Source organism: Streptomyces sp. NPDC001231, assembly GCF_042896885.1.
GTDB lineage: Bacteria > Actinomycetota > Actinomycetes > Streptomycetales > Streptomycetaceae > Streptomyces.
In genome coordinates, this window is sequence record NZ_JBIAXS010000001.1 from 55,610 (window position 1) to 151,227 (window position 95,618).

Consider the following 95,618-nt stretch of genomic DNA (forward strand, 5'->3'; position numbering starts at 1 on the left):
CCATGGGCGTTGCGGACGGCGGCCTTGAGCCGGTTGTACGTGAAGGCACCGGCCAGGGCGGCCTTGATGAGGGTGCTCCTGCGGTGGGGAGCGCCCTTCTTGAACTTGCCCTGCTTGTACGGTTTCACGATCCACTCGTAGGTGGCCCCGGCCGCCAGCGCCGCGTTCGCCACGAACCGGGTCTTGGCGAAGTGCTGCCTCTCCGCGGGCGTGGTGGGGCTGGGCTTGGCCGCCGCCACGGCGACCGTCGGACTGTGTTGCGGAGTGCTCTGGGCACCCACGGCCCACCCGGTGGAACCGGCGAGCAGGGCGCAGCAGAGCGTCAGCGCCAGGGCGAGGCGCCGTATCGGTACGGGCACGATGTCCTCCCGAACATGTTGCTCCGGGTGTTGTTCAGGAGATCCGTGTGATCCCGGGTGGCCGTGCCGAAACAGTGCACTGGAGGTACCCTCCGGGTCACTCCCCGTGCGCGGACCGGGTTTCCGGCGGGATTCCGGGGCAGACGCAAGGGCATGTCCCCTCGATATCGCACAGGTTCCAACTCCGCCGGTACGGTCATCGCGGTGGTCGCGGACGTCATGGCCGTCATCCTCGGACTGTGGATTCTGATGTACCTGCTGGACGCCAACCGGGCCAACGAGTTGGTCCGGTTCGTCCACGGCGCGGCCGACTGGCTGGCCGGCTGGTCCCGGGACCTCTTCACCTTCGACAGGCCCTGGGCCCGCGTGATCGCCGGCTACGGTCTGGCCGCCGTGGTGTACCTCTTCGTCGGCCACGCCGTCGCCAACCGGATGCACCGGCACTGACGGCGGCGGGCCGCACCAGACCGGGCCGGGCCGGCCCGGTCTGACGAACGGCGTCAGCCGCAGCAGTCCGTGTCGAGGCCCCGCGGCAGGCGGTCGCCCGCCGCGAAGACCGTGCAGGTGGCCTCGTGGCCGCCGAGCGCGGCCACCGCGAGCAGGAGGGAGCCGGCGGTCCACGTGGTCAGTTCGCGGGGCCACACGGCGTCGTCCTCGAAGACGTAGCCCGTCCAGTACAGGCCGGTGTCCGGGTCGCGCAGGTGCTGGATGGACTGGAGCACGGCCAGGGCGTGGTCGGATTCGCCCATCGCCCACAGGGTCAGGGCGAGTTCGGCCGACTCCCCGCCCGTCACCCATGGGTTGGGGACGACGCAGCGCACCCCGAGTCCGGGCACCACGAAGCGGTCCCAGCTCTCCGTTATGCGCGCCTTCGCCTCCGCGCCGGTCAGCGCGCCGGCCAGCACCGGGTAGTACCAGTCCATGGAGTAGCGGTCCTTGTCCAGGAACCGCTCCGGGTGCGCGCGGATCGCGTGCCGGAGCGCGCCGACCGCCAACTCCCAGTCCGGTTGCGGCTCTTCACGCTGCTCCGCGATGGCCAGCGCACAGCACAGCGCGTGGTGGACCGAGGAGCACCCGGTCAGCAGCGCGTCCGCGGTGTCCGTGCCGTCGTCCTCCCGCTTCCAGCCGATCTGCCCGCCGGGCTGCTGGAGCCGCAGCACGAACTCGATCGCCGCGTACACGACCGGCCACATGCGGTCGAGGAAGGTGTCGTCGCCCGTCGAGAGGTAGTGGTGCCAGACCCCTACGGCCGTGTAGGCGACGAAGTTGGTCTCCCGGCGGCGGTCGGTGACGTCGTCGTGCGCCCCGTCGGCGTAGGCCGCGTACCAGGAGCCGTCCTGGAGTTGGTGGCGGGCCAGCCATGCGTAGGCACGTTCGGCGGCCTCGTGCTCGCCGGCCGCGTCCAGCGCCATCGCCGCCTCGACGTGGTCCCACGGGTCGAGGTGGTGCCCGCGGAACCACGGGATCGCCCCGTCCTCCCGCTGGACGGCGAGTATGCCGCGTACGGTCGCGGCGGCCTGCCCGGCGGTGAGGACCCCGGGCAGGACGAGGTGTTCTGTCCGGGGAGTCGTCACGCCTCGGCGCCCCCGGCCGTGGCGGGCAGCCGCGGCTTGGTCGCGTACGCCACGAAGCTCTTGCCGATCAGTGGGTTCAGCGCCTGCTCGGCCACCCGGGTGGCCAGCGGCTTCTTCATGATGTCCCAGACCAGCAGCTTGTGGTACGCCCGCACCGGCAGCACCTGGTCGTTGTCGACGCCGAACGCGCACTTCAGCCACCAGTACGGTGAGTGCAGCGCGTGCGCGTGATGGGTGCCGTAGGGCTTCAGGCCCGCCTCGCGCATTCTGCCGAGGAGTTCGTCGGCCTTGTAGATGCGGATGTGGCCGCCCTCCACCTCGTGGTAGGCGTCGGACAGGGTCCAGCAGACCTTCTCGGGACCGTAGCGCGGCACGGTGACCGCGATCCGCCCGCCCGGCCGGAGCACCCGGACCATCTCGGCGAGGACGCCCTTGTCGTCGGGGATGTGCTCCATCACCTCGGAGATGATGACGACGTCGAAGGAGTCGTCGGGGAAGGGCAGCGCCAGCGCGTCGCCCTCCACGGCGGTCGCGGTCGCCCCTTGCGGCGCCTCCCCGGCCTCCTTCATCGCCGCGAACCACTTGGCGACCTCGCGGATCTCCTCGCCGTTGCGGTCCAGCGCCACGACCCGGGCCCCGCGCCGGTAGCACTCGAACGCGTGCCGGCCGGCACCGCATCCGAGGTCCAGCACGCGGTCGCCCGGGGCGAGCGGGAACCGGGAGAAGTCGACGGTCAGCACGTGGCCCTGCTTTCTCGGTTGAGGTCGGCGTCGGTCGTGGTGGCGCCGGTCCGCGCGGGGCCGGCGCCCGGGGCGCCCGCGCCACGGCCGACGGGGGTGCCCGCGCGGGAGCGGGCGAGGGCCTCGCGGTACCGGGCCACGGTCCCCTCGGCGGCGCGGGCCCAGGTGAAGTGCCGCAGGACCCGCTCACGCCCGGCCCGGCCCAGCCTCAGGCGCAGCTCCGGGTCTGCGAGCAGCCGGCTGAGCGCCGTGGCCAGCGCCCCGGCGTCGCCCGGCGGCACGGCCAGGCAGGTCTCGCCGTCGCGTCCGGCGACCTCGGGGACGGCGCCCCCGGTCGTGGCGACCAGCGGAGTGCCCGTGGCCATGGCCTCGGCCGCCGGCAGGGAGAAGCCCTCGTACAGCGACGGCACGCACGCGACCTCGGCCGAGCGGACCAGGCCGACCAGTTCGGCGTCCGAGATCCCCTTGACGAACTCGACGGCGCCTTCGAGGCCGTAGCGTTCGACCGCCAGCGCGACCGGGCCCTGCTCGGGTCGCTTGCCGACGACGACGAGGTGCGCGGCGGGGTGCTCGGCGCGCACCTTCGCCAGCGCCTCGACGAGGAACACCAGCCCCTTGAGCGGCACGTCCGCGCTGGAGGTGGTCACGATCCGGCCGGGCACCTGCCGCACGGCCGGATCGGGTGAGAACAGGTCGGTGTCGGCGCCGATGTGCACGACGTGGACGCGGTCCTCGCGCACGCCGAGGTGGTCGACGATCTCCTGGCGGGAGGTGCCGGAGACGGTGAGCACGGAGGGCAGCCGGCGCGCGACGCGCTTCTGCATACGGGTGAAGGCGTACCAGCGCCGTACGGACCAGCGCCGCTGCCATCCCTCGGCGGCGTCCAGCTCCAACTTCCGGTCCACGGTGATGGGGTGGTGGATGGTGGTGACCAGCGGCGCGCCGACGTCCCCCAGCAGCCCGTATCCCAGGGTCTGGTTGTCGTGGACGATGTCGAACTCCCCGCGCCGGGCGCGCAGATGGCGGCGGGCGCGCAGCGAGAAGGTCAGCGGCTCGGGGAAGCCGCCGGCCCACATGGTGGCGACCTCCAGCGCGTCGATCCAGTCGCGGTACTCGTCGCGCTTCGGGGTGCGGAAGGGGTCCGGCTGCCGGTAGAGGTCCAGGCTCGGCAGCTCGGTCAGGCGCAGCCGGCCGTCGGGGCCGTCGCCGGCGATCTCACCAAGGGTGTCGAGGGTGTCGAGAACGGGGTAGGGCTGGGCGGCGATCACCTCGACCCGGTGACCGAGGCGGGCCAGTTCGCGCGAGAGGTGGCGTACGTAGACGCCCTGGCCGCCGCAGAACGGGTTTCCCTTGTAGGTGAGGAGCGCTATGCCGAGCGGTCGCTCGCCGTCCACTGCCAGGTCCGCCGGGGACCCCGCCTGACTGGGCTCAGCGGTCACTCCGGCCCCCCTTCTGGCTGCACTGTCCCGCGAGATTACGTCGGGACGCTAATCTAGAACAAGTTTCAGACTTGATCGTTCAGGAGGCTCCGAATCTACCGGCAGGTAGCCACGCTGTGAGCAGCGGATCGGGTGATTCGCACCACGGCCCGCGCCACCGCCCGCGGTCCGGTCCCCCTGCCGGCCCCTGCCTCACCGACTGTCACGGAACGGGATCCATGCCTGCGCGAGCCAGTACCTCCCGGTCGGCCTCACCGCCCCTCACCGAGCGGCAGGAGGCCCGTCGCCGCCGCATCCTGCGCGCGAGCGCGCAACTGGCCGCCCGGGGCGGCTTCGACGCCGTGCAGATGCGGGAGGTCGCGGAGTCCTCGCAGGTGGCCCTGGGCACGCTCTACCGGTACTTCCCGTCCAAGGTCCACCTGCTCGTCGCCACGATGCAGGACCAGCTGGAGCGCCTGCACGGCACGCTGCGCAAGAACCCGCCGGCCGGCGAGAGCGCCGCCGAGCGGGTGGCGGAGACCCTGATGCGCGCCTTCGGCGCCCTCCAGCGCGACCCCCACCTCGCGGACGCGATGGTCCGCGCGCTGACCTTCGCGGACCGCAGCGTGAGCCCGGAGGTCGACCAGGTCTCCCGCCAGACCACCGCGATCATCCTGGACGCCATGGGCCTGGAGGAGCCCACCGCCGAGCAGCTCTCCGCGGTCCGCGTGATCGAGCACACCTGGCTCTCGGCCCTGATCACCTGGCTCTCGGGCCGCGCCTCCCTCGCCCAGGCGAAGGCCGACATAGGGACGGCATGCCGTCTGATCGACCTGACCACGCCCGCCGTGGCGCACGAATAGGACCTACGAGACGGGTTCCCTTCGCCGGTATTACCCGGATCAGGTAATGGGGGTCGCCTTCGGGTCCGACTGCTACCTTCCGGCCTCTCAGCCCGACCGTCGACGTCGGCCTCAGCGGATGCCGTAGCGTCTCGCCAAAGTCGGCTACTCCGGTTGAACTCCCTCACTCGCCTCGTAGGCCACTTACAGAATAAATCCTCCCGCACCGGATGGAACCCCCCAATCCGAAGATTTTTTCAGTTTCTCCCGCGCCGGACGAGACGGGCATCGGCCACCCCTCGGGGCCTTTCCGGTAGGCCGGTAGAGTGACCGGGTCGTCATCACACCCGTTCGGGGGGAAGCCGGTGGAAATCCGGCGCTGACCCGCAGCCGTGAGCCGTCCCGCGAGGGCGGCGAGCCGGAATGCCCGGGACGGGACGTGACCGGCTCATGCGTGTCGGCAGTCCGCCGGCGCATCGCACCGTCGAGGTATACGGAGCCGAGCCGCCGGGGTGTCCCGTGCTGTCCGGCTCCCCGCAGGGAGAGGCACCCGCCGATCATGAACTTCCGCCGCAGCGCCGCGGCCCTGGCCGCCGCCGTCGCCGTGATCGGCAGCGCGGCCCCCGCCGTCGCAGACACGTCCGCCGGCCCGTCCCCGTCGTCGCCGGCTCTTCCGGCGGGGCTCTACGGCACGACCGACCCCCAGTACGACGGCGTCTGGCGCCAGTCCCTGGCGCTGCTCGCGCAGCACACCGTGGATGTGCGGCCCGCCGCCAAGGCCGTGGACTGGCTGACCGGACAGCAGTGCGCCGACGGCTCCTTCGCGGCCTTCCGCGCCGAGCCGGGCAAGGCCTGCGACGCCAAGCTGATGGTCGACACCAACAGCACCGCCGCCGCCGTGCAGGCCCTCGCCGCGCTCGGCGGCCACGACACGGTCACCGGCAAGGCGGTGTCCTGGCTGAAGTCCGTGCAGAACAAGGACGGCGGCTGGGGGTACACGCCCGGCGGGCCCAGCGACACCAACTCGACCTCGGTCGTGATCGGCGCGCTCGCCGCCGTCGGGCAGAAGCCGGAGAGCGTCGTCAAGGACGGCAAGTCCCCCTACGACGCCCTGCTCACCTTCGCCCTGCCGTGCTCCGGCGACGGGGCGGGCTCCTTCGCCTACCAGCCGGACAAGAAGGGCAAGCTCGCCGCCAACGCGGACGCCACGGCGGCCGCCGTCGTCGCCGCGCTCGGGCAGGGCATGGCCCCCAAGGGCAACGCCAAGGGCGCCGAGGCCCGCTGCGAGGACTCGGGCAAGCCCAGCCCCGACCGGGCCGCGGCCAACGGCGCCTCGTACCTCACGCAGGCCGTCGCCAAGGACGGTCACCTCACCTCCTCCCTCCCCGGTGCCACCGACCAGCCCGACTTCGGCAACACCGCCGACACGGTCGTCGCCCTGGCCGCGCAGAGCGGGCCCGCGCAGGCGCAGAAGCCGCTGAAGTGGCTGGAGAAGAACTCCGAGGCGTGGGCCAAGCAGAGCGGACCCGCCGCCTACGCCCAGCTCGTCTTCGCCGCGTACGCGGCCGACGCCGACCCGCATGACTTCGGCGGTGTCGACCTGGTCGAGCGGCTCAACGCGACCGGGCCCGCCCCCGAGTCCGTCGGCAAGGAGGGTGCCGGGGACATCGCTAAGGACAACTCCACTTACGGAGTCTGGTGGACCGTCGGCGTCTTCCTCGTCGCGGGCATCGGCATCGGGTTCCTGCTGAGCGGCCGGAAGAAGCAGGGGCAGCCGTGACACGCGGCCTCCGGGCGCTCGGCGCACCGCTGCTCGCCGCCGCGCTCCTGCTGGTGGCCGGTGCCGGTCAGGCGCAGGCCACCGGCTACCGGTACTGGTCCTTCTGGGACCGCGACGGCGGGAAGTGGACGTACGCCACCGAGGGCCCGTCGACCGCTCGTCCGTCCGACGGCGACGTCCAGGGCTTCCGCTTCTCGGTGAGCGAGGACTCCCAGGACGCGAGCAAGCCGCGCGGGACGGCCGACTTCGAGGCCATCTGCGTCAAGACGCCCGCCGAGAAGGGCAGCAAGCGGGTGGCGCTCGTCCTCGACTTCGGCGTCCAGGCGGACGCCCCGGCCGGCGAGACCCCGCCGGCGCCGCGCACGGTGTGCGCCCGGGTGCCGTCCGACGCGACCACGGCGGAGGCCCTGGCGGCCGTCGCGAAACCGCTGCGGTACGACGCCAACGCCCTGCTGTGCGCCATCTCCGGCTATCCGCAGAAGGGCTGCGGCGAGCAGGTGACGGCGGGCGGGAGCGAGCAGCCGGCCGCGGACGAGCCGCGCGAGGAGGGCCCCTCGGTGGGTCTCCTCGCCGGAGGTGCCGTGGTGGTCGTACTGGGCGCGGCGGCGGTCTGGCAGGCGCGGCGGCGCAGGGATGCCTGACGCCGTGCGGGACCGCGGGCGGGCGGGCCGCTCCGGCGGCGCACCCGCCCGCGGCTCCGCCGGTGTCCACGCGGGCGCCTGGTGGCTGTGGGCGCTGGCCCTGGGCACCGCGGCCACCCGCACCACCAATCCCCTGCTGCTCGGCCTGCTGCTGGCGGTCTCCGGCTACGTCGTGGTGAGCTGCCGCCCCGACACGCCGTCCGCCCGGTCCTACACCGCCTTCGTCCGGCTCGCCCTCGCCGTCCTCGTCATCCGCCTCGTCTTCGCCGTCGTGCTCGGCTCGCCCATTCCCGGCTCGCACGTGATCGTCTCCCTTCCCGAAGTCCCCCTGCCGCACTGGGCGCAGGGCATCCGCCTGGGCGGCCGGGTCACGGCCGAGGCGGTCGTCTTCGCCCTGTACGACGGTCTGAAGCTGGCCACGCTGCTGGTCTGCGTCGGCGCCGCGAACGCCCTCGCCGCGCCCGCCCGGCTGCTGAAGTCCCTGCCCGGCGCCCTGTACGAGACCGGGGTCGCCGTCGTCGTCGCGCTCACCTTCGCCCCGCACCTGGTCGCCGACGGGCGGCGCCTGCGGGCCGCCCGCCGGCTGCGGGGCCGCCCCGACCGGGGTGTCCGCGGGCTGGTGCAGGTCGGACTGCCGGTCCTGGAGGGCGCGTTGGAGCGTTCCGTCGCCCTCGCCGCCGCGATGGACGCCCGCGGCTACGGCCGTACCGCCGAGGTCGCCCCCGCGGTCCGCCGGACCACTGCCGCGCTCACCCTCGGCGGTCTGCTGGGCGTCTGCGCCGGGACGTACGGACTGCTCACCGCCGAGGGCGGCACCTACGGCCTGCCGGTGCTGCTCGCCGGGGTCGCCGCCGCCCTGTCCGGACTGTGGCTCGGCGGTCGCCGCTCCCCGCGCACCCGCTACCGCCCGGACTCCTGGAACCTCCGCTCCTGTCTGGTCGCCGGGTCGGGCATGCTGGTCGCGGCCCTGTTGGCGCTCGCCGCCGCCCGCGATCCCCAGGCCCTGCACCCGGGCGTGGTCCCGCTCGTCCCGCCCACTCTTCCCCTGTGGCCCGCCGCCGCCGTACTCCTCGGTCTGGCCCCCGCGTTCGCCGCACCCGCCAGTCCCGCCCCCAAGGAGCCGTCGTGATCCGCTTCGAGGATGTCTCCGTCACCTACGACGGAGCGGTGGAACCCACCGTCCGCGGCGTCGACTTCGAGGTGCCCGAGGGTGAACTCGTCCTCCTCGTCGGGCCGTCCGGCGTCGGCAAGTCCACCGTGCTCGGCGCGGTCAGCGGGCTGGTGCCGCACTTCACCGGCGGCACCCTGCGCGGCCGGGTCACCGTGGCCGGCCGGGACACCCGCACCCACAAGCCCCGTGAACTCGCCGACGTCGTCGGCACCGTCGGCCAGGATCCGCTGTCGCACTTCGTCACGGACACCGTGGAGGACGAACTCGCCTACGGCATGGAGTCGCTGGGCCTGGCCCCGGACGTGATGCGGCGGCGCGTGGAGGAGACCCTGGACCTGCTGGGCCTGGCCGACCTGCGCGACCGCCCCATCGCCACCCTGTCCGGCGGCCAGCAGCAGCGGGTCGCGATCGGCTCGGTCCTCACCCCGCACCCCGAGGTCCTCGTCCTGGACGAGCCGACCTCGGCGCTCGACCCGGCCGCGGCCGAGGAGGTCCTCGCCGTCCTCCAGCGGCTCGTGCACGACCTCGGCACGACGGTCCTCATGGCCGAGCACCGCCTGGAACGGGTCGTCCAGTACGCCGACCAGGTCGTCCTGCTGCCGGCCCCGGGCGCCGCCCCGCTGCTGGGGCCCCCGGCGGACGTCATGGCCGTCTCCCCGGTGTACCCGCCGGTGGTGGACCTGGGCCGGCTGGCGGGCTGGTCCCCGCTGCCGCTGACCGTGCGGGACGCCCGCCGCCGGGCCGCCGGTCTGCGGCAACGGCTGGACGGACGGGAACCCGTGCGCTCCGGGTCGGCGCCGGCCACGGCACTCCCGGTCCCCGCGCCCCGTCCGGCACCCCGGTGGCGGCTGCGCCGCGGCCCCGCCCCCGAGCCCGTCCCGGCGGGCGCGCCCGTGGCCGAGGTCCACTCCCTCGGTGTCCGGCGCGCCGGCGTCCAGGCCCTGCGGAACGTGGACCTGTCCGTCGCCCCCGGCGAGACCGTCGCCCTCATGGGCCGCAACGGCGCCGGGAAGTCCACGCTGCTCGGCTCGCTCGTCGGGCTGGTCCAGCCGTCCGCCGGGCGGGTCCGGGTGGGCGGCGCGGTCCCGCACCGCACGACGCCCCGCGAACTGGTACGCCGGGTCGGGCTCGTCCCGCAGGAACCGCGCGACCTGCTGTACGCCGACACGGTCGCCGCCGAGTGCGCGGCCGCCGACCAGGACGCACACGCCGCGCCCGGCACCTGCCGGGGCCTGGTCCGCGAGCTGCTGCCCGGCGTCGGCGACGACACCCACCCCCGCGACCTGTCGGAGGGCCAGCGGCTGGCGCTCGCGCTCGCCGTCGTGCTCGCCGCCCGCCCGCCCCTGCTGCTGCTCGACGAGCCGACCCGCGGTCTCGACTACGGCGCGAAGACCCGCCTGGTCGCCCTGCTGCGCGCGCTCGCCGCCGCGGGACACGCCATCGTGCTCGCCACGCACGACGTCGAACTGGCCGCCGAACTCGCCCACCGGGTCGTGCTGCTCGCCGAGGGCGAGGTGATCGCCGACGGTCCGACGGACGAAGTGGTGGTGTCCTCCCCCTCCTTCGCCCCGCAGGTCACCAAGATCCTGGCCCCGCAGCGGTGGCTCACCGCCGCCCAGGTCCGCGAGGCGCTGGCATGACGGCCCGTTCCGCCGACGCGGAGACCCGTTCTCCGGGCCCCAGGACCCGTCCTGCCGACGCGAAGGTGCGCCGTGCCGGCGCTCGGGTGCGGGCCGTCCGCCTCGGCCCCCGGTCCCTCGCCGCGCTCGCCCTGGTCAGCGTGGTCGGCGTGGCCGCGTTCGGCTGGCCGTTCCTCGCCCCGCCCGCCTCGTCGCTCAGCGCGCACGCGCAGGACGCGCCCTGGCTGTTCGCGGGCCTGCTCGTGCTGCTCGTCGCCGTCGTCACCGCGACGATCTCCGAGTCCGGCCTCGGCCCGAAGGCCGTCGCCATGCTCGGTGTGCTGGCCGCGACGGGGGCCGCGCTGCGCCCGATCGGGGCCGGGACGGCCGGCATCGAGCCCATGTTCTTCCTGATGGTGCTGAGCGGGCGGGTGCTCGGGCCGGGCTTCGGGTTCGTCCTGGGCTCGGTGACGATGTTCGCCTCCGCGCTGCTCACCGGCGGGGTGGGACCGTGGATGCCGTTCCAGATGCTGGCCATGGGCTGGTTCACCATGGGCGCGGGTCTGCTGCCGGGCACCGACCGGCTGCGCGGCCGCGCGGAACTGCTGCTGCTCGCGCTCTACGGCTTCCTGGCCGCCTTCGCCTACGGCACCGTCATGAACCTCGCGGGCTGGCCCTTCATGGGCACCCTCGCCTCCTCCATCGCCTTCGACCCGCACGCGGGCGTCCCCACCAACCTGGCCCGGTTCGTGGCGTACTGCCTTGCCACCTCGCTCGGCTGGGACCTGGGCCGGGCCGCCGTCACGGTGGTCCTGACCCTCGTCCTCGGCCACGCCGTGCTGCGGGCGCTGCGCCGCGCCACCCGCCGGGCCGCCTTCGAGGCCCCGGTCACCTTCGACGCACCGTCGCCGTGACCGGTCGGTGAGACCCTCACGGCACTCGTGGAGGCGGCGGCCCCCGATCCCCTGGGCCGCCGCCTTCGCCGTGTCCGGCTGCCGCGGACCGGCGGTTGGTGCTTTCCTGGCCCCATGACGACGGACCCGCCACCGGAGGACCCCGAGGCGCGCGGACTGCGCCTGGTGGCTGTGCTCCTGGGGCTGACCGTGGTCAGCGGACTGATCGACGCGGTCAGCTACCTCGGGCTCGGACACGTCTTCACCGCCAACATGACCGGCAACGTGGTCGTGCTCGGCTTCGCCGCCGCCGGGGCACCGGGCTTCTCCGTGCCGCGCACCGCCACCTCCCTGGTGTGCTTCCTGCTGGGCGCGGCGGTCGGCGGCCGGGTAGCGCTGCGCTACGGCACCGGCTCGCGCCGCACCTGGGCCAGGGTGACCTTCGCCGCCGAGGCCGTCCTGGTCGCGGCGTCCGCGGTGGTGGCCTTCGCCGCGCCGGACACGGAGGCCATGGTGTACTCCGTCATCGCCCTGACCGCCTTCGCGATGGGCCTGCGCAACGCGACGGTCATCAAGCTGGACGTGCCCGACCTGACGACCACCGTCCTGACCAGGACCCTGACGGGTCTCGCCGCCGACTCCAGGGCCGGCGGCGGCACCGGCCGCCGCTCCCCGCGCCGTACGGCCTCCGTGATCGCGATGCTGGCAGGCGCCGTCCTCGGCGCCTGGCTGGTGGTCCATCAGGGCCTGGGCATCCCCCTGCTGATCGCGGCGGTGCTGTCGGGCGTCCTGGCCGTGGTGGCGTCCGGACGCGAATGACGCCGTCCCTCGGGTCGGAGGGGCCGTGCTCATACGGCACTTGATGTGCCAGGATGCCGCCCATGGTGAACGTGGACCGTCATCTGGCCGATGACGAGGAACTGATACATGCAACCCGCCAGCACTGGACCCAGATGGTGGGCGAGTTCGTCGTGCTCGTCCTCGTCTGGGCCGTGGCGGGCGCGCTGGCGTGGGTGACTCCGTCCGGCAAGGACTGGGGCACCGTCGCCCGATACGTGGTGCTGGGCGTGGCGGTGATCATCTCCGTCTGGTTCTGGCTGCGGCCGCTGCTGATCTGGCGCAGCACCGTCTACATCGTCACGACGAAGCGGGTCTCCGTGCGCACCGGCTTCCTGACGAAGACGGGGCACAGCATCCCGCTGACCCGCGTCAACGACGTCGAGTTCCGCGCCACGCTGTGGGAGCGCATCCTGCGCGAGGGGACGCTGACCGTCCAGTCGGCCTCGGAGCACGGAATGCTCGAACTGAAGCACGTCTCGGACCCGGAGGGCCTCCAGGGCCTGATCTACGAGGCCGTCGAGAACGAGCAGCGCAGCCACCAGTGGGGCGGACAGGTGCCGCCGGCCGCCGGCTGACGATCAGCCGGCGTCAGCAGCCGCCCACGACACGAACTCGGTGAAGGCGGCGGGCGCGAGGGTGAGCACCGGGCCGGCGGGGGTCTTGGAGTCGCGTACGGCCACGGTGGCCTCCGGCGTTTCGGCGATCTCGATGCACTCGCCGCCCTGGTCGCTGCTGTAGCTGGACTTACGCCAGTTGAACTCCATAGCGGTCCTCCATCACGCGCCGGATCAGCGCTGCCGAATCTCTGAGCGAGAGTGCGGCAGCTTGCAGATGATCGTAACGGAGCGAGCAGTCCTTGACGGTGTCGCGATGAGCACTCGGATACGCGACCCCGTAACCCTCGGTGTAGACGATGGTCGGGTCATCCTCGAAGCGAAAGAGGGTGAATGAGCCAGTCAGTCCCGCATGGGCGCCGCAGGCATATGGCAGCACCTGGATGTTGACCCGAGGGACGTCCTCGAAGGACAGCAGACGGCACAGTTGCCCACGCATGATCTCGGGGCCGCCGATCTCCTGGTACAACGCCGCCTCACTGAGCACCATCCAGAGCACCGGTGGCTCTTCCTTCTCGAAGATGCTCTGCCGGGCCAGCCGTACGGCGGTGCGGTCGTCGAGGTCGGTCCGGTCGAGTGCACCGAGCGTGGCACGCGCGTACGCCTCAGTCTGCAACAACCCGTGGATCATGCCCATCTGGAACGTGCAGATCTCTGAGGCCCGTCCCTCCAACTTGGCCACCTGCTGAAACCACGCCGGAAGCTGGCTGCGCATCACCAACGCGACCAGCCGGGACAGCAGTCCGTCCGTGCCAAGCGCCGCGTCCACCCGCTCGCTGAACTCCGGCGTCGGCAGCTTCCGCGCCGTTTCGATCTGCCCAACCAGCGAGCCGGTGTAGTTGATGATGTCGCCCAACTGCCGTTGCGTCAGCCCGGCGGCTTCCCGGAGCCGCCTCAGCTCGAAACCGTAGTAGTCGAGCGGCGAGGCCCCCGGGGCGAGGACATTGACGTTGGTCACGCACGGCCCCTTTCACGCGACGCCCCACGGGCGAACCCGTTGTGTTCAGGCGGTAGCCCAGCGTAGTGACAACAGGTCAGCCTCGTACCGTGAACGACTATTTCCCCCAGTACCGCATGTGCCTCACCCTCGGTGAGCACTCCGCGCGGCACATTCGCCGTATCGTCCGCTCCTGCCTGGGTGATTGGGACCTGGCCGGGCTCACCGACGCGGTGGAGCTGGCCGTGACCGAGCTGGTCGCCAACGTCGTACGGCACGTTCCGGACCGGCGGTGCACTGTGCTGGTGCTACGGCAGACGGAAGGGGTCCGCGTGGAGGTGACGGACGGGTCGCCGCAACTGCCCGCCCTCCCCTCGGACTTGTGCCCGGAGGCGGAGGGCGGGCGGGGACTGCTGCTGGTCGACGCCGTGACCGACAAGTGGGGCGTGGAACCGCGCGGAGGGGCCGGAAAGACCGTGTGGTTCGAGTGCTCCGGCGCCTCACGGACGGAGGCGCCGGAGCCTCCCTCTCAGCTCAGCTTGCGGCAGTAGAGGGCGTCCGGGGTCCGGCTGGAGCCCAGTCGGCCGGTGTAGGCGATTCCGGCCAGGTACTCGTCGTTCGCGCACTGGCCCTTGTAATGGCCGTAGGCGAAGTCGCCGCCCTGGGGAGCCGGGCCCCTGTTGTCGCCCCGGTCGAACCAGACGGTCCGCCCGCTCGTGCCGAGTGCTCCGGCCGGGGCGGCGGTGCACAGGACGGCGGAGACGGCCGAGCCGCGGACGCTGTAGCCGGTGAGGAACTGGCCGTCGGCGCATTGGAGTTTGGTGTACCCACTGGCCCAGTCCCGGCCCGGGGCGACATGGCGCTCGTCGGTGACCACCTCGTGGGTGCCGGAGGGGTTCGCCAGGGGGCCGGTGGACACGTCCGTGCACAGGCCGCGGTTGCCGGTGTGGCTGAGGCCGAGGAGGCGCTGTCCGTCGGGGCAGACGGCCTTGCGGGCGCCGGGGTTCCAGTCGGGCAGGGCGCGCATCCGCCGTGAGGCGACGAAGTCGCCGTGGTCGGGGCTGAGCATCGACCAGTTCGCCACGGGGGCGACCGGGCCGGTGCGCCCCTGGGCCCGGACGAGCCGGGTCCAGGCGCCGGCCCGCCAGTCGTCGCCGTCGTAGACGCCCATGCGGTGGCCGGCCGCGTCCCAGTGCAGCAGGGCCCAGCCGTTGCCCTTGCGGTCCTCGTGCCAGCCGACGAGCGGCCAGTACGCGAAGTCGGCGTCGGCACGGATGAGGTCGTCGACGAAGTTCTCGAACCAGGCCCGCGGTGCGGCACCGGTCTCCTCGCGGCCGCCGACGCCGAACTCGCTGATCCAGACCGGGGCGGTGAAATGCTGGTCCTGCTCGCCGGCCACGTAGAGCGCCTGGCGGTTCACCACGTCGGCCAGTTCAGTGGGGGTGAGGTCGCGGTAGCGGGGGTCGCTGGTCTCGCCGAGTCCGGTGGCGCCGCTGTGGTTCGGGCCCGTGTAGTCGTAGAAGTGGGCCGAGTGGACGAGCTTGCCGGAGTCGACGAGCGTGTGGGAGAGGCGGCGTACGGGTTCCAGGGTGGGACGCCCGTGGGCGAAGCCGTCGACGGGGATGCCGGTCCAGTTGATGCCCTCGACGATGATCAGGAGGTCGGGGTCGGCCTCCGTGAGGATGCGGTCGGCGAGGTGCTGCGAGGCGGCGAACCAGTCGTGGTCGTCGCCGAGGCCCCAGTTGGGGTCGTCCCAGACGCTGCGGCGCACCTCGTTGTAGAGGTCGGCGCCGACGACGCGTTTGTTGTCCTGGTAGCGGCGGGCCATGAAGAGCCAGTCGTTCTCCCAGGTCTGAGTGGACTGGCCGGCGTTCCAGCGCTCGTTGCCGTCGACTCCGCAGCACCAGCGTGTGGTGTTGGTGTGGTTGTTGAGGATCACGGCGAGACCGGCGGCGGTGAGTTCCCGCACGACCGCGTCGTACACCTGGAGTGGTGTCTTTCCGCGCAGGGAGGGGTTGGCGGCGACGGCGCGGTCCGTGACGGGACGGTCGTCGTGGATCATCTCGTTGGAGAAGGGCAGCCGGATGCTGTTGATCCCGATCTCCTGGAAGCCGGAGACGATCTCGGCCATGGGGGCCCGGTCCAGGCCCAGCGGGACGCGGCCGGAGTTCTCCCCCGCGTGGTGGTTGGCGTCGTCGTCGGTGCTTCCGGAGCCGTTCCAGGTGCCGCTGGCTCCGTGCCAGTTGCCCGACCGCAGTTTGAACCGGTCGCCGTTCGCGTCGACGATCCAGCGGCCCCGTGTACTGAGCGGCGGCGTCCAGTCCGCGGCGGCTCCGGAAGGCGCCGCGGCCTCACCGCCGGGCTGCTGCGGCACGGCGGCCGCGGGGACAGGCGCCAGGGGCGCCAGCAGGAGTACGGCGGCCAGTGTGGCCCTGACTAAGAATCCGCGCACGGTGACCGTCCCGAGTGACCTGGATGTCATGGATGCGTCAGCATGATGGACCCCGGGACACCAGTCCAGCCCTCACCCACCGGATCCCGCCTGTACGCGTCTGCCGGCCACGCGGGACGCCTTCCGTGCCCCAACGGGGCCCTTTGTTTGTTCCGGCTCGTCAGCGGGTGACGAGTTCGGCTGTCGGTTGCCTCTCCGGTGCGGCGGGCGCGGCGACCGCGCGCGGGCCGGCGCAGGCCGAGCACCGCGACCGCCGCGCCCAGCGGCAGGAACAGGCCTATCTCCAGCGGGCCCGTCAGGCCGAGCCGCAGCAGGGCGCCGCGCACGGACTGGTTGGCGAGCGCGTTGGCGCGGCCGCCGAGGCCCACGCCCGCCATGTGGTGCACCCAGTAGGTGTAGGAGTCGCGCGGCATCGCGGCCCAGGCGAGCGCGGTGCACGCGGCGAACGTGACGGCGGTGGAGACGGCGGCCTGCCGGCGCCGGGTGAACCACAGCAGGGGAGCGAAGAGGAGCACCGTGGGCTGCAGCGCGGCCGCGAGGCCGATCAGCGCGCCGCCGGCCCGCTGCCCGCGCACGACGAAGCAGCCGAGCAGCACGAGCAGGACCGGGATGACGCTGGTCTGGCCGAGGCAGAGCGCGTTGCGCACCGGCAGCGACAGCATGCGCAGGCTGATCGCGACGAGCGCGGCCAGCAGCGAGGTGCGGCGGCCGACCGGATCGGGCAGGGCGCGGGCGGCGATCAGGCCCAGGGCGACCACCAGCAGCAGCGTGCCGAAGGTCCATCCCCAGCCGAGCGCCTGCTCGGCGGCCCTGGTCAGCGACTTCAGCACAAGGCCGCCGAACGGGGTGCCGGTGAACTGCGTCGACTCGTACAGCGACCCCTTGACGTGCAGGACGCCGCTCGGTCCGACTCAGGTCTCCAGGTCGGTGAGCCGACTGCCGCTCGGGGTACTGAGGACGACGGCCACCTGCCGTATCGCGAGGATCCCGGCGATCAGCCACAGGCCCAGGCGAGTCGCGTGCAGGCGCGCCGTGACCGGGTCCGCCGCCGCTCCGAACGCCACCGTCGGCCCCCCACTGCGCTCCGCATTCGCCACGCCCCGTCGGCCTCCCGCCCCGTATGTCCCGCGCGCTCCCGCGCCGGGAACCCATTCGCCATTCCCGAGAGGCTCGCACCTCCCCCGGAGAAGGACGCGGCTACCCCCGATTCACCTGGCGTCCGATCGCCTTTTGTCAGGACGACGATGGTGCGCGGACGGTTCGGTTCCCCGTCCGGGGCGCGAGAAGGATCACAGTGCGGAGCGGAGAATCACGATCCGTGCGGGGGCTAAGTGCCTGCACATCGAACATTTAGGTGCAGCATGCATCGACGTGCGTACGGTGCGTAACGGACACGGGCAGTCGTATGGTCGATTTTCGGCCTGCCCCGGTGGGCCGCTTTCGGCCCCTGCGTCAGCGCCGCCGCACGGGCCGGGTCCCTGTCCCCGTCGAAAGGCAGGCGAGCGAAGCCTTGTCAGCTGTCACCGTCACCGCGCCACGGTCCGTCTCCCTCACCAAGAGCCGCCACACCACCGTCACCGACCCAGCGCTCGTCCGGCGCGCCGTGAAGGCCGCCGCGCTGGGCAACGCCATGGAGTGGTTCGACTTCGGTGTCTACAGCTATATCGCGGTGACGCTGGGCAAGGTCTTCTTCCCCTCCGGCAACCCGACGGCGCAGTTGCTCTCCACGTTCGGCGCCTTCGCCGCGGCCTTCCTGGTCCGCCCGCTCGGCGGCATGGTCTTCGGCCCGCTGGGTGACCGCGTCGGCCGTCAGAAGGTGCTGGCCTGCACCATGATCATGATGGCCGTGGGCACCTTCGCGATCGGCCTCATCCCGTCCTACGCGACGATCGGCGTCGGAGCGCCGCTGCTGCTGCTCGTGGCCCGGCTGGTGCAGGGCTTCTCCACCGGCGGCGAGTACGCGGGGGCGTCCACCTTCATCGCCGAGTTCGCCCCGGACAAGCGGCGCGGCTTCCTCGGCAGCTGGCTGGAGTTCGGCACCCTGGCCGGTTACATCGGCGGCGCGGGCCTGGTCACCCTGATGACGGCCCTGCTGTCCTCGGACCAGATGACCTCCTGGGGCTGGCGGATCCCGTTCCTGATCGCCGGCCCCATGGGCATCATCGGCCTCTACCTGCGGATGCGCCTGGAGGAGACCCCGGCGTTCACGGCCGAGGCCGCCGCGTGCGAGTCGAACCGCCCGAAGGTGCCGCTGCGCGAGATGATCGCCGGCCAGTGGAAGGCGCTGCTGCTGTGCGTGGGCCTGGTCCTGGTCTTCAACGTCACCGACTACATGCTGCTGTCGTACATGCCGAGCTATCTGACCAGCGTGCTCAAGTACGACGAGACGCACGGTCTGGTCGTCGTGCTCGGCGTGATGGCCCTGATGATGATCGTCCAGCCGTTCGCGGGCGCGCTGACCGACCGTGTCGGACGCCGTCCGGTGATCGCCGCCGGCTGCGCGGGCTTCCTGTTCCTGTCGATCCCGGCGCTGCTGCTGATCCGCCAGGGCAGCCTGGCGGCGGTGGGCCTGGGCATGGCCGCCCTGGGCCTGCTCCTGGTCTGCTTCACGGCCGCGATGCCGTCCGCCCTGCCGGCGCTGTTCCCGACCCGGGTCCGCTACGGCTCGCTGTCGATCGGCTTCAACGTCTCCGTCTCGCTGTTCGGCGGGACGACGCCGCTGGTGGTCACCGCCCTGATCGGCGCGACCGGCAACCTGATGATGCCCGCCTACTACATGATGGCGGCCTCGCTGATCGGCGGCGCGGCGGTCTGGTTCATGGCGGAGTCCGCGGGCCGGCCGCTGCCGGGCTCGGCGCCGTCGGTGGAGGCGTGAGCCCCCTGTTCCGGCCGCCTGGCCCACCCGACTTCCCACCGCCACCCCCGGCTCCTGCCGGGGGCGGCGGTGCCGTCGCGGCCCGAAGTCGGCCGCTGCCGCAGCCCGGCGGCTGCCGTTGTGACCCGAAGGCCGCTGCCGTCGCGGCCCTCGGGCAGACCGGATCCACGAGCCGCCTCCGAACGACTGACATTGCCTGACAGCACCACCGCACCCGGCTATATTCGTTAGCCCGGCTAGTTAGAGAATCTAACTAGACATACGAAAGGCCTGGTGCATGAGCGACTCGCAACTGTGGGACGACGTGGACGCCTATTTCACCACTCTGCTCTCCCCGGAGGACGAACCCCTTCAGGCCGCGCTGCGCGACAGCGACGCGGAGGGGCTGCCACGCATCAACGTCACCGCGAACCAGGGCAAGCTGCTGCACCTCCTCGCCCAGGTCCAGGGCTCCCGCGCCATCCTGGAGATCGGCACGCTCGGCGGCTACAGCACCATCTGGCTGGCCCGTGCGCTGCCCGCCGACGGACGGCTGATCTCCCTCGAGTACGACCCGCGCCACGCCGACGTGGCCCGCCGCAACATCGCGCGCGCCGGCCTGGACCGGGTCGCCGAGGTGCGGGTAGGTCCGGCCCTGGAGTCGCTTCCCCAGCTCGCCGACGAGAACCCGCCGCCCTTCGACCTGGTCTTCATCGACGCCGACAAGGCCAACAATCACCACTACGTGGAGTGGGCGCTGCGCCTGACCCGCACCGGCAGCCTGATCGTCCTGGACAACGTCGTACGCGGCGGCCACGTCACCGACCCCACCAGCACCGACCCGAGCGTGCTCGGCACCCGGGCCGCCCTCGAACTCATCGCCGAGCATCCCAGGCTGGACGGCACGGCGATCCAGACGGTCGGCACCAAGGGCCACGACGGCTTCGCGCTGGCGCGGGTGCTGGATTGACTGCTCCCCTCCCTGAAGGGAAGGGGATTCCTGGCTCAGGCCGCCTCCTGGAGCTGCGCTCCAGGTGGTCTTGCGCCCTCGACACCAACCGGGTCCAGACCTGCCCGGACGAGCATCACGCGGGCGGAGTTCTTGTCCCGGGGACAGACGGCTCCGCACGCGGTGCAGGTGTAGGTGCGTTCCGACAGCGGCAGTGCGTGCTTGGTTCTCGCTCCGCACGATCCGCAGTCCATGGTGGTGTGCGCGGGATGCACCAGACGCACATCCCGCGCGTGTTTGCGGCCCATCTCGATCAGGGCCTGCTTGGTGGCGCCGATCGCGGCATCGGCCGCCTTGCGGGCCATCGACGTCCTGGCGAGGAACTTCGGCCGGAAGTCCTCCACCGCGATCGCGTCGTGGTCGTGCACGACTTTCTTCGCCCACTTGCGGGCGGTGTCCTGGCGCTGCCGGGCGATCTTCGCGTAGGTCTTGGCCCGCCACCTCTTCGCCTCCCGGTAGCCCCTCGACGCGGCCTGCCCCTTCTTCGGCCTGCGGCGGGCCATCATCCGGTCGTACCGGCCCAGCTCGGCCTGGGACTTCCGGCCGTGCTGAGCGTGGGGGAGGTCGTGGGCGTAGGAGGTGGTGGTGGCTGTCTCCTTGACGCCCCAGTCGATGCCGATCACCGCACCGGTCGACGGGAGCGGCTCGATCGGGGCGGGGACGACGAACGAGGCGTACCAGTGGCCGAGGTGGTCGCGGTACACGCGCACCGAGGAGGGCTCGGCCGGGAGAGGACGGGACCACACCACGGTCAGGACGATCCCGCCCGCCAGGCGCAGCATCCCGTCCTTGAGCCGGAACCCGCGCCGCGTGTAGTTCAGCGTCGGATCGGCCCCGCGTTTCCTCTTGTGCCGGGGCATCCCGGCCCGCCGCCTCAGCGGCAGCCGCTCCTTGATGCCCCTGAGCGCCTTCGTGCGGGATGCGGCGAAGTCGCGGATGATCTGCTGCTGCGGCACACAGGAGCCCGCGGCCAGCCACGGTGTCACCGCGCGGGCCCGGGTCAGCATCCGGTCCAGCCGGGCCGGACCGCACTCCTCACCCTCGGCGTGGGCCTTCCTGGAACGGGCCACACACTCGTTCCACGCCCACCGGCACCGCCCCCCACTCCGCCTCCAGTCCCGCCCGGACCGTGGCCGACACCCGCAGCCGGTACGTGTACCGGGCGTGTCCGCCCCCGTCGCCCTCCCGCACCGCCGCCATGCCTGCCACCCCCCAGGACTCGTCCCGATCACCCGGCACCCACCACGCGACCGTACGCACGACACCCGAACACCCGCACCCCTCTGCCGATGCGACCACCCCGATCAGCGAACACCAGCACACGCGTTCGCGTTCATCCTGCTCCCCCGGGCAGGCCGTCAGGGCGCTCCGCGCCCCGGAACCCGGACGCGGCGGCACTCCGCGCCGCTGTCACAGGATGCGATTCCTACCCGGCGTGAGCGCCGGGCCCTCCTCGCACGAGAGCAGGTGACTGGCCGGAGTGACCGGCCGCCCTTCCGCCACCCGCGCGGTGCTCACGCCTCGTGGAAGAACCCGACGTTGACGCTGCGCGGACTCGTACGGTCCTGCACCACGATCTCGCCGGATCCGCCCCGGGGCAGCGCGACGGTCCCGCCGTAGGCGAGCGGCTGAACGTACTCACCCGTGGTCAGCCGGACCTCGGACGACGGCTCCGGCTGGGAGCCGCGCAGCCAGGTGACCTGCCAGGTACCGTCGGCCGCGCACTGGAACTCCAGGTGGACCCGGGAGACGAACAGCCAGTCGTCGGGCGTCACCAGGCGGCACACGGACGGGTCCCGGCCCACCCGCAGCGCGGCACCCGGCTCGCTGGGAGCGTCGGCCATGAGCATCCCGGCCGTGGCGCCCGCGTCCGTCCCGGAGACGGAGGCCATGGTCAGTTCGAGCACGTGGATTCCCCTTGAGACGTCCTTCGCGCGGTGGCCGGATTGCCTGGCCGCCGCCGCATGATAAAACGCCCGGCCCGGCCGCGTCCGGCACAATGGACCCATGACCGAGCGAAAGCCACCCGGTGTTGCGTTCGGCTCCTGGGTCGACAAGCAGATCCGCGACGCGCAGGGACGCGGAGAGTTCGACCGCCTGCCGGGCGCGGGAAAGCCGCTGCCGGACGACATGACGTACGACGAGCTGTGGTGGGTCAAGCGGAAGATGGCCCGCGAGGGCCTGTCCTACCTGCCGCCGTCGCTCGCACTGCGCAAACAGGCCGAGGACGCGCTCGCGGCGGCCCTGGCGGCCCCCTCGGAACGGATCGTCCGCGCCGTCATCGCGGACATCAACACCAAGATCCTCGACATGATGCTGAAGCCGCCACCGGGCCCACCACTGGGCCTGAAGCGGTACGACGTCGAGGAGGTCGTCCAGGAGTGGCGGAGGCGGCGGGAGCCGGCCGGGTAGGTCCTGGCGTCCGAGCAGGCCTCCCGATCCCGTGGGCCCGTGGGGCGTCCGGTACGCGCTTTAACCGGTTGCGCCCGCCGCCCTCAGCGTCCCCACAATGTCGGTCGTGACCTGGACCATCGCCCCCGAGCCCGTCAACTCCCCCGCGGCCGCGGCGCTGTGGCGCGCGTACTACACGGAGGTCAGCGACCGCTGGTACCTGCTGCACGAGGGGCGCCGCACCGACCCCGACGAGCTGGAGCGGGAGATCGCCGCCGGCACGGGCGCCGAACTCGCCCCGCCCACCGGGCAGTTGCTTCTCGCCCGGTACGACGGCACCCCGGCCGGCACCGCGGGCGTACGACTGCTGGACGCGGAACGAGCCGAACTCACCCGGGTGTTCCTGCGCGAGGAGATGCGAGGCAGGGGCGGCGCCGCCCTCCTGGTCGCCGCGGCCGAGGACGCCGCCCGCGCGCTCGGCGCCCGGCGGATGATCCTGGACACCCGCAGCGACCTCGTGGAGGCCCGCGCCCTGTACGCCCGGCTCGGCTACACGGAGAACGGACGACACAACGACGACCCTTACGCCGAGCACTGGTTCGGCAAACCGCTGCGCTGACCCTCCATCCGGGCCGGCGGCCGAGGACCCCCGGCCGGTGGCTGCCGGCCCCGGTCGGGGGCGGTGGTCACCGGCCGCCGTCTCACATCGGGCGGGGAGCCGGCCGTCGGCCGTCGTACGGCCACTCCCGGTCCGGCCGCTCCCCGTCCGACCCGCACAGCTCTCCCGTCAGCTCCTTCACCAGCTGCACCAGGTCGGTGGGCCGGTCCGGCCCCCACCAGTCGCCGAGCAGCCCGGCGAGCGACTCCTCCCGGGCGTGCGCCAGACGCTCCGCTGCCTCCAGACCCCCCTCGGTCAGTACGAGGTCCACGCCGCGACGCTCACCCAGATGCCGCTCCTCGACCTGGCGGGTGGCCCCGATGATCACGCCCAGCGGGATGGTGGTGCGCTCGGCCAGCAGGGCGGGCTCCACCCAGCCGTACTTCCTGATCCGCAGCACCAGCCAACTCGCCGCGGGGTCGAGGTCGTAGCCCGCCCGCACGGTGATCTCCCGGTAGATCTCGCGCCGCCCCTCACGGGTGCCCAGCACGGACAGCGCCCGGCACACCTCGTCGTACGAGGACCGCTCGACCGGGTTGGTCGCGTACGTCTCCGTGACGTCGGGGGCCGTGACCGAGCCGCGCAGCCGGTCCTCCTTCAGGAACCAGGCCAGCACGAAGCCGAGGAGGGCGACCGGGGCGGCGTAGAGGAAGACGTCGGTGATCGCGGACGCGTACGCGTGAAGGGCCGCCGGGCGCAGCGTGGCCGGCAGGGCGGCGATGCCGCGCGGATCGGACTTCAGGGCGTTCGCCGACACCCCCGGCGGCAGCGGCACGCCGGTGAAGACGGCGGTCAGTTTCTCACCGAGCCGACTGGCGAAGACCGTGCCGAAGATGGCCACGCCGAAGGAGGCGCCGATGGAGCGGAAGAAGGTGGCGCCGGAGGTGGCGACGCCGAGGTCCCCGTAGCTGACGGCGTTCTGCACGATGAGGACGAGCACCTGCATGACCAGGCCGAGGCCCACGCCGAAGACGAAGAAGCAGGCGCTCATCACGGCCGTCGAGCTGTGCTCGTCGAGCTGGTGCAGCAGGAGCAGGCCGATCGCGGTGACGGCGGTGCCCACTACGGGGAACACCTTCCAGCGGCCGGTGCGGCTGACGATCTGCCCGGAACCGGTGGAGGCCGACAGCATGCCCACCACCATCGGGAGCATGTGCACACCGGACAGCGTCGGCGAGATGCCCCGCACGACCTGGAGGAACGTCGGCAGGTAGGTCATCGCGCCGAACATGGCGAAGCCGACGATGAAGCTGATGACCGCGGAGAGGGAGAACGTGCGGATGCGGAACAGCTTGAGCGGCAGCACCGGCTCGGCCGCCCTCCCCTCCACGGCCAGGAACGCGAGGACGAGCGCGACGCCCACCACCGCCAGGCCGATGATCTGCGGCGAACCCCAGCCCCAGGTGGTGCCGCCGAGCGAGGCGACCAGCACCAGGCAGGTGGCGACCGAGGCGATGAGGAGGGTGCCGAGGTAGTCGATGACGTGCCGCTGCGACCGGTGCGGGATGCGCAGGGCGGCCGCGATCACGGCGAGGGCGACCATGCCGACGGGCAGGTTGACGTAGAACACCCAGCGCCAGCTCAGGTGCTGGGTGAACAGCCCGCCGAGCAGCGGCCCGAGCACACTGGTCGTTCCGAACACCGCACCGAACAGGCCCTGGTAGCGGCCGCGTTCGCGGGGTGAGACGACATCGCCGACGATCGCCATCGACAGCACCATCAGCCCGCCGCCGCCCAGGCCCTGCAACGCCCGGAACCCGATCAGCTCGGGCATGTTCCGCGCCATGCCGCACAGCGCGGAACCGATCAGGAAGATCACGATCGCGGCCTGGAAGAGCTTCTTGCGCCCGTACTGGTCACCGAGCTTGCCCCACAGCGGAGTCGCGGCGGTCGACGCCAGCAGATACGCCGTGACCACCCAGGACAGATGCTCCAGGCCGCCGAGGTCGCTGACGATGGTGGGCAGCGCGGTCGACACGATGGTCTGGTCGAGCGCGGCCAGCAGCATGCCGAGGAGCAGCGCGCCGATCGAGACGAGGACGTTGCCGGGCACCTGCTCGGGCGGGGCCGCGGGGTCGCCGGGCGGGGGCTGGGGGGCTTGTGGAGGCCGCGGCGACTGCGGGGGCTGCGGCGGCTTCGACGACTTCGGCGACGCGGGCATGGCCGACGACGCGGGCATGGCCGACGACGGCCGGTCGCCGTCGGGGACGTCGCCCGTCGTCCCCGTCATGCCGGTCCTGCCGTGCCCATCGCCGGCCATGAAGTCCTCCCGACGCTCTCGTGACAACTTCCATCGTCATCGGTGTGTCCCGTTATGGCCTGTTGAGTCCTCCCGGACGCCGCCATTCCGGGGGACCTTCAGGGAGAAGGTGTGTGGAGGATCTGCATAATCCTTGGAGTTCGCACGGGAGGGGACCGACGCGTGGAAGAGCGGAGGGGGCACGTCTGCCCCGAATGCGGGGTGCCCCGGGGCAGGGACAACACCCCGTCATGCGCCTGCGGAAGCCGGGCGTCCGACGCTCTGCGCGACGCCCGAACGGCCGAGGCCGCGGCGGCGGAGGACTTCAATCCACTGCGGATACGGCCGTACGTGGACATCGGGGAGACGCCGACGGAGGGCGGCGCGCTGACCGGGGGCGTTCCGGCGGGGAGCACCACCACGGGGAGCACTCCGGCAGGGGGCACCGCCATGTCGGGGGCCGCCCTGGCTGGGGACGGCGCGGTCGGGACCGACGGGGCCGCCGGGGCGACGGGAGCCGCCGGAGTCGCTGGAGTCGCTGGAGACGCCGGGGGCGTTGGGGTCCCCGGGGCCGCCGGGGTCGCTGGACCCGTCGGAGACGCTCAGAGTTCTGGAGCCACCGGAGCCACCGGAGCCACCGAGGCTTTCGGAGCGATTGGGGCCGCCGGAGCCGCTGTGGCCGCTGGACCCGCCGAGGACGGTAGGGCCACCGGAGCCGCCGGGGTCACTGGAGACGGCGGGAGCACCGGAGTCGCCGGATCCGTCGGAAACGCCCAGGTTGCTGGAGCCGCCGGAGACCCACAGGCCCCAGGAGCCACCGGAGATGCCAGGGCCGCCCAAGCCACCGGAGCCACCGGGGCTTCCGGAGTCATCGGGGCCACTGGGACCGCCGAGACCGCTGGGGCCGCCCCTGAAGCAACCGGATCCACCGGGGCCACCGGCGAGGAGCCACGGCCCCCCTCCCCCGCGGAGGCCACGATGGCGCTGCGGACCCTCCCCGCGGAGGCCGCGTCGGCACGGCGGGCCGCCCCCACTGAAGCGCCGACCGGGCACCAGGGCACCCCCACCCAGCCGTCGACGGCACAACAGGGCACCCCCACCTCACCCTCGACGACACAACAGGCCACCCCCGCGGAAGCCACGATGGCGCTGCGGGCCATCCCCGCGCAGCCGCCGGCCCGCACCACCCGACCCGGCCTGTTCGCACCGCCACCGGGCGAACCGAGCGCGGCCGACGTGAGCATGTTCGACACGGCGACGACGGCGGGCCCGGCGACCGCCCCGGAGCCGTCCACCGGCACCGAGGGCCCCAAGGTCCGGGCGGGCAGCCACCGCGGCGGCCGGCGCACCCGCCCCGCCGTCGTACTCGCCGCGTGCGCGGTCGTGGTCACGATCGTGGCGGGGGCCGGATTCGCGAGCGGACTGTTCTCCTACCAGTCGCCGGAGCGGGACCATGCCTCCCGCCAGGTACGGGAGGCGGTGCCGGACACATGGGTGGAGACACCCACGGCATCCGCGCCGACGGCCGCCGCACCGTCGTACGCGTCGTCGGCCCCGGCGACCGCGAGCGAGTCGCCGTCGCCCGGCGCGAGCGCCTCGCCGTCCGCATCGGCCTCGGCGTCGGGGACGGCGGAGCCGTCGCCGTCCGGATCGCAGGAGGGGAACGTTCCCGTCCCGGGGTCGGAGCCGGCCGGCCCGACGGAGACCGCGACGACCATGCGCGCCAGCGCCCCGGCGGCCCCCGCCCCGGTGCTGCGCCGCGGCGACCAGGGCTCCGAGGTGACGGAACTCCAGTCGCGGCTGGGCCAGTTGTTCCTCTACCCGGGGAAGGCGGACGGCGTCTTCGGCCGCCGGCTGGAGAAGTCCGTGCGCGCGTACCAGTGGTCCCGCGGTATCGCCGCCGACGAACTCGGAGTCTACGGACCGGCGACGAGGGCACGGCTGGAGTCGGAGACGACGGCACCCTGAGCCGTGGGTGTGGTCGACGGACTGTGATTCTTGACCCGGCGATCCGGCTGGGTCGGGCTGCTGTCGGGCCAACACGTCACACCCGCCAGCGAGGTGACGGCATGTGATCTGTGGCACCTTTGCCCCGGCGGGCGCGGTCGGCCGGTCGGGTGGTGACACAGGGCATTCCACCGGTCGATGCCGCTGTTCAGGCATCGTGACAAGAGCCCCTTCCAGGACCGAAGGCCTATGGGGCAAAGGGGGGTTGGGGCCTCCGTAAGGGCGTGCTCACGGGGTGACCGATGGGTAAGTTGGGATCGGTCCGGCCGCAACCAGGCCACGGGGGTCTGCTGGGAGAAGCCGGGCCAGGAAGGGCCGACATGACCAAACGGTCCGATGTGGTGGATCCAGCCTGTTCGTACCGGCGTACGGGACACAATCCGGGGTGCGGGGTGTGGAGGCTGGAGAGCCTGACCGGGCGGGAGCGGGAAGTGCTTCTGCTGCTCGGGACGGGCTTGGGCAACCGGGAGTTGGCCCGGGAGCTGGGGATCGCGGAGCGCACGGTGAAGGCGCACATCGCGAACATCGTGGACAAGACCGGTCAGCAGACGCGGACGCAGGCCGCGATCGTCGCCGCTCTGGCCCACGACGCGTTGTGCCCGGATCCGGCGTGCACGCGGCACCTGGCGAGGGTTCCGGTTCCGGGGCAGAGACGTCAGTCCTCCGCCGCATAGCCGCATGGCGGCACAACTGCACAGCCGTACAAGCCGTACAGCAGTACGGCCGTGCGGAGGAGGCTCTGTGCCCGTCCGTCACCGGGCGGGCACGGGGCCGGTCACTCCGCCGCGAGGCAGTGGGACGTCGGCCGGATGGGGGCGACGAGCCTGGAGAGGTTCACCAAGGCGGCGTCGGTCTTCGCCGCGCCGTCGAAGACCACCTGGGTGGCGGGGGTACGGCCGTAGGTGACGACGACTTTCCTGCCGCTGGTGGACTGGGCCAGGTCGATGACCCAGTCCACGCCGTCGACCGCGAAACACGGGTCGCCGGTCGGCCCGGGAGGAGTGACTCCGCAGCGCAGCACGATGTCGCGGTCCCCCCAGACGGCGATGCCGGGAAGGTCGTTGTCGCGGCGGGGAAGGCCGCCGAGGGACGCGGGGGCGGCGTCGGCGATGCGGTGGCAGTGCGGGGCGCCGGAGGCCTTCGCGGGGCGTATCCCGGCGTCGGCACCGGTGTCGGCGAAGGCGTAGGCGGTGAGGGCGGCGCCGGCGGCGACGACGCACACTCCCGCGATCAGTGCGGGCCGCGATCGGCGGGTGGAGGGCATGCTCGGGGTCGTCTTCCCGGGGCGGGGGCGGCTGGGTCGGGCGCAACGTTAGGGCATCGGTACGGACGCGGTTGACGCGGCCCGGGTTCATGTCCTTTCGGGCATTGCCTCTTTGGACACCTCCCCAACAGACGTGGTGGCGAAGGTTGTTCGTGCCTAAGTTCGGTCGCGCAAGCAGATCGACTGTTCAGGGGGAAGCGATGCGCAAGGCAGTCAGTTCGTTCGCGCTGGCCGCGGTGGTGACCGGGACGGTGGCCGCGGTGTCGGCTCCGGCCCAGGCCGCACCGCAGGCGAAGGACCCGTACGCGCACACCCGGCTCGAACGGGTGTGGGCGCCCAACACGTGCCTGTCGATGGGCGGCAGCACGAAGAACAACGCGCGGCTGATCGTGGCCAAGTGCGCCAAGACCGACAAGACGCAGCGGTGGACGCTGAAGCGCCTGTACAGCAACCAGTCGGTGTTCACCATCAAGAACGACAAGTCCGGCAAGTGCCTGACGGTGGACTCCAAGAGCCGCATCGTCCAGTACACCTGCAAGCCCTCGTCGAAGAACCACCAGTGGGTGCTGTCCGGTTCACGCATCATCAGCCGGTCGAAGAACAAGGCGATCGCCTCCAACTCCACCAAGTCGGGCTCGAAGCCGTATCTGGAGGCGTGGCACTCCAGCCCGTCGAGCAAGGAGCGAGGCCGGCAGGAGTGGGGCCTGTCTTGATCGGGAGCGGGGTTTTCATGCAGGGGAAGCGCTCCTTGCCGCGCGTGCTGGCGGTGACGGCGATTCCCGCCGTGCTGCTGGCGTCGTCACTGACGTCCGCTTCCGCGCAGGAGGCGTCCGGGGCGCCCACGGCGGCGGCGCCCACGGGCAAGGCCGCCGTGTTCGTACTCGACGCGGACAGCGGCCGGTTCGGCGGGGTGAAGCCGGGCCTGGCCGCGTCGGTGGCCCGGGTGGCGCCGGTCGGGACGTACATCGGCAAGGCGGCCGACACGCAGATCCTCGCGGCCGGCGGCCAGAAGGTGGTCGCCGACATCACGCTCGCCTCCTCTCCGGTGAAGGCGGAGCGGGCGGCGTGGGCGGCCTCGTCACGGTTCGTCGACCTGTCCTGGCCCGACCTGGGCGCGGCCCGGTACACGGTCTACCGCAACGGCGTGAGGATCGCCGACACGCCTGGTCACAGCCTGCGCGACACGGGAGTGGCGGCGGGCAGCCAGGTCGACTACAGGATCACCGGTGAGGCCGGTGGACTCGGGCACACCTGGGGCCTGACGGCGACGGTGCCGCGGTCCGACGACACCGCGACGCTCGCCAGGACGGCGCAGCAGATCGAGGCCAAGGCGAAGAGCTACGTCAAGACGACGGTGGTGTGGCGGTCCTTCATCCGGCAGCAGTGGGCGACCGTGCCCAGCAAGCTGGGCTCGGTGTCGGGCTGCAAGTACACCAAGGGCTACAAGTACGCCGGCGACAACCACGGCTTCTCCAGCAAGGTGACCGGCCCGTCGTTCCGGGCCGGCCTGCGCGGGATCGTGTACTGGAAGAAGTCGCCGTACGAACTCTTCCCGGAGACCGGCTGGACGAAGGTGTACAACGCCAAGACGGGCAAGCTGGTGGACAAACGGAAGGCGTCCACGAAGGGCATCGACTTCCGGACGAAGACGCGCTACGACGGCAAGACCCGTGCCGTGCACGCGCAGATCGAGGCCACGGACCCGTTCTGCCCGACGTCCGGGCCGAAGCGGGCGGGCATCGGCGCGTTCTACGACGCGCGGCTGGCCCGCAACGGCGACTTCTACGTGTCGGGCAAGTACCGCAAGGCCCCGGACCACGAGATGTACCTGTACGGGTACACCAGCGGCGACAAGCACTCCACGAAGGTCGTGCACCAGTCGAGGATGAGCAGCCTGCTGTGCCTGTCCCAGCCGATGTGCGAGCTCGGCACGATCGGCAACAACGGCGGCTACTGACCCCCGCCCTCCGACCCCGGGGCCCGCGCCCCGGGGTCCGCGCCCCGGCCCCGGTCACGGTCGTCGGGGCACGGGGAGGACAATGATCGGTGAAGCGGGCCGCCGCCGCGCGGGCGGCCCGTGACCAAAGGGGGAATGACGTGACTGTCACCTGGCGCAGCGCCGTGTCCTACGCGCTCACCGTCGTAGTCCTGTCCTGGCTGACCGGGGCAGCCGTGGACCTGGCGTGGACGGCCGCTTCCGGCAGCGGCCTCGGGGGGTGGGCCTCCCTCTGGGTGAAGGACCCGTGGAACGCGGTCTTCGTCGTGGCTGCCACCGCGTCCCTGACGCTGGCCAGGGGTCTGCTGGCCGCGCTGCCGCGCTGGCGCGTGGTCCTGGTCGACGGTTTCGTCTACCTGGTGATGCTGCTGGCCTGCTCGGGGCTGTCGGCGTGGGCCGGTGGCGACGACGCCCCGGCGGACACTGCGTCCATGATGGCCGTCTACGCGCTGTTCACGCTGCAACTCCCCGCGGCGTGGCTGCTGTGCGTGTGGCGGACGGGGCACCTGGAGGTCGTTCTCAGCCGGGCCGGACGGAACGCGACGCGCAGCGACCACATGGACCACGGGGACGACCAGCGGGACGCGACCGGGCGATGACGACGACCCGACGACCGTACGCGGCCGTGGCGGTGGTCGCCGCCTGTGCGATCCTCGCCGGCTGCTCGACCCCGGACCCGATCGGCGACACCACACCAGGGGAGCAACTCACCAGGACTCTGAAGGAGGGCGAGCGCCCCGCCGCTCCCGACTTCTCCGGCACCTCGCTGGAGGGCGACGAGATCCACCTGTCCGACTACCGGGGCAAGGTCGTGCTGGTCAATGCCTGGGCCTCCTGGTGCGGTCCCTGCCGGGCGGAGACGCCCGAGTTGAAGAGGATCCAGGAGAAGTGGGGCGGCCGCGGCGTCCAGGTACTGGGGCTCGACAACGACGGCAGCCGAGCCGACGGACTCGCCTTCCAGAAGGAGTTCCGTCCGGGCTACCCGTCCCTGCACGATCCGGCGGGCAAGCAGGCCCTGAGGCTGCCACACGGCCTGGTGAACACGCAGACGCTCCCGTTCACGATCGTCATCGACCCGGCGGGAAAGGTGGCGGCGACTCGCATGGGACCGGTGACGGAGCCGCAGATCGCGAAGGTCATCGCCCCGCTGCTGGCCGCCGCGGGGCACCCTTCCTCAGGGCACGCGGCCGGAACAGCACACCTGGGGCCTCTCGTTCGGACCATGCCGGACTGATCCCGAACGAAAGACCCCAGTGCCGCGGCAGGCAAGGTTGCCCGTGAAGGAGCGGCGTCCGGTGCGGGCCCCTGCTCGAAGAGCTCGGGGGAGCGTGCCGGGCGTCGCGACGGGGCAAACGTTGCCTGCCGCGGCACCAGCTAGGCCACGTACAGCCGGACGCTCCCGTCGCCCACGGCCTCGACCCGCACCTCTGTCAGGTCCCGCACGACCGCGTCCGGCCGGTGGAACCCGGCCCGCGGACCGACGCCGATCACCCGCATGCCCGCGGCGCGACCCGCCGAGATCCCCGCCCCGGAGTCCTCGAACACCACGCAGTCGGCGGGCGCGACACCCAGTTCGGCGGCGCCCTTCAGGAAGCCCTCGGGGTCGGGCTTGCTCGCCCCGACGGACTCGGCGGTGACGCGCACGTCGGGCAGGGGCAGGCCGGCGGCGGCCATCCGGGCCGTGGACAGGGCAACGTCGGCCGAGGTCACGAGGGCGTGCGGCACCTCTCGCAGGCCCGCGAGGAACTCCGCGGCCCCGGGAATCGGAATCACGCCGTCCATGTCCGAGGTCTCCTCGGCGAGCATGCGCGCGTTCTCGGCGAGGTTCCGCTCCTTGGGCCGGTCCGGCAGCAGCAGTGCCATCGAGGCGTGCCCCTGGCGACCGTTGACGACCTTCATCACCTCGTCACCGTCCAGCCCGTGGCGGTCGGCCCAACGGCGCCAGATCCGCTCGACGACGGCGTCGGAATTGACGAGGGTGCCGTCCATGTCCAGCAGGAGGGCGCGGGCGGTGAACACGGCGGTGGCCGTCATCGGCAACTCCAAGACACAGCGAGGGGGGCGTGGGAGCACGCCCCCGAAGAAACAAGGCGGCCCCGTCCACCGGTCAGGGGAAGCGGACGGGAGCCACTTTGTTTCCCCACGGTACAAAACATCCGGGCATCTGGCCACCACTGCCCCAAAGCCGGGGACGAAGCGGCCGAGCAAAGCGGGGTGCAGGGCAGAGCCCCCACCGGGACCCGGGACGGAGCCCCAGGCCGACACTCTCCCCTCCCACCAAGACGGGCGAGCGAGCGAGAAACCAGGGATGCAAGGGGCACAGCCCCCACCGGGGTCTGGGGCGGGGACCCAGGGCGGGGACCCCTCACCCCACCGAGACGGGCGGGCGGGTGGGCGAAGCGCGGCCGCAGCAAGCAACACCCCCACCGAACTCCGAGGCGGAGCCCCAGGGCAGGACCCCCTCACCCCACCACGGGAAAAGCCGGCACGTGACCAGAGCCCCCGTCACGCCACCGCCTCCCACAGACTCCACACCCCCAGCCCCGCCATCAACAACGCCGCAACCTTCGTGATCAACGCCAGCGGCACCCGCCGCATCAACGCCTTGCCGCCCACAATGCCCAGCCCCGCCACCGCCCACAGCGCCAGCACCGCCCCCAGCCCGACCGACAGCGGATCGTCGTAACGAGCGGCGAGGTTCGCCGTCATGATCTGCGTGAGGTCACCGAACTCCGCGACCAGGATGAGCATGAACCCCGTCCCCGCGACCTTCCAGAAGGACTGGTCCTCGGGCCGCCGGATCTCCTCCTCACCGTCGTCCTTCTTCAGCAGCAGCATGGCCGCGCCGCCGAGGAACAGCACGCCCGTCACCGCGTGCACGATCCGCTGCGGCAGAAGCGTCAGCACGCTGCCGGCCGCCACGGCCAACACCACGTGCAGCAGAAACGCGGCGGCGACGCCGGCGAAGACGTACGAGGCCCGGTAACGCGTACCGAGGACGAGCCCCGCGAGTGCCGTCTTGTCCGGCAGCTCCGCGAGGAAGACGACGCCGAAGACGAGCGCCAGGACGCTGAAGGTGATCACTGTTCCTCAATCGGTCGGGGCCACCCCGCCGAGAGTGCTGCGACTGGTGCGACAAGACGCCTCGGCAGGGCAGCACACGGTTCACCCCTGCCATACGGCACGGGCGTGCACTGCTTACCGAAGGTCTCGCTGGCCGACCTCGCTCACGAGGTCCGCCTCCGGGCGCCGGCTCAGCCGAGCTGAGCAGTATGTCGACGGTCCGGCGAAGAGCTACTCCCCTTCCGCGCCCCCATCGTACGCGACCACCCGCGCGACCCGGCCGGCACCGAGATCCACATCACAGCGAACAGCAAGTCCAGCCGTACCCCTTGCTGTGTCATGCACGCGTCACTAACTTCTCACCGCACGCTCACCCGCCCGCAACACTGCGCGGCGAGCATTCCCTCGCTTCCCCTGCTCACACCCAACGCCCCTCACCCCCAAGGGAGTTCGCATGTCCCGCAGGTTCAAGCTCTACGCGCGTCAACGACTCAGCATAGTCGCGGCGATCACCGGACTCATAGCCTCCATAGGCCTGTTGAACGGCCCGACCGCCTCCGCGGCCCTCCCCACCCCCGTCAGCGCGGCCACCGCCCGCAGCTACCTCGCCTCCCTCACCGTGGCGACCGAGAACCGCACCGGCTACGACCGCGCCCTCTTCCCGCACTGGATCACCATCAGCGGCAAGTGCGACACCCGCGAGACGGTCCTCATGCGGGACGGCTCGAACGTCGTCACCGACGCCAACTGCGCGTCCACCAGCGGCAGCTGGTACTCCGTGTACGACGGCGTCACCCTGACCACCTCCTCCAGCCTCGACATCGACCACGTCGTGCCGCTCGCCGAGGCCTGGGACTCCGGCGCGAGCAAGTGGACCACCGCCCAGCGCCAGGCGTTCGCCAACGACCTGACCCGCCCCCAGCTGATCGCCGTGTCGGCCAGCTCCAACCGGTCCAAGGGCGACAAGGACCCGGCCGAGTGGATGCCGACCCAGACGTCGTACCGCTGCACCTACGCCCGCGCCTGGGTGCAGGTGAAGTACTACTACAACCTCTCCGTCGACACGGCTGAGAAGAGCGCGCTCCAGAACTACCTCGCCGGCTGCTGACCCCCGGCCCTCACCCGACTCCGTCGCCCCGTACCGCCGCAGTGCCGTACGGGGCGGCGGAGTGCCACCGAACGAACGCTGGGGCCTCAGTAATCACATCAACCCCCAGTGGAACTTCTGTCACACTTCCGGCGTACGCTGTATGGCTGTTCAAGGCCGCTCCTGCCGCTCCCGCGCGACACCGCGGCACGGTCCGCGGTTCACGGGGGTGACGGGGGGAGTTCTCGGTGCTGGAGAGTGTGGCGAGGGTGGGGTCACTCACCGGCACTCCATGGATCTACGTCATGGTGGCCGCGTCCGTACTGCTGGATGTGTTCCTGCCGGTCCTGCCCAGCGGCGTGCTGATAGTGACGGCCGCCACGGCGGCGGCCGCGGGCACCGGCGCGGCGACCGGGCACGTCCCGCAGAACGTACCCGACATCCTGGCCCTGACCCTGTGCGCGGCGACAGCCTCCGTACTGGGTGACCTCGTCGCCTACCGTCTGGCCCGGCGCGGCGGCGAGCGCCTGGACCGCGCGATCTCCCGCTCCCGACGACTGAGCAGGGCGCAGGAACGGCTCGGCACGGCCCTGTCCCGGGGCGGCGGCGCGCTGGTGGTCCTCGCCCGCTTCGCCCCGGCCGGCCGCTCGGTGGTCTCCTTCAGCGCCGGCGCGGCACACCGCCGGGTCCGGGAGTTCCTGCCCTGGTCCGCGCTGGCGGGCCTGTCCTGGGCCACCTACAGCGTGGCCCTCGGCTACTTCGGCACCCGCTGGCTGGGCGCCGCCTGGCTGGCGACCTGCGTGTCGGTGGCGGCACTCTTCGCGGCGGGCGCGGGAGCGGCGTACCTGATGCGACGCCCGCCGAAGCCGGCGGAGGCGTCGTAGGACAAGTCCGGCGACGGGCGCCGCACCCGGCGCTCACCATCCCTCGCCACCCGGCCCCCATCCGGACGCCCCCCGCCCGGCCGTCACCCGGCCCTGGGCGCCGCCTGCCCCCGCACTTCCAGCCCCGCCAGCAGGTCCTGCGTGGCCTGCGCGATCACGTCGACCGCCCGGTCGAAGACCTCCTGGTTGTGCGCGGCAGGCGCCCGGAACCCCGAGACCTTCCGCACGTACTGCAACGCGGCGGCCCGGATCTCCTCCTCGGTCGCCTCCTCGGGCAACGCGGGCGGACGCAGTGTCTTGATGCTCCGGCACATGCCCCCAGTGTCAGCACGCCCCGCGCCCGCCGCGCAAGCGCCCCGCCGCACCATCCTCAGGCGGCGACCTGACCGAGGGCCAGCATCACGCAGAGCAGCACGCCCAGCAGCGCCAGCCCGATCGCGGCGACCCGCGCGCCTCCGCGCGGGTGCAGCATCCCGCCGACAGTACCCAGGGCCACCACGGGCACGACGCCCTGCGCCACCGCGACCTGCACGTCCCCGTACCGGAGCGGCCCGAGCACACCGTCCTGACAGGCGGCGCAGGCGAGGGTGAGCAGCGGCACGACGAACATCAGCACGGCGCCGACGAACAGCACGATCAGACTGAGGACGACGAGCCCCACCCAGTCCGAGGGGGTCCGCGCGCGGGTGTTCACGGTGTTCTCCACGGCCGAGACGGTACGAGCCGTGCCCCGGCCCCGACATCCGCGTTGCTACTCAAGAGCCCGTGCTCGAAAGCCGCTCCCGCCACCCGGAGCGAACTCGAACACATGAACCCCCCGCATTGCGGTCGCGGGCCAAATTCGAACAGGCGTAGCATTGCGGCGTGGCTACGCGCTATGACTTCCCGAGTGATCTCCTCGCCGGCCAGGAGGAGCTGCACCAGGTACGGGCCGAGCTGTCGGCCCTGCTCAAGCGGCTGCCCTGGTCGGTCGAGCCGCTGGACGGGTTCAGCGACGACGGCGGCTGGCGCAAGGTGGAGCGGCCGGCCTCACCGGGCTGGACACCCGACGAGCAGGCCGCGGTCGAAAAGCTCCGCCGCCGCGAGCACGAACTCGCGGTGTTCGTCAGCACCCACCGCTACTGGTCGGAACTGCCCGGCCCGGACGGCGTCACCGCCCGCAGCCACCTGAAACACGCCCACGAGCCCCCGGAAAACGAGGACGAGACCTAGCGAAGCGCAAAGGCAAGGGCCCAGGCCTTCGGGTTCCAACCCGCCGACCTGGGCCCTGTTCATCTACAACTGGTGGGCGCGGACGGTTTCGAACCGCCGACATCCTGCTTGTAAGGCAGGCGCTCTACCGCTGAGCTACGCACCCGGGACCAGCCGACAGCCTACATTGTCCCGGGTGCCCTCCTCCAAATCCGTATGTCGGACAGGCAGGAAGTCAGGTCTCCGGTCCGGCCTGGACGGTCCGATGCCCCGCACGATCTCTCCGGTCGTGCGGGGGCGGTGCCGTCCAGGCCGGACCGGACGCCCGGGGGCGCGCCGTCCGATCACCGCGGCCGCCGCGTCGTGGCGAGTTGCTGCCCCCTCGGAGGTCCACGCGCCCGGCGAAGCGGGACGCCGACGGGGGTTTACCCCACCCCCCGTCCGGTAGCCCGCCGGATTCTCCGTGGCGGGGGTTCTTTCTACGGTCTTCACAGAGCCGTGGGGGCTCGTCGTCCGTCGTCAGGGGGAGATCGTCATGTCCCGTTCCGTGCCCGCTCGTGTCGCCGCCGTCGCCGGTGTCGTCGTGGTCCTGGTCGCTACGGCCACGGCCTGCGGGGGCTCCGCCGAGGACGACACCAGCCCCGAGCGGCACTCCTTCGCCCTGCGCGGAGACACCCTGACCGTGGACTCGGACGACTCGGCGCTGGAGATCGTCGCCGCGGGTTCGGCGAAGCCGGGGACCGTGGAGGTCACCCGCTGGTTCCGTGGCTCCGTGCTGGTCGGGGACGATCCGAGGGTGACCTGGTCCATGAGGGACGACCGGCTGGTGCTGCGGATGAAGTGCTCGGGGTTCGTCGCCGACTGCTCGGCCAAGCACCGGATCGAGGTCCCGCGCGGGATCGCCGTGAAGGTCGAGGACCGCGACGGCAGCGTGCGGGCGCGCGGGTTCAAGGACGCGCTGAGCATCCGTACCGGCGACGGATCCGTGCACGTCACCGACTCCACCGGCCCCCTGGAGCTGCGCTCCGGCGACGGGACCGTACGGGCGGAGGTCTCCTCCCGCCGGGTGCGGGCCACCACCGGCGACGGCTCGGTCCGCCTCGAACTGGCCACCGTGCCGGACCGGGTGGAGACGAGTTCCGGGGACGGCTCCATCAGCGTGGTGCTGCCGCACGCCGCGTACCGGGTGACGACGAAGACCGGCGACGGCTCGGTGGACGTCTCCGTGCCCCGGAACGATGCCAGCTCCCACGTGGTGTCCGCGACCACCGGCGACGGAAGGATCACAGTTCGTACGGCTGACTGACCGGCCCGTGTGTTCGTCCGCCGCGAATGGGAGAATGACCACACGCATGGCGGACCACAGCACGGGAGAGGGATGTGACGGCGACACCGGCGACCCCCGCACAGCCGCACTCGCCGTATGCACGGCCCCGGCCTCGGAGCGCCTGTCCGAGCCCGGCGCGCACCTCGGCCGCCCGTGACGTCCGTGACGTCCTCGTACTGATGGGCCTGCCGGTGCTCGCCCTGCTCGCGCTGCCGGCCGCCTTCGCGGGCGGCGGCACCCGGCGCTGGTTCGGCGGGCGGGCCGAGACCCAGCGGGCCGAGGCGCAGGCCGCCAAGGACGCCGCCGCGGCCGCCTTCTACGAGCTGGACAGCGCCCAGCGCGACCTGCGGATCTCGATCGAGACGATCACGGCAGTCGACGACTCCCCGGACGCCCGCCGCGCGGTCGCCGACTTCGAGGCGCTGGGGCGGCGCATCGACGAGGTCAGTCAGCGTTACATCCAGGCCGTCGACGCCCAGGACCTGGACCGTGACGACCTGGAGGCCTCCGTCGCCTCCCGGGCGCGCGTCGACCTGACCGCCGCCAAGGACGAACTGCTGGGCGTCAAAAGGGAGCTGGACCGTTTCGGCAGTGGCCTCGGGCCGCTGCTCGGCAAGGCGGAGACCCAACTGGCGCGGGTGGCGCCCTCCGTGGAGCGCGCCCGGCAGGCCCTGAGCGCCGCCGCCGGCGCACTCGACGACGTCCGCGGCTCCGGGCTCAGGGCGGACGACCTGGCCGCCCGGCTCGCCGCCCTCTCCCCCGAGCTGACCAGGCTCAACCAGGGCGCGGGACAGCACGGCGTGCAGCCGACGCTGGAGCGCGCCGAGCGGGTGGCGCGGGAGGCGGAGGCGATCCGGGCGGACGCGGTGCGGCTGCCGGAGCAGGCCGCCGAGATCGATCACCGGCTGGTGTCGCTGCGCACCCGGGCGCAGGCGCTGAGTACGCGCGCCGGGCAGGTGGAGCCGGTGCTCAGCGAGCTGCGGCGGCGGTTCACGGTCGCCTGCTGGCAGGACCTGCAACAGGTGCCGGAGCAGGCCGCCGGGAGTGTGCGGGAGGCGGAGGCGAAGCTGCGGGAGGCGCAGTCCGCGCGGGACGCCCAGCGCTGGCCGGACGCGACGGCGCTGCTGTCGACGGTGCGGGCGCTGCTGAACACCACCGACGAGGCGGTGTCGGCCGCCGGGGACCGGCTGCGGCGGCTGAACTCGGTGCAGAAGGACCCGCAGGCGGAGGTCGAGCGGACCCGGTTCGCGATCCGGGACGCGCAGCGGCTGGCCATGTCGGGCCGTACGACGCCGGATCCGCGGCACGCCCGCCCGCTGGACGACTCGGTGGGCCGGCTGGAGCGGGCGGTGGCCACGCTGGAGGGCCGCCATCCCGACTACTGGCACTTCCTGACGGAGACCGAGGCGGTCCGGCAGACGGTGGCCGCGGTGGTGTCCCGGATCCGCGAGGAGCGGGGAGCCGGCCACTGACGGCCCGCTCCCCGCTCCCGGAAGGCACCGCTCAGGTCCGGTAGGCGTAGTAGTACGCGTCCGGGTAGGAGGCGATGATGCTCGCCACCGACCTGTTGTAGGTGTTGGTGGAGTGGTACGACAGGTACGGCACGCCCTGCGCGGTGCGGGACGTGACGATCATGGAGTGGTCCTTGGACCCGTCCCGGTTGAAGTCCACCTGGAGCACGTCGCCGATGTCCATCTGGTAGACGTTGGCGAGGCTGGTGACCCGCTTGGAGGAGAGGGCGAACCAGGAGAACTCGTTGACGCCGACGAACGAGTCCGACTGGATCTCGGAGTTCCCGAACCACTTGTGGAAGTCGTACGTGTAGCCGGGTTCGTGCTTCCAGCCGCCCGCCTTGAGGGACTGGCTGACGAAGTTGGTGCAGTCGCCGCCGGCTCCCGCCCCGTTGAAGTCGGGGTAGTCGGGGTTGTAGTTGTTCCAGTACTTCGTCGCGTACGCCGCCATGGCCTTGTAGTCGTAGGCGCCGCCGGAGAGGTTCTTCGGCGCGGCGGGCGGGTTCGTGGTGATGGCCGCGCGGGGGGCCGACGGCGGGTTGCCGTCGGCGGCGACGCTGGGGGCCGTGCTGGAGGCAGCCGGGGCCGCGGTGGTCGGAGCCGCGGTGGTCGGGGCCGGGGTGGGCGCCTTGGTCGAGGCCTTCGCGGTCGGTGCCGTGGTCGACGGCTTCGCGGTGGGCGGCGTGACCACGGGCGGTGCGGCGATCTGGTTGACGGCGACGCCGTCGTCCGTGTCGCGGATGCCGGTCAGCTGCCAGTTGCCCTGCTGGTCGGCCCTGAACGTCAGCTCGTGGTGGGCCTGGAAGCCGGTGGTCTTCGGCTCGTTGCCGCGGATCTTCCGGTACGTCAGGGTCGTGGTCTCGGTGACGGCGACCTTGGCGTCGCGGCCCTTCACCTGGGTGGCGTCCAGCGACACGCTGGTCTTGGCGGCGCTGTACTTCTCACCCAGCTTCGCGAGCCGCGCCTTGCGGCCGCGCAGTTGGTCCAGGGCGGAGGTCTCCTCGCGCGACTGCGTGCCGGACAGGCGGACCTTGCCGGAGAAGCCGGACGTCAGCCGGTGGTGGCGTCCCCTGCTTCCCGGGGCGTCGTCCACCAGGGCCTGGGTGCGGTCGGTGAAGACCGCGTCGGCCAGCTTCTGGAAGGTGGCCCTGGTGGCCGCGTCCACCGTCGGATCGTCGGTGACCGCCGCGCCCGCGCTCCAGTTGGGCACCAGCGCCACGCCGGCGACGACCGAGGCGGCCGCCGCCGAGACTATGGTGGCGCGACGCCGTTTACGGCTTAATTTTCTTGATTTCAATGGTGTTCCCCTCTACGCCGGTAGACCTACCGGGCGACGGCATCTTCGCATGCGGTGTGGAGCTGCTGTGAAGCGGGGGCCACAAGTGGAACTCCCCAGTCCTACGTGTCAGTTGACCACCGACGACCAGTCGGGGGACTGGGCCGGGTCCAGGGCGCGCAGCCGTTGCAGGGTCTCCGGCTTCTGGACGTCCAGCCAGTCGGCGAGCTCCCGGAACGAGACGCACTTGACGTCCTTCTTGGTGCAGATGTTCTCGACGACCCGGTCGACGGCCTTCATGTAGATGCCGCCGTTCCAGTCCTCGAAGTGGTTGCCGACGAACAGGGGCGCCCGGCTGCCGTAGTAGACGCGGTTGAATCCGGCCATGTAGGAGTCGACGGTCTGCTGCTCCCACTGCGGGAAGTTGGCCGGATCGCCCTGGGTCTCACCGTTGGACTGGTTGTAGAGGAAGTTGAAGTCCATGGACAGTCCCTGGTACTTGCCGTCCTCGTAGGGGAGCATCTGGAGCGGGAAGTCCCAGATGCCCTCCTTCTTCGACGGCCAGATCTGGAAGTCGCCGGGCGAACTGGCGTCGTAGCGCCAGCCGTAGTCCTTGATGGCCTTCAGCAGGTTGGGCTGCCCCTCCAGGCAGGGCGCGCGTCCTCCGGTGATCTCCTTCCTGAAGTCGAAGGGCAGCGGCGGGACGTCGGTGAGACCGCTGTTGGTCTTCCACTTCTCCGCGAAGGAGTAGAACTGGTCGATCTCGCTCTTCCACTCCTCGACGCTCCAGTCGCCGCCGCCCTTGGCGCCGCAGAAGTGGCCGTTGAAGTGGGTGCCGATCTCGTTGCCGTCCTCGTACGCCTCGCCGAGCTGCTCCAGGGTGGTGCGGATGTGGTCCACGGTGGCGTAGTCGATGGCGGCGGCGCCCGCCGAGTGCTGCGGTGGGTGGTAGAGGTCCTTCTTGGCCTTGGGCAGCAGGTAGATGCCCGTGAGGAAGAAGGTCATGTGGGCGTCGTACTCCTTGGCCAGCTCGCGGTAGTGCGAGAACAGGCGGTCGTCGCCCTCCAGGGCGCCGTCCCAGGAGAAGACCACGAACTGCGGCGGTTTCTCGCCGGGTTTGAGCGGCCTCGGCTTCCACTCGGCCTTCTGCGGACCGGTGTAGGAGGTGGAGCCGTCGCCGAGCACCCGGACCTTGCCGTCCCACTCGGGCTCCTCGGCCCCCCCGGACGGGGAACCGGCGTCCTCGGGGCCGCCCTTGGAGCCGGCCTTGGCCCCCCCTCCCTCGGATCCGGCGGACGCGGTCGGCGTGGTCGAGTCGGCGCGGGTCAGCGTCAGGAACCCCGCCACCACGGAGGCGACGACCAGCAGGGCGGCCAGGGTCAGGAACTCGGGGCGGGTGGCGCGGCGGGGCGCACGGGCCTTGCGCCGACGGCCGGTTGACTTCATGGGGGGCTCAATCTGCGAGGGGGGTGGTGGGGGGTGGGTGCGGCCGGGCCGCCGGGTTCAGCCGAGTGGGTTCATGGCACCGGCCCAGATCCCGTAGGGAACGCTGTCGGCCGGGGTGCCGGCGACTCCTTCCAGCGGCAGCGGTTCGAGGCTCTTGGCCAGGTCCATGCGGTAGACGACCACCGCGGTGGACACCGACTCGGCCGTGCCCACGTACCAGGCGGCGGTGTCGTCCTCGGTGGTGCCGGCCTTGCCCGCGACCGGTGCCGTGCCCGACGCCGCACCCGGGTGGGCGGTGCGGAAGGAGTCGCCGAGCGCCTCGGTGACCGCCTCGGCCACGCCCCGGCCGAACGCGCGCCGCGTGGCCGGGGTGTCCAGCCGGACGGAGGAGCCGTTGCGGGTGATGCGCCGCACCGAGTACGGCTCGGTGTGCGTGCCCTTGGCGGCGAAGGTGGCGTAGCCGCTGGCCATCCGGATCGCGCTCGGGGTGGAGCTGCCCAGGGACAGCGCGGGCACCTGCGGGCCCATGCTGGAGGGCAGCAGTCCGGCGGCCTGGGCGGTCTGCTTGACCCGGTCCAGTCCGGTGTCCATGCCGAGTTGCATGAACGGCGTGTTCACGGAGTTCGCGAGCGCCTGGTGCAGGCTGATCCGCCCCCAGGACTTCTTGTCGTCGTTGTGGGCGGACACCTTCTTCCCGCTGCGGTCCCAGTAGGGGCCCTCGGGGGTGGTGACGGGCACGTCGTCGTCGCCGTCGTAGAGGGTCTGGGGGGTGACCCGCTCCCTGGGGACGTCACGCCGCTCGGTGACGCCGTGCTCGAGTCCGGCCGCGTAGACGAACGGCAGGAAGGCCGAACCGGCCGGGACGGTGGAGGCGTTGGACTCGTTGTAGCCCTGGGTGCGGTGGTCGGGGCCGCCGTGGACGGCGAGGATGCGGCCGTCGGCGGCCACGGAGGCGGCGCCGTAGTGCACGGTCCCGGCCGGGCCGGGCGTGGTCTTCCGCGCCTTCTTGCGGGCCTTGGTGACCTCGTCGGTCAGTGCGCTCTCCCGCTTGCGGTCGAAGGTGGTGTAGATCTGGTAGCCGCCCAGGTCGAACTCCTGATCGGTGATGTGCGCGGTCTTCCTGGCGTACTGCGAGGCCAGTTCGACCAGGTAGTCGCTCTGCTGACCGGTGTCGTAGAGCGGGTTGCGCTTGAGCGGTTCGGGGAACGTGCGGAACTTGGCGCGTTCGGCCTGCGACAGCTTGCCGATCTTGACCATGCGGTCGAGGGTCCAGGTCCAGCGCTCCACGGCACGGCTGTGGTTGGCCGGGCTCAGGGTGGGGTCGTAGAGCCCGGCGCCCTTGAGCAGGGAGGCGAGGAAGGCGGCCTCACTGGCGTCGAGGTCGCCGACGTCCTTGCCGTAGTAGGCCTGGGCGGCGCGCTGGATGCCGTAGGTGCCGCGGCCGAACCAGCTGGTGTTGAGGTAGCCCTCGAGGATCTTGTCCTTGCTCATCCGGTTGTCCAGCTTGAGCGCGATCATCGCCTCGGTGAACTTGCGGCTGACGGACTGGTCCTGGGAGAGGTAGACGTTCTTGACGTACTGCTGGGTGACGGTGGAGCCGCCCTGGGTGTCGCCCTTGCCGACGGTGCGCCACAGGGCCCGGCCGATGCCCGTGAAGGAGATGCCGGGGTCGCTGTAGAAGCTCTCGTTCTCGGCCGCGAGGACCGCCCAGCGGACGTCCTCGGGTATGTCCTTCAGCGGCATCGCCTGGCGCTGCACCCAGCCGGTACGGGCCATGGGGGTGCCGTCGGACCAGAAGTAGACGTTGTCCTGCTGGGTGGCGTAGGTGTTCAGGTTCCGCGGAATGTCGGTCGCGGCGTAGGCGATGGTCAGGAGGAGGGTGCTCAGGCCCAGGGCCGAGAGGGTGGCGCCGAGCCACTGCTTCCAGGAGGGGAGCCAGCGCCGCCAGCCGGTGCGGCCGGGTCGTGGGTAGACCGGTTTCAGTTTCCGTGCGTACGGCGCGGCCACCGCGACGAGGGGGGCGAGGCGCCGGGTCAGGGCCGGGGGGAGCGTGGGGCCGGTGCGCGGCTTGCGGCGGTCGGCGCGCCGCCGGGGCGGACCGTCGGACGGGTCGGACGGGGCCGACGGGTCGGGCCGGTCGGGCAGGTCGGGCTGCGTCTGTAAGGCGCGTAACTGCATCGTCTCGTGCGGCTGCGCGCCCGTGTGCCGGCCGCGGAGGGCGTCGACCTTCAGCTGCATGGTCTCGTCCGCTCGGCGCAGTGCGTCGACCTTGAGCTGGATCGTTTCCTCCGCACGCACCGACCGGTCGGTCCGCGACCGGTCCGGTGGTCCGTCCTCGGCGCGGCTCCCGCCGGTCCGGCGGTCCTCCTCCGGAAGGCCGTCCCCCCGCCCTGCCTCCGTCACTACTGCGTCCTCCTCCGCACTTTCGTATTGCTCGCGCGGGTCGACACAGTCACCGCAACTGCGGCTGCCCTCCCCCTTGTTCGCAGCCGCCACGCGGCCCTCGCGGCGCTACAAAATTATCAGCCGTCTTTTCAATTTCTCCGCACAAGAACTGGACAGAAACCAAGACATAAGAAACACGAAGGGCTGTGCGTCCGGTCACGCCCGTTAATCTGGGCGCATGCCTCGCTACGAGTACCGCTGCCGGAGCTGCGGCGACACCTTCGAACTGAGTCGTCCCATGGCGGAGTCGTCCGCCCCGGCGAGCTGCCCCGCCGGGCACGACGACACGGTCAAGCTGCTGTCCACGGTCGCGGTGGGCGGCTCGGCGGCCGCCCCGGCACCCGCGCCGCGGTCCGGCTCGGGCGGCGGCGGGTGCTGCGGCGGAGGCTGCTGCGGCTGACGCTCCCACCGGCTGCCGCGGCTGACGCTCCTACCGGGGCGCCCGGGCCGCCCTGAGGAACTCCCGCACGATCCGCTCCCCGGCGAGCACCCCGCGCTCGGGCAGGGCGGCGATGCCGGGTGCCGTCCAGCCGGTGTCGGCCAGCTCGCCGTGTCCGGGCCGCCAGCCGCGGTCCACGGCGTGCAGCAGGTCGGCGTCCAGCAGCGAGTCGCCGGCGCCGAGGACGAGGTCGGCGCCGGTGCGGCGGGCCACCTCGCGGACTGCGGCGCTCTTGGTCAGCGGCTTGGGGACGGCGTAGAGCTTGCGGCCCTGCAAGGAGACCGTCCAGCCCCGGCCGGCCGCCCACGCGGCCAGCTCCTTCACCCACTCCTCGGGCAGCAGCTCGCGCTCCACCACGAGGTAGGCGAACAGATCCTCGGCGACGCGGTGCTTGCGCACCCAGGCCGGGTCTGCGGTGCGCAGCAGGTGCTCCTGGACCTCCGCGAGCGACGCGCACTCGTCGGCCAGCCGCGCGAGCACCCGCCGGTGCCAGTCGCCGTCCGACACGCCGTCCACCAGCAGATGGCCGCCGTTGGCGCAGATGGCGTACGTCGGGGCCGGGCCCGGCAGGTTGATGCGCAGGTACTGCTTGCGGGTGCGGGTCGTGGCGGGCACGAACACCGCCGTGTCGGCGAGATCGGTGAGCAGCTGGGCGGCCGTCTCGGTCAGGTACGACAGCGGCCTGCTCTCGTGCACCTCCACGCACAGCAGCCTGGGTGCCCGCGCGTCCGGCATGGTCAGCGCCAGGGCGGCGGAGGAGTAGATGAGCGTACGGTCGAGATCGCTCGCCACCAGGACCGGCATCAGCGGGTCACCGCCCTGCCGTCGGCGCCGGTCGCCCCGCGCGTGTACCGGGGGTGGATCAACCCCACGCAGCTGTACGGCAGTTCGTCCACCTCCTCGACCGGGACCCCGCGCTGCTCGGCCAGCAGCCGTACGTGGTCCAGGTCGGCACCGGCGCCGGCCCGCGCCAGGATCTTCCACGGCACCCGGCGCAGCAGCACGCGGGTGGTCTCGCCGACGCCGGGCTTGACCAGGTTCACGTCGTGGATGCCGTACTCCTCGCTGATGCGCTCGACCGCCGCCCAGCCCTCCCAGGTGGGGGTGCGGTCGGTGGACAGCAGTTCCTTGGCGGCGATGTCGACGCTGTCGGCGACCTCGGGGAAGCGCTGGGAGACGGCGCCGAGGAAGACGTTCGACACGTCGGCGCCGGCCAGTTCGCGGTAGAACTTCGCGCCGTGGAAGTCGTGCGGGCCGACCAGGTCCGCGCGCAGCACGGTCCGCGAGATCAGGCCGGACACGGTGGAGTTGAGGCAGGCGGAGGGTATGAGGAAGTCCTCCCGGGTGCCGTACGTCCGCACGCACGAACCGGGGTCGGCCAGCACCGCGATCTCGGGGTCGAACCCGGTGATCCCTTCGCGCTCCTCGAACTCCCTGATCGCCTGCGTCAGTTCGCGGGTGATGGCGCCCTTGCCGGTCCAGCCGTCGACGAAGACGACGTCGCGGGGGTCGTGGTGGGCGGCCAGCCAGCGCAGCGCGTTGGTGTCGATGCCTCGGCCGCGCACGATCGACACGGCGTAGTGCGGCAGGTCCCGGCCGTGCCGGAACCGGGCCCAGCGCCGCATCAGTACGCCGACGGGTGTGCCGGCGCGGGCCAGCGAGACGAGTACGGGGCCGGCGTCCGAGGTCTCCTCCGTCCCGGCCGGGTTCCTCCGGCGCAGGGGGAGTTCGGCGAGGATCGTCTCGGTGACCACGCCCACGGCCCGGGCGATCCGCGCGGCGGAGGCCGTCAGGGCCGTGTGGAACAGGTCCTGGTACTGCTCGCTGGGCTGGTACTCCACCGGCAGCGACTCGGCGTAGTGGGCGCCGCCGCTCTGGATCGCCTCCTCGCGCTCCTCCGTCGGCGCCTCCAGCGTCGCGTCCGAGAGGTCCTGGAGCAGCCAGCCGACCTCGTCGGGCGCGTACGAGGAGAAGGCGGGGCCGCGGAGGGGCTCGGGCAGCATCGGGGACCTTTCGGGGGCGTGCGGGGGCACGGGGAGGTGCGAGGGCACGACCGCGAGCAGGACGTGGGGGGTGTGCGCGGCGAGCCGGGCCAGCAGGCCGGTGGGCGCGTGCAGTTCGGGGGTGTCGGCGGCGGAGTCGACGACGGCGACCACGGCGTCGAAGTCGCCGCCGGCGACGTTGTAGGCGTAGCGCTCGCCGGGGCCGTCGGCCGGGTCGTCGTGCGCCGGGAAGACCAGCCGGGTGCGGATCGCGTAACCGGGGTCGTCCACGGCCAGCACGGGCGAGCGGGTGGTGGTGGAGTACCGCACCTCGGCCTCCACGACCTGCTCCACCTCCCGCGCCAGCCGCAGCGGCGCGTACATCAGCTCCTCGCAGCCGAGCACCAGCACCCGCCGCGCGCCCCGGGGCAACGCCTCGGCGATCCGGGCGGCCATGGCGGGCAGCGCCCACTCCAGCCGGTCCCGGTGCACCGGCGTGAACCCGTGCCGCCCCCCGTCCGGCACCCCCCGAGGCCAGCGCAACTCGACCCGCCGGACCCGCCCGGCCCTCCGCTGCCCCGGAACGACGGACGCCTCACACACGGCCGTGCCCTCCGCCCCCGCCGAAGCACCGGCTGGGGGTGGTGTCTGCTCCGTGTGGAACCCGGCCGGTTGGGCCGCTTCGTGGTGTGCGACGAGTTCCTGGCCCCTCTCCAGGACGTCCGCGGGGAGGCGGACCGTGCCGGAGGCGGTGGTCACCAGGGACACCTGGGCGTCGATCCGGTCGGCGAACTGCCGCAGGCGGTCCGCGTCGGACGGGGCCCGCATGTCGACCAGCGCGACCACGACGTACCGCTTGCGCGGATAGCGGGCGTGCAGGTCGCGGATGGTGTTCAGGACCGTGTTGCCGGTGGAGAACTCGTCGTCCACCAGGACCAGCGGGCCGTCGGAGGCCAGCAGGGCGGGGTTCTCGGGCAGCAGGAGGTGGGAGGTGGCGTGCGAGTGGGACTCCTCGAAGCCGCCGGCCGGGGCGACGCCGGGGACCGGGCGGCGCGTGGAGTGCAGGTACGGCGCGGTGCCGAGGCCGTCCGCGACCGCGTGGCCGAGGCCCGTCGCGGTCTCCGCGTAGCCCAGGACGACCGCCCGGCCGCACTGGTCGGCGCCCAGCAGGTCCCGGACCCGGCGGCCCAGGGCGAACCCGTGGCCGTACACGACCGAGGGCGACTGCGGCACGTGCTTGCCGAGCACGTTGGACACGAGCAGGTGCGCCCGCTTGGGGTTGCGGCGCAGCGCGAGCCCCAGCAGGCCCGTCAGCCGGTCGTCGCCCACGAGTTCGACCCCGAGTCGCTCGGCGACCCAGGTGCCGGACCAGAGCCCGTCGTTCACTGGCTTGTTCATGCCTTCCTTGTGTGCCCTCGGCGGTGATGCGGTGCGTCAGTCGGAGACCGCGGCGGCCAGCAGTTCCACGAAGCCGACGTCCTCCCGCGCGACGCCGAAGACCTCGGCGCGCAGCAGGGTCCGCTCGGCCCAGGCGCGGTGCGGCTTCACCTCGTTCATCTTGTTCGTGTACGCCGACCTCAGGACACCCCCGCCGCCGCGTTCCGGCCGCAGGATGTCCGCCGCGTCGCTGAACTCCTCGTGGCTGACCACCGACAGCGCGTGCACGGGCAGGACGTGGGAGGGGTGGATGCAGGTCTTGCCGAGCAGCCCGTTGGCCTGGTCCAGGGAGATCTCCCGCAGCAGCCCGTCCATCGCGTGCTCGATCAGCTTCTCGCGCAGCTCGACGGCCTGCACCTCCATGAAGGGGCTCTGCCGCAACTGTGGCTTGAACATGCGCTCCTGCACCCGGAAGTACTCCCACACCGGCCCGGTCACCGTGAACCCGGTGCCGTCGGCCCGCCCCAGCATGTTCACCACGTCGGCGATCACGGAGGCGACGACCTGGAGGTCGTAGGCGGTCATGTCGGGGGCCCTGCGCAGCCCGTACGAGGAGCAGAAGTCCGTCACCCCGAGGCGCAGCGCGAGTACCCGGTCGCGGTACTTGTCGACCGCGCGGAAGATCCCCTCCAGGGTCTCCACCCGCGACTCCCGGTAGAGCAGCTCGGGCGATTCGAGGACCGGCATGGCGAACAGCCGCCGTCCGCTCTCCGCCTCGGCGGCCTGCACCGCCTCCAGGAACGGAATGCCCCGTTCCGCGGTGAACTTCGGCAGCACGAACCCGGACAGCAGCCGCACCGCGGGCCCGAGACGCCGCACCAGGTCGGGTATCTGCTCGGGGACGCGGACCCGGATGAACAGCAGCGGGAGGTGCACGGAACCGGACGCCTGCTCGAGCGTGGCCAGTTCGTCGAACTGCCGGACCAGGTTCTCCTCGCCGTGTTCCACCTCGGCGTCGTCGATCGAGTCCTCCAGGCACAGCACCATCGAGACCACGCCACGCTCCGCCTGCTTGACGATGTCGTCGGCGAGCCGCGGCCGGGTGGCCGGGCTGTAGAGCGTGGCGCCCAGGGCCGCGGAGAGCGTCCGCGCAGGGGAGTCGGCGGTGAACTCGCACGGCTCCTGATGGAACAGGCGCTGCCGCACCTCGGTGGCGAGGTGCCCGAAATGACGCATGAAGCTCCCCCCGTGGCGCATCGAGCGGCCTGCGAAGACTGTCAAAAGGTGGCCGGTAATAGTACGTACGAATCCATGTCCGAGGTTCCCGTGGGGCATGAATTTCAGGTAACCCGGCCGTGTCCATGACCCGCGTTGTCGTGACCAGGACGGAGAAGGCAGGATGACCGCATGACGCACGCGATGCTGAAAGGGTCGAACGTCCCGCTGGACGTCACCACGGTACGGGCCGTGGTGCGCTGGACGCCCGGGCAGGGTATCCCGGACGTCGACGCCTCCGCGCTGGTCCTGGGTCCCGGCGGCCGTGTGCGCTCCGACGAGGACTTCGTCTTCTACAACCAGCCGCGGCATCCGTCCGGGAAGGTCTGGCGGCTGGGCAAGAAGCGGGTCGCCGACGGCCTGACGGACACGGTCCAGACGGATCTCGCCGGGCTCGACCCGGATGTGCTCCGGATCCTGCTGGTCGCCTCGGCGGACGGCGTCGCCTTCGACGTCGTACAGGGGCTGCGCATCCTGCTGTACGACGCGGCGGCCGCCGGTGAGGAGCCGCTGGCCTACTTCGACATCAAACCGGAGACCGGCCAGGAGACCGCGCTGATCTGCGGTGAGCTGTACCGGCGGGGCGACGGCTGGAAGTTCCGCGCGCTCGGTGAGGGCTACTCGAACGGCCTGAAGGGCCTCGCCACGGACTTCGGCATCTCGGTGGACGAGTCGGAGGAGGCGCATGGCTCGCAGGGCGCGGGCGCCGCTCCGGCCGCGCAGCCGCTGCCGCCGGAGCAGCCCGTGCAGGTGCCCTCGGCGGCTCAGCCGGCGTACGGGTATCCGCAGCCGGCGTACGGCTACCCGCAGCAGCCGGTGGCGGCCACGGCCCCGTCCGGGTACGGGTATCCCCCGCCGGTGACGGCCGTGCCCGACCCGGAGTTCCGGCTGCCGCCGCAGGGGCCGCAGTTCATCGGGCGGTAGGCGGTACGGCCGAGGGACGCCCGGCTCGCGCTACCGGTCCGCCTTGGACTTGTAGCCCCGGCCCCACTGGAGGCCCCAGCCGTACAGGCGGTCCAGTTCCGACTGGAAGCCGTAGACGAACTTGACCTCGCGGCGGACGACCAGTTCGCCCTTGACGTTCTCGATCAGGACCACCGCGCACGAGCGTGCCTGCGGGTGGCGTTCGTCGAGGCCGATCTCGATGCGCGGGCCATTGCTCGGATACATCGTGACGATCGCGTGGGTGCGGTCGAAGGCGGGTGTCTGGTCGTAGATGTAGACGAAGACCAGCAGCCGTTTGATCTGGTCCCGGTGGTCGAGGTTGATGTACATGGTCTCGCCGGACGCGGACCCGAACCGGTCGTCGCCGCTGAGCTTGACGTACGGCGGTGCGTTCACGTCGCCGAGGAAGCCGCCGAGGGGCTGTACGACGCCCTTGGTGCCGTCGGACAGCTCGTACATGCAGCCGAGGTCGAGGTCGACGTTGACCATGCTCTGGCTGTGCCCTTGCACCTCCGGCGGCTTGAGCGCCTTGAACGGGTGCCGCAGCAGGCTCTGCCGGGCCGGACCGTCGAAGTCCGAGGTGCGCATCCGCCAGGTCAGGTTGACGCGCAGATGCCCGGTGGCCGCGCCCTGCTTGGTCAGCGACACCTGGTGGTGCCGCTTGGTCAGCTCGATCGCGTTGGACGAGGCGCTGCCCGAGTCGAAGTCGGCCGCGCGTCCTCCCAGCAGACCGTCGAAGAAGCCCATGTCCCTTTCCGCCCCCAGTTCACCGCACACCGGACCCATGCGACGGGGCGGCCCCGAAGGACCGGTTCGACCCGGTCCTCGTCGGCCGCCCCGCACAAGAGCGTTCCCTCACCCGGAGGGCTGTCACACCCCTGAGGAGACCTCGCTCTGCGCGTCCGCCCCCGCGGCGCTCGTCTCGGCCGCCGCCAGGGCGCGGTTGCGGCGCACCGAGGACCAGAAGGACCAGGCGATGAGGACCACGCCGACCAGGCCGGTGATCACCTCGTTGATCTCGTACTGGATGGTGACCATGAGGATCACGGCCAGCGCGCCGATCGCGTAGTGGGCGCCGTGCTCCAGGTAGACGTAGTCGTCGAGGGTGCCTTGGCGGACCAGGTAGACCGTGAGCGAACGGACGTACATGGCGCCGATGCCGAGGCCGAGGGCCATCAGGACGATGTCGTTGGTGATGGCGAAGGCGCCGATCACGCCGTCGAAGGAGAAGGACGCGTCGAGCACCTCGAGGTAGAGGAACATGAAGAACGCGGCCTTGCCGGCCAGGGCGACCGCCGAGCGCTTCTTGCCGGTGCGCGCGGCCTCTTCCTCCTCCTCGTGCTCGCGTTCCTCCTCTTCCTCGAGCTTGTCCTCGAAGTAGCCGGACAGTCCGCCGACGACCATGTACGTGATCAGACCGGCGATGCCGGCGATGAGCACCGTCTGCGCCTTGTCGATGTGCGCGCCGCCGTGCTGGTGGGCGTTGGCGGCGAAGGTGAAGGAGGTGATGAGCAGCACGACCAGGGCGATGCAGACCGACAGCATGTCGATCTTGCCCAGCTTGGCGAGCGGCCGCTCGATCCAGTGCAGCCACTTGATGTCCCGGTCCTCGAAGATGAAGTCCAGGAAGATCATCAGCAGGAACATGCCACCGAACGCGGCGATCGCCGGGTGGGCGTCCGTGACCAGCTGCTGGTAGCGGTCCTTGTTGTTGAGCGCGAGGTCGACCGCCTCGACGGGTCCCATCTTGGCGGTGACGGCGACGATCACGACGGGGAAGACCAGCCGCATGCCGAAGACCGCGATGAGCACGCCGATCGTGAGGAAGATCTTCTGCCAGAAGGCGTTCATCTTCTTCAGGATTCCGGCGTTGACGACCGCGTTGTCGAAGGACAGCGAGATCTCGAGGATGGACAGGATCGCCACGATCCCGAAGGCGGTCCACCCCCCGTACAAGACCGCCGCGGCCAGGCCGAGCGCGGTCACCGCGAACGACCAGCCGAAAGTTTTCAGAAGCACTGGCTACCCAATCCGTATCCGGTACGGGTCTCCCCCGCGCCGCACATGCCTTTACGAAACGTTGACCCCGAAGTCTAGAGCGATCCCGCGCAGTCCCGACGCGTACCCCTGGCCCACGGCGCGGAACTTCCATTCGCCGTGGTAGCGGTAGAGCTCGCCGAAGATCATGGCGGTTTCGGTGCTGGCGTCCTCGCTCAGGTCGTAGCGGGCGAGCTCCGCGCCGTCCGCCTGGTTGACCACGCGGATGTAGGCGTTGGAGACCTGGCCGAAGGTCTGGCCGCGCTCGTCGGCCATGTGGATGGAGACCGGGAAGACGATCTTCTCGCACTGCGTCGGCACCCTGGTGAGGTCCACCAGGATCGTCTCGTCGTCGCCCTCGCCCTCACCGGTGAGGTTGTCGCCGGTGTGCTCCACCGAGCCGTCCGGGCTCGTGAGCTGGTTGTAGAACACGAACCACTCGTCGCCCAGCACCCGGTTGGCGCCGCTGCACAGCAACGCGCTGGCGTCGAGGTCGAAGGGGGCTCCGGTGGTGGAGCGCTCCTCCCAGCCGAGTCCGACCATGACGTTGGTCAGGTTCGGTGCGGCTTTGGAGAGGGAGACGTTGCCTCCCTTGGCGAGCGTGACGCCCATGATGCTGGTCCTCCCCGAGGTGGTGCCTGTGTGGTTGTCCTGCGCGTCCGGCGCCGCGCTGAAACGCGCGGCGCCGGACGGGTCGGGATTGCTGCGAAGCCGCGCAGACCTGGACTCAGACGTTCACGCCGAAGTCCTGCGCGATACCGCGCAGGCCCGACGCGTAGCCCTGGCCGATGGCGCGGAACTTCCACTCCGCGCCGTGGCGGTACAGCTCGCCGAAGACCATGGCCGTCTCGGTGGAGGCGTCCTCACTGAGGTCGTACCGCGCGATCTCCTGGCCGCCGGCCTGGTTCACCACGCGGATGTAGGCGTTGCGCACCTGTCCGAAGGACTGCTGGCGGTTCTCGGCGTCGTAGATCGAGACCGGGAAGACGATCTTGTCGACGTCGGCCGGCACGCCGGCCAGGTTGACCTTGATCGTCTCGTCGTCGCCCTCGCCCTCACCGGTGAGGTTGTCACCGGTGTGCTCCACCGAGCCGTCCGGGCTCTTGAGGTTGTTGAAGAAGACGAAGTGCTGGTCGCTGGCCACCTTGCCGGAGTTGTTCAGCAGCAGCGCGCTGGCGTCGAGGTCGAAGTCACTGCCGGTCGTGGTGCGGGCGTCCCAGCCCAGGCCGACGAGGACCGCGGTCAGGCCCGGGGCCTCCTTCGTCAGCGATACGTTGCCGCCCTTGCTGAGGCTGACTCCCACGAGTCCTCCATTGGTGTCCGGGGGCCGGGAGCCCCGTCGTGCATCGGATATGGGATCAACGACTCGATCCTAGTGACGGGTTCCCGCGCCACGCAGGCCCTGGAGCCGAAGAATCACGGGTGTCGGGAACACCGGGTCACAGGGTGTCGAGCGCCTTCACGTAGTCGTTCAGGTCGCGCGCGTCCGGCAGGCCGTTGACCACGGTCCACCGCACGACGCCCTCCTTGTCGATGATGAAGGTGCCGCGCACCGCGCAGCCCTTGCCCTCGTCGAAGACGCCGTAGGCGCGCGAAGTGTTGCCGTGCGGCCAGAAATCGCTCAGCAGCGGGTACTCCAGGCCCTCCTGCTCACCGAAGACGCGCAGGGTGTGGATGGAGTCGTTGGAGACGGCGAGCAGCTGGGTGTCGTCGTTGACGAACTTCGGCAGGTTGTCGCGCAGGGCGCACAGCTCGCCGGTGCACACACCGGTGAAGGCGAACGGGTAGAAGAGCAGCACCACGTTCTTCTCGCCGCGGCAGTCGGACAGCCTCACGGTCCGGCCGTGGTTGTCCTTGAGTTCGAAGTCGGGCGCCTTGTCGCCGACCTGGATCGCCATCGTCCTGCTTCCCTTCGGTGGGACTGTTCGGGTGATGCCACCCTACGCAGTGACCACCGCAGGCCGACGGACGGGCCGACGCGAGTCGGCCCGTCCGGGGTCCTGGGACGAGGTGGAGCTACTTCTTGGACTTGGCGGCCTTGGGTGTCGCGAGGCGGCTGCCGCTCCAGTCCTTGCCGACGCTGACGCTCTTGCTCGCAGACAGACCCGCCGTGGTCGCGGCCTCCGAGATGTCGCTCGGCTCCACGTAGCCCGAACGGCCCGTCTTCGGTGTGAGGAGCAGGATCGCGCCACCCTCTTCGATGTACGTGGTGGCGTCCACCAGTGCATCCGTCAGGTCGCCGTCGTCGTCGCGGAACCACAGCACCACGGCGTCGGCCACGTCGTCGTAGTCCTCGTCCACGAGCTCGCTGCCGCTCGCTTCCTCGATGGCCTCGCGGAGGTCCTGGTCGACGTCGTCGTCGTAGCCGATCTCCTGGACCACCTGCCCGGGCTGGAATCCCAGCCTGGCGGCCGGGTTAGTCCGCTCCTCCGCGTGGTCCGCGGTCGCGCTCACGGGTTGCCTCCTGATGATGTTGCGATTTAGGTCTTCAGCCACGCGCGTGCGCGAAGCATTGGCCGTAGTCCACACGGGCGGGCCGGATCGCGCAAGTACCCGGCGGTTCAGACCGCCGAAACGGTGACGATCCCGGCTGTGTCGCCGCAACTCCTGACACGGTATCGCGATCAGCGGTGACACACACCACACCGTTCTGTCCGGTTCGCGTGTTCGGAAGCACGCGCCCGGGCAGGGGATGCCCGAAAGGACCCCCAGGGTTACCCCGCGGTAGAGATGACGTGCGGCTTGCGCGAGGTACACGATGGGGAACGGTGCAGGCACAGGTAGACAAACCTACAGGAACCCAGGAAACCAACAGAACGAACCCAGATACGCCCCAGACATGTCAGCCCTCTGACAGGTAAGGAACAGCGTGGCTTCCGGATCCGATCGAAACCCGATCATCATTGGCGGCCTCCCGAGTCAGGTTCCTGACTTCGATCCCGAGGAGACCCAGGAGTGGCTCGACTCGCTCGACGCCGCGGTCGACGAGCGGGGCCGGGAGCGGGCCCGCTACCTCATGCTCCGGCTGATCGAGCGCGCCCGCGAGAAGCGCGTGGCCGTGCCCGAGATGCGCAGCACGGACTACGTCAACACGATCCCCACCAAGAGCGAGCCGTTCTTCCCCGGCAACGAGGAGATCGAGCGCAAGATCCTCAACGCCACGCGCTGGAACGCCGCGGTGATGGTCTCCCGCGCCCAGCGGCCGGGCATCGGCGTCGGCGGCCACATCGCCACCTTCGCCTCCTCCGCCTCCCTCTACGACGTCGGCTTCAACCACTTCTTCCGCGGCAAGGACGACGGCCGGGGCGGCGATCAGGTCTTCTTCCAGGGGCACGCCTCACCGGGCATCTACGCGCGCGCGTACCTGCTGGACCGGCTCACCGAACAGCACCTGGACGGCTTCCGGCAGGAGAAGTCCAAGTCGCCGTACGGCCTGTCCAGCTATCCGCACCCACGCTCGATGCCGGACTTCTGGGAGTTCCCGACGGTCTCCATGGGCCTCGGCCCGATCGGCGCGATCTTCCAGGCCCGGATGAACCGGTACATGCACGCGCGCGGGATCGCGGACACCTCCGACTCGCACGTGTGGGCCTTCCTCGGCGACGGCGAGATGGACGAGCCGGAGTCGCTCGGCCAGTTGTCCATCGCCGCCCGTGAGGGCCTGGACAACCTGACCTTCGTGGTCAACTGCAACCTCCAGCGCCTGGACGGCCCGGTGCGCGGCAACGGCAAGATCATCCAGGAGCTGGAGTCGGTCTTCCGGGGCGCCGGCTGGAACGTGATCAAGCTGATCTGGGACCGCTCCTGGGACCCGCTGCTGGCCCAGGACCGCGACGGCGTGCTGGTCAACAAGATGAACACCACGCCGGACGGCCAGTTCCAGACCTACGCCACCGAGTCCGGCGCCTACATCCGCGAGCACTTCTTCGGCGAGGACCACCGGCTGCGCAAGATGGTCGAGAACATGACCGACCACCAGATCCTGATGCTCGGCCGCGGCGGCCACGACCACCGCAAGATCTACGCGGCGTACAAGGCGGCGCTGGAGCACAAGGGCCAGCCGACGGTCATCCTGGCCAAGACGGTCAAGGGCTGGACCCTCGGCCCGAACTTCGAGGGCCGCAACGCCACCCACCAGATGAAGAAGCTGACGGTCGACGACCTCAAGCGCTTCCGCGACCGGCTGCACCTGCCGATCTCCGACAGGGAGCTGGAGTCGGGCCCGCCGCCGTACTACCACCCGGGCCGGGACACCGAGGAGATCCAGTACATGCACGACCGCCGCAAGGGCTGCGGCGGCTATGTGCCGACCCGGATCGTGCGCAGCAAGCCGCTCGAACTGCCGGGCGACCGGACGTACGCGTCCGTGAAGAAGGGCTCGGGCCAGCAGTCCATCGCGACCACCATGGCCTTCGTGCGACTGCTGAAGGACCTCATGCGGGACAAGGAGATCGGCAGGCGGTTCGTGCTGATCGCGCCGGACGAGTACCGCACGTTCGGCATGGACTCCTTCTTCCCGAGTGCGAAGATCTACAACCCGCTCGGCCAGCAGTACGAGTCCGTCGACCGCGATCTGCTGCTCGCCTACAAGGAGTCGCCGACCGGGCAGATGCTGCACGACGGCATCTCCGAGGCGGGCTGCACGGCCTCGCTGATCGCGGCGGGCTCGGCCTACGCCACCCACGGCGAGCCGCTGATCCCGGTGTACGTCTTCTACTCGATGTTCGGATTCCAGCGCACCGGCGACCAGTTCTGGCAGATGGCCGACCAGCTGGCGCGCGGTTTCGTCCTGGGCGCGACCGCCGGCCGCACGACCCTGACCGGTGAGGGTCTCCAGCACGCCGACGGCCACTCCCAGCTGCTGGCCTCCACCAACCCGGCGTGCGTGGCCTACGACCCGGCGTACGGGTACGAGATCGCGCACATCGTGCAGGACGGCCTGCGCCGCATGTACGGCGGCGACGAGCGGCATCCGCACGGCGAGGACGTCTTCTACTACCTCACCGTCTACAACGAGCCGATCCAGCAGCCGGCCGAGCCGGTGGACGTGGACGTCGAGGGCATCCTCAAGGGCCTGCACCGGCTCGGCGAGGGCACGGCGGGCGACATCCCGGCGCAGATCATGGCGTCGGGCGTGGCGGTCCCGTGGGCCCTCGAGGCCCAGCGGATCCTCGCCGAGGAGTGGAACGTCAGGGCCGGCGTCTGGTCCGCGACCTCCTGGAACGAGCTGCGGCGCGAGGCCGTGGCGTGCGAGGAGTACAACCTGCTGCACCCGGAGGAGGAGCAGCGGGTGCCGTGGCTGACGCGGAGGCTGAGCGCGGCCGAGGGGCCGTTCGTGGCCGTCTCCGACTGGATGCGCTCGGTGCCGGACCAGATCGCGCGGTGGGTGCCGGGGACGTACCAGTCGCTGGGCGCCGACGGCTTCGGCTTCGCCGACACCCGTGGGGCGGCCCGGCGGTTCTTCCACATCGACGCCCAGTCGATCGTGCTGGCGGTGCTGACGGAGCTGGCCCGCGAGGGCAAGGTCGACCGGTCGGTGCTGAAGCAGGCCCTCGACCGCTACCGGATCCTGGAGGTGTCGGCGGCCGACCCGGGCACGGCGGGCGGCGACGCCTAGAGCCGGAGAGGCGCCTGGAGCCGGAGAAGGGAGGGCGGCGGGCCGATGGCCCGCCGCCCTCCCTTCTCCGATGTCGGAAGACCACGGCGACCAGGGCCGGGAGCGAGCGGGCGCCCGTCCAGGTGCGGCCCATCGCGAGCCGCCCGCGCGCTGCCCCCCCTCCGGCAGCGCGCCGCGGCCTCTTCTCCCCCGCCTTCTGCGGAGGACTTGACCCACTGTCACCTGAGGTGCGGACCGGAGGCGAGGGAACTTCGGCGGAGTCACCCTGACGGGCGAACTCCGCCGCTCGAAGGGGTCCTCAGATGTGGCCGACGCCCGCGCCCGCCTCCGCGTTCTCCCCGCGCTTGGTGAGCAGCGCCACGAGGACGGCCACGGCCGCGATTGCGGCGGCGACGAGGGAGGCGAGGCTCATGCCGGAGATGAAGGTGTCGTGCGCGACGGTGGTGATCTTCGTGGCGATCATCTCGGGCGTGCCCTGCGGCACCGGCGCCGCGCCGAACTGGACCGCCTCGGAGGCCTGGTCCAGCTGGGCGGGGGTGAGCGGCGGGAGCCCCGCGTCCTTCCAGTTGCCGGCCAGATCGTTGTTGACCTTGGAGGCCATCACGGCGCCCAGCACGGCCGTACCGAGGCTGCCGCCGATCTGCATGGCGGACTGCTGGAGCCCGCCGGCCACACCGGACAGCTCCAGGGGCGCGTTGCCGACGATGACCTCGGTGGCACCGACCATGACGGGGGCGAGGCCGAGGCCGAGCAGGGCGAACCAGATCGACATGGTGAGGCTGCTGGTGCCCGTCTCGAGCGTGGACATGCCGTACATGGCGAGCGCGGTGGCGGCCATGCCGGCCGCCAGCGGGATGCGCGGGCCCACCTTGGTGATCATGAAGCCCGCGAGCGGGGAGCCGACGATCATCATGCCGGTGAGCGGGAGGAGGTGCGTACCCGCCTCGATCGGGCTCATCCCGTGCACGTTCTGGAGGTAGAAGGTGACGAAGAACAGGCCGCCCATGAACGCGATGGCCATCAGCACCATGAGCACCACGCCGGCGGACAGCGGGACCGAGCGGAACAGCGCCAGCGGGATCAGCGGCTCCTTCACCTTCGTCTCCCAGAAGGCGAAGGCGGCGAAGCCGAGCGCGGACGCGGCGATGTACGCCCACGTCGTACCGTCGCCCCAGCCCCAGGCCGGAGCCTTGATCAGGGCCCACACCAGGCAGAACATCGCTCCGGAGAGCAGGACGATGCCGGGGATGTCGAAGGAGCGCGGCGCGTTCTTGGCGCGGTGGTCGAGCAGGATCAGCAGGCCCAGGATCAGGGCGAGGGCGCCGACGGGCACGTTGATGAAGAACACCGACTGCCAGTTGACGTGCTCGACGAGCACACCGCCGAGGATCGGGCCGCCGGCGGTGGAGGCACCGATGACCATGCCCCAGATGCCGATGGCCATGTTCAGCTTCTCGGCCGGGAAGGTGGCCCGCAGCAGACCGAGCGCGGCCGGCATCAGCAGCGCCCCGAACAGGCCCTGGAAGACCCGGAAGGTGATGACCATGGCGATGCTGTTCGACAGGCCGATGGCGCCCGACGCGGCGGCGAAGCCGGTCACGCCGATGAGGAAGGTCTGCCGGTGCCCGAAGCGGTCACCGAGCTTGCCCGCGGTGATCAGGGAGACCGCGAGGGCGAGGAAGTAGGCGTTGGTGATCCACTGCACGTCGGCGAGGGTCGCGTGCAGCTCCTTGCCGATGACGGGGTTGGCGATGGCCACGATGGTGCCGTCGAGGGCCACCATCATGACCCCTACGGCGACGGTGATCAGGGTGACCCACGGGTGCCCTCGCAGCCCCTTGGCCGGCGTGGGGTCCGATGGGCCCGCTGGGGCTTTGTCCCCCGGCCCCGTCGTGTCGATGGTGGTCTGACTAGTCATGGATTCGAGGCTAATGACAGTCACTGACAAACGACAAACCAATTCACAAGTCGGTAACTGACATGTCACTCCCCTATAGTCTGATCAGGGGAATCGGTTCGCGTTCGGGGAAGCGGTGCGGAAGAGAAGTCCGGAGAGGTCCATGGAGACGGCGGGGACCGCCGGGACGGCGCCACGGACGGTGTCGCGGACGGCGGCACGGCCGGGACTGCGTGAACGCAAGAAGCGGCGCACCCGCGACGCACTGCTGCGGGCGGCGCTGGAACTGTTCACCACCCAGGGGTACGAACGAACGACGGTCGACGAGATCGCCGAGGCCGTCGACGTCTCCCAGCGCACCTTCTTCCGCTACTTCCCCGGCAAGGAGGAGGCCGCCTTCGCCGTGCAGGAGATCGTGGAGGCGCACTTCGTCGACTCGCTGCGCGCCCGCCCGCCCGGGGAGGCTCCGCTGGAGGCGCTGCGCCGGGGCCTGCTGGAGGGCTGGGACACGATCAGCGACGCCGTGGGGAGCGTCGTGCCCGTGGAGCTGTACCTGCGCATGTTCCGGGTGATCGAGTCGACGCCGTCCCTGCTCGCCGAGCATCTGCGCCGTTCGGCGGAGACCGAGGAGCAGATCGCGCGGCTGCTCGCCGAGCGCGAGGGCCTCGACGTGGACGCCGATCCGCGGCCGCGGCTGGCGGTGGCCGTGTTCGGCGCGGTGATGCGGGTGACGAGCCGTCAGTGGAGCACACGTGAGGGCGCCGGTCAGGAGGCCATGCGGGAACTCACCGCCGCGTACCTCGACCAGGTGGGCCCCGCGCTCACCGGGAACTGGCGTACGAGCCCGCGGCCTTGAGCCCGGACATTCCACCGATCTTGAACTGCCTTACGCCGGACCGATCTTGGACACGCTCACCGGCTGAGGTCACCGTCACACTGCTCGAAACGTGATACCTGTCACTCGGTTAACGCGAGACCGTCTCGTTCTCCTAGTGTGTCCTCCCAGTGACTTCCTTCGGCACCTCCCCACAACTCAACGTCTGGCGCGCACTGCTCGCGCTGGCCGTGGTCTTCGTGATGCTGGCCACCACCGGCTGGACCGCGGTGCGCGGTCATCGCGGAACCACCGCCCTCCAGGCGTCGCTGACCGCCTGGGACCACGGCCGCCTGCACGGGCACCGGCTGCCGGACGCGGACGCCTCCCCCACCCTGCTGCGGCGCTTCTTCGCCTCGCTCGGCGCGCAGGACCGCGGCCGGCTCGCCCGTCGCTACCCGCTCGCGGTCGGCAACATGGACGGCGCCCCGGTCCGGCTGCGCTACCAGGCCAACCGCATCGCGCTCCACCAGGCACGCAAGGTCGAGCTGGCCCGTATGCACGACAGCAGGCTCTCACCGGTCGGGCAGCAGGACGCGGGCCGCCGTATGCAGCGCTACACCTCGCTGATGGCGAAGGACCGGCAGATCCTGGCCTTCGATCCCGACGGGACGGGCCGGGTCGCCGAGGTCTTCGGCGACCTGGGGAGAGCCGAGCGGGTCTCCGTCGTCGTCCCCGGCGTCGACACCGACCTGTTCACCTTCCGGAAGACCTACCGCCCGTACTCGGCGCCGTACGGGATGGCGAAGTCGCTGTACGCGGCCGAGCGCAGGGCGGCCCCCTCGACCCGCACGGCCGTGATCGCCTGGGCCGACTACACCTCGCCCAGCGGGCTCGGCGTGGACGCGGCCACGGCGATGCGCGCCGAGGAGGGCGCGGTGCGGCTGAACAAGCTGCTGCGGGGACTGCCCGGTGACTCGTCCGTCTCGTTGTTCTGCCACAGCTACGGGTCGGTGGTGTGCGGCGTCGCCGCGCGGGCGCTGCCGCAGCGGGTGTCCGACATAGCGGTGGCCGCAAGCCCCGGCATGCGGGTGCGGAGCGTCTCCCATCTGCACACCTCCGCCCGGGTGTGGGCGATGCGGGACGCCACCGACTGGATCCAGGACGTGCCCTACCTCGAACTCGGCGGCCTCGGCCACGGCGCCGACCCGGTCTCCGCGGACTTCGGGGCACGGGTGCTGTCGGCACGGGGCGCCAAGGGCCACGCCGGCTACTTCGAGCCGGGCACCGACAGTCTGGCGAACTTCGCCGAGATCGGGGTCGGCTCGTACGGGTCGGTGCGGTGCGCACATGACGATGACGGATGCCGGGCGGATTTGTCCGGCGCGACACCGGCCGGACGCGCGTAGAGACAGCAGGAACTGCGGTCCGCCCGGGGAGGGACGAAGGAGCTTTGTGCCCCCTACGATGAGCCGCATGGGTGACGTACTGGCCGGATTTCACGCTGCCTGGGAGTTCGAGTCCGATTCCGTGCTCATCCGCTACGAACGGGGGATTCGAACACCCAAGCTCTTACAGGCCCTCGGTGCCCGCCGGATCCCGCTGGCGGCCCTCGCAGGCGTGACGCTCACCGCGGGCCGACGCGGCACCGTGGTCCTGAGTGCCGAGCCCAGACCGGGCGCCGATCCGCTGATGGAGGCGGCCGACGGGCAGCTCAAGGAGGGGTGCGACCCGTATCGGCTGGTGCTGCCGGCCGAGCGGGAGACGCTGGCCGAGTACTACGCCGAGGAACTGCGCGCCCGCCTCTCCGCGAACGGACCGGCCGACCGCCACCTGGTGGCGGCACCGCGGGCCCCTCAGCAGTTCAAGGCCTACGACGGGAAGGCGTCCTTCGACGGTACGGCGGTGCGGTTCCGGTGGTCGTGGACGGGAGCGTCCTCGGCCAAGTGGAAGGCCGGCGACCAGAGCTTCCCCGTCGCCGACATGGGCGGGGTGGAGTGGCGCTCGCCCGAGGTGTTCGAGGGGCATCTGCGGTTGCTGCCACGCGATCCGGGTGCCGCCGCGCAGTCGCAGCAGCCGGATCAGGATCCGGCCGCGGTGGTGTTCGGGCTCGGGTACGGGCCCGTGCACGAGTCACTGCCGTTCGCCGCGGCCGTACTGGCCGCGGTGCGGGCGGCGGGCACGCCCGCGCCGGTGCCGGTGCCGGCCCCGCGCCGCGACCCCGCGGACATCGCGGAGCGGATCCGCCACCTCGGGGAACTGCATCAGGCGGGGCTGGTGACCGACGAGGAGTTCTCGCTGAAGAAGGCGGAACTCCTGGCCGAGCTGTAGCGGCCCGGCCAGGGGCGCCCGTGCCGTCGGCGCGGCACGGGCGGGCTTCCGTCCGGCCGCACCCGGCGGCGGACGGTCACCGCTGCTCCCGGCCCCGCGACGTGAACGACATGTCGGCGTAACGCGCGCCCGACACCTTCGCGGCGATCGGCTCCAGCAGTGCCAGCTCCTCCTCGGTCAGCACGATCCGCGTCGCCGCCACGTTCTCCTCCACCCGGCTCGGTTTGCGGGTGCCGGGGATCTGGACGACCGGGAGACCGTGCACGGACGACCGCTGCTGCACCCAGGCCAGGGCGATCTGCGCGAGTGAGGCTCCGTGGGCCTTCGCGACCGTGCGGACCGGCTCCAGCAGGGCGGCGTTGGCCACCGCGTTCTCCCCCTGGAAGCGGGGCATGGTGCGGCGGAAGTCGTCGCCGGTCAGCTCCTTCGCGGCGTCGACGAACCCGCCGGTCAGAAAGCCCCGCCCGAGTGGCGAGTACGGCACCAGCGCCACACCGAGATCGCGCGCCGCGGGCACCACGTGCGTCTCGATGTCGCGGCTGAACAGCGACCACTCCGACTGGACGGCGGCGATCGGGTGCACGGCCCGCGCGGCCCGCAGCTCGTCGGCCGTGACCTCGCTCAGACCCAGGTGCTTCACCTTGCCCTCGCGCACCAGGTCGGCCATGGTCCCGACGCTCTCCTCGATCGGGACGTTCACGTCACGGCGGTGCATGTAGTAGAGGTCGATCACGTCGACGTCCAGGCGCTCCAGGCTCGCCTCGACGGCCTGCCGTACGTAGGGCGGGTCATTGCGGATGATCCGCCTGGTCGGCTCGTCGGGCGGGATCGACAGGGCGAACTTGGTGGCGATCACGACCTCGTCCCGGTGCGACTTGAGGAACGGGGCGAGGAACCGCTCGTTCTCGCCCTGCCCGTAGGCGTCCGCCGTGTCGTAGAGGGTCACGCCCAGTTCCAGGGCCCGCTCCAGGGTGGCGCGGGACTCCCCCGCGTCCGCGGGGCCGTAGGCGAAGCTCATGCCCATGCAGCCGAGGCCCTGTACGCCGACCTCCGGTCCGTCCTCGCCCAGCCGTACGGTCGGGATCCTGCTCTCGGTCATCGCGTTGTCTCCGCTCCTCAAGGGCGTCCGCTTCCCGGTGGCGTCCGGCTTCTGAGCGGCGTCCGCGGTTCAGTGGCGTCCGCACTCACTGGCGTCCGGCGTCCGCGTAGAAACTGATCTTGCGGTCCAGTACCGCCAGCGTGTCCCGGAGTTCGGCGATCCGGGCCAGGACGTCCCGGCGGGTCGCCTCCAGCAGCGCGTGGCGGTCGCCGTAGGTGCCCTCGCCCGCGCGCACCAGCTCCGCGTACCGGACCATGTCGGCGACCGGCATCCCGGTCAGCCGGAGCTTGCCGACCAGGTCGAGCCAGTCGAGGTCGCGGTTGGTGTACCGGCGCTGGCCCGTGTGCGAGCGGTCGACGTGGGGCATCAGGCCGATCCGCTCGTACCAGCGCAGGGTGTGGGCCGTCAGCCCGGTGAAGGCGACGACCTCGCTGATCGTGTAGCCGTCCTGCCCGTCGGGGCGTGGGTGCCGCCGGGGTGCGGCGGAGCAGAGGTCGGCGCCGGTGGGGGCTTCCTCGGTCTCCTCGATGGTCACGGCCGTGGTCTGCGTCACCGTCATGGCCCCACGCTATGACCTTGGAGTGCACTCCAAGCAAGCGGAACCCGGCAGGGCGGCGAGAAATGCGCGCGACGCGGGGCGGGCGCGGTGACTAGCGTGCCGGACATGAGTCTCGTACGACGTGCTGGGCCCGAGGACGCCGCGGAAGTGCTGCGACTGCGCCAGGTGATGATCGACTCGGTCCACGGCACCGATCCTTCCACCGACTGGCACGCGGAGTCCCTGCCCACCCTGCGCGCGAAGCTGGCCGAGCCGGACGGGGACTTCGCGGCGTACGTCGTGGACCATCCGGAACGACCGGGGGCGCTGGCCGCGCTGGTGGCGGGCACGATCGACTACCGGATCGGCCGGGCGGGCCATCCGGGGGGCACGGTCGGCTACGTCTTCAGCGTCGCGACGGATCCGGACGCCCGCCGTCGCGGGTACGCGCGCGCGTGCATGGAAACGCTGCTGGAGTGGTTCCGCGAGCGCGGTGCCGGCCGGGTGCAGCTCACCACGTCCACCGAGGGGGCACCGCTGTACACCTCCCTCGGCTTCCGGCCCAAGCCCGACCCGTTGCTGGAGCTGTGGCTGTGAGCGCTTAGGCTCGACGTCATGTCGTTGAACTCCCTGGCGTCGATCGAGAACTGGCCGGTCCCCACCGCGGCGGCGGGCGTGGTCCGCGCGGACGGCACGGTCCTGGGCACCCACGGCCCGACCGCGCGGCCCTTCCCGCTGGCCTCGGTCACCAAGCCGCTGGCGGCGTACGCGGTGCTCGTCGCCTACGAGGAGGGCGCGATCGAGCTGGACGAGCCGGCCGGTCCGCCCGGCGCGACCGTCCGCCATCTGCTCGCCCACACCTCGGGCCTGGCCTTCGACGAACACCGGGTGACCTCCCCGCCCGGCGAGCGGCGGCTCTACTCCAACGCCGGCTTCGAGCAGCTCGGCGACCATGTGGCCAAGGCCACGGACATCCCGTTCGCCGAGTACCTGCGCCAGGCGGTCCTGGCCCCGCTGGGCATGACGCGGACGACCCTGGAGGGCTCCCCGGCGAAGGACGGGGTGTCCACGGTCGACGATCTGCTCCGCTTCGCCGCCGAGATCCAGGCCCCGCGCCTGCTGGACCCGCGCACGGTCGCGGAGGCGATGACGGTGCAGTACCCCGGCACCAAGGGCGTCCTGCCGGGCTACGGCCACCAGAACCCCAACGACTGGGGCCTCGGCTTCGAGATCCGCGACTCCAAGTCCCCGCACTGGACGGGTACTTCCTCGTCCCCCCGCGCTTTCGGCCATTTCGGCCAGTCCGGCACGTTCCTGTGGATCGACCCGGCCGCCGGCGCCTCCTGCGTAGCCCTGACCGACCGCGCCTTCGGCCCCTGGGCCATCGAGGCCTGGCCCCCGTTCACGGACGGGGTGCTGGCGGAACTGCGCGCCGCCTGAGAACGGGCCGGCCATGGACATCACTTTCCGGCGCCTCCTCCCCTCGGACACCGAGCCCCTGGTCCGCTTCCTGACCGGCGAGAGCTGGCCGTTCCACAGCGTCGGCGAGGTGGACGGCGACACGGCGCGCCGGTGGATCGACGAAGGACGCTTCGAGAGCGGGGAGAACAGGAGCTTCTGGATCCTGGTCGGTGCGGAACCCGTCGGCGTGGTCCGGCTCATGGACCTTGCCGACGACACGCCCCTGTTCGACCTTCGCCTGCGGGCCGGGCACCGGGGTCGCGGCGTCGGCCGCGAGGCCGTGACCTGGCTGACGCGGTATCTGTTCGAGGAGTTCCCGCATGTGCACCGCGTCGAGGGAACCACACGCCAGGACAACCACCCGATGCGCCGCGTCTTCCTGCGCTGCGGCTACGCCAAGGAAGCGCACTACCGGGACGCGTGGCCGGCCCAGGACGGAACGGTCCACGACACGGTCGGCTACGCGATCCTGCGCCGCGACTGGCTGTCCGGCCGAGTCACGCTTCCGCAGTGGAACGACGAGCCCGTCGACCGGCCGTCGGCGGGATAGCCCACCCGAGGTATCGCCGCTGTTCACGGACGGGAAACTCCGGGCGGCCGTCGGCGAGGAAGTCATGCGGAGGCAACTGACAAGTCTTCTCATTTTCTGGGATGCACCAGGACCGCCTGCGAAATTCATCCCATTCTTGGCCGGTGTCGACTTCAACGCCTCCTGGCTAATATTGGCCGGGGGTGGCTGTGTTGGCTGTTGGATTCGGCGTGGGCAAGATTTGGCGACAGCGGAATGACGCCAACTGATTCTGCGGCCGTCGGGCACCTCTGGCTCACCTGGAGGGGTTTCGACACGGAGGATTCTCCCGCCTGTTACCGTGCCGACACGTTGTAGCGGTCGCTCCGGGAGCCGGAGCGTCACGGCGGCTCACCGGCCGGCCATCTCCCACATCAGCAGCTCCGCGTTCGTCAGTGCCAGCGTCTCCATGTCCCTGGCGGACGTGATGCGGGCCGCGTCTCCGGGGCCCAACTCGGCTGCGCCCAGGCGTACTTCGCCGCGCACGACGTGGACGTACACGTATGCCGCGTCCGGGATCGCCGTTCGTTCGGTCGGGGCGAGGCGGCGTACGTGGAGCATGGCGCCGGCCTCCGGGATGGCGTAGGGGGTGGAATCGGCGATGCCGTGGACGAGTTCGTAGCAGGCGGTGCCGCCGGGTTCCAGGGGGGCCAGCCAGGTCTGGACGAAGGTCAGAGGGGTGGGGCCCGCGTTGCGTTCCACATGGTGGACGCCGCCCGCCGAGCTCAGGCGCTGTACGTCGCCGGGGCGGACCACCGTCTCGCGGCCCGTGGAGTCGCGGTGGGTCAGCTCGCCCTCGACGACCCAGGTGACGATCTCGGTGTGGCTGTGCCGGTGCTCGTCGAAACCGGCGCCGGGGGCCAGGTGTTCCTCGTTGCAGGCGATCATCGCGCCGAAGCGGAGGTTGTCCGGATCGTAGTGCGGGCCGAAGGAGAAGGCGTGCCGGGAGGTGATTCCGGCGGCCGGCTCGCCGCCCTCGTAGCGCTCTGCCGCGCGCCGTACTTCCGTCGTCACGCGGACCACCGTAGTCCCCGGCCGTGACGGGCCGGAGCAGCCCAGCCCCGACCCGGCGACACGTACGCACGTCCGGATGAGGCAGTCTTGTCCCCGTGCCCGAACCCGAATCCCGCCCGGCCGATGCCGCAGCCCACTCCGTCCATCCGCATGCCGCGACCCTGAAAAGACTGGAGAGGTCCTCCGGGTCGCTGGCCGCGCAGGCGATCGCACGGATGGACGAGACGCTGCCGTGGTACCGGGCGATGCCCCCGGAGAACCGTTCGTGGATCGGGCTGGTGGCCCAGGCGGGCATCGCCGCCTTCACCGAGTGGTTCCGGCACCCGGACGCGCCCCAGGCGATCTCCACCGATGTGTTCGGGACCGCGCCGCGCGAGCTGACGCGGGCGATCACGCTGCGGCAGACCGTGGAGATGGTGCGCACCACGATCGAGGTCATGGAGACGGCCATCGACGAGGTGGCGGCGCCGGGGGACGAGTCCGTGCTCCGGGAGGCGCTGCTCGTCTACGCCCGCGAGATCGCCTTCGCCACCGCCCAGGTCTACGCGCAGGCCGCCGAGGCACGCGGTGCCTGGGACGCCCGGCTGGAGTCCCTGGTCGTCAACGCGGTGCTCAGCGGGGAGGCCGACGAGGGGGCCGTGTCGCGGGCCGCCGCCCTGGGCTGGAACTCCCCCGAACATGTGTGCGTGGTACTCGGGACCGCGCCCGACGGGGACTCCGAGTTGACCGTGGAGGCCATCCGGCGGGCCGCCCGGCACGCCAAGCTGCAGGTGCTCACCGGGGTGCTCGGGGACCGGTTGGTCGTCATCGCGGGCGGGAGCGACAACCCGCTGGCGGTGGCCAAGTCGCTGATCGGGCCCTTCGCCGCCGGGCCGGTCGTCGCCGGGCCGGTCGTGCCGGATCTGCTGGCCGCGACCCGGTCCGCGCAGGCCGCCGCGGCCGGGCTCAAGGCGTGTTCCGCATGGCAGGACGCACCGCGGCCGGTGCTGGCGGACGATCTGCTGCCGGAGCGCGCCATCGCCGGTGACCCGGGCGCGCGGGAGCAGTTGGTAGAGGAGATCTACAGACCGCTGGAGGAAGCCGGCTCCGCGCTGCTGGAAACCCTCAGCGTCTATCTGGAGCAGGCGAGCAGTCTGGAAGGCGCGGCCAGGATGCTCTTCGTTCACCCGAACACCGTGCGCTACCGGCTCCGACGTGTGACTGACGTCACCGGTTGGTCACCCTCCGATGTACGATCCGCGTTCACCCTGCGGATCGCACTGATCCTGGGGCGTCTGGCCGACGGAGATCCCCAGGCCTAGGCTTTTGTCGGGGGCCCACAAAACCCCTTGCCGTTCTTCGTCCCTGTCCCCACGGGCGGCCGCGGCCGTCCCCAAGAGAGAGTGTGAGAGTGCTCGTACTCGTCGCTCCCGGCCAAGGCGCCCAGACGCCCGGCTTCCTGACTCCCTGGCTCGAACTGCCCGGCGCCGCCGACCGTGTGGCCGCCTGGTCCGACGTCATCGGCCTGGACCTCGTGCACTACGGCACGCAGGCCGACGCGGACGCGATCCGCGACACCGCGGTGGCCCAGCCGCTGCTGGTCGCCGCCGGGCTCCTGTCGGCCGCGGCACTGGGTGACATCGCCGCGGACGTGGTCGCGGGCCACAGCGTCGGCGAGATCACCGCCGCCGCGTTCGCAGGCGTCCTGGAGGACACCGCCGCGCTGACCCTGGTCCGCCGCCGGGGCCAGGCCATGGCCGAGGCCGCCGCGATCACCGAGACGGGCATGTCCGCGCTGCTGGGCGGCGACCCGGACGTGTCCACGGCGCACCTGGCCAAGCTGGGCCTGACCCCGGCGAACGTCAACGGCGCGGGCCAGATCGTGGCCGCCGGCACCATGGAGCAGCTCGCCGCGCTGAACGAGGACAAGCCCGAGGGCGTGCGCAAGGTCGTCCCGCTGAAGGTGGCCGGCGCCTTCCACACGCGCCACATGGCCCCCGCGGTCGAGAAGCTGGCGGAGGCCGCCAAGTCGCTCTCGCCCACCGACCCGAAGGTCACCTACGTCTCCAACAAGGACGGCCGGGCCGTCCACAGCGGCGACGAGGTCGTCGAGCGGCTGGTCGGGCAGGTCGCCAACCCGGTCCGCTGGGACCTGTGCATGGAGACCTTCAAGGAGCTGGGCGCCACCGCCCTGATCGAGGTGTGCCCCGGCGGCACCCTGACCGGCCTGGCCAAGCGCGCGCTGCCCGGCGTGAAGACACTGGCGCTGAAGACCCCCGACGACCTCGACGCGGCCCGCGAGCTCATCGCCGAGCACGCGAGCGCCTGACGCCTTAAGGAGCCGACGAGCATGTCGAAGATCAAGCCCAGCAAGGGTGCCGCGTACGCGCGCATCCTCGGTGTGGGCGGCTACCGGCCCACACGCGTGGTGCCCAACGAGGTGATCCTTGAGCGGATCGACTCGTCCGACGAGTGGATCCGCTCGCGCTCGGGCATCGAGACCCGGCACTGGGCGTCGCCCGAGGAGACCGTCGCGGCGATGTCGATCGAGGCCTCCGGCAAGGCGATCGCGGACGCCGGGATCGACGCCGCGCAGATCGGCGCGGTGGTCGTCTCGACGGTCTCGCACTTCAGCCAGACCCCGGCCATCGCCACCGAGATCGCGGACAAGCTCGGCACGGACAAGGCGGCCGCCTTCGACATCTCGGCGGGCTGCGCCGGCTTCGGCTACGGCCTCACCCTGGCCAAGGGCCTGGTCGTCGAGGGTTCGGCGGAGTACGTGCTGGTCATCGGGGTGGAGCGGCTCTCCGACCTGACCGACCTGGAGGACCGGGCCACGGCCTTCCTCTTCGGCGACGGAGCCGGCGCGGTCGTGGTCGGCCCCTCGCAGGAGCCCGCGATCGGCCCGACCGTCTGGGGCTCGGAGGGCGACAAGGCCGAGACCATCAAGCAGACCGTGCCGTGGGACCGCTTCAGGACCGGCGACGTGTCCGAACTCCCCGTCGACAGCGAGGGCAACGTCAAGTTCCCCGCGATCACGCAGGAAGGCCAGGCGGTGTTCCGCTGGGCCGTGTTCGAGATGGCGAAGGTCGCCCAGCAGGCGCTGGACGCGGCCGGGATCACCCCGGACGAACTGGACGTCTTCATCCCGCACCAGGCCAACGTGCGGATCATCGACTCGATGGTGAAGACGCTCAAGCTGCCGGAGCACGTCACGGTCGCCCGTGACATCCGCACCACCGGCAACACCTCGGCCGCCTCGATCCCGCTCGCGATGGAGCGGCTCCTGGCGACCGGCGAGGCGAAGAGCGGCGACACCGCGCTCGTCATCGGCTTCGGGGCGGGTCTCGTGTACGCCGCGACGGTCGTTACCCTCCCCTAGGCACTCCGTGCCGGATCATGCTTCCGGTGCGGGACCGCACACCCCTGCCGCTGACGCGGTGGGCGCCACACCCTCTGGAAATCTACGAAGGAGCGCCGACATGGCCGCCACTCAGGAAGAGATCGTCGCCGGTCTCGCGGAGATCGTGAACGAGATCGCCGGGATCCCGGTCGAGGACGTCCAGCTGGACAAGTCCTTCACCGACGACCTGGACGTCGACTCGCTGTCCATGGTCGAGGTCGTCGTCGCCGCCGAAGAGCGCTTCGACGTCAAGATCCCCGACGAGGACGTCAAGAACCTCAAGACGGTCGGCGACGCGACCGACTACATCCTCAAGCACCAGGGCTGATCGACCGATCACAGCCTTGGGCTGACTGCCCCGCCACCCGGCGGTGGCGCCGTACGAATCCTCGTTCCGTTGGAGAAAGAATTCCCGTGAGCTCGACCAATCGCACCGTGGTCGTCACCGGTATCGGCGCAACCACACCGCTGGGTGGCGACGTAGCTTCTACCTGGGAGGGCCTGGTCGCCGGCAAGTCCGGCGTGAAGCCCCTGACCCAGGAGTGGGCGGCCGACCAGGCCGTCCGTATCGCCGCTCCGGTGGCCGTGGAGCCGACCGAGGTCATCCCGCGGCCGCAGGCTCGCCGTCTGGACCGCTCGGCGCAGTTCGCGCTGATCGCGGCCCAGGAGGCCTGGAAGGACGCCGGTTTCACCGGCAAGGCCGGTGAGGACGGCTCCGTCGACCCGGACCGGCTCGGCACGGTCGTCGCCTCCGGCATCGGCGGCGTGACCACCCTGCTGGACCAGTACGACGTGCTGAAGGAGAAGGGCGTCCGCCGCGTCTCCCCGCACACCGTCCCCATGCTGATGCCGAACGGCCCCTCGGCCAACGTGGGCCTGCTCGTGGGCGCCCGCGCGGGCGTGCACACGCCGGTCTCGGCGTGTGCCTCGGGTGCCGAGGCCATCGGCTACGCCATCGAGATGATCCGCACCGGCCGTGCCGACGTCGTCGTCGCCGGCGGTACGGAGGCGGCGATCCACCCGCTGCCCATCGCCGCGTTCGGCAACATGATGGCGATGTCGAAGAACAACGAGGACCCCGAGGGCGCCTCGCGGCCCTACGACGTCGCCCGGGACGGCTTCGTCCTCGGCGAGGGCGCGGGTGTGCTCGTCCTGGAGTCCGCCGAGCACGCCGCCAAGCGCGGTGCCCGCGTCTACGCGGAGGCGGTCGGCCAGGGCATCTCCGCCGACTCCCACGACATCGTCCAGCCGGAGCCGGAGGGCCGGGGCATCTCGCACGCCCTGCAGCACCTGCTCGACAGCACCGACCTGGACCCGGCGGAGATCGTGCATGTGAACGCGCACGCCACCTCGACGCCGGCGGGTGACATCGCCGAGCTGAAGGCGCTGCGCAAGGTCTTCGGCGACCACGCCGACCACATCGCGGTCTCCGCGACCAAGTCGATGATCGGTCACCTGCTCGGTGGCGCGGGCGGTGTGGAGTCGGTGGCGACCGTGCTGGCGCTGTACCACCGGGTGGCTCCGCCGACCATCAACGTCGAGAACATCGACCCCGAGGCCGAGGCGAACGCGGACGTGGTCCGCGGGGAGGCGCGCAAGCTGCCCGCCGAGGGCCGTATCGCCGCGCTGAACGACTCGTTCGGCTTCGGCGGGCACAACGTGGTGCTGGCGTTCCGGACGGTCTGAGAACCCCCGGCAGCGGATGTCCGAAGGGCCCCCACCGATCGGTGGGGGCCCTTCGGGTTCCGCAAGCGGTCGTATTCCGGAGCGGCCGGATCCGGAAGCCGTCAGACCACCTGGTGCAGCCAGCGCACGGGGGCGCCTTCACCCGCGTAGCGGAACGGCTCCAGTTCGTCGTCCCAGGGCTTGCCCAGGAGCTTGGCGAGTTCGGCCTCCAGGTCGGTCTCGCCGCGCTGGGAGCGCAGCAGGGCGGCGCGCAGCCGGTCCTCGGGGATGAGGATGTCGCCGTGGATGCCGGTGACGGCGTGGAAGATACCGAGGTCGGGGGTGCAGCTGTAGCGCTCGCCCTCGGCGGTGGGGCAGGGCTCGGCGGTGACCTCGAAGCGCAGCAACTGCCAGCCGCGCAGCGCGGAGGCGAGTTTGGACGCGGTGCCCGGCTGGCCCTGCCAGGAGAACTCCGAGCGCCAGGTGCCGGGCGAGGCGGGCTGCCGGATCCAGTCCAGGCTGACGCGCGTACCGAGCACCCCGGCGACGGCCCACTCGACGTGCGGGCACAGCGCGCGCGGCGCGGAGTGCACGTACAGAACTCCACGTGTCGTCACCGGGACCTCCGGACAGAGCGGGACATGGTGCGGGCGGGCGGACAGCGGTGGCGTTTGAGGCCACGTTGATGGCGAGGCTACCGTGCGACGGGGCAAGGAGTGTGACGTACCGTCGGTCCAGGTGCCAGGAAACGCCCTCCATTCACCCAGGGGGACGCTTGTACGGGTGCGAGCCCCCCACTCGAGTGGGGGCGGGAACCCTCGCGCGTTCTCATGGAGGGAAGCACTTCACGACGACCGAGGGGATCACCAGGGCATGCGGAAACGACGTCACCGTACCCGGGCCGCCCACGCCGTCGTGGCGGCGGCCGTACTGGCCACCGCGGGCTGCAACGCCGTAGGACTGGAGGCCGGGGCCGGAGCCTCCCGCCCGTCCGCGGCACCGCCACCCGTCTGGAACACCAGCCCGGACTCGATCGCCGCGGTCGGCGACTCCATCACCCGCGGCTTCGACTCCTGCATGGTGCTGACGGACTGCCCGGAGGCGTCCTGGGCGACGGGCAGCGACGCGTCGGTCAACAGCCTGGCGGTGCGGCTGCTCGGGTTGACCGGAGCGGCCCAGCGCAGCTGGAACTTCGCGGTGACCGGGTCCCGGATGACCGATCTGAACAGCCAGATGGCGCAGGCCGTGCGGAAGAAACCGCAGTTGGTGACGGTCATGGCCGGAGCGAACGACGCCTGCCGTGACTCCCTGGAGGCGATGACGCCGGTGGCGGTCTTCCGGGCCGAGTTCGAGGCCGCGATGGACACACTGCGTCAGGCCCTGCCCAAGACACAGGTGTACGTCTCCAGCGTGCCGGACCTGAAGCGGCTGTGGTCCGAGGGCCGTACGAACGCGCTGGGCAAGCAGATCTGGAAGCTCGGTATCTGCCCGTCCATGCTGGGCGACGCCGACGCGCTGGACGCGGCGGCCACCAAGCGGCGCGACACGGTGCAGGCCCGGGTGCGGGCGTACAACGGTGTGCTGAAGGAGGTCTGCGCGAAGGACCACCGCTGCCGCTTCGACAACAACGCGGTCTTCGACTACCGCTTCGGCACCGACCAGCTGAGCCACTGGGACTGGTTCCACCCGAGCCGCGACGGCCAGGCCCGGATCGCCGAGATCGCCTACCGGACCGTCACCGCGAAGACCCCCTGAAAGGCCCTTGAAGAACCCCCGCAGAGCCCCTGCGGAGCCGCAGGAAGGCCCCTGACGACAGGACTTAGGGTTTCCCCATGAGCGACCCCACGAGCGACCCCACGAGCGAGCCCTTCGGCACTCTGGCCGACGGCACCGAGGTGCACCGCTGGACGCTGGAGCGGGCCGGGGTGCGGGTACGGGTGCTGTCGTACGGCGGGATCGTGCAGTCGGTGGAGGTCCCGGACCGGGACGGGCGCACTGCGGACGTCGTGCTGGGGTTCCCCGGCCTGGACGGCTACCTGGCCCACCCCGAGCCGTTCCTCGGCGCGCTGATCGGGCGGTACGCCAACCGGATCGCCGGGGGCCGCTTTCCGCTGGACGGGCGGACGTACGCGCTGGAGCGGAACGAGGGCGGCAACTCGCTGCACGGCGGTGACGGCGGCTTCGACAAGCGGATGTGGGAGGCGGCACCGGTCGAGCACGGCGTGCGGCTCAGCCGGGTCAGCCCGCACGGCGAGGAGGGCTTCCCGGGCCGCCTGGAGGTCTCGGTGACGTACACCCTGGACGAGGCGGGAGCCCTGCACATCGCCTACACGGCGGTCACGGACGCGCCGACCGTCGTCAACCTCACCAGCCACTCGTACTGGAACCTCGGCGGCTTCGGCGACGCGGGCGGGCACGAACTGCGGCTAGCCGCCTCCCGGTACACGCCGGTGGACGCGGATCTGATCCCGACCGGCGCCCTCGACGAGGTGGCGGGCACCCGCTTCGACTTCCGGGAGACGCGGAAGGTGGGCTCCGGCTACGACCACAACCTGGTCCTCGACAAGGGCGTCACCGACGAGCCGGTGGAGGTCGCCGAGTTGCACGATCCGGCGTCCGGCCGGGTCCTGACGGTGGCGACGACCGAGCCGGGCCTCCAGCTCTACACCGGCGACCACCTCCCCGCCCCCTTCGCCCCGGGAGACGGGATCGCCCTGGAGACCCAGCACTTCCCGGACTCCCCCAACCGCCCCGGCTTCCCGAGCACCGGGCTCAGGCCCGGCGAGGTCTTCCGCTCGCGGACGGTGTACGGCTTCTCGGCGCGCTGAGCGCCCCGGCCCAGCCCCGGCCCAGGGGTCAGGTCCCGGACCGGGGCTGCCGGTGGGCAGACTCGGCCCGGACCCGACGTTAACCGCCGGGGGGAGAAGCCGGCCGGTCATCGGGCGCTGTGCCGCGATCTCGTACGAACCCTTCACAAACGAGGGCGGCTTCGCCCGGCTGTGCCCGGCCCCCGCGTCAGGCGGGTGCCGCCGACTGCGACTGCGACGGCGGCGGCGTCCGGGGTGCCGGGGTGACCGCGTCGCCGGTCTCCTCGTCCAGCAGCTCACGGGCGAGCAGGGTGGCGCCCGCGACCGCGCCCGGCATCAGGAACACCGCCACGAACGGCACCAGGAAGGCCAGGCCGAGCGGGGCGCCGAAGCCCCAGACCAGCAGCTTGCGGGAGCGCAGGAGGGCCAGTCGGTCGCCGAGACCGACGCCCCGGCGCTGGAGGGCGACGGCGGTGAGCTCCTCGGTCAGGAAGAAGCCGGTGACGAAGAACCCGAGCACCGGCACGACCGTCTGTCCGACGAACGGCAGGAAGCCCAGCGCGAAGAGCAGCACGCCCCACAGCGCGGCCCGCACGACGATGCGCAGGCTGTCGCGGGCCGAGATCCACAGGTCGCGCCAGAGCGGCAGGCCGGACTCGGGCGCCGTGCCGTCGGGCGACACGTCCCGGTCCACCTGCTCGGACAGGCTCTCGTAGAAGGGCTGGCCGATCAGGAGGGTGACCGCGGTGAAGGTGACCACGGCGAGGAGCAGCCCCAGGGCGAACAGCACGGCGGTGAGCAGGCCGCGGAAGAGTCCGGTCCAGGGGCCCGGCCAGTCGCCGGCGAAGGGGGTGGCCCAGGTGACGGCGTCGCCGCCCCACAGCGCGAGCGCGGTGAGCGCCGCCGCATACAGCACCAGCGTGATCAGGCCCGGGAGCAGTCCGAAGCGGTACGACTGCCCGTGCCGGGCCATCCAGCGCTGGCCTTTGAGGAGATGGGCGAAACCGGCCCCGAGGTCACGCATGGAAAAACTGTATGCGGGGCCCGCGCCCGCCCGTCCTCCGGGTACGCGCCCGCGGATGACCCTGGAGATCCACGGCACCGTCGCCGACGGCTGCGAACCGGTGCGGGAGGAGTTCGCCGCGTTCGTGGCGGCTCAGCGGCCGGACCACGAGGGGCAGTTGCGCGCGTACGTCCACGGGCGGCGGGTGCTCGACCCGCGCAGGCCCCACCGACGGTGGGGGCGCGCCGGTGCCGAGAGCGCGAACGCGCGGAGGCGCGAGGCGCAGAGCGCGATCGGGCCCTCGACACCGGCTGGAAGCGCCCGCAGGCGACCGAGCCGTCGGCTCAGCCCAGCGTCACCGTGATGTTCCCCCGGGTCGCCTTCGAGTACGGGCACACCTGGTGGGCCTTCTCCACCAGGCTCTTGGCCGTCGCGGCGTCGACGTTCGGGATGTCGGCCGAGATCTCCACGATGATCCCGAATCCGTCCTCGTTCTTGCCGATGCCGACCTTCGCGGTGACGGTGGAGCCGGAGATGTCGGCGCCCTCCTGGCGGGCGACGACGCCGAGGGCGCCCTGGAAGCAGGCGCTGTAGCCGGCGGCGAACAGCTGCTCCGGGTTGGTGCCGGCGCCGCTGCCGCCCATCTCCTTGGGCGGGTTGACGACGACGTCGAGCTTGCCGTCGTCGGTGGCGACCCGGCCGTCGCGGCCGTTCTCGGCGGTGGCGACGGCGGTGTACAGGACGTCAGAACGTCGGATTGCAGGGCTGGGCATGGGGTTGCGTTCCTTCCTTCGTCCGCCGCGACTCGCGCCCACGGTCGCACCTGGCGGTTTCGAGTTCCGGAAAGAAGCTACCGCATAGCGAAACTTCAGGGAACGGCCGCCGGATGGGGTCACAGCTTGACGATCATCTTCCCGGTGTTGTCGCCGCGCAGCACGCCGAGGAAGGCCTCCAGCGTGTTCCCGATGCCTTCGACGAAGGTCTCGCGGTACTTCAGCTCCCCCGAGCGCACCCAGGCGCCGACCTCCCGCACGAACTCGGGCTGGAGGTCGTAGTGGTCGCCGACGAGGAAGCCCTCGATGCGGCCACGGGTCTGGATCAGACGGGCGAGGTTCTTCGGACCCGGGGCGGGCTCGGTGTTGTTGTAGACCGAGATCATTCCGCAGATCGCGATGCGGCCGCCCAGGTTGAGGGAGCCGATGGCGGCTTCCAGGTGCTCGCCGCCGACGTTGTCGAAGTAGACGTCGATGCCGTCCGGGGCGGCGGCCCTCAACTGCTCGGCCACCGGGCCGCTCTTGTAGTTGAAGGCGGCGTCGAAGCCGTACTCCTCGGTCAGCAGCCGGACCTTCTCGTCGGAGCCGGCGGAGCCGATCACCCGCGAGGCGCCCTTGAGCCTGGCGATCTGCCCGACCTGACCGCCGACCGCGCCGGCCGCGCCGGAGACGAAGACGGCGTCGCCCTCCTTGAAGGAGGCGGTGCGCAGCAGACCGGCGTAGGCGGTCAGCCCGGTCATGCCCAGCACGCCGAGGTACGCCGGCAGGGGCGCCGCCGCGGGGTCGACCCTGACCGCGCCGCGGCCGTTCACGGCGGCGTACTCGCGCCAGCCGCCGAAGTGCAGGACGTGGTCGCCGACGGCGATCCCCTCGGCCTCGGAGGCGACGACCTCGCCGACGGCGCCGCCCTGCATGGGCCTGCCCAGTTCGTACGGCGCGGCGTACGACTTGGCCGCACTCATCCGGCCCCGCATATAAGGGTCGACGGAGAGGTATTCGTTGCGTACGAGGACCTGACCCTCGCCCGGCTGCGGGATCTCGGTCTCGACCAGGGCGAAGTCCTCGGGCTTCGGCCAGCCGACCGGACGGCTGAGCAGGTGCCATTCTCGGTTGATCACGACAGCGCCTTTCAGTTACTTCAGTTACTGAAACAACCATGCGCCTGAATATTTCATGAAGTCAAGTAAGCCGGTACGCTGGACGCATGGCCGCCGCACCGAACACCCGCCGACCCGACGCGCTGACCCTGGAGGTCGTCGAACTGATCGGCGACGTCGTGGCCCGGTTCTACGAGGACTACGAGGAAGCCGCCGGGGAGCACGCGCTGACCGGGGCGCAGGCGCGGCTGCTGAGCCTGCTGTCGCTGGAACCGCTGCCGATGCGGAAGCTGGCGCAGAAGCTGAAGTGCGAGCCGTCGAACGTCACGGGGATCGTGGACCGGCTGGAGACGCGGGGACTGGTGGAGCGGCAGCCGGATCCGGGCGACCGGCGGGTGAAGCTCGCGGCGGCGACCGAGGAGGGGCGGCGGGTGGCCCGGGAGCTGCGGGAAGGGCTGCGCTTCGCGCGGGAACCGCTGGCGGGCCTCTCCGAGGGGGAGCGGCTGGCACTGCGGGACCTGCTGCGGCGGATGATGGACCAGGGGGGACTCGGCTGACCGCGGCCGCCTTCACGGCGACGTGGAGCCCGTGCCGACAGGGCGGCCCGCAGGCCCGTGGATCGCTCCCTACGTGCACCACCACAGGAAGCGGTCGCACTTGCGCGTCGGCGTGGGGGTCGGATCCGGCTGAGGGGCCGGTGGGGCGGGGTCCGTCGTCGGCGGGTCCGCGGGCCGGGGCGCCTCCGAGGTCACCGGGTCCGGCGCACCAGGACCGTCCGAGCCCCCGCCCGCGCCGTCCTGCGCCGTCGCCTCGGCCGACTCCCGGGGGCTGCTCGCGTCGCTCGCGTCCGGTTCCGGTTTCCCGTCCTTCGCTGAGGCGGAGGGCGAGGCCGACTTGGAGGCGTCCGGCGAAGCCGTGCCCGTACCGGCCGCCGGAGCGCCGTCAGCCGGCGCGGTCGTCCCGCCGGTACCGGTCGGGGACGCGTCGCCCTCCTCCACGTCGTCACCGACCGCCGCCGGTTCGGGGTGGGAGAAGCCCGGCAGGCCCGGTGCGTCGACGCCGAGTTCGGCCAGGCTCAGACCACCGCCCGCCAGTACGAAGCCGATGGCTATCAGCAGGACCCGGCGGCGGCGCCTGCGGTGGGCCGCGGCCTTGCGGTCCCGCCGGCTCGCACCCCGGCGCCCCACGGCCTCCGCGCTCTCCGTGTCCTCGGCGTCCTCGGCGTCCTCCGCGTTCCCTGCGCCGCCTGCGTCCTCGGCGTCCGTCCGGGCCGCCTCGGCGGCTCCGCCCCGGCCGCGGCCGCGCGGGCGGCGCCGCCCGGCCCGCCCCTCCGGCTCGGCAGGACCGCCGCCGAGCCCCTCCTCGTCGTGCCCGTCGTGGCTGTCATGGCCGTCGTGCCCATCCCGCCCCTCTTCGAGGTGGAGCTCTCCGCTCTCCCGCGGGACTTGGACGGCCACCGCCTCCGCGCCCACCCCCGGATCCCCCGCGTACGCGGGAAGGGTCTCCACTGGGGTGCCGCACCCCGGGCAGGCGAGGGCGCCGTTGAGGTGCCGTCGGCACGGGTGGCAGTAGTTCATGACGCGGGAAGAGTAAGTTCCGGATGGGCATGGTTCCTAGGCACCCCTGTGAAGGTTCTGTGCGGGATCGAAAGAGTGGTCGAAAGTCTCGCCGAAACCGTTATCTGTCGGACCCATTGACACCCTCACCACCCCCTCCTTACTGTCTCGCCAGCATTTCGAACGTCTGACGAAATCTCGAACAACGACATCGATGTCGAGCAGCCGAGGGGCGGGCGCCGTGCGCATCACCGGAATCAGCACCCATGTGGTCGGGACGCCGTGGCGCAACCTGACCTACGTCCAGGTGCACACCGACGAGGGCATCACGGGGGTCGGCGAGACCCGGATGCTGGGCCACACCGACGCGCTCATCGGCTACTTGAGGGAGGCCGAGGCCAACCACATCCTCGGCTCCGACCCGTTCGCCGCCGAGGACCTCGTCCGCCGCATGAAGTACGGCGACTTCGGCCGCGCGGGTGAGATCGTGATGTCCGGCATCGCGGTGGTGGAGATGGCCTGCTGGGACATCAAGGGCAAGGCGCTCGGCGTCCCCGTGTGGCAACTGCTCGGCGGCAAGGTGACCGACCGGGTCAAGGCGTACGCCAACGGCTGGTACACCACCGAGCGCACCCCGGAGGCGTACCACAAGGCCGCGCGGGAGGTCATGGAGCGCGGTTACCGGGCGCTCAAGATCGACCCCTTCGGCACCGGGCACTTCGAACTCGACCACGAGGAAACCCTGTACGCCGTCTCGCTCATCGAGGCCGTACGGGACGCCATCGGCCCGGACGCCGAGCTGATGCTGGAGATGCACGGCCGCTTCTCCCCCGCCACCGCCGTCCGACTGGCCGGGGAGATGGCGCCCTTCGCCCCGGCCTGGCTGGAGGAGCCCGTCCCGCCGGAGAACCTGAAGGCGCTGCGGAAGGTCGCCGCCAAGGTGGACGTACCGGTCGCCACCGGAGAGCGCATCCACGACCGGATCGAGTTCCGCGAGCTCTTCGACGACCAGTCCGCCGACATCATCCAGCCGGACGTCGGCCACATCGGCGGCATCTGGGAGACCCGGAAGCTGGCCGCGACCGCCGAGACGCACTACATGCTCGTCGCCCCGCACAACGTGGGCGGGTCCGTGCTCACCGCGGCCTCGCTCCAAGTGGGTTTCGCCACACCGAACTTCAAGGTCCTGGAGCATTTCAACGACTTCGCGGACGCGGAGATCAAGAAGGTGGTCAGGGGCGCGCCCCGGGTGGACCCGGAGGACGGCTGCTTCCACCTCTCCGACGCGCCCGGTCTCGGCGTCGAGCTGGACGTCGACGCGGCGGCCGAATTCCCCCAGCAGCAGGCCCGGTTCGACCTGTGGGCCGAGGGCTGGGAGCAGCGCAGGCCGAAGGGGACGAAGTGAGCGCCGAGGTCGTCGTCGAGGCCCCGGGCGCGCACCGGATCGCCGGGCACACGCCGCGCGACCCGGGTCCGGGCGAGGCACTGGTCGCCGTGCACGCCGTGGGGATCTGCGGCAGCGACCGCGAGGTGTACCAGGGCAACCGGCCCGAGGGGTACGTCCGTTACCCGCTGACGCCGGGCCACGAGTGGTCCGGGACGGTCCGGCGGGTGGGCACCGGGGTGCCCGGCGGTCTCGTGGGCCGCAAGGTGGTCGGCGAGGGTTTCCGCAACTGCCAGGTGTGCGACCGCTGTCACGCGGGCGAGACGACCCTGTGCACTGCGGGCTACGAGGAGACCGGCTTCACCCGGCCCGGCGCCATGGCCGCCACGCTGACGTTGCCGGCCAGGCTGCTGCACGTGCTGCCCGAGGACGCCGACCTCACCGCTGCCGCCCTGCTGGAGCCGGCCGCATGTGTCGCGGCCGCCGCGCTGAAGGCGGACGCCCGGCCGGGCGAGCGGGTCGCCGTGGTCGGCACCGGCACGCTCGGGATGTTCGCCGTCCAGTTCCTCAAGGCCCTCTCTCCGGCCGAGCTGCTGGTCGTCGGCACACGCGACGACCGCGAGGCCCTGGCCCGGCGGTTCGGCGCCACCGGCTTCTCCACCAAGGACCGGCGGCTGCCCGGCGGCTTCGACGTGGTGATCGAGACCGCCGGGTCCGCGGACGCGGCGCGGACCGCCGCCGCGCTGCTCAGACGCGGTGGGCGGCTGGTCCTGACGGGCATCCCGGCACCGGGCGCCGAGGGACTGGACCCGACCGACCTCGTCGTACGGCAGCTGGAGGTGCACACCGTCTTCGGGGCGCCGCCGCACGCCTGGGCACACACGGTGCGGGTGTTCGCGGCCGGGCTGCTCGATCCGCTCCCGCTCGTCACCCACGAACTCCCGCTCGCCGAGTTCTCGCACGCCATCGATCTGGTCGGTGCGGGCGATCCGAAGGTGGGCAAGGTGCTGCTCCGCCCGTGACCGTGCGCCGCTCACGGCGTGACCCTACGACGCCGTGAGCGGCGCACCGGGGCCGGTTCACCGCCGGTCCCCTGCACGGCCCGCCACATCCGGAGTCGCGAACCTTGTCCGAGATACCGAACACGAAGGACTGCCTGTGACCGACGCTTCCGCAACGGCCGCCCGCAGGCCCGGTGAGCAGGCGCTCACCGCGCTCGGCCTGGGCGCCCCCGCCCTCGACCCCGCCGACGCCTCGCCCCACGCCTTCCCGGGCGGCGGCCGCTGGCGCACCGAGATCCCCTCGTGCGAGGGCCCGGAGGCGCTGGCGGTGGTCCTCGACGAGGCCGCACGGCTCGATGTGCCGATCCACCGGATCAGCCAGGGCAGCGGCGTGTGGATGCTGACCGACGCCGAGATCACCGAGATGGCCGGGGCGAGTGCCGCACGCGGCGTCGAGCTGTGCCTGTTCACCGGCCCGCGCGGCACCTGGGACACCGGCGGCTCGGTGCGCTCCGACTCGCGCGGGGCGGGGCTGCGCGCCCGCGGCCACGACGCGGTCGCCGGTTGCGTCGAAGACGCCGTACGGGCCACGGAGTTGGGTGTGCGCTGCCTGCTCGTCGCCGACGAGGGGGTGCTGTGGACGCTGCACCGGGCGCGTACGACGGGACTGATCCCGGCCGACACCACCCTGAAGGTGTCCGCGCTGATCGGCCCGGTGAACCCGGCGTCGTACGCCGTCTTCGAGCGGCTGGGCGCCGACTCCGTCAATGTGCCCAGCGATCTGACACTCGATCACCTCACCGAGATCCGGCGGGTGTCGGGCGCCCCCATGGACATGTACATCGAGGCACCCGACGACCTCGGCGGCTATGTGCGGATGTACGAGGTCGCCGAGCTGATCCGGCGCGGCGCACCGCTCTATCTGAAGTTCGGCCTGTCCAAGGCGCCCGGCATCTACCCGTACGGACACCACCTGCGCGAGCTCACCCTGGCCACCGCTCGGGAACGGGTGCGGCGCGGCCGGCTCGCCCTGGACCTGCTCGCCCGACACGGCGCCGCCGGTGACATGGCGCCGCTCGGCTCCCGGCTGCCGGGCCCGCTCCACCGCTTCCCCACCGGCGCCTGACAGACGCCTGGCAGACGCCGAGAGCACCTCCCCACACCCCACCCCGACCAGACGGACAAGGACTGATCACCATGCGCAACCGCAGAGCCGCCCTCGCCGCCACGGCCGCAGCCGCGTCCCTCGCCCTGACCCTGTCCGCCTGCGGGCAGAACAGCGAGGGCGGCAGCAAGGAGAAGGCGGGCAGCACCAAGGGCGCCACCATCGGCGTCGCGATGCCGACGAAGTCCTCCGAGCGGTGGATCTCCGACGGCGACAACGTCGTCAAGGACCTCCAGGCCAAGGGCTACCGGACCAAGCTGGTCTTCGGCGAGGACAACCCCGACACCCAGGTCTCGCAGATCGAGAACCTGATCACCCAGGGCGTCAAGGGCCTGATCGTCGCCGCCATCGACAACAAGTCGCTGAACAACGTGCTCCAGGAGGCGGCCGACGCCGGCATCCCGGTCATCGCCTACGACCGGCTGATCCTCGGCACGGAGCACGTCGACTACTACGCCTCCTTCGACAACGAGAAGGTCGGCCGGCTCCAGGCCGGCTACATCGTCGACAAGCTCGGCCTGAAGGGCGGCAAGGGCCCGTTCAACATCGAGCTGTTCGCCGGCTCCAACGACGACAACAACACCAAGTACTTCTTCAACGGCGCGATGAGCGTCCTGAAGCCGTACCTGGACAGCGGCAAGCTGAAGGTGAGGTCCGGCCAGACGCAGCTCACCAAGGTCACCACCCTGCGCTGGGACGGCGCGACCGCGCAGCGGCGCATGGACGACATCCTCACCTCCTCCTACAAGAGCGGCCGGGTCGACGCGGTGCTCTCGCCCTACGACGGCATTTCCATCGGCATCCTCTCCGCGCTGAAGTCGGACGGCTACGGCTCGGGGAGCAAACCGCTGCCCGTCGTCACCGGTCAGGACGCCGAGCTGGCCTCGGTGAAGTCGATCATCGCGGGCGAGCAGACGCAGACCGTCTACAAGGACACCCGCAAGCTCGCCGAGGTCGCCTCGGCCATGGTCGACGACGCTCTGAAGGACAAGAAGCCGCAGGTCAACGACACCAAGACCTACGACAACGGCACGAAGGTGGTCCCGGCCTACCTGCTGCAACCGGTGAGCGTCGACCAGAGCAACTACGAGGAGGTCCTGGTCAAGGGCGGCTACTACACCGACGCCGAGCTGAACAAGTAGCCGGGAAGCGACCGCCGCATCCACCGACCCCAACCGACTGGAAGGCACGACCATGGCGGGACCCGTCCTGGAAATGCGCTCGATCGGCAAGACCTTTCCCGGTGTCAAGGCGCTGTCGGACGTCACGCTGACGGTTCGCCGGGGCGAGGTGCACGCCATCTGCGGGGAGAACGGCGCCGGCAAGTCCACCCTGATGAAAGTGCTCTCCGGCGTCCATCCGCACGGAAGTTACGAGGGCGAGATCCTCTTCGAGGAGGAGGTCTGCCGTTTCAGGGACATCCGGGCCAGCGAGCGGCGCGGCATCGTCATCATCCACCAGGAACTGGCGCTGGTGCCGTACCTGTCCATCGCGGAGAACATCTTCCTCGGCAACGAACACGCCACCCGCGGGTTCATCAACTGGAACGACACCCTCCGGCACGCCACCGAACTGCTGCGCCGCGTCGGCCTCGACGAGCACCCCGAGACTCGGGTCGCCGACATCGGCGTCGGCAAGCAGCAGCTCGTGGAGATCGCCAAGGCGCTGTCGAAGTCGGTGAAGCTGCTCATCCTGGACGAGCCGACGGCCGCCCTGAACGACGAGGACAGCGGCAAACTCCTGCGTCTGATCCTGGAGTTGAAGAAGCAGGGCATCACCTCGATCGTCATCTCCCACAAGCTGAACGAGATCCGCCGGGTCGCCGACTCGGTGACGATCCTGCGCGACGGCCGCACCATCGAGACCCTGGACGTGAAGGCGGCCGGCACCACCGAGGAGCGGATCATCGCCGGCATGGTCGGCCGCGACCTCGACCACCGCTTTCCCGAACGCACCCCGCACCAGCCCGAGGAGGGCGCGGCCCCGGCCCTGGAGATCCGGGGCTGGACGGTGTTCCACCCGATCGACCGGCAGCGCCGGGTCGTCGACGACGTGTCGGTCCGGGTGCGGCGCGGGGAGATCGTCGGCATCGCGGGCCTGATGGGCGCCGGCCGCACCGAACTGGCGATGAGCGTCTTCGGCCGCGCCTACGGCCGGTACGCGGCCGGCATGGTCCTCAAGGACGGCCGGGAGATCAACACCAGGACCGTCGCGGAGGCGGTCGGGCACGGCATCGCCTATGTCACCGAGGACCGCAAGCACTACGGCCTGAACCTCATCGACACCGTCCACCGGAACATCTCGCTGACCGCGCTGCGCAAGGTGGCCCGGCGGGGCGTGGTGGACGAGCACGAGGAGCGGCAGGTCGCCGAGGGCTTCCGCACGTCCATGAACATCAAGGCGCCGACCGTCTTCGAGCCGGTGGGCAGGCTGTCCGGCGGCAACCAGCAGAAGGTCGTCCTCAGCAAGTGGATCTTCGCCGGTCCGGACGTGCTGATCCTGGACGAGCCCACGCGCGGCATCGACGTGGGCGCCAAGTACGAGATCTACACGGTCATCGACCGGTTGGCCGCCCAGGGCAAGGCGGTCGTCTTCATCTCCTCCGAACTGCCGGAGCTGCTCGGCATGTGCGACCGCATCTACACGATGGCCGCGGGGCGGCTGACCGGTGAGGTGCCGCGGGCCGAGGCCACCCAGGAAGTGCTGATGCGCCACATGACGAAGAACACGAAGGACGAAGAGGTGACGCGATGAGCACGGACGTGACCGCGCAGACCCCGGCCCCCGCGCCACCGGAGCGCGGCGCGGCGGCCGCCGGCCACGGTCTGCTCCGGCTGGTGCTGAACGGCCTGCGCCGCAACATGCGGCAGTACGGCATGCTGATCGCGCTCGGCCTGATCGTCGTCCTGTTCGAGATCTGGACCGGAGGGGACCTGCTGCTGCCGCGCAACGTCTCCAACCTGGTGCTCCAGAACAGCTACATCCTGATCCTGGCCATCGGCATGATGATGGTGATCATCGCGGGCCACATCGACCTGTCGGTCGGCTCGCTGACCGCTTTCGTCGGCGCGGTGGCGGCGGCGCTGACGGTCAGCCACCAGGTGCCGTGGCCGGTCGCGGTGGGCCTGTGCCTGCTGGTGGGGGCGGCAGCGGGCTCGCTGCAAGGGTTCATGATCGCCTACCTGGGCATACCGTCGTTCATCGTCACCCTCGCCGGGATGCTGCTCTTCCGCGGTCTGACGGAGATCCTGCTCAAGGGCCAGACCCTCGGCCCGTTCCCGGGTGGGCTCCAGAAGATGGGCAACGGCTTCCTGCCCGAGGTCGGCCCGAACACCAACTACCACAACCTCACCCTGCTCCTCGGCCTCGTCCTGATCGCCTCCGTGGTGTGGCAGGAGGTGCGCGACCGGCGCCGGCAGCAGGAGTTCTCCCTCGACGTGCCGCCCGCGCGGCTGTTCGCGCTCAAGCTCGTCGCCCTCGTCGCCGCGGTCCTGATCGTCACGCTGCTGCTCGCCAGCTACAAGGGCGCGCCGATCGTGCTGATCGTCCTCGGCGTGCTGGTGGTCGGCTACGGCTATGTGATGCGCAACGCCGTCTTCGGCCGCCACATCTACGCCATCGGCGGCAACCTGCCCGCCGCGAAGCTGTCCGGCGTCAAGGACAGGCGGGTCACCTTCCAGGTGTTCCTGAACATGGGCGTGCTCGCGGCCCTGGCGGGTCTGGTGGTGGCGGCCCGCCTGAACGCGGCCTCTCCGAAGGCGGGCGTGAACTACGAACTGGAGGCGATCGCCTCGTCGTTCATCGGCGGCGCCTCCATGAGCGGCGGTGTCGGCACCGTGCTCGGCGCGATCATCGGCGGCCTCGTCCTCGGCGTGCTGAACAACGGCATGAACCTGCTCAGCGTCGGCACCGACTGGCAGCAGGTCATCAAGGGCCTGGCGCTGCTTGCGGCGGTCGGGTTCGACGTGTGGAACAAGCGCAGGTCCGGCTCGTGAACCGGCCCGCGCCGCACCCGCGCGGGGTCGCGGTACCCGGGAATCACACTTCCCACACATGAGTTGAACAACGCCGCCTCCGTCTCCGTATCCATGGGTGGCCCGTGCTCCCCCGCGCGGGCCACCCCAGGACGACGGGCCCGGTCGTCCCCGCCGGGCCCGCCACACACGGAGGTTCCGTGACTCCACCCACGCGTGAAGGCGCGGGCTTCCTGCGTCAGTGGCTGGGCCACGTGGCAGAGGACCGGGAGGTGGTCCCGCACCATCCCATCCGGCGCGGCCGTCTGACGCACGGTGGGGCGCAGGAGGAACTTGTACGCGCGGAGCACCCTTGGCCCCTCCGTGCACGGCGCAGGGTTTCGGTGACAGCAGTGTGCTGCGATTCACGGCGGTCGCCTCTGGCCACAACCACAACGCCCCCGATCAGCCCCGGCTCGAAGACCTGCCCACCCCACATTCAACGAGCACCGCCCGGAAAGGTCACACATTCGGCAGACGAACTCCCCTTCCCCACCGGCTGCAGTCGACGGCCCCCTCGAAAGGAATCTGATGGCTGACAACGTCACCTCGCTGTTCCGCAGCACCGCGGCGCACAGCCCGTCGATGGCCGCGCTGACGCGGGAGGGCGGCGACGGGGCCGGGCCGGTGGACTTCTGCATTCCGTGCAACCCCTACTTCCCCACGCCCGCCATGTTCCAGGACATGGCGACACGGCTGCGCGAGATCGTCACGTACTACCCGTCCAGCGCCGACACGATCACCGCCGAACTGTGCAGTCTTCTCCAACTGCCGCCCCAGTGCGTGGCGATGGGCAACGGCTCCACCGAGCTGATCACCTGGATCGACCATCTGCTCGTGCGTGAGTCCCTGGCCGTCCCCGTCCCCACCTTCGGCCGCTGGACCGACCAGCCCATGGAGACCGGCAAGCGGGTCGACATGTTCCCGCTCCAGGAGTCCAACGGCTTCGCCCTGGACCCGGCGCAGTACGTCGAGTTCATCCGGGCGCGGGGGACCAGGGTCGCCGTGGTCTGCAACCCCAACAACCCCGACGGCGGCTTCGTGCCCAAGCACGCGCTGGTGCAGTTCATGGACGCCCTGGCCGATCTGGACCTGGTGGTGATCGACGAGTCGTTCCTGGAGTTCGCCGACGCCGAGGCCGAGCCGAGTGTGGTGCAGGAGGCGATGCTGCGCCCGAACGTGGTCGTGCTGCGCAGCCTGGGCAAGAACTTCGGCCTGCACGGCATCCGCTTCGGGTACCTGGTCGCCAATCCGGCACTGGCGGGCAAGGTCCGTTCGATGCTGCCGAAGTGGAACCTCAACTCCTTCGCCGAGCACGTGGTGTTCATGCTCAAGGAGCACGGCGCGGAGTACCGGCAGAGCCTTCAGCATGTGCGCCGCGACCGGCTGGAGATGGCCGCCCACCTCTCGGCGCTGCCCGGTCTGACGGTCTACCCGTCCCAGGGCAACTTCCTCTTCGTGCGCCTTCCCGTGGGCGCCGAGGGCACCGTGGTGCGGGACCGGCTGCTCACCGAGCACCGGATCCTGGTCCGTGAGTGCGGCAACAAGATCGGCTCCTCCAGCCGCTTCCTGCGGCTCGTGGTGCGCCCCGAGGTGGACGTTCGTCGTCTCGTCTCCGCCTTGGAACAGGTGCTCTACGGGAGCGGGAGGGGAGCGGCCGTACCCGAGCTGGGTACAGGGACCAACTACAGCTCGGGTACGGCCGCGGTGGACCGGCTGGTGAGCGAGACCAACGGGGGCGGGCTGCGGATGCCCGCCACCGCGCAGGCCGCCGTGGCCGCCGTTCCTGGTATGGCCGCGGCCCCGGGGACAGCCGCCCCGGCCGCCGGCACCGGGATGCCGCTCCCCGTCACGGCGTCGGCGGCCACCGCCCCGCAGCAGGTCGCCCCCGGCACGCCCCTGCCGGCGGCCACCGCCCAGCCGCCGGCCCCCGCACCGGCCCCGATGCACCCCCTGGCACCGGCGGCACAACAGGTCCCGGCTCCCGCCCCCGCCCCGGCACCCGTACCGGCGCCCGCTCCCGGCCCCACCCCGCCGGGTGTCCCCGCCCGCGGCGGCCTCACCGCCGCCCAGGTGCGCGGCATGACCGCCCCGCCCCCCGCCGCCCCCGGCCTGACCCCGGCCCCGGCGACCGGCTGGCCCAGCCCCCAGAACTGGCCGAACGCGGCAGGCATGGGACAAGCGGGCTAGCGGCGGGGCCAGGGGGCCTCTCCGCGGGACTCCGGCGCCGCTCGTACGCCGTCGTGCGGCGGCGCCGAGTTCCGTGTGCGTGCGGGGCGCGGCTCGGCTTCCGTGCAGAATGGCGGCACCCGCGCCCCGTAAGATCGCCCCGGAGGCACACCCTTGGCGCTCAGCAGACGTTCATTCAGCGCCCTCGCCGGCGCCGCCGCGCTCGGACTGGCCCTGGGCGGCAGCGGCGGACCGGGGGCGCCGTCGGCCTACGCCGCCCGCTCCGTGCCCACCGGCCCGCCGCCGCCCCCGCCGCGCGCCGACGGACGGCGGCACAGCGTCGGCTTCGACCGCTACTCGCTGCTGGTGGACGGCCGGCGGCTGGTGCTGTGGTCGGGCGAGATGCACCCCTTCAGGCTGCCGAGCCCCGCCCTGTGGCGGGACGTGCTCCAGAAGATGCGCGCCTACGGCTACAACGCCGTCAGCGTCTACGTGGCCTGGAACTACCACTCCCCCGCCCCGGGAAAGTACGACTTCACCGGGGTGCGGGATCTGGACCTGTTCCTGCGCATGGCCGCCGAGACCGGCCTCTACGTCATCCTGCGCCCCGGCCCCTACATCAACGCCGAGGTCGACGGCGGCGGCTTCCCCGGCTGGCTGACCGCCACCGAGGGCACCGCGCGGACCGCCGATCCCACGTACCTGAAACACGTCGACGAGTGGCTGGGTCACGTCGACGCCATCGCCGCCCGGCACCTGTTCACCCGGGGCACCGGCACGGTCCTGCTCTACCAGATCGAGAACGAGTACGACGCCCACGTGGACGAGCCGACCGGTCGCGCCTACATGGCCCACCTGTACAAGAAGGTGCGCGCCGACGGCATCGACGTCCCCCTCTTCCACAACGACAAGGGCAGGAACGGCCACTGGATCCCCGGCTCGTTCGACACCGGCGGTGAGAAGCGGCGGTGGCTGTACGGGTTCGACGGGTACCCGTCGCCGTCCCAGACCCCGCCCGACTGGGGGTACTTCGGGAGCGGCGGCAAGACCGGCGGGGCGAGCGCCAGTCCGCGCACACCCGGGTTCATGCCGGAGTCCGGCGGCGGCTGGTTCGATCCGTGGGGCGGTGCCTGGTCGAAGGGCAAGGGATACGCGGAGTCGCGGCGCACCCGGGACGCGGCGTACGAGCGGCGCTTCTATCTGACCCACCTCGCCAACGGCATCACCGTCCACAACGTGTACATGGCGTTCGGCGGCACCTCCTGGGGCTGGCTGCCCGCGCCGGTCGTCTACACGTCGTACGACTACGGGGCGGCCCTCGACGAGGGTCGCCGGCCCAGCGACAAGCTGGTGCCGATGCACCAGATCGGGCACATGCTCCAGCGCATCCCGGACTTCGCCAGGCTGGACCGCGCGGCCGCTGTGAAGGTGCGCGGGCTGAGGACGTACCACCTGAAGAACCCGGACACCGGCGCCCACGTCTACGTCCTGCGCAACGACGGCGACCAGGAGGTCTCCTCGACGCTGCGCGCGGTCGGCGCCGACCTGCCGGTGACCGTGCCGGCCCGGGACGCCCGGCTGATGGTCACCGGGCTGTCGCTGGGGCGGCGCAAGGTGCGGTACTCGACCGCGCAGCCGATGCTGTTCCTCACCGCGGGACAGCAGGACGTCGCCGTGTTCTGCGGGCCGCAGGGCGACTTGGCCCGCGTGGTGCTGGAGGCCGCCGAGGAGCCGCTGGTCACCCGGATGAGCCAGCAGGCCGCGTACGCCTACGACCGGGGCCTGCTGCGCCTGACCGTCCCGCTCGGCGCCGGCGGGCTGATCGGGGTCCGGGTGGAGGGCGACGGAAACGACCGCCCGCTGCTGCTGCTCTTCGCCGACGAGGCGACCTCGATGCGTCTGTGGCCGTACGACACCCCGTCGGGCTCCCTGCTGGTCCACGGCCCCGCGCTGCTGCGCACCGCCACCGTGCGCGGCTCCACGGTGCACCTCACCGGCGACACCGTCGGGGAGACCGGGCTGGAGATGTGGGGGCCGCACGGAATCGGCGGTGTGACGTGGAACGGCCGCGCGGTGCCGGTGTCGGCCACCGGCTCGGGGAGCGTGCGGGCCGGCGCGCCGCTGCCGGGCGTGCCCGAGGTGACGCTGCCCGAGCTCGGCGGCTGGCGGACGCGCACCGAGAACCCCGAGTCCGGGCCGGGCTTCGACGACTCGGCGTGGAAGCCCGCCGACCGGACGTCCTCGCACAGCACGACCCCCGTGCCGAAGGGGCAGCCGGTGCTGTTCGCCGACGACTACGGATTCCACTACGGGGACGTCTGGTACCGCGGCACGTTCACGGACTCCACGAGCGTCGAATCGGTCTCCCTCGCCTACAGCACCGGCACGCAGGGACTGCTGATGGCGTGGCTGGACGGTGAGCCGCTGGGCACCCACCGGATGCCGGTGCCCGACAACAGCACCATCCGGCGGGGAAGTTGGTCGGACACGGCGGTCTTCCCGGTGCGCGGCCCGCAGCGCGGACCCGGCCGGCACGTGCTGTCGGTCCTGGTGCGGCGGATGCAGCACGACCAGGACGGCGCGGCGCGCGACACCCACAAGGCGGCGCGCGGTCTGACGGCGGTCACCTTCACGGGGGCCGCGCCGAAGGTGCGGTGGCGGATCCAGGGCGAGGCCGCGCCCGACCCGGTGCGCGGACCGCTGAACAACGGCGGGCTGTACGGGGAGCGGGAGGGCTGGCACCTGCCGGGCTTCCCGGACCGCGACTGGGAGCCGGTCACGTTCCCGCGCGCGGCGCGGCGGCAGGGGGTGACCTGGTACCGGACCACGTTCCGGCTGGCCGTGGAGCAGGGCGTCGACGCCTCGATCGGGCTCACCCTGGACGACGACCGGTACCGCTCCTACCGCGCGCAGATCTTCCTCAACGGCTGGAACATGGGCCAGTACATCAACGATGTCGGTCCGCAGCACACGTTCGTCCTGCCGAACGGGATCCTGCGCACCCGGGGCACCAACACCCTGGCCCTGGCGGTGCTGTCGGAGTTCACCACGCTGTCGGGCCCGGGACGGGTGCGGTTGACGCTGCTGGGCGCGGCGGCCGGCGGGGTGCCGGTGACGCCGCTGCCGTCGCCGGGTCGGTGACACGGCAAGCGCTCAACTAGCCGAAAGGCAGCGGTCGTTCCCGGTCGCACAACGGTCACCGGATCGCATGACGCGGGCAACTCCCGCCGCGTAGGCTCGGACGGCCCTCCCGTGACGGAGGGCCGGAAGGGGTGTGGCGATGGACTCAGCGGGCGGGTCGGTCCGCCTCGCCCTGGACCCCGCCGTACTGGCCGGGCGGTGCTCCGTCTCCTTCTGGATCCCGGCCGCCGTGCTCACCGCCGCCCTGGTGATCAAACTGTCCACGGTCATCCGGCTGTGGCAGGACCCGATGCTGCGCGAGATCGGCGCGGTCTCGCGGGCCCCGCGCCACCCCGCCCGCGTCGAGGCGGTATGCCTCAGGGCCTCCGTGCCGGCGGGGAGCGTGCCCGTTCATGAGTGACACGAGTGTGGGAGGAAAGACCTTCCGCCACCGCGGGCGGCGCGGGGATGATGGGGGCAGGCCTGGGAGATGCGCGGGGGAACATGGTGCGTAGGAAAAGGGAGATGCGGCGGCTCGCCGACGCGCTCATCGACCCCATCCAGGTGCCGGTACCCGCCGACCCGGAGGTGCTGTTAACCGCGCTCGTCGACTCCGTCAGCGCCTGGCGGGGCCGCCGGGTCGTGGTCCGGCGGGAGGTGTTCCCGCCGCACACCGCCAGCGGGCTGTGGCTGGAGGGCGAGACCCAGGACGTGGTCGTCGTCGACCAGCGGGCCGCCGTGTGGCACCAGATCGTGATCTTCTGCCACGAGGTGTGGCACATGAACCGGCGGGAGGCCGATGGGGACGCCGCGCCCGCCGCGGGCCCGCCCCGGCCGGTCGCGGCGCGCACCGACTTCAGCCTGGCCGACGAGCAGGAGGCCGACCGGTTCGGCATGCTGATGGGCCGTCGGCTGCGGACCTGGCTGGAGGCGTCGGCGGACCCGGTGTTCGGCGACGGTCCCGACCACGGCCAGGACCTCGCCGGACGTATCGGAGCGGCGCTCAACTACCGGGGGAACCGGGGAACATGAGCGGCCTGATCAACTACGTCAGCTGCGGTGTGCTGTGGCTGGGCCTGGCGGTGAAGGCCCCCGATCTGGCCCGCCACCGGAGCGATCCCTATCTCCGCGCGATCTGCGCGGTGCTGGGTCTGGGCGGCTTCTGCTTCCTCCTCGGGGCTCCGCCGACGGTCGGCGCGATCAACCGGCTCAGCGGTGTGCCGAACCTCGCCGCACCGCTCACGTACGCGTCGATCACCGCGTACAGCGCGGCCTCCCAGGTCCTCGTCGTCTACTGGCGGGGCGGCGAGCACGTGCACCGGGTGGCCCGGCGCTGGATCGTGGCCTACACGCTGGTGCTCGTCGGCATCGCCGTCACGTTCGCGCTCGGCGAGGCGCCGGTGGAGCGCCGTACCGACCTGGACACCTACTACGCCACGACGCCGTTCGTCGCCGAGATGATCGTGCTGTACCTGGTGGGGCATCTCTGCGCCGTCAGCGTCACCACGGTGTCCGCGCTGCGCTGGGCGCGCGAGGTGGCCGGCTGGCTGCGTGCGGGGCTGGTGGTGCTGGGGGTGGGGTCGCTGTGCGCCGGCGGGTACAGCGTGACCAAGCTCGTCGCCGTGGTCGCCCGCTGGTGCGGGCGGGACTGGTCCTCGCTCGGCACGAACGTCTCGCCGGCCGCCGCCGGGATGGGCGCCCTGCTGACGTCGGCGGGCATCCTGGTGCCGCTGGCCGGGCCCCGCCTCACCGAGTGGCGGCGGTCCCGGCTGGCGTACGCGCGGCTGGAACCGCTGGAGCGCGAGCTGGACGACCTGCTCACCCGCCGCTGTCTGCGGCTGCCGCGGCCGCGCTGGGCCACGCCCACCACCCGGCTGATGTGGCGTCAGACCAGCATCCACAACGCGCTCAGCTATCTGGACGCGTCCTTCGACCGGTCCCTGTACGAGCGCACCCACGAGGCGGTGCTGGGGTCGACCGGTGACACCGAGCGCGCCGAGGCCGCCGCGTGGGCGGCGGTCATCGCCGCCGCCGTGCGCGAGCCCGGCGAGCCGCTGCCCGGCGAGGCGGACCGGCTGACCGTCCGGGTACCGGGCCCGGCCGCCCTGGTCCGCGTCGCGGACGCGCTGGCCGCCCCCACCCCCGCAACGGCCACCCGTGTCCCCACCGGCCCGACCCCCACGACCACACCATGACCGACTCCCACGCGGCCCGACGACCGCCACGAGAAACCCCCGAAGCCGCGCCCACAACGACCGCACCCGCCGCCACCGCCCGCGGCCCGGCGGCACACCCGCCGACCACGCACCCCCCGACCACCCACCGGACCGGCCCGCGCGGGACCGCCGCGCACGGAGCAGCGACACCGCCGCCCGGCGAGCGCGCGGCCACCCCCTGCCCGGCACCCACGCCCCGGACAGCCGTCCCCCGCGGGGACGCCACACACAGAGCGGCGACACCGCCGCCCGGCGAGCGTGGGGCCACCCCGTGCCCGGCACCCACGCCCCGGACAGCCGTCCCCCGCGGGGACGCCACACACAGAGCAGCGACACCGCCACCCG

General features: G+C 71.6%; 88 protein-coding genes, 1 tRNA gene, 3 pseudogenes and 2 riboswitches (1 of these 94 cut by a window edge). Of the genes and pseudogenes, 54 read left to right on the forward strand and 38 right to left on the reverse strand.

Annotated features, from left to right (window positions below):
• Positions 1 to 359 carry the 5' portion of a hypothetical protein gene (locus ACFY3J_RS00280; protein WP_384173760.1) on the reverse strand. Its footprint begins 208 nt before the window's first position, so the window shows 359 of its 567 coding nt (coding positions 1–359); the start codon lies at positions 357 to 359; the stop codon falls past the left edge of the window.
• A gap of 153 nt (positions 360 to 512) precedes the next feature.
• Between ACFY3J_RS00280 and ACFY3J_RS00285 the strand changes: the two genes are divergently transcribed.
• Entirely contained in the window at positions 513 to 806 is a 294-nt protein-coding gene (locus ACFY3J_RS00285; RefSeq protein WP_361409023.1) for a hypothetical protein, read from the forward strand.
• A gap of 53 nt (positions 807 to 859) precedes the next feature.
• Here the strand turns inward: ACFY3J_RS00285 and ACFY3J_RS00290 are convergent, their stop codons facing one another.
• Genes ACFY3J_RS00290 through ACFY3J_RS00300 form a run of 3 tightly spaced genes read right to left on the reverse strand, consistent with a single transcriptional unit; the run spans position 860 to position 4,112 of the window.
• Positions 860 to 1,933, reverse strand: coding sequence for a prenyltransferase (locus tag ACFY3J_RS00290; protein ID WP_390839618.1), 1,074 nt, complete (start codon positions 1,931 to 1,933; stop codon positions 860 to 862).
• Entirely contained in the window at positions 1,930 to 2,673 is a 744-nt protein-coding gene (locus tag ACFY3J_RS00295; protein ID WP_384173754.1) for a methyltransferase domain-containing protein, read from the reverse strand. The genes ACFY3J_RS00290 and ACFY3J_RS00295 overlap by 4 nt, the downstream gene beginning before the upstream one ends.
• Positions 2,667 to 4,112: a glycosyltransferase family 4 protein gene (locus ACFY3J_RS00300; RefSeq protein ID WP_384173751.1), complete on the reverse strand. Its 1,446-nt coding sequence runs from the start codon at positions 4,110 to 4,112 to the stop codon at positions 2,667 to 2,669. The genes ACFY3J_RS00295 and ACFY3J_RS00300 overlap by 7 nt, the downstream gene beginning before the upstream one ends.
• A 218-nt stretch (positions 4,113 to 4,330) precedes the next feature.
• On the opposite strand from ACFY3J_RS00300, the gene ACFY3J_RS00305 reads away from it, so the two are divergent.
• The 8 genes from ACFY3J_RS00305 (at position 4,331) to ACFY3J_RS00340 (ending at position 12,452) form a co-directional block, all read left to right on the forward strand.
• The gene (locus ACFY3J_RS00305; RefSeq protein ID WP_390839620.1) at positions 4,331 to 4,954 is read left to right on the forward strand and encodes a TetR family transcriptional regulator; all 624 of its coding nucleotides are present in this window, start codon (positions 4,331 to 4,333) and stop codon (positions 4,952 to 4,954) included.
• Positions 4,954 to 5,129, reverse strand: a riboswitch (TPP riboswitch). It overlaps the preceding gene by 1 nt.
• 125 nt (positions 5,130 to 5,254) lie before the next feature.
• Positions 5,255 to 5,383, forward strand: a riboswitch (cobalamin riboswitch).
• Positions 5,384 to 5,492: 109 nt separating this feature from the next.
• Positions 5,493 to 6,713, forward strand: a complete 1,221-nt coding sequence (locus tag ACFY3J_RS00310; protein WP_390839622.1) for a prenyltransferase/squalene oxidase repeat-containing protein — start codon at positions 5,493 to 5,495, stop codon at positions 6,711 to 6,713.
• Positions 6,710 to 7,354: an SCO2322 family protein gene (locus ACFY3J_RS00315; RefSeq protein ID WP_384173743.1), complete on the forward strand. Its 645-nt coding sequence runs from the start codon at positions 6,710 to 6,712 to the stop codon at positions 7,352 to 7,354. The genes ACFY3J_RS00310 and ACFY3J_RS00315 overlap by 4 nt, the downstream gene beginning before the upstream one ends.
• The gene (locus ACFY3J_RS00320; protein WP_384173740.1) at positions 7,347 to 8,483 is read left to right on the forward strand and encodes a CbiQ family ECF transporter T component; all 1,137 of its coding nucleotides are present in this window, start codon (positions 7,347 to 7,349) and stop codon (positions 8,481 to 8,483) included. Before ACFY3J_RS00315 ends, ACFY3J_RS00320 begins: the two co-directional genes overlap by 8 nt.
• On the forward strand, positions 8,480 to 10,165 hold the full coding sequence (locus ACFY3J_RS00325; protein WP_384173737.1) for an ABC transporter ATP-binding protein: 1,686 nt from the start codon (positions 8,480 to 8,482) through the stop codon (positions 10,163 to 10,165). Before ACFY3J_RS00320 ends, ACFY3J_RS00325 begins: the two co-directional genes overlap by 4 nt.
• Positions 10,162 to 11,058 carry an ECF transporter S component gene (locus ACFY3J_RS00330; RefSeq protein WP_390839624.1) on the forward strand — a complete coding sequence of 299 codons (897 nt, stop codon included), beginning with the start codon at positions 10,162 to 10,164 and terminating at the stop codon, positions 11,056 to 11,058. Before ACFY3J_RS00325 ends, ACFY3J_RS00330 begins: the two co-directional genes overlap by 4 nt.
• A 114-nt stretch (positions 11,059 to 11,172) precedes the next feature.
• Complete coding sequence (locus tag ACFY3J_RS00335; RefSeq protein ID WP_390839626.1) at positions 11,173 to 11,856, forward strand: YoaK family protein; 684 nt, start codon at positions 11,173 to 11,175, stop codon at positions 11,854 to 11,856.
• A gap of 62 nt (positions 11,857 to 11,918) precedes the next feature.
• A complete protein-coding gene (locus ACFY3J_RS00340) occupies positions 11,919 to 12,452 on the forward strand; it encodes a PH domain-containing protein (RefSeq protein WP_384173727.1) in 534 nt (177 codons plus the stop codon).
• Between the two features lie 3 nt (positions 12,453 to 12,455).
• Here the strand turns inward: ACFY3J_RS00340 and ACFY3J_RS00345 are convergent, their stop codons facing one another.
• The gene (locus ACFY3J_RS00345) at positions 12,456 to 12,641 is read right to left on the reverse strand and encodes a DUF397 domain-containing protein (RefSeq protein ID WP_390839628.1); all 186 of its coding nucleotides are present in this window, start codon (positions 12,639 to 12,641) and stop codon (positions 12,456 to 12,458) included.
• The gene (locus ACFY3J_RS00350; RefSeq protein WP_390839630.1) at positions 12,622 to 13,449 is read right to left on the reverse strand and encodes a helix-turn-helix domain-containing protein; all 828 of its coding nucleotides are present in this window, start codon (positions 13,447 to 13,449) and stop codon (positions 12,622 to 12,624) included. The genes ACFY3J_RS00345 and ACFY3J_RS00350 overlap by 20 nt, the downstream gene beginning before the upstream one ends.
• A gap of 89 nt (positions 13,450 to 13,538) precedes the next feature.
• On the opposite strand from ACFY3J_RS00350, the gene ACFY3J_RS00355 reads away from it, so the two are divergent.
• Positions 13,539 to 13,979 carry an ATP-binding protein gene (locus tag ACFY3J_RS00355; RefSeq protein ID WP_390839632.1) on the forward strand — a complete coding sequence of 147 codons (441 nt, stop codon included), beginning with the start codon at positions 13,539 to 13,541 and terminating at the stop codon, positions 13,977 to 13,979.
• Here ACFY3J_RS00355 and ACFY3J_RS00360 read toward each other — a convergent pair.
• Positions 13,958 to 15,910, reverse strand: coding sequence for a glycoside hydrolase family 5 protein (locus ACFY3J_RS00360; protein ID WP_390839634.1), 1,953 nt, complete (start codon positions 15,908 to 15,910; stop codon positions 13,958 to 13,960). The two genes, ACFY3J_RS00355 and ACFY3J_RS00360, sit on opposite strands and share 22 nt — an antisense overlap.
• Before the next feature lie 179 nt (positions 15,911 to 16,089).
• Positions 16,090 to 16,977: pseudogene (locus ACFY3J_RS00365) on the reverse strand (glycosyltransferase family 87 protein); the annotation flags it as partial.
• 413 nt (positions 16,978 to 17,390) lie between these two features.
• Between ACFY3J_RS00365 and ACFY3J_RS00370 the strand changes: the two are divergent.
• Positions 17,391 to 18,755 carry an MFS transporter gene (locus ACFY3J_RS00370; RefSeq protein WP_384173714.1) on the forward strand — a complete coding sequence of 455 codons (1,365 nt, stop codon included), beginning with the start codon at positions 17,391 to 17,393 and terminating at the stop codon, positions 18,753 to 18,755.
• Positions 18,756 to 19,032: 277 nt separating this feature from the next.
• Positions 19,033 to 19,704: an O-methyltransferase gene (locus ACFY3J_RS00375; protein WP_384173712.1), complete on the forward strand. Its 672-nt coding sequence runs from the start codon at positions 19,033 to 19,035 to the stop codon at positions 19,702 to 19,704.
• Between the two features lie 35 nt (positions 19,705 to 19,739).
• Here ACFY3J_RS00375 and ACFY3J_RS00380 read toward each other — a convergent pair.
• Together ACFY3J_RS00380 and ACFY3J_RS00385 are read right to left on the reverse strand one after the other, a co-directional pair.
• Positions 19,740 to 20,943: pseudogene (locus ACFY3J_RS00380) on the reverse strand (RNA-guided endonuclease InsQ/TnpB family protein).
• A 314-nt stretch (positions 20,944 to 21,257) separates the two neighbouring features.
• Positions 21,258 to 21,650 carry a hypothetical protein gene (locus ACFY3J_RS00385; RefSeq protein WP_384173709.1) on the reverse strand — a complete coding sequence of 131 codons (393 nt, stop codon included), beginning with the start codon at positions 21,648 to 21,650 and terminating at the stop codon, positions 21,258 to 21,260.
• Between the two features lie 100 nt (positions 21,651 to 21,750).
• Between ACFY3J_RS00385 and ACFY3J_RS00390 the strand changes: the two genes are divergently transcribed.
• Both ACFY3J_RS00390 and ACFY3J_RS00395 read left to right on the forward strand, forming a co-directional pair.
• The gene (locus ACFY3J_RS00390; protein ID WP_384173707.1) at positions 21,751 to 22,155 is read left to right on the forward strand and encodes a DUF1992 domain-containing protein; all 405 of its coding nucleotides are present in this window, start codon (positions 21,751 to 21,753) and stop codon (positions 22,153 to 22,155) included.
• Positions 22,156 to 22,252: 97 nt separating this feature from the next.
• A complete protein-coding gene (locus ACFY3J_RS00395) occupies positions 22,253 to 22,753 on the forward strand; it encodes a GNAT family N-acetyltransferase (RefSeq protein ID WP_390839636.1) in 501 nt (166 codons plus the stop codon).
• 82 nt (positions 22,754 to 22,835) lie between these two features.
• Here ACFY3J_RS00395 and ACFY3J_RS00400 read toward each other — a convergent pair whose 3' ends face one another.
• The gene (locus ACFY3J_RS00400; RefSeq protein ID WP_384174102.1) at positions 22,836 to 24,800 is read right to left on the reverse strand and encodes an MDR family MFS transporter; all 1,965 of its coding nucleotides are present in this window, start codon (positions 24,798 to 24,800) and stop codon (positions 22,836 to 22,838) included.
• Positions 24,801 to 26,009: 1,209 nt separating this feature from the next.
• Here ACFY3J_RS00400 and ACFY3J_RS00405 point away from each other — a divergent pair.
• Both ACFY3J_RS00405 and ACFY3J_RS00410 read left to right on the forward strand, forming a co-directional pair.
• Positions 26,010 to 26,999, forward strand: a complete 990-nt coding sequence (locus tag ACFY3J_RS00405; RefSeq protein ID WP_390839638.1) for a peptidoglycan-binding protein — start codon at positions 26,010 to 26,012, stop codon at positions 26,997 to 26,999.
• 359 nt (positions 27,000 to 27,358) lie between these two features.
• Positions 27,359 to 27,712, forward strand: coding sequence for a LuxR C-terminal-related transcriptional regulator (locus tag ACFY3J_RS00410; protein WP_384173698.1), 354 nt, complete (start codon positions 27,359 to 27,361; stop codon positions 27,710 to 27,712).
• A gap of 101 nt (positions 27,713 to 27,813) precedes the next feature.
• On the opposite strand, the gene ACFY3J_RS00415 is transcribed toward ACFY3J_RS00410, so the two are convergent.
• On the reverse strand, positions 27,814 to 28,302 hold the full coding sequence (locus ACFY3J_RS00415; protein WP_390839640.1) for a DUF3515 family protein: 489 nt from the start codon (positions 28,300 to 28,302) through the stop codon (positions 27,814 to 27,816).
• A 200-nt stretch (positions 28,303 to 28,502) separates the two neighbouring features.
• Between ACFY3J_RS00415 and ACFY3J_RS00420 the strand changes: the two genes are divergently transcribed.
• The 4 genes from ACFY3J_RS00420 to ACFY3J_RS00435 all read left to right on the forward strand — a co-directional run bounded on the left by ACFY3J_RS00420 (position 28,503) and on the right by ACFY3J_RS00435 (position 31,532).
• Positions 28,503 to 29,015, forward strand: a complete 513-nt coding sequence (locus ACFY3J_RS00420) for an RICIN domain-containing protein (RefSeq protein WP_384173692.1) — start codon at positions 28,503 to 28,505, stop codon at positions 29,013 to 29,015.
• Between the two features lie 17 nt (positions 29,016 to 29,032).
• On the forward strand, positions 29,033 to 30,259 hold the full coding sequence (locus ACFY3J_RS00425; RefSeq protein ID WP_390839642.1) for a hypothetical protein: 1,227 nt from the start codon (positions 29,033 to 29,035) through the stop codon (positions 30,257 to 30,259).
• Positions 30,260 to 30,399: 140 nt separating this feature from the next.
• A complete protein-coding gene (locus tag ACFY3J_RS00430; RefSeq protein WP_384173686.1) occupies positions 30,400 to 30,897 on the forward strand; it encodes a hypothetical protein in 498 nt (165 codons plus the stop codon).
• Complete coding sequence (locus tag ACFY3J_RS00435; protein WP_384173683.1) at positions 30,894 to 31,532, forward strand: TlpA family protein disulfide reductase; 639 nt, start codon at positions 30,894 to 30,896, stop codon at positions 31,530 to 31,532. The genes ACFY3J_RS00430 and ACFY3J_RS00435 overlap by 4 nt, the downstream gene beginning before the upstream one ends.
• 140 nt (positions 31,533 to 31,672) lie before the next feature.
• On the opposite strand, the gene ACFY3J_RS00440 is transcribed toward ACFY3J_RS00435, so the two are convergent.
• Both ACFY3J_RS00440 and ACFY3J_RS00445 read right to left on the reverse strand, forming a co-directional pair.
• Positions 31,673 to 32,332 (reverse strand): HAD family hydrolase, encoded by a 660-nt coding sequence (locus ACFY3J_RS00440; RefSeq protein WP_390839644.1) that lies wholly within the window; start codon positions 32,330 to 32,332, stop codon positions 31,673 to 31,675.
• Between the two features lie 471 nt (positions 32,333 to 32,803).
• Positions 32,804 to 33,382 carry a TMEM165/GDT1 family protein gene (locus tag ACFY3J_RS00445; protein ID WP_384173677.1) on the reverse strand — a complete coding sequence of 193 codons (579 nt, stop codon included), beginning with the start codon at positions 33,380 to 33,382 and terminating at the stop codon, positions 32,804 to 32,806.
• Positions 33,383 to 33,815: 433 nt separating this feature from the next.
• On the opposite strand from ACFY3J_RS00445, the gene ACFY3J_RS00450 reads away from it, so the two are divergent.
• Both ACFY3J_RS00450 and ACFY3J_RS00455 read left to right on the forward strand, forming a co-directional pair.
• Complete coding sequence (locus ACFY3J_RS00450; RefSeq protein ID WP_384173674.1) at positions 33,816 to 34,469, forward strand: HNH endonuclease family protein; 654 nt, start codon at positions 33,816 to 33,818, stop codon at positions 34,467 to 34,469.
• A 284-nt stretch (positions 34,470 to 34,753) separates the two neighbouring features.
• Positions 34,754 to 35,332: a DedA family protein gene (locus ACFY3J_RS00455; RefSeq protein WP_384174099.1), complete on the forward strand. Its 579-nt coding sequence runs from the start codon at positions 34,754 to 34,756 to the stop codon at positions 35,330 to 35,332.
• Positions 35,333 to 35,415: 83 nt separating this feature from the next.
• On the opposite strand, the gene ACFY3J_RS00460 is transcribed toward ACFY3J_RS00455, so the two are convergent.
• Both ACFY3J_RS00460 and ACFY3J_RS00465 read right to left on the reverse strand, forming a co-directional pair.
• A complete protein-coding gene (locus ACFY3J_RS00460; protein WP_384173671.1) occupies positions 35,416 to 35,646 on the reverse strand; it encodes a DUF2277 domain-containing protein in 231 nt (76 codons plus the stop codon).
• A 56-nt stretch (positions 35,647 to 35,702) separates the two neighbouring features.
• Complete coding sequence (locus ACFY3J_RS00465) at positions 35,703 to 36,038, reverse strand: hypothetical protein (protein ID WP_390839646.1); 336 nt, start codon at positions 36,036 to 36,038, stop codon at positions 35,703 to 35,705.
• A gap of 158 nt (positions 36,039 to 36,196) precedes the next feature.
• Here ACFY3J_RS00465 and ACFY3J_RS00470 point away from each other — a divergent pair, with 158 nt between their 5' ends.
• Positions 36,197 to 36,544: a hypothetical protein gene (locus ACFY3J_RS00470; RefSeq protein ID WP_384173665.1), complete on the forward strand. Its 348-nt coding sequence runs from the start codon at positions 36,197 to 36,199 to the stop codon at positions 36,542 to 36,544.
• Positions 36,545 to 36,614: 70 nt separating this feature from the next.
• On the opposite strand, the gene ACFY3J_RS00475 is transcribed toward ACFY3J_RS00470, so the two are convergent.
• Positions 36,615 to 36,689, reverse strand: a tRNA-Val gene (locus ACFY3J_RS00475).
• A gap of 369 nt (positions 36,690 to 37,058) precedes the next feature.
• Here ACFY3J_RS00475 and ACFY3J_RS00480 point away from each other — a divergent pair.
• Together ACFY3J_RS00480 and ACFY3J_RS00485 are read left to right on the forward strand one after the other, a co-directional pair.
• The gene (locus ACFY3J_RS00480; protein WP_384173662.1) at positions 37,059 to 37,829 is read left to right on the forward strand and encodes a DUF4097 family beta strand repeat-containing protein; all 771 of its coding nucleotides are present in this window, start codon (positions 37,059 to 37,061) and stop codon (positions 37,827 to 37,829) included.
• A 74-nt stretch (positions 37,830 to 37,903) separates the two neighbouring features.
• On the forward strand, positions 37,904 to 39,322 hold the full coding sequence (locus tag ACFY3J_RS00485; protein ID WP_225074989.1) for a hypothetical protein: 1,419 nt from the start codon (positions 37,904 to 37,906) through the stop codon (positions 39,320 to 39,322).
• A gap of 31 nt (positions 39,323 to 39,353) precedes the next feature.
• Here ACFY3J_RS00485 and ACFY3J_RS00490 read toward each other — a convergent pair whose 3' ends face one another.
• From ACFY3J_RS00490 to ACFY3J_RS00500, 3 genes are all read right to left on the reverse strand, one after another.
• The gene (locus tag ACFY3J_RS00490; RefSeq protein ID WP_384173656.1) at positions 39,354 to 40,580 is read right to left on the reverse strand and encodes an amidase domain-containing protein; all 1,227 of its coding nucleotides are present in this window, start codon (positions 40,578 to 40,580) and stop codon (positions 39,354 to 39,356) included.
• 186 nt (positions 40,581 to 40,766) lie between these two features.
• The gene (locus ACFY3J_RS00495; protein WP_390839648.1) at positions 40,767 to 42,083 is read right to left on the reverse strand and encodes a hypothetical protein; all 1,317 of its coding nucleotides are present in this window, start codon (positions 42,081 to 42,083) and stop codon (positions 40,767 to 40,769) included.
• 57 nt (positions 42,084 to 42,140) lie between these two features.
• Positions 42,141 to 44,321 carry a transglycosylase domain-containing protein gene (locus tag ACFY3J_RS00500; RefSeq protein ID WP_390839983.1) on the reverse strand — a complete coding sequence of 727 codons (2,181 nt, stop codon included), beginning with the start codon at positions 44,319 to 44,321 and terminating at the stop codon, positions 42,141 to 42,143.
• Positions 44,322 to 44,706: 385 nt separating this feature from the next.
• On the opposite strand from ACFY3J_RS00500, the gene ACFY3J_RS00505 reads away from it, so the two are divergent.
• Complete coding sequence (locus tag ACFY3J_RS00505) at positions 44,707 to 44,928, forward strand: zinc ribbon domain-containing protein (protein ID WP_100567009.1); 222 nt, start codon at positions 44,707 to 44,709, stop codon at positions 44,926 to 44,928.
• A gap of 30 nt (positions 44,929 to 44,958) precedes the next feature.
• On the opposite strand, the gene ACFY3J_RS00510 is transcribed toward ACFY3J_RS00505, so the two are convergent.
• From ACFY3J_RS00510 to ACFY3J_RS00520, 3 genes are read right to left on the reverse strand one after another with little or no spacing between them, the layout of a single operon-like run.
• Complete coding sequence (locus tag ACFY3J_RS00510; protein ID WP_384173649.1) at positions 44,959 to 45,771, reverse strand: HAD family hydrolase; 813 nt, start codon at positions 45,769 to 45,771, stop codon at positions 44,959 to 44,961.
• The gene (locus ACFY3J_RS00515) at positions 45,771 to 48,347 is read right to left on the reverse strand and encodes a phosphoribosyltransferase (RefSeq protein ID WP_384173646.1); all 2,577 of its coding nucleotides are present in this window, start codon (positions 48,345 to 48,347) and stop codon (positions 45,771 to 45,773) included. The genes ACFY3J_RS00510 and ACFY3J_RS00515 overlap by 1 nt, the downstream gene beginning before the upstream one ends.
• Positions 48,348 to 48,383: 36 nt before the next feature.
• Complete coding sequence (locus tag ACFY3J_RS00520; RefSeq protein ID WP_390839650.1) at positions 48,384 to 49,562, reverse strand: HpcH/HpaI aldolase/citrate lyase family protein; 1,179 nt, start codon at positions 49,560 to 49,562, stop codon at positions 48,384 to 48,386.
• A gap of 171 nt (positions 49,563 to 49,733) precedes the next feature.
• Here ACFY3J_RS00520 and ACFY3J_RS00525 point away from each other — a divergent pair, with 171 nt between their 5' ends.
• Positions 49,734 to 50,525, forward strand: a complete 792-nt coding sequence (locus ACFY3J_RS00525) for a TerD family protein (protein ID WP_390839652.1) — start codon at positions 49,734 to 49,736, stop codon at positions 50,523 to 50,525.
• Positions 50,526 to 50,555: 30 nt separating this feature from the next.
• Here ACFY3J_RS00525 and ACFY3J_RS00530 read toward each other — a convergent pair whose 3' ends face one another.
• From ACFY3J_RS00530 to ACFY3J_RS00555, 6 genes are all read right to left on the reverse strand, one after another.
• A complete protein-coding gene (locus ACFY3J_RS00530; RefSeq protein ID WP_365426385.1) occupies positions 50,556 to 51,293 on the reverse strand; it encodes a Tellurium resistance in 738 nt (245 codons plus the stop codon).
• Between the two features lie 123 nt (positions 51,294 to 51,416).
• Positions 51,417 to 52,565 carry a DUF475 domain-containing protein gene (locus ACFY3J_RS00535; protein WP_384173637.1) on the reverse strand — a complete coding sequence of 383 codons (1,149 nt, stop codon included), beginning with the start codon at positions 52,563 to 52,565 and terminating at the stop codon, positions 51,417 to 51,419.
• A 51-nt stretch (positions 52,566 to 52,616) separates the two neighbouring features.
• Positions 52,617 to 53,195, reverse strand: a complete 579-nt coding sequence (locus ACFY3J_RS00540; RefSeq protein ID WP_384173634.1) for a TerD family protein — start codon at positions 53,193 to 53,195, stop codon at positions 52,617 to 52,619.
• 115 nt (positions 53,196 to 53,310) lie between these two features.
• Entirely contained in the window at positions 53,311 to 53,886 is a 576-nt protein-coding gene (locus ACFY3J_RS00545; protein ID WP_384173631.1) for a TerD family protein, read from the reverse strand.
• Positions 53,887 to 54,022: 136 nt separating this feature from the next.
• Positions 54,023 to 54,481 (reverse strand): peroxiredoxin, encoded by a 459-nt coding sequence (locus ACFY3J_RS00550; RefSeq protein ID WP_390839655.1) that lies wholly within the window; start codon positions 54,479 to 54,481, stop codon positions 54,023 to 54,025.
• A 118-nt stretch (positions 54,482 to 54,599) separates the two neighbouring features.
• Complete coding sequence (locus ACFY3J_RS00555) at positions 54,600 to 55,037, reverse strand: DUF3052 domain-containing protein (RefSeq protein ID WP_225075000.1); 438 nt, start codon at positions 55,035 to 55,037, stop codon at positions 54,600 to 54,602.
• A gap of 415 nt (positions 55,038 to 55,452) precedes the next feature.
• Between ACFY3J_RS00555 and aceE the strand changes: the two genes are divergently transcribed.
• Positions 55,453 to 58,200 carry a pyruvate dehydrogenase (acetyl-transferring), homodimeric type gene (aceE, locus tag ACFY3J_RS00560; RefSeq protein WP_384173627.1) on the forward strand — a complete coding sequence of 916 codons (2,748 nt, stop codon included), beginning with the start codon at positions 55,453 to 55,455 and terminating at the stop codon, positions 58,198 to 58,200.
• 298 nt (positions 58,201 to 58,498) lie between these two features.
• Here the strand turns inward: aceE and ACFY3J_RS00565 are convergent, their stop codons facing one another.
• On the reverse strand, positions 58,499 to 60,118 hold the full coding sequence (locus tag ACFY3J_RS00565) for an MFS transporter (RefSeq protein ID WP_384173624.1): 1,620 nt from the start codon (positions 60,116 to 60,118) through the stop codon (positions 58,499 to 58,501).
• Positions 60,119 to 60,260: 142 nt separating this feature from the next.
• Here ACFY3J_RS00565 and ACFY3J_RS00570 point away from each other — a divergent pair, with 142 nt between their 5' ends.
• From ACFY3J_RS00570 to ACFY3J_RS00580, 3 genes are all read left to right on the forward strand, one after another.
• The gene (locus tag ACFY3J_RS00570) at positions 60,261 to 60,953 is read left to right on the forward strand and encodes a TetR family transcriptional regulator (RefSeq protein ID WP_384173621.1); all 693 of its coding nucleotides are present in this window, start codon (positions 60,261 to 60,263) and stop codon (positions 60,951 to 60,953) included.
• A gap of 149 nt (positions 60,954 to 61,102) precedes the next feature.
• Entirely contained in the window at positions 61,103 to 62,320 is a 1,218-nt protein-coding gene (locus tag ACFY3J_RS00575) for an alpha/beta hydrolase (protein ID WP_384173618.1), read from the forward strand.
• 67 nt (positions 62,321 to 62,387) lie between these two features.
• Positions 62,388 to 63,242: a DUF4429 domain-containing protein gene (locus tag ACFY3J_RS00580; RefSeq protein ID WP_390839657.1), complete on the forward strand. Its 855-nt coding sequence runs from the start codon at positions 62,388 to 62,390 to the stop codon at positions 63,240 to 63,242.
• Positions 63,243 to 63,318: 76 nt separating this feature from the next.
• Here ACFY3J_RS00580 and ACFY3J_RS00585 read toward each other — a convergent pair whose 3' ends face one another.
• Both ACFY3J_RS00585 and ACFY3J_RS00590 read right to left on the reverse strand, forming a co-directional pair.
• The gene (locus ACFY3J_RS00585; protein ID WP_390839660.1) at positions 63,319 to 64,341 is read right to left on the reverse strand and encodes an aldo/keto reductase; all 1,023 of its coding nucleotides are present in this window, start codon (positions 64,339 to 64,341) and stop codon (positions 63,319 to 63,321) included.
• A gap of 85 nt (positions 64,342 to 64,426) precedes the next feature.
• Positions 64,427 to 64,900, reverse strand: coding sequence for a MerR family transcriptional regulator (locus tag ACFY3J_RS00590; protein WP_384173609.1), 474 nt, complete (start codon positions 64,898 to 64,900; stop codon positions 64,427 to 64,429).
• 105 nt (positions 64,901 to 65,005) lie between these two features.
• Here ACFY3J_RS00590 and ACFY3J_RS00595 point away from each other — a divergent pair, with 105 nt between their 5' ends.
• Genes ACFY3J_RS00595 through ACFY3J_RS00605 form a run of 3 tightly spaced genes read left to right on the forward strand, consistent with a single transcriptional unit; the run spans position 65,006 to position 66,890 of the window.
• On the forward strand, positions 65,006 to 65,476 hold the full coding sequence (locus tag ACFY3J_RS00595) for a GNAT family N-acetyltransferase (RefSeq protein WP_384173606.1): 471 nt from the start codon (positions 65,006 to 65,008) through the stop codon (positions 65,474 to 65,476).
• Between the two features lie 18 nt (positions 65,477 to 65,494).
• On the forward strand, positions 65,495 to 66,319 hold the full coding sequence (locus ACFY3J_RS00600) for a serine hydrolase domain-containing protein (protein WP_384173603.1): 825 nt from the start codon (positions 65,495 to 65,497) through the stop codon (positions 66,317 to 66,319).
• 13 nt (positions 66,320 to 66,332) lie between these two features.
• Positions 66,333 to 66,890, forward strand: a complete 558-nt coding sequence (locus ACFY3J_RS00605; protein WP_384173600.1) for a GNAT family N-acetyltransferase — start codon at positions 66,333 to 66,335, stop codon at positions 66,888 to 66,890.
• A gap of 369 nt (positions 66,891 to 67,259) precedes the next feature.
• On the opposite strand, the gene ACFY3J_RS00610 is transcribed toward ACFY3J_RS00605, so the two are convergent.
• Positions 67,260 to 67,922 (reverse strand): pirin family protein, encoded by a 663-nt coding sequence (locus ACFY3J_RS00610; protein WP_384173597.1) that lies wholly within the window; start codon positions 67,920 to 67,922, stop codon positions 67,260 to 67,262.
• A gap of 95 nt (positions 67,923 to 68,017) precedes the next feature.
• Here ACFY3J_RS00610 and fasR point away from each other — a divergent pair, with 95 nt between their 5' ends.
• The 5 genes from fasR (at position 68,018) to fabF (ending at position 72,990) form a co-directional block, all read left to right on the forward strand.
• The gene (gene fasR, locus ACFY3J_RS00615; protein WP_384173594.1) at positions 68,018 to 69,223 is read left to right on the forward strand and encodes a fatty acid biosynthesis transcriptional regulator FasR; all 1,206 of its coding nucleotides are present in this window, start codon (positions 68,018 to 68,020) and stop codon (positions 69,221 to 69,223) included.
• Positions 69,224 to 69,312: 89 nt separating this feature from the next.
• Positions 69,313 to 70,230: an ACP S-malonyltransferase gene (locus ACFY3J_RS00620; protein WP_390839664.1), complete on the forward strand. Its 918-nt coding sequence runs from the start codon at positions 69,313 to 69,315 to the stop codon at positions 70,228 to 70,230.
• 21 nt (positions 70,231 to 70,251) lie between these two features.
• Positions 70,252 to 71,283 carry a ketoacyl-ACP synthase III gene (locus tag ACFY3J_RS00625; RefSeq protein WP_390839665.1) on the forward strand — a complete coding sequence of 344 codons (1,032 nt, stop codon included), beginning with the start codon at positions 70,252 to 70,254 and terminating at the stop codon, positions 71,281 to 71,283.
• 100 nt (positions 71,284 to 71,383) lie between these two features.
• Positions 71,384 to 71,632: an acyl carrier protein gene (locus ACFY3J_RS00630; protein ID WP_003989952.1), complete on the forward strand. Its 249-nt coding sequence runs from the start codon at positions 71,384 to 71,386 to the stop codon at positions 71,630 to 71,632.
• Between the two features lie 86 nt (positions 71,633 to 71,718).
• A complete protein-coding gene (gene fabF / locus ACFY3J_RS00635; RefSeq protein WP_384173585.1) occupies positions 71,719 to 72,990 on the forward strand; it encodes a beta-ketoacyl-ACP synthase II in 1,272 nt (423 codons plus the stop codon).
• 101 nt (positions 72,991 to 73,091) lie between these two features.
• Here fabF and ACFY3J_RS00640 read toward each other — a convergent pair whose 3' ends face one another.
• Complete coding sequence (locus ACFY3J_RS00640) at positions 73,092 to 73,586, reverse strand: DUF3145 domain-containing protein (RefSeq protein WP_326802325.1); 495 nt, start codon at positions 73,584 to 73,586, stop codon at positions 73,092 to 73,094.
• Between the two features lie 256 nt (positions 73,587 to 73,842).
• Between ACFY3J_RS00640 and ACFY3J_RS00645 the strand changes: the two genes are divergently transcribed.
• Both ACFY3J_RS00645 and ACFY3J_RS00650 read left to right on the forward strand, forming a co-directional pair.
• On the forward strand, positions 73,843 to 74,724 hold the full coding sequence (locus ACFY3J_RS00645) for an SGNH/GDSL hydrolase family protein (protein ID WP_384173580.1): 882 nt from the start codon (positions 73,843 to 73,845) through the stop codon (positions 74,722 to 74,724).
• Positions 74,725 to 74,801: 77 nt separating this feature from the next.
• The gene (locus ACFY3J_RS00650; RefSeq protein ID WP_384173577.1) at positions 74,802 to 75,797 is read left to right on the forward strand and encodes an aldose epimerase family protein; all 996 of its coding nucleotides are present in this window, start codon (positions 74,802 to 74,804) and stop codon (positions 75,795 to 75,797) included.
• 187 nt (positions 75,798 to 75,984) lie between these two features.
• On the opposite strand, the gene ACFY3J_RS00655 is transcribed toward ACFY3J_RS00650, so the two are convergent.
• Positions 75,985 to 76,800 (reverse strand): EI24 domain-containing protein, encoded by an 816-nt coding sequence (locus ACFY3J_RS00655; RefSeq protein ID WP_390839667.1) that lies wholly within the window; start codon positions 76,798 to 76,800, stop codon positions 75,985 to 75,987.
• Positions 76,801 to 76,855: 55 nt separating this feature from the next.
• Here ACFY3J_RS00655 and ACFY3J_RS00660 point away from each other — a divergent pair.
• A pseudogene (locus ACFY3J_RS00660) lies at positions 76,856 to 76,993 on the forward strand (EstA family serine hydrolase); the annotation flags it as partial.
• 130 nt (positions 76,994 to 77,123) lie between these two features.
• Here the strand turns inward: ACFY3J_RS00660 and ACFY3J_RS00665 are convergent.
• Entirely contained in the window at positions 77,124 to 77,552 is a 429-nt protein-coding gene (locus ACFY3J_RS00665; protein ID WP_384173571.1) for an organic hydroperoxide resistance protein, read from the reverse strand.
• A gap of 119 nt (positions 77,553 to 77,671) precedes the next feature.
• Positions 77,672 to 78,670 carry an NADP-dependent oxidoreductase gene (locus tag ACFY3J_RS00670; protein ID WP_384173568.1) on the reverse strand — a complete coding sequence of 333 codons (999 nt, stop codon included), beginning with the start codon at positions 78,668 to 78,670 and terminating at the stop codon, positions 77,672 to 77,674.
• 86 nt (positions 78,671 to 78,756) lie between these two features.
• Between ACFY3J_RS00670 and ACFY3J_RS00675 the strand changes: the two genes are divergently transcribed.
• Positions 78,757 to 79,206 carry a MarR family winged helix-turn-helix transcriptional regulator gene (locus ACFY3J_RS00675; protein ID WP_384173565.1) on the forward strand — a complete coding sequence of 150 codons (450 nt, stop codon included), beginning with the start codon at positions 78,757 to 78,759 and terminating at the stop codon, positions 79,204 to 79,206.
• A 69-nt stretch (positions 79,207 to 79,275) separates the two neighbouring features.
• On the opposite strand, the gene ACFY3J_RS00680 is transcribed toward ACFY3J_RS00675, so the two are convergent.
• Entirely contained in the window at positions 79,276 to 80,226 is a 951-nt protein-coding gene (locus ACFY3J_RS00680; protein ID WP_390839669.1) for a hypothetical protein, read from the reverse strand.
• A 220-nt stretch (positions 80,227 to 80,446) separates the two neighbouring features.
• Here ACFY3J_RS00680 and ACFY3J_RS00685 point away from each other — a divergent pair, with 220 nt between their 5' ends.
• The 11 genes from ACFY3J_RS00685 to ACFY3J_RS00735 all read left to right on the forward strand — a co-directional run bounded on the left by ACFY3J_RS00685 (position 80,447) and on the right by ACFY3J_RS00735 (position 95,252).
• Positions 80,447 to 81,610 (forward strand): mandelate racemase/muconate lactonizing enzyme family protein, encoded by a 1,164-nt coding sequence (locus ACFY3J_RS00685; RefSeq protein WP_390839985.1) that lies wholly within the window; start codon positions 80,447 to 80,449, stop codon positions 81,608 to 81,610.
• Positions 81,607 to 82,611 (forward strand): zinc-binding dehydrogenase, encoded by a 1,005-nt coding sequence (locus ACFY3J_RS00690; protein WP_390839671.1) that lies wholly within the window; start codon positions 81,607 to 81,609, stop codon positions 82,609 to 82,611. Before ACFY3J_RS00685 ends, ACFY3J_RS00690 begins: the two co-directional genes overlap by 4 nt.
• 136 nt (positions 82,612 to 82,747) lie before the next feature.
• The gene (locus tag ACFY3J_RS00695) at positions 82,748 to 83,716 is read left to right on the forward strand and encodes a hypothetical protein (protein ID WP_384173556.1); all 969 of its coding nucleotides are present in this window, start codon (positions 82,748 to 82,750) and stop codon (positions 83,714 to 83,716) included.
• A 71-nt stretch (positions 83,717 to 83,787) separates the two neighbouring features.
• Positions 83,788 to 84,897 (forward strand): multiple monosaccharide ABC transporter substrate-binding protein, encoded by a 1,110-nt coding sequence (gene chvE / locus ACFY3J_RS00700; protein WP_384173553.1) that lies wholly within the window; start codon positions 83,788 to 83,790, stop codon positions 84,895 to 84,897.
• Positions 84,898 to 84,949: 52 nt separating this feature from the next.
• The gene (gene mmsA, locus ACFY3J_RS00705) at positions 84,950 to 86,509 is read left to right on the forward strand and encodes a multiple monosaccharide ABC transporter ATP-binding protein (RefSeq protein ID WP_390839674.1); all 1,560 of its coding nucleotides are present in this window, start codon (positions 84,950 to 84,952) and stop codon (positions 86,507 to 86,509) included.
• Positions 86,506 to 87,750 carry a multiple monosaccharide ABC transporter permease gene (mmsB, locus tag ACFY3J_RS00710; RefSeq protein ID WP_384173548.1) on the forward strand — a complete coding sequence of 415 codons (1,245 nt, stop codon included), beginning with the start codon at positions 86,506 to 86,508 and terminating at the stop codon, positions 87,748 to 87,750. Before mmsA ends, mmsB begins: the two co-directional genes overlap by 4 nt.
• Before the next feature lie 549 nt (positions 87,751 to 88,299).
• A complete protein-coding gene (locus tag ACFY3J_RS00715; protein WP_390839676.1) occupies positions 88,300 to 89,958 on the forward strand; it encodes a pyridoxal phosphate-dependent aminotransferase in 1,659 nt (552 codons plus the stop codon).
• 153 nt (positions 89,959 to 90,111) lie between these two features.
• A complete protein-coding gene (locus tag ACFY3J_RS00720) occupies positions 90,112 to 93,078 on the forward strand; it encodes a beta-galactosidase (protein WP_390839678.1) in 2,967 nt (988 codons plus the stop codon).
• 139 nt (positions 93,079 to 93,217) lie between these two features.
• Positions 93,218 to 93,478: a hypothetical protein gene (locus tag ACFY3J_RS00725; RefSeq protein WP_390839680.1), complete on the forward strand. Its 261-nt coding sequence runs from the start codon at positions 93,218 to 93,220 to the stop codon at positions 93,476 to 93,478.
• 86 nt (positions 93,479 to 93,564) lie between these two features.
• The gene (locus ACFY3J_RS00730; RefSeq protein WP_384174090.1) at positions 93,565 to 94,089 is read left to right on the forward strand and encodes a toxin; all 525 of its coding nucleotides are present in this window, start codon (positions 93,565 to 93,567) and stop codon (positions 94,087 to 94,089) included.
• Positions 94,086 to 95,252, forward strand: coding sequence for an MAB_1171c family putative transporter (locus ACFY3J_RS00735; protein ID WP_384173536.1), 1,167 nt, complete (start codon positions 94,086 to 94,088; stop codon positions 95,250 to 95,252). Before ACFY3J_RS00730 ends, ACFY3J_RS00735 begins: the two co-directional genes overlap by 4 nt.
• Positions 95,253 to 95,618: the final 366 nt, after the last annotated feature.

Excerpts from the sequence above, each read along its gene's own strand:
- ACFY3J_RS00735 (WP_384173536.1), top strand. The coding sequence starts at position 94,086 with ATGAGCGGCCTGATCAACTACGTCAGCTGCGGTGTGCTGTGGCTGGGC.
- ACFY3J_RS00435 (WP_384173683.1), top strand. The coding sequence starts at position 30,894 with ATGACGACGACCCGACGACCGTACGCGGCCGTGGCGGTGGTCGCCGCC.
- ACFY3J_RS00650 (WP_384173577.1), top strand. The coding sequence starts at position 74,802 with ATGAGCGACCCCACGAGCGACCCCACGAGCGAGCCCTTCGGCACTCTG.
- ACFY3J_RS00505 (WP_100567009.1), top strand. The coding sequence starts at position 44,707 with ATGCCTCGCTACGAGTACCGCTGCCGGAGCTGCGGCGACACCTTCGAA.
- ACFY3J_RS00455 (WP_384174099.1), top strand. The coding sequence starts at position 34,754 with ATGGTGGCCGCGTCCGTACTGCTGGATGTGTTCCTGCCGGTCCTGCCC.
- ACFY3J_RS00285 (WP_361409023.1), top strand. The coding sequence starts at position 513 with ATGTCCCCTCGATATCGCACAGGTTCCAACTCCGCCGGTACGGTCATC.
- mmsA (WP_390839674.1), top strand. The coding sequence starts at position 84,950 with ATGGCGGGACCCGTCCTGGAAATGCGCTCGATCGGCAAGACCTTTCCC.
- ACFY3J_RS00330 (WP_390839624.1), top strand. The coding sequence starts at position 10,162 with ATGACGGCCCGTTCCGCCGACGCGGAGACCCGTTCTCCGGGCCCCAGG.
- ACFY3J_RS00655 (WP_390839667.1), bottom strand. The coding sequence starts at position 76,800 with ATGCGTGACCTCGGGGCCGGTTTCGCCCATCTCCTCAAAGGCCAGCGC.
- ACFY3J_RS00510 (WP_384173649.1), bottom strand. The coding sequence starts at position 45,771 with ATGCCGGTCCTGGTGGCGAGCGATCTCGACCGTACGCTCATCTACTCC.
- ACFY3J_RS00310 (WP_390839622.1), top strand. The coding sequence starts at position 5,493 with ATGAACTTCCGCCGCAGCGCCGCGGCCCTGGCCGCCGCCGTCGCCGTG.
- ACFY3J_RS00375 (WP_384173712.1), top strand. The coding sequence starts at position 19,033 with ATGAGCGACTCGCAACTGTGGGACGACGTGGACGCCTATTTCACCACT.
- ACFY3J_RS00360 (WP_390839634.1), bottom strand. The coding sequence starts at position 15,910 with ATGACATCCAGGTCACTCGGGACGGTCACCGTGCGCGGATTCTTAGTC.
- ACFY3J_RS00340 (WP_384173727.1), top strand. The coding sequence starts at position 11,919 with ATGGTGAACGTGGACCGTCATCTGGCCGATGACGAGGAACTGATACAT.
- ACFY3J_RS00665 (WP_384173571.1), bottom strand. The coding sequence starts at position 77,552 with ATGCCCAGCCCTGCAATCCGACGTTCTGACGTCCTGTACACCGCCGTC.
- ACFY3J_RS00320 (WP_384173740.1), top strand. The coding sequence starts at position 7,347 with ATGCCTGACGCCGTGCGGGACCGCGGGCGGGCGGGCCGCTCCGGCGGC.
- ACFY3J_RS00550 (WP_390839655.1), bottom strand. The coding sequence starts at position 54,481 with ATGGCGATCCAGGTCGGCGACAAGGCGCCCGACTTCGAACTCAAGGAC.
- ACFY3J_RS00645 (WP_384173580.1), top strand. The coding sequence starts at position 73,843 with ATGCGGAAACGACGTCACCGTACCCGGGCCGCCCACGCCGTCGTGGCG.
- ACFY3J_RS00580 (WP_390839657.1), top strand. The coding sequence starts at position 62,388 with ATGGGTGACGTACTGGCCGGATTTCACGCTGCCTGGGAGTTCGAGTCC.
- ACFY3J_RS00390 (WP_384173707.1), top strand. The coding sequence starts at position 21,751 with ATGACCGAGCGAAAGCCACCCGGTGTTGCGTTCGGCTCCTGGGTCGAC.
- ACFY3J_RS00515 (WP_384173646.1), bottom strand. The coding sequence starts at position 48,347 with ATGAACAAGCCAGTGAACGACGGGCTCTGGTCCGGCACCTGGGTCGCC.
- ACFY3J_RS00675 (WP_384173565.1), top strand. The coding sequence starts at position 78,757 with ATGGCCGCCGCACCGAACACCCGCCGACCCGACGCGCTGACCCTGGAG.
- ACFY3J_RS00625 (WP_390839665.1), top strand. The coding sequence starts at position 70,252 with ATGTCGAAGATCAAGCCCAGCAAGGGTGCCGCGTACGCGCGCATCCTC.
- ACFY3J_RS00425 (WP_390839642.1), top strand. The coding sequence starts at position 29,033 with ATGCAGGGGAAGCGCTCCTTGCCGCGCGTGCTGGCGGTGACGGCGATT.
- ACFY3J_RS00540 (WP_384173634.1), bottom strand. The coding sequence starts at position 53,195 with ATGGGCGTCACGCTCGCCAAGGGAGGCAACGTCTCCCTCTCCAAAGCC.
- ACFY3J_RS00530 (WP_365426385.1), bottom strand. The coding sequence starts at position 51,293 with ATGGGCTTCTTCGACGGTCTGCTGGGAGGACGCGCGGCCGACTTCGAC.
- ACFY3J_RS00595 (WP_384173606.1), top strand. The coding sequence starts at position 65,006 with ATGAGTCTCGTACGACGTGCTGGGCCCGAGGACGCCGCGGAAGTGCTG.
- ACFY3J_RS00520 (WP_390839650.1), bottom strand. The coding sequence starts at position 49,562 with ATGCGTCATTTCGGGCACCTCGCCACCGAGGTGCGGCAGCGCCTGTTC.
- ACFY3J_RS00680 (WP_390839669.1), bottom strand. The coding sequence starts at position 80,226 with ATGAACTACTGCCACCCGTGCCGACGGCACCTCAACGGCGCCCTCGCC.
- ACFY3J_RS00605 (WP_384173600.1), top strand. The coding sequence starts at position 66,333 with ATGGACATCACTTTCCGGCGCCTCCTCCCCTCGGACACCGAGCCCCTG.
- ACFY3J_RS00585 (WP_390839660.1), bottom strand. The coding sequence starts at position 64,341 with ATGACCGAGAGCAGGATCCCGACCGTACGGCTGGGCGAGGACGGACCG.
- ACFY3J_RS00570 (WP_384173621.1), top strand. The coding sequence starts at position 60,261 with ATGGAGACGGCGGGGACCGCCGGGACGGCGCCACGGACGGTGTCGCGG.
- ACFY3J_RS00725 (WP_390839680.1), top strand. The coding sequence starts at position 93,218 with ATGGACTCAGCGGGCGGGTCGGTCCGCCTCGCCCTGGACCCCGCCGTA.
- ACFY3J_RS00480 (WP_384173662.1), top strand. The coding sequence starts at position 37,059 with ATGTCCCGTTCCGTGCCCGCTCGTGTCGCCGCCGTCGCCGGTGTCGTC.
- ACFY3J_RS00565 (WP_384173624.1), bottom strand. The coding sequence starts at position 60,118 with ATGACTAGTCAGACCACCATCGACACGACGGGGCCGGGGGACAAAGCC.
- ACFY3J_RS00525 (WP_390839652.1), top strand. The coding sequence starts at position 49,734 with ATGACGCACGCGATGCTGAAAGGGTCGAACGTCCCGCTGGACGTCACC.
- ACFY3J_RS00410 (WP_384173698.1), top strand. The coding sequence starts at position 27,359 with ATGACCAAACGGTCCGATGTGGTGGATCCAGCCTGTTCGTACCGGCGT.
- ACFY3J_RS00450 (WP_384173674.1), top strand. The coding sequence starts at position 33,816 with ATGTCCCGCAGGTTCAAGCTCTACGCGCGTCAACGACTCAGCATAGTC.
- ACFY3J_RS00715 (WP_390839676.1), top strand. The coding sequence starts at position 88,300 with ATGGCTGACAACGTCACCTCGCTGTTCCGCAGCACCGCGGCGCACAGC.
- ACFY3J_RS00345 (WP_390839628.1), bottom strand. The coding sequence starts at position 12,641 with ATGGAGTTCAACTGGCGTAAGTCCAGCTACAGCAGCGACCAGGGCGGC.
- ACFY3J_RS00305 (WP_390839620.1), top strand. The coding sequence starts at position 4,331 with ATGCCTGCGCGAGCCAGTACCTCCCGGTCGGCCTCACCGCCCCTCACC.
- ACFY3J_RS00495 (WP_390839648.1), bottom strand. The coding sequence starts at position 42,083 with ATGAAGTCAACCGGCCGTCGGCGCAAGGCCCGTGCGCCCCGCCGCGCC.
- ACFY3J_RS00415 (WP_390839640.1), bottom strand. The coding sequence starts at position 28,302 with ATGCCCTCCACCCGCCGATCGCGGCCCGCACTGATCGCGGGAGTGTGC.
- ACFY3J_RS00400 (WP_384174102.1), bottom strand. The coding sequence starts at position 24,800 with ATGCTGCTGGCCGCGCTCGACCAGACCATCGTGTCGACCGCGCTGCCC.
- chvE (WP_384173553.1), top strand. The coding sequence starts at position 83,788 with ATGCGCAACCGCAGAGCCGCCCTCGCCGCCACGGCCGCAGCCGCGTCC.
- mmsB (WP_384173548.1), top strand. The coding sequence starts at position 86,506 with ATGAGCACGGACGTGACCGCGCAGACCCCGGCCCCCGCGCCACCGGAG.
- ACFY3J_RS00600 (WP_384173603.1), top strand. The coding sequence starts at position 65,495 with ATGTCGTTGAACTCCCTGGCGTCGATCGAGAACTGGCCGGTCCCCACC.
- ACFY3J_RS00335 (WP_390839626.1), top strand. The coding sequence starts at position 11,173 with ATGACGACGGACCCGCCACCGGAGGACCCCGAGGCGCGCGGACTGCGC.
- ACFY3J_RS00420 (WP_384173692.1), top strand. The coding sequence starts at position 28,503 with ATGCGCAAGGCAGTCAGTTCGTTCGCGCTGGCCGCGGTGGTGACCGGG.
- ACFY3J_RS00630 (WP_003989952.1), top strand. The coding sequence starts at position 71,384 with ATGGCCGCCACTCAGGAAGAGATCGTCGCCGGTCTCGCGGAGATCGTG.
- ACFY3J_RS00500 (WP_390839983.1), bottom strand. The coding sequence starts at position 44,321 with ATGCAGCTGAAGGTCGACGCCCTCCGCGGCCGGCACACGGGCGCGCAG.
- ACFY3J_RS00460 (WP_384173671.1), bottom strand. The coding sequence starts at position 35,646 with ATGTGCCGGAGCATCAAGACACTGCGTCCGCCCGCGTTGCCCGAGGAG.
- ACFY3J_RS00440 (WP_390839644.1), bottom strand. The coding sequence starts at position 32,332 with ATGACGGCCACCGCCGTGTTCACCGCCCGCGCCCTCCTGCTGGACATG.
- ACFY3J_RS00590 (WP_384173609.1), bottom strand. The coding sequence starts at position 64,900 with ATGACGGTGACGCAGACCACGGCCGTGACCATCGAGGAGACCGAGGAA.
- ACFY3J_RS00405 (WP_390839638.1), top strand. The coding sequence starts at position 26,010 with ATGGCGCTGCGGACCCTCCCCGCGGAGGCCGCGTCGGCACGGCGGGCC.
- ACFY3J_RS00395 (WP_390839636.1), top strand. The coding sequence starts at position 22,253 with ATGTCGGTCGTGACCTGGACCATCGCCCCCGAGCCCGTCAACTCCCCC.